The organism is Shewanella pneumatophori (assembly GCF_023283895.1).
Classification (GTDB): domain Bacteria; phylum Pseudomonadota; class Gammaproteobacteria; order Enterobacterales; family Shewanellaceae; genus Shewanella; species Shewanella pneumatophori.
The window spans coordinates 1-115,343 of sequence record NZ_JAKILB010000005.1; the positions used below are offsets into that span (position 1 = coordinate 1).

A 115,343-nucleotide genomic window follows, 5' to 3' on the forward strand; every position below is an offset into this window, starting at 1 on the left:
CTCATTAGGGCCAGAGAATAATACTTTCTCATAAACAGGCCGGATATACGTATGCAGTTTTACCCACTGTTGCTCAATAATATCGCTTGAATTAAGTGAGGTGTCCATATACGTACTTGCAGCGTGTCTCAGAAGTGTCTGCACATGCGCTGACCGCAGGTCATTGGAACCCGTGTTGCTGAACGTTGCTACTGAGTATTACCGTAGCGGTATAGCAACAGGTTCACTGAGGTGAGGGTGTAAATCCCATTAACACCAACCTCTCATCATCCCCCTGATACTTCAAAAACAACTGCGCAATATCATTCGGCGCTGATGACACAGCGCTAAACCCATGTTGTGCGTAAAACCCTTCTAAATGCGCTAAGGCGAAAATATACGTCTTACCATCACAGAGAACTGATCCTAGTTCTCGCATTAAACGATGCCCCACACCTTGGCCACGGTAATCCGGGTGCACTAACATGCCAGTTAAAATGGCTAACTGACCAATAGGCCGAATACGCGCACTAGCGACTATTTTTGATGACGCTATGTCGGTGCTGTTAGCGGGAGTACTGTCTTCTTGCGTTAACACGCAGACAGACTCTTTCTGCAACAAGCGTGCATAAGGCATATGCTGGCGATAGAACTTCTTCACCTCGATACGCTCATCAGGCGCTAACCAAGTTAATTGCACTGTGTAACGACCTCATTCTTAGTCTGTATAGAGCTGGGAATATTATGTTGTTCATTGATAGTAATCAGAGTAATACAAATGAAGCAAGTATCCGCAGCAGGGATGCTGTGGTTAAGCCCTCAGGGATGAGTTAATGGCGTCTTGCGTAATTGTGTCACTCTGATGCACAACTTAATATTGCAAATTGCTAATTGCAGACACAACGACGATTTACTATTTTGGAAAAGTCATCCATGGCAAATCGTCATAAATGTTCCAGACATAAAAAAACCGCCTGTTGGCGGTTTTTATGGGCGTTGAACCAGCAACGCCGAATTAATCGATAACGATTATAGACCTGCGTCAGCGCGTAGTGCGTCAACTTTGTCTGTTGCTTCCCATGGGAACTCGTTACGACCAAAGTGACCGTATGCTGCAGTCGCTTGGTAGATTGGACGAGCTAGGTTTAACATTTCTGTTAGACCGTATGGGCGTAGGTCGAAGTGACGACGTACTAGATCGATTAGTAGCTCTTCAGCAACTTTAGCTGTACCGAATGTTTCGATGCTGATTGATGTTGGCTCTGCAACACCAATTGCGTAAGACACTTGGATCTCACAACGGTCAGCTAGACCAGCTGCAACGATGTTTTTAGCAACGTAACGTGCTGCGTATGCTGCACTACGGTCAACTTTTGATGGATCTTTACCAGAGAAAGCACCACCACCGTGACGAGCCATACCACCGTATGTATCAACGATGATCTTACGACCCGTTAGACCACAGTCACCTACTGGACCACCGATAACAAAACGGCCAGTTGGGTTGATGAAGTATTTAGTGTCTTTAGATAACCACTTAGCCGGTAATACTGGCTTGATGATGGTTTCCATTACACCTTCAATTAGGTCTGCTTGTGTTACATCTTCGCTGTGCTGCGTAGATAGAACTACTGCATCGATACCAGCAACGCTACCGTCGCTGTTATAAGCGAAAGTCACCTGACTTTTTGCATCTGGACGTAACCAAGGCAAAGTCTTGTCTTTACGTACTTCAGACTGACGCTTTACCAGCATGTGCGAGTAAGTGATAGGTGCAGGCATGTAAACATCAGTTTCGTTGTTTGCATAACCAAACATTAGACCTTGGTCACCAGCGCCTTGCTCTTTAGGATCAGCACGGTCAACACCTTGGTTGATGTCTGGAGACTGCTTACCAATCACGTTTAAGATTGCACAAGAGTCTGCATCAAAACCCATATCTGAATGAGTGTAGCCAATGTCACGTACAGTCTTACGGGTGATCTCTTCGATATCAACCCAAGCAGAAGTGGTAACTTCGCCGCCAACCATAACCATGCCAGTTTTGACATAAGTTTCGCATGCTACACGAGCTTTTGGATCTTGCTCCAAAATTGCGTCTAATACCGCATCAGAAATCTGATCGGCGATTTTATCTGGATGACCTTCTGAGACCGACTCAGAGGTGAACAAGTGCTTTGCCATGATGGAAAATCTCGTCTTTAAACAATTTGAATGTGTAGAAGTATCTACATCTAGACGGCTATTCTAGTGTAAAACGGCGTTGATAACACCCCCTTCGCTAAATTTTGTGCGGTCTCTCGCGCTATTTATTTTATAGGTGCATCATGAATGTTATTTATGATTAGGCTTATCGTTATGTAACTTAAGGCTATTTTTGTACTTTGCTTGGCAGTGTTCGGCATAGAAAAAGATAAAAATTTACCATTTTGCGGTTAAATTTTAGCTGCTGGTGGAGTGAGGAATAAACTCTAGCACTAATATTGGCTTAGCTTTCATCGTACAAGGTTTACGCAAGCTTGTTATAAGTAGCAATATTTTTAATTGTTGGTGAATTAAATTTGCGTCCTACTGGCTAGTAGGCGAAAATATGGCTCCCTAATTTGTGTGTGAACGGAAGAGTAACTATAAAGTTACGGCCTTTCACTCAATCTAAGCCTCAAAACCTCAAAACCAAGCAGGAGAGAGCATGTCATCTCGTAAAGAACTCGCAAACGCAATCCGCGCATTGACCATGGATGCTGTTCAAAAAGCCAATTCAGGTCACCCAGGTGCACCAATGGGGATGGCTGATATTGCTGAAGTGCTATGGAACGATTTCCTAAAGCACAACCCAAACAACCCTGAATGGGTTGATCGTGACCGCTTTATTCTTTCTAACGGTCATGGCTCTATGCTTATTTACTCTTTGCTACACCTTACAGGTTACGCACTGCCTATCGAAGAGTTGAAAAACTTCCGTCAGCTTCACTCTAAAACACCAGGTCACCCAGAATACGGTTACACACCAGGTGTTGAAACCACAACTGGCCCACTAGGCGCTGGTATCAGTAACGCTGTGGGTATGGCGATTGCTGAAAAAACATTGGCTGCACAGTTTAACCAGCCTGGTCATGATATCGTTGATCACTTCACCTACTGCTTCCTAGGCGATGGCTGTTTGATGGAAGGTATCTCTCACGAAGCATGTTCATTAGCGGGCACGTTAGGTCTAGGCAAGCTAATTGCATTCTGGGATGACAACGGTATCTCTATCGACGGTCACGTAGAAGGCTGGTTCACTGACGATACGCCAAAGCGTTTCGAATCTTACGGCTGGCATGTCATTGCTAACGTAGACGGTCACGACAGCGACGCGATTCGCGCGGCTATCGAAGAAGCTAAGTCAGTCACTGACAAGCCAACAATGATCTGCTGCAAAACCACGATCGGTTTTGGTTCACCAAACAAGTCTGGCAGCCACGATTGTCACGGCGCACCATTAGGTGATGAAGAGATCGCAGCTGCACGTGAATTCCTTGGTTGGAACCACGCTGCTTTCGAAATCCCAGAAAACGTTTACGCGGGTTGGGATGCTAAAGAAGCCGGTGCTGCTCGTGAGACAAGCTGGAACGACAAGTTCGCTGCTTATGAAGCTGCATTCCCTGAACTAGCTGCAGAATACAAGCGCCGTGTAATCACTGGTGACTTACCTGCTGACTTTGAAGAAAAAGCGCAAGCTTTCATTCAAGAGTGCCAAGATAAAGCTGAAGGTATTGCTAGCCGTAAGGCTTCACAAAATGCCATTGGTGCATTTGGTGCCATCCTACCTGAAATGCTAGGTGGCTCTGCAGATCTAGCCGGTTCTAACCTAACGCTTTGGTCTGGTTCTAAAGGTATCCAAGACGATCCTGCTGGTAACTACATTTTCTACGGCGTACGTGAATTCGGTATGAGCGGCATCATGAACGGTGCATCACTTCACGGTGGTTTCATCAACTACGGCGCAACTTTCATGATGTTCATGGAGTATGCGCGTAACGCTGTTCGTATGTCGGCGCTGATGGGCATTCAAAACATCTTCGTTTACACCCACGACTCTATCGGTCAAGGTGAAGATGGTCCAACTCACCAGCCAGTTGAGCAGTTAGCTAACCTACGTATGACACCAAACATGAACGTATGGCGTCCATGTGATGCGGCTGAAACTGCCGTTTCTTGGAAGAATGCAATTGAGCGCCGTACAGCGCCTACATCGTTAATCTTCAGCCGTCAAAACCTTCCTGCCCAAGCACGTACTGCAGAGCAGTTAGCTAACGTTGCTAAAGGTGGTTATGTACTAAGTGATTGTGCTGGTACGCCAGACCTAATCCTTATTGCTACGGGTTCTGAAGTGCAACTAGCACTTGATTCTGCTGCTGCACTAACAGAGCAAGGTCAAAAGGTACGTGTTGTTTCTATGCCGTCAACTAACGAGTTCGACAAGCAAGACGCTGCTTATAAAGAGTCTGTATTACCAAGCTCTGTGACTAAGCGTGTTGCGATTGAAGCGGCTCACGTAGATTTTTGGCACAAGTATGTTGGTTTTGGTGGTGCGGTTGTAGGTATGACTACCTTCGGCGAATCAGCACCAGGCGGCGACTTGATGAAGCACTTCGGCTTTACTGTTGAAAACGTTGTTGCAACCGTTAACGGTCTATAAGCAACCAACGTGTTAGAGCAATCGGTGCAATGGTTGGTGGATCAAAAGGGAAACCTTAAGGTTAATCGGTGTATTGCACCCGCATATTGCTCTACGATGCATAATATTGCTTTACGTGTTTTGCATATTAAGCAATTATGATACAACGGCTTACCTATCGGGGTAGGCCGTTGTTGTATCTAGGCAGTTATAGGAATGAAAAAGCTTACATGATCAGAGTCGCTATTAATGGCTACGGCCGCATTGGTCGGTCAATCCTTCGTGCAGTCTATGAGTCTGCCAAACGCGATCGCATTCAGATTGTGGCGATCAATGAGCTGGCTAAACCTGAAGCCATGCTGCATTTGACTCAATATGACACCACCCATGGGCGTTTTCACACCCAAGTTAAGCTTGATAATCAACATATGATTATTGGCGATGACGCCATTAAGCTCCTGCATGAACCCAACCCTGAAAACCTGCCATGGCAAGAACTCGATATTGATATTGTCTACGAGGCAACGGGTGTCATAAACGATAGAGTCGACTGTGAAGCCCACTTAACAGCCGGCGCCAAGCAAGTTCTCATTAGCCATCCATCATCAAGTGATGTCGATGCCACCATTGTTTATGGTGTTAACCAAGATTTACTTAAAGCCGAACATACCATAGTGTCGAATGCCTCTTGCACCACTAACTGTATCGTGCCGGTTATCGATGTGCTCGATAAGCACTTCGAAGTTAAAAGTGGTGCCATCACCACTATTCATTCAGCGATGAATGACCAACAAGTTATCGATGCATACCATGATGATTTGCGCCGTACTCGCGCTGCAGGCCAATCGATTATTCCAGTAGACACTAAGCTTGCCCGCGGTATTGAGCGTATTTTGCCGCACATGAAAGACAAGTTCGAAGCTATCTCTGTACGGGTGCCTACTATTAACGTGACAGCAATCGATCTTTCCGTGACGCTAAATAAGCGCGTCGATATCGACACCGTTAACCGAGTACTTAAGCAAGCCACTGAAGGTTCGTTTTCTGGGGTGGTCGGCTTTACTAATGAGCCACTAGTATCGTGTGATTTTAACCACGACCCACGTTCAAGCATTGTTGATGGCACGCAGACCCGAGTCAGCGATGGTCATCTAGTTAAGTTATTGCTTTGGTGTGATAACGAGTGGGGCTTTGCTAACCGCATGCTAGATACCAGTTTAGAGATGATCCGTGCAGTACGTGAGACCGAGTAATTTTTAATGATTTAGATGCTGATGAAGTGAGTTGGCCTTCATCGATATCATACTGTTTTATTTTACCTTTTAATTTTAACTTAGATAGTAAGGAAGCATGAAAATGGCGATTCTTAATATGCAAGATCTTGAGCTTCAAGGTAAGCGCGTGCTTATTCGTGAAGATCTAAACGTACCGGTTAAAGATGGCGTTGTTACCAGCGACGCACGTCTACGTGCATCACTGCCAACCATTAAGCTAGCGCTAGAAAAAGGTGCTGCAGTTATGGTGATGTCTCACCTAGGTCGTCCAACAGAGGGTGAGTTCAACGCTGAGTTCTCAATGCAGCCAGTGGTTGATTACCTAACAAAAGCACTTGATTGCAATGTGCGCCTAGCAGCTGACTACCTTGATGGGGTTGAAGTAGCGGTTGGCGAAGTGGTTGTTTTTGAAAACGTGCGCTTCAATGTGGGCGAGAAGAAGAACGACGAAGCACTTGCTAAGAAGATGGCAGCACTTTGTGACGTATACGTGATGGATGCCTTTGGTACTGCGCACCGCGCCCAAGCATCAACTCACGGTGTTGGTCTACACGCGCCTATCGCCTGTGCTGGCCCATTGTTAGCTGGCGAACTTGCAGCACTTGGTAAAGCACTAGATAACCCAGCGCGCCCAATGGTGGCGATTGTTGGTGGCTCAAAAGTATCAACTAAGCTAACGGTACTTGAAAGTCTTTCAACTAAAGTTGACCAACTTGTTGTTGGCGGTGGTATCGCTAACACTTTCGTTGCTGCTGCAGGCCATCAAGTCGGTAAGTCACTTTATGAAGCCGATCTGATTGAAGAAGCTAAGCGCCTTGTTGCTAACGCGCAAAGCCGTGGTGGTGACATTCCTGTGCCAACAGACGTAGTCGTTGCTGGCGAGTTCAGCCCTACAGCAGAGGCGACACTGAAAGATGTGGGCAGCGTATCTGACACAGATATGATTTTTGATATCGGCCCAGACAGTGCTGAAGCATTGGCTGAAATCATCAAGAATGCGGGTACCGTTGTATGGAACGGCCCAGTAGGTGTATTTGAGTTTGATCAGTTTGGTGAAGGTACTAAGCGTATTGCTCAGGCGATTGCAGAGTCAAATGCATTTTCTATCGCGGGTGGCGGTGACACACTAGCGGCAGTCGACAAATATGATATTGCTGACAAAGTGTCTTATATTTCAACTGGTGGCGGCGCATTCCTTGAGTTTTTAGAAGGCAAAGAGCTACCGGCTGTGGCTATGCTTGAAAGCCGTGGTCAGTAATTAATACACAATGACCTAGTTATTACAAAATAATTACTAAACTGTTTGTTGGTGGGCTTTAAATTGACATTTGTCGAGGTTACACTAGCCGCCAACAAAACAGTGGTAATTATTGTGCTGTGCAGTAACAAAAATAAATAGTTAAACGCTGTGAAGCACACAATGATTTAGAAACAAATAAAACAGTAACCGTTTTAATGTTAGTCAGCTTAAAACTGACAATGTTAGAGCATAAAAATCCATCCAAACGATAGTGACCTTGGTGAGGCAACTCACCCTATTATTGGAGTAAAAAATGGCCTTAATTTCCCTACGTCAAATGTTAGATCACGCAGCAGAGCACGGTTATGGTGTACCTGCGTTTAACGTGAATAACCTTGAGCAGATGCGTGCGATTATGCAAGCGGCTGAGGCGACTGACAGCCCTGTAATTGTGCAGGCATCAGCTGGTGCACGTAAGTATGCCCGTCCTCAGTTTCTTAAATATTTGATGGCTGCTGCACTTGAGCAGTACCCAGATATCCCTGTATGTATTCACCAAGATCACGGTACAGATCCTGATATCTGTCAGCGTTCTATTCAGTTGGGTATGTCATCAGTAATGATGGACGGCTCGTTGATGGCTGACGGTAAAACACCTGCATCATACGAGTACAACGTTGATGTAACTCGTCGTACTGTAGCATTTGCTCACGCTTGTGGTGTGTCTGTTGAAGGTGAAATCGGTTGCCTAGGTAGCCTAGAGACTGGTATGGCGGGTGAAGAAGATGGTGTTGGTGCAGAAGGTGTACTTAGCCACGATCAACTACTAACAACGCCAGAAGAAGCGGCTCGCTTTGTTGCTGACACGCACGTTGATGCGCTAGCTATTGCTATCGGTACTAGTCATGGTGCTTATAAGTTTAGCCGTAAGCCTACAGGTGATGTGCTACGCATCGACCGTATCAAAGAGATCCACGCACGTATTCCTAACACTCACCTTGTAATGCACGGTTCGTCTTCAGTACCGCAAGAGTGGTTAGAGATCATCAACCAATACGGTGGTGCTATCCCTGAAACTTACGGCGTACCATTAGAAGAGATCGTTGAAGGCATCAAGCACGGTGTGCGTAAAGTTAACATCGATACCGATCTACGTCTTGCATCAACAGGTGCCGTACGTAAGTTCCTAGCTGAAAACCCAGCTGAATTCGACCCTCGTAAATTCCTTAAAGCGTCTATGGAAGCGATGGCTGACATCTGTACCACACGTTACGAAGCATTTGGTTGTGCGGGTATGGGCTCTAAGATCAAGCCTAAGTCACTACAAGCTATGTATAAAGCTTACCAGTCAGGCGAACTTGATCCACAAATCAAGTAAGTTTTACGGTTAATGGTCTGTGGACTAGCAATAAAAATACCTGCCCAGTGCAGGTATTTTTTTGTCTGCAATTTGTTGAGTTGCTGCGCGCAGAAAGGCGTTATGACTTTGATTGCTCAAGCGTTGTTATAGCGCCTTGATTTTTACAATAGAGCGGTACTAGCAAGGCGGTGCATTTGTAAGCAATGTTTTCAATTGTTTGTGTTAAATGTTAATATTGCGCCGATTTTTAGGGAACTAGGTGAACGGAGTACAACAAATATGAAAAAAATGCTTACAGCTATGGCAGTGGTAATGGCAGCTCCTTTTGCTGTGCACGCTGGTGCCGATTTTGTAGAAGGCGATAAGACTTTCGCAGGTGAAGCTGAACTGGGTGCTACATTAACCACAGGTAACACTGATACCTCTTCTGTTAAAGCGCGACTGAAGATGATGCAGGAGTTAGGTAACTGGGAAAACGTTTACCTATTTGAAGGCCTATATAAAGAAGACACAGATGAAGTAACAGCAAAGCGTTACTACGGTGGTGTTCAAGGTGACTATAAGTTCGATGAAAAGAACTATATGTATATCACTGGTAACTATGAAGTTGACCCATTCACAGGTTACGATCATAAAGCTGTGGTTTCTGCCGGTTATGGTCATAAGTTTATCGATAGCGGCGATATGTTCCTAAGTGCTGAAATTGGTCCTGGTTATATCTATAAAAAGCTAGATGACGAGCAATCTGCATTGTTAGGCTACGATAGTGAAGACAGCGTTGTGGCTCACGGTGCGATGAACTTTACTTATGACATTAGTGATAGTTCGCGTTTTAGCCAGCTATTTGTCGCTGACTATGGTGATAGCTTAGAAGGTCGCTCTGAAACCTCTATTACCGCTAATATTGTTGGTGCATTAGCGATGAAGTTTGCGGTTATCGTACGTTATAACGATTCTCCGCTAGATGATAAGAAAAGTACTGACACAGAAACTAACATGACACTGTTATACGCTTTTTAAAAATGTTAACAGTTGCTCAAGAGTAGCTGTTCATTTTTTGACGGTTTATAGTTAGCTGTGAAGTTAAGTGGGTATAAGGCATCGATAAGATGCCTTTTTGTTTTGCGCTTGATTGCTTTTGGTTTGCGTTGTGTTTATTTTTAACGCTACTTTTAACCTTGGTTTTTCATCTGTATCAGGTTGTTTCGCTTGGTTTTTTAATATTGATAACATTTATGTGCGAGAACTCACGAAAGTAGCATCAGCTTAGCTAAAGCAGCATTAAATCGCGGACTCAGGCTCAGAATAACAGTAAACTGTTGCTCAGTTATTTAGTTAGAGTTGTTAATGTGTATATAGGTCCATATCGATTCGACCTCGAGTTAAGGGAGTTAGTCCATACTCGTTCCGAATCAGATTCATCATTTAAATTATCAGACATAGAATATCTTGTACTGCATCAACTTATGCAGGCTAGAGGTCAAGTTGTGTCTACTGAATCGATGTGCGACAAATTCCTGCCTAAAGTTGTTAGCTTTCAAGATATTGCTACAGCAGTAAATAACATTAAGCGCTTTCTAGGCAGAGAGCATTCTGCCTGGATTGAAAGTGTCGCTAAGCAAGGCTACTTGCTGCATATCAAGGCCAAAGAAAGGCCAATGCTAACGTGTGCATTAAGCTCGATTTCAATAAAGAACTACGTTCTTTGCCTGATCTTAGGTGTTTTGTTGATTATCTTCTTGGCAATGAACCTAAGAACCACATCAGATATTAGCCTATCTATGCCCGATAAAGTGGCTATTAAAGGTACAGACTCAATCTTAGTACCTATTTATGGTTTAGATGAAGATAAAGCTAAGTATCACTCTCGAGTGAAAGAATTGGCTTTAAAGATGGCTAATTGTAAGCATGTAAAATGGCAGCGAGTTTATGTTGCGCCGTCGAATGACGGTAATAAGCTTGAATTTATAATGAATAACTTTGCCGACGACGGTAAGGCTTGTTTGAATCTAAAAGTTAAAAATGTCGGTGATGATTGGCACTTTATTGATGATGCCTGGTTAAAAGAGGCTGGCATTTGTGAGTAAGTTCATGAAGAAGAATCCGTTTGCAGGATTTAAGGCGACACCTATTTTAGCGACCTTAACATTGATTTTGGCAATGTGTTTGTTTTTAGACCACACCATAGATTCTGACCGAAATACTAGCCTAAATTGTGTTTCAAATTCGTATCGGGTCGGCAGTGGTTTTGAAGATAGCCAACAGTTAAGGATTGAAAATACCGGTAGAGGCGTGAATGTGTCGATGAGCTACTATAGTGGTTCTAAGCTGACAAATAAGATCACTGCTGTTGGTACTGTAGAAAAAATTAAAGCGCCAATTTTAACCTATTCAATTAACTTGTCTGGCGGCCAGCACTCTAAAGGGCTTTTACAAGCTGAGCCGAATGAGTCACTGCAAGAGGCGATTCAGCTAGCTCAATATCTGGTTGCCGATAATGACAGTGAGCCGTTTTTGGTGAAAGTGTTAGAAATGAATAAAACAGCAGGCATGGTGACGATTCAAATCGATCCCGGTAACAGCTTATGGGCCTGTAAAATCAAATAAGCTCACGCCTTATTACTAACATTCTCTTTGGTGGACTTGGGCTAATGTCTAGCATTAGCTCAAGCTATATCGAAAAGCCTGTTTTAAATCACTTGCGATAAAAGCTTTTTAGATAAAGTATTCAAGCGCGCAGTAAACTCAGCCATAATGTATAAGTCATCAAACGTTGAATTGAAACGTATCTTACTGAGATGAGTTAACTCATTGACCTCATTTCTTTTACTCAAATGAATAAGGTGTCTGTGTCTAAAGTCAGAATTAAGCAAGAAGAGTCACTGTCGATTAAGTTTCTGCATCAGATGGAAGCCGGCGATAATCGTAGGCTTGATCTGTATTTTTTCCTGCCCAAAGAGATGGGGATTAACCCACAAAGCCTCAATGAAGAAGAGTATTACCACTCATCAATTACTGGGCGGCGTTCCTATTATTCATCGGGCCTACACTTGCCTTTGGTGCAAAGTCGTTTCGCAAGCCAGAAAAAGCGCACAGTTGAAGAGTTTAGATTGTATCTAAACCTGTTTGCCTACCAATTTGCAGTGGCCATTGAAACCGACTGTAAAGAGCTTGGGCAAGTAGAAGACTTTGAACAATTTTATAGTTTGCTCGACGAGTTGAGCGAACAAGTTGTGCATTTGCTAAAGCGTTTTAGGCGTAATGAGCCAAGTGACGAGAAGTGGAAGTCGTACTTTGAAAATGCCGATAATTATCTGTCTTGGTTTTGTGAGCAGCGCTTACTCAAACTGTTGGCTCACGCCCCGAGAACCAGTGATTTCAATGAGATCAACGACCGCGTGTTAAACCTGTGTCGAGCCGAGGCGCAGTACCGTAAAGAGCGTAACTATAACTCATCGCAAACGATTAAAGATCCTAACCGTATTGCCAATAAGATGTTGTTACTACGTCGACTCATTCAGCAAGGGGTAGTACTTAAAGAGGATTTAAAAACCTTAGGCGTAGGTCTTAAAAAGATGACCACAGGCATTGCTACCGGTATGGTGATGTTAGTGGTATCGGCACTGATTATTAAGGCTCAGGGCTTTTTCAGTGGCTTGACTATAGCGCTGGTACTGACGCTAGCGGTGATTTACGGATTTCGTGAGATCTTTAAAGATGATATTCGTAACGCGCTGTGGCGTATTATTCAAAAAGGCCGGCCACGCTGGAGTAGGGCATTAAGCGATACAACCAGCAAGAATATTATTGCTAGGCAACTTGTTTGGCTTGAGTTTATGCGCAAGAAAGAGCTGCCGAAAACGGTTGCTGAGATCTTAACTAAGCGCCATAGCCAAAATAAAGTCGATGCAGAGATTTTGCATTACGGTATTCACACTCGCGTATCGCAAAAGGACTTTTTGTCTGGTTACTCGACGATTCAAGAGCAAGTTAACTTTAGCTTTGTACCTTTTGCCCGTAACTTAGAGCGCGGCAAAGATAAGATCTACAAAGAGCATGATGGCAAGATAAGTAATGAATCGGTTGAGCGCCGTTATCAAGTTAACTTAGTGCTAGTGCTTAAAGAGGGCAAACAAGCGCAGCAATATGCTCGCTATAAAATCACCATGAACCGCTCAGCGATTATTGAGATCACTGAGAGTGACTTACCCTCAGGTGTTGAAAACATGGAAGAAGCACCATTTAAAGATGAGCTAACTGATAACCTCAAAGATAAACGGGAAGACAGGGTAAAGGATAAGCCAAAAGACCTGCTGCAAGATAAAAGCTCGTTAGCTGATTAATGGTTTCAGGCCATAAAAAGCCCTTTAAGTTAAAGGGCTTAATTACTGGTTTTAGGCTGTTTTCAATCGCAAGGGTTGCTGTTATTAGCTATCAAAACGAGTAAAGGCTTGGCAGATATTTTGATCACCCGTTTGCTTTGCACGTTTTAGTGCAACACCAGCATTGGCGATTAGCTGCTCTAAAGTTTGTCCTGCTTGATACGAAGCAATACCTATGCAGATCCCATCACCTAAACCATTGTCATTGAGTTTATTTAGGCTCTCTAGGGCAAAGTAGTGCGCTTGATCTGAATTAGTATCTGGCAGCACCACAATCAGCTTACCCAGCTGCCAATGAGACATTTGATAACGGTGTGGTAAATCGCGCAGTAGGTGGATTTCGACTTCCTTTTGGCGCGATTCAAGCTGACCTAAATCACTCATATGACTAAGCATTCCATCGGCACTAATATCTATCAATAATAAGCTAGAGAAGTCTTTGCACTTTTGCGTTAGGTTAGTGAAATAACGCTCTAAATCATCCTTGTGATTAAAGATGGTGCTGCGTTTTGGCACTAAGCTGCCATTTTCTCTAGCGAATGATCTTTGCTCAGCAAGCTCAAAACTGCAGTGAATGTATTCCAGTTCACCAGAGCTATCCAAGTGACCTTTTAAGGTTGCTTGTAAGAACTGATCTGGCGTGTGACTAAGTACAACAAATACCTGTCCTTTCCAACAACCTTGAATTTGTAGTTGTTGTGATATTTGTGGCCACTGCTGACTAAACTCATCACTCAATAAAGTGCTGACATTGAGCGCCGTGCTATCTTCAATTTGTAAAAGTTGATTAAAGGCATCGTTGGCTTTTAGCACAAGGCCTTTGGCGTCAGTTAACACACTGGCCATTGGTACGTCATTTAACAAACGGCACAGGGTCGCTTGTTGTTGAACTTGCTTGAGCTCACTAATATCTTCAAAGGTCACCAGCATATAACTGCGTTTATTGTCGGCGCCGATTTCGGTACGACTGTGAATAGCCAACCACTTATAGCTATCAGCATCGATGAGTAGCTCGCCATGCCATTCTTTTTCAGTTTGCATTTGATTTAAGAACTGGCTGTATTCATCTTCATCCATTTTCAAAATTCGCTGCAAGCTGCGATCAGACAGTTCGTCAATCGGCTGCTGAAGTAGGTTTGATACAGTGCTGTTGGCAATAACAACTCGACCACTATCGCTGGCGATGATACAGCCTTTATCTGAGTCAAATAAGCGATTAGTCATATAAATACTGAACTCACGAGAGCGCTGCACTAAACGATATAAGTGAGTCAAGAAGATAACAACAGCGGCAAGCAAGGTTAGCGTTGATGCACCTAAGATAAGAATATTGCGCCATTGTGAGAACTTGGCTGCAATTTCATCATTCTTAATATAAGACACCAAGAAGTACTCTCGACGAGTTTCATATTGAGTGGTTAGCTCAACTTTTAAATAAACAAAACTGGCAGCGTCGCCGTGGAATTGACCGAAATTGCTCATGGCCATTTTACGCCATAAAGCTGGGTACGACTGCTTTAAACTGCCGCCCATGGTTTCAGGTAAACGGCCTACACTGCTATTAGATTGTGCGCCGGCATACAGCAAACCTTGAGTATCAAGCATCATTAATGGCGCTTGTTCACTGGAATAGGCTGGCTTAATATTTCTTAGCATTTTGGCCATAGAGTTATAGGTAACAAGATAGCCGCGAACGCTTTGGTCTGGATTTTCTAGCCAAGCAAATTGGTAAAGATAAGGCTCAAGTTCACCATTGATTGGAGTGAACTCAAGCGGGGAGGTATAAATCTCATTACCGCCCATATTACGGGCGCTACCTAATAAAGCTGATGGCAAACTCTCTTTACCAAAATCATTGCTACTGGCAAACCTGTGTTGACCTTGAGGGTCATAAAGGGCAATACCTAATAATTCAGGCACGTTATTAACTAAGGTGTCCCAATTATTAAGCAGCTTTTGCTGATTTTCAGCGGATGGCAGGGCCAAATATTGTTTTAACAATTCAGACTTAGCAAACATCTGGGTTCTGAATTGCTGAAAAGTCACCTTGTCTGAGATTAATGCGCCCACAGCTTGCAGCTCACTGTAACGCTGAGTTGCCCAGTCTTCTTGCAAACGTCTTTCACCTAAGGTGATGATGATATTAGTCAGAATGATCACAGTCACCAGCAGCATACAGAGCTGACTGGCGATGGCTAAAATACGCGGCTGAGACCAATGGATCCCTTGAGCACTGATTAATAATGGTAGTTTGCGGCTTAGCATGTATCGATTTTTATTACGGTTATTATGCGCAATATACTAACACGAATTATCGCCCTAACCAGTTTTATAAGCCTTAGCCTATGAATTCGATAAGCTTAACTAGCCGACAATATCGAGCTCCCGTTGCTTAAACACCGCGCCTCTCGACTCGACGATTTGTCGGCAAGCGTTAATATCCACTCCAGCAAGACCATTAATAGCTGATACTTGCACATCCTTGATATATGCAGGCGCCAGCTTGATAAAGTCTAACAAGGCCTCATAAGAGCCTGTTAGTTTTGGGCGGCAATGCTGCAAGTAACTAACCTCTGTATCGGCGTTAAGCGAAATGGATAAGCTATCTACGCAGTTGGCTAACTCTGGCAAAATATTGCGCCTATGGAATAAGTTGCCTAAACCATCGGTATTTACTCGCACCTTGCCGCCCCGATTTTTAATTTCGCTGGCAACAGTAAGCAAGGTTGCCAAGTTCAGCGTTGGCTCGCCGTAGCCACAAAATACATATTCATCAAACTGGCTAACATCACCTAGCTGGCCAATGAGTTCATCTGCTTTTGGTTGACGATTGAGTTCAAGTTGGTACTCATGCACTTGTTTACTGCCATTGTGTTTAGGGCAAAACTGACATTGCAGAGTGCAGCGCCCAGTAATATTGAGATAACGGCTATTGCGAATATCGTAAACAAGGGTGGGTTGTTGAGCTTCCATGGGGGACCTATCTATAAACGGCATAATCACAGAATAAAGCTTTCAGTGGGGTAAATCTGTTTGCTGGATCGAGTAAGCATAAAAAAGGGAGGCTAAGCCTCCCAAGTTTTTAATCGTTAAACCGACACTTCGTCCGTTTTTGGCTTCCACCACCAATTGAAAAAGCGACGTGAAGTACGCCTAAAGTCATCTAAGATGATGTACAGCAAAGGCACTAAGACCAAGGTCACCACAGTCGAGAATAAAATACCGAAAGCGAGTGATGCCGCCATTGGAATGACAATCTGTGCCTGCAAACTCTTTTCAAGCAAGATAGGCACTAGACCAACAAAGGTTGTTAGCGAGGTAAGGATAATGGCTCTAAAACGATAGCAGCCTGAATCAACAGCCGCTCTAATAATGCTGTGGCCTTCAGCGCGAGCGCGGTTAACAAAGTCGACTAAAATCAAAGAGTCATTCACCACAACGCCAGCTAACGCCACAATGCCACAAAGGCTCAAGATGCTCATGTTGAGACCAAGAATAAAGTGACCAAACAGCGCGCCAATCATGCCAAATGGGATCACTGACATAATGATCAGTGGCTGACTGTAGGATTTCAGCGGAATCGCCATTAGTGCGTAAATGGTAAATAGCGCAAAGAAGAAACCTTGTAGCAAGCTAATCAAGGCGCTTTGCTCATCTGCGCTACCGCCATCAAGAGCCGTTGAGATATTAGGGTATTTAGCCTGCAACTGCGGTAAGAAATCGTTTTGTATTTCACTTACCACTTTTGACGGCTCAACCTTATTGGTGTCTGCGTTGGCATTAATTGTAATGGCGCGACGACCATCTACACGGGTGATAGACGAATAAGAATCACCAAGCTGCAGCTCTGCAACGGTTGAGAAAGGAACTGCTACACCACTTGGGGTGCGAATAAGCATATTCTCAAGGTGGCCTACAGTGCGGCGCTGCTCTAATGGGTAGCGCACCATCACCTTAACTTCTTCTTTATTACGTAGGATCCGCTGAGCTTCATAGCCATAGAATCCATAGCGAACTTGGCGGGCAAGATCCGATAAAGTCAGACCAAGGGCTTCAGCTTCTGGTCGGATTTTCAGTTTAATCTCTTGGCTAGCTGATGAGAAATTATCAGCAATGTCATACACGCCTTCATAGGTTCTAAGTTTTTGCTTAAGTTCTTCAGAGGCTTTAGACAGCTGGTCTAAATTACTCGAGGTTAGCCTAAATGAAATATCGCCGCCTTCATTGGTACTGGCGTTAATATTAAGCTTTTTCACCGCAAGTAGTTCCGGCAGGTTTTTACGCCAAGCGGTAGCAATGGCTTCGCCGTCGACTTCACGGTCTTCACCTTTGGTCAGTTCTGCAAACAAGAACGCTGAAGTGCGTGAACTCATATTAATGAAGCTGTGCTTAACCACTGGATAGCCAAGCTCTTGCTCCATTTCATTGTTCATGGCATACAGCGCTTCTTCAACTTCTTGGACAACTTTTAAGGTGTTTTCTTCTGAGCTGCCTTCTTCCATTTCTAGATTAACCTGAATAAAGTCAGATGGCAGGTTGGGGAAGAATACCCAGCGCACTTGGCCGCTGAGTACCAGCGAGATAGATAAAATCAATACGCCAATAAACACGGCAACCGCGTTATAACGCTGCACAATACAGCGCTCTAAAAACGGACGATAGTAGTTATGAATAAAGCTTTGTAGCTTGTCATTAAGCTTAGCTTTTAAACGACCTAGGGTACCAAGTTGCTCACGAGGTTTGCGCGGTTTCATATGCGCTAAGTGAGCTGGCAAGATAAGTTTTGATTCAACCAAAGAAAATATTAGGCATAACACCACCACCATACCGATGGATTTCCAAATAATTCCCTGTGGGCCTGATACCATCAGCATTGGCATAAATGCCGCAATGGTAGTGAGTACCCCAAAGGTGGCGGGCATGGCGACTTTTTTGGCGCCTTTAATCACGTTATCTAAAGAGTGGCCTTTTTCTTCAATCTCACTATAGGCGCTTTCACCAATAACAATGGCGTCGTCCACCACTATCCCTAGCACCAGAATAAAGGCGAATAGCGTTAATAAGTTAATTGATAAAGAAAACGGCTCAAGTGGCATAAATAGCATGGCGCCAAGGAAGCTAATTGGTAGCCCCATCATCACCCAAAACGCCAGTTTAATTTCTAAGAACAAGGCTAAGATCAAAAATACCAGCAAGGCACCGTAGAACATATTAGACAGCATCATGTTCAAGCGACCCTTAAGGTAATGGGTCAAGTCGCCCCAAGTATCGAGCTTTGCACCTGTTGGCAAAACGTCACGCTTTTGCTCAATATAGGCTTTAACTTGCTCTGAAATATCCAGTGCGTTTTGATCGTCAACACTGAGCACTTCAATAATCGCTGATGGTTGACCATTAAAGCGAGTGTATTCTAAGCGCTCTTCAAAACCATCATTAATAGTGGCCACTTGCGGCAACATAATACGGCTGCCATCAGGCCGTGTACTGACAACAATTTGCGAAAAGTCTTCACCGGTATAGGCTTGGCCTTTGGTGCGCAGCAAGATGTCACCATCTTTAGCGCGAATTGAGCCGCCGGGTAAATCTATTGATGAGTTTTGTACCGCCTGAGCGACTTGCGAAAAGGTAAGGCCATATTCACGTAGCTTATCTTCAGACAGTTCAATGCCGATCTCGTAATCACGTACACCAGTGACTTGGGCTTTCGTGACTGCAGGAAGTGCGGCAATATCATCACGGATCACCTTGGCCAGTTCTTTCATCTCTTGTAATGACTGGTCGCCATAAACTGAAATCCAAATGACATTGTTTTCAGGCTTAACCCGGTAAATGTTGGGCTTTTCGATATTCACTGGAAAGGTCGATATCGCATCGATACGCAGCTTAGCTTCATCGAGAATATCTTGTGGGTTGTAACTGTCTTCCACCTCAATCGATACTGAGCCAACGCCTTCGCTGGCCACAGAACTGACTTTCTTGATGCCATTAATGTCTTGGATAGCTTCTTCGATTTTAATGTTAATACCTTCCTCAATCTCTTGAGGCGCGGCACCAGGGTAGGCGACGCTGATATTAATGTAATTGAGCTCAAACGATGGAAACACCTCTTTGTTGATTATCAAGGTGCTAAATAGACCACCGATGATCAAAATCCACATCAGCAGATTTGAGGCCACGTTGTTACGGGCAAACCAGGCAATAATACCGGTTTGGCTCGAGGCGTTTGTTGGTGTAGGGGTTTCTGGGTTCATTATTGAGCTCCTGCGTTAGCAAGTTGCTCTTCATTGCCTGTCTCTGTTGCTTCATCTTGTGATGAGTTGTTTTGCTCGCCTAAAACTTTCACTAATTGACCATTTTCTGCATTAGTTAGATTAGTCAAAGATATACGCTCACCATCGGCAAGGCTGTCTTTGATGTAGACGTTTTCAAGATCGCTCTTGACGATATTAACTTCTCTAAGCTCGATACTGTTGTCATCGTTAACAACCGTGACTTTATTGCTGCGCACTAAGTGGCGTGGCAGTTTTACTATGCCTGTTACGGTACGGCCCTTGATGACGGCAGTTACAAAGGTGCCATATTTAAGTGGCAGTTGGCCTTCAAGGCGTTCACTGCGTAGATATGGATCTTTCACTTCAGCAACTAAGTAAACCATGCGGTTTTCAGCATCAATAACGCCTTCGCTGCGAATAATTTGTCCTTGCCAAGTAATGGTTTTACCTGCGAGATCTGCACTTAAGCTAACATCGGTATCTGGGTTATCAACTGACTCCAAGTAGGCAAGATCATTGTTTGACAGTGGTAAGCGAACCTCTGCAATTTGTGTGTCGTATAATTCGCCTAAGTTTGTACCTAAGGTAACGTACTGACCTAAATCGACGTTACGTGCTTTGATTATTCCGTCAAATGGCGCACGAATAACGGTGCGCTCTAAATTACGCTGGGCGCGAGCAAGTGCTGCTTGCTGGAACTTTACGTTGGCTTGCTCTTGTTTTAGCTGAGGTAAACGTAAACCAAGCTCTGGCGGAATGCCGCCGTCATAACCTTTCCAGTCGTTTTTAGCCACTTCACCTTTGGCTCGTTCTTCTTCAAGCGCGGCTTTTGCTTGGGCAAGTGAGGCTTGCGCTTGCATCAAGTCTGCCTCGTAATCAGATGGCTCAATGACCGCTAGCTCATCGCCTTTTTTGACCACGCCGCCTGCAACAAAGTTAGCCGAAATAGATAGCATGCGGCCTTGAACTTCTGTTACCAGTTGGGTTTTGTATTTAGGAGTCACAACGCCGTATGAGGGGAGGTTAAGCGAAACGGTGCGCTGCTCAACCGCAGTCACATCAATAATAGGCAGTGGCACTTCATCTGCTTTTTGCTCAGGTGCTTGTTTGGTACCAACAAGGATTATCGCAGCGATTACAAATGCGCTAAGAATAAAGAATGGCATCATTCTTCTAAGAATTGTTTTTATATTAAAGGTCATCTGATCTGCGGTTCCGTGCAAAAGGTATCTTCATTAGTGCCTAAATTACCAGAGTCAAAGCTAAGGTTAAATCATTATTTGTAAATGAAATGTTTCTAATTGTAGGGTCTTGCAAGAAAATATATCGCGAGCTAACGAATAGATATAAAAAAGGGTCACATCACTGTGACCCTTTGCGTATTGCTGCTAAAGAATAGAGGAAGCGATTTTACTTCTTCTTTTTCTTTTTGTTCTTTTTGCTGAAGTTTTTGCCTTCAGGACCGGCTTTTTTCTTTCCTGGTGGCTTAGCTTCTTTGTTCTTTGGACGTAGATCTTTAACGAAGCGACGCTTCAGTGGCTGACCGATATAACGCTCAATCTTACCCACTACGCGAATATCGTGTGCTTCAACTAACGAAATTGCAGTACCTTTAGCGCCAGCACGACCAGTACGGCCAATACGGTGTACATAAGTGTCAGCAGAGCGAGGCATATCAAAGTTGATCACGTGAGTAATACCGTCAATGTCGATACCACGTGCTGCAACGTCAGTCGCTAATAAGATGTTTACTTCACCTTTGGTAAAGCGACCTAGCGCTTGGAAACGCGCTTTCTGCTCCATATCGCCACGCATAAAGGCACAAGGAATACCTTCTTTTTGTAACAGGCCTTCAAGACTTGCTACGGCTTCACGGGTCTTAACGAAGACGATAGTACGTTGTACTTCTTCTTGCTTTAACAGTGCTGCTAGCAAGGCAAACTTATGCGCTTTGTCATCGGCTAAGTGGATCCACTGATGGATCTTAGCTTTTTCGCTGCGTGGCGCTTCAGCTTCTAACTTAACTGGGTTAGTGAGTAGATTGTGTGAGAAACGACCCACGTCACTGCCTTCAAGGGTGGCAGAGAACAACATAGTTTGTTTACGGCCAACAGATTCGATAGCAATGCTTTCAACTACGGCAGAAAAACCCATGTCTAGCATGCGGTCAGCTTCGTCGATAACAAGCACTTCTACTTCTTCAGCGTTGAAGTGACCTTTATCTAGGTACTCCATTAAGCGGCCTGGCGTAGCAACTAAGATATCAACGTTCTTCTGTAGCGCTTCTTCTTGTGGACCATAAGGAACACCACCAGTGATAATCACTGTGTCTAGGCCTAAACCTGTTGCAAGGTGGCTCGCATAACGGTGTATTTGGCTAGCAAGCTCACGGGTCGGCGTTAAAATTAATACGCGCGCGCGGCCGCCGTATCGACGTGGAAAGTCGATAAGGTGTTGCAACGCAGGCAGAAGGAAGCTTGCTGTTTTACCCGTGCCCGTAGGCGCGCGAGCTAAGATATCTCTTTGCTCCATAGCGACTGGGATTGTTTGCTGTTGTATCGTAGTGGGCTTGTTGTGGCCCATTGCTTTCAGTGACTCTAACAAACAAGGGTCAAGCTGGAGATCTTCAAATTGCATGCGTGGCATCTCAATAAATAATAGCCGGACATTATAAAGCTTATAGCAGAGACTTTAAACGATTAGATCGCTGCATCTAGAGCTTTAAATAAAAATCCTGACTAAGTTGGATAAATTCATCGCTGTACTGGCCGTTTTTCTGGCGGATAGTCAGCTGTTGTTCAAAGCTTTGCACCTCAAATGTGCTTGATACGTGACTGAGCAGTAAGATCTGCCGATTGGCCACTTTGCCCTCAACGCTTGCGGCTAACAGTTTGCCTTTTAGCGCAAGCTGGTTGTGCTCAAGTCTAGCTTCAAGTTGTGCTACTGACTCACTAGGCAAAATTACACTAGCAGCTCCATTGTCGGCCAATAAGGTTTTGATGCACTCTAATAAAGTGTCAAAGCTCAAGCTGTTAGTATGTCTAGCGGTGGCTCTGGCGCTGTTATCTGACTGCGGCCCATTAGCAAAATAAGGTGGGTTGCAGATGATATGCTCAAATCGAGGTGAGTTAGCCCCAAGTTGGGCTGCGCTATAACTCGCTATGTCTGTGCACACTATCGCTAAACGTGCAGACCAAGGGCTAGCACTAAAGTTATTTAAGCAATCTGCAGCCGCTAATGGATCAAGCTCTACAGCAGTAATACAGGCTTCGCTACGCTGTGCGGCCATTAGGCTGAGTAGGCCACTACCCGCGCCAATATCTAAAATACTTTTCGCCTTAGCCAGTGGTGCCCACGCACCAAGTAATACACCGTCAGTGCTAACTGGCATACCGCAGCGACTATCGTCGATATGAAAACGTTTAAAAGTAAAAGGCATCTAGAAGAGGTTTATTAGAGAAATTCGCGTAATTGTACGCTAAACAAGCCGAGGCTGAAATTAGCAAATTATCAGAAATTGTTAACTATTAGCCGTAGATTTTATCTTGCTGATGGTAAGTGGTTACTAGCTTTATAGTGCTTGCTGGCTATTAAAGCAGATGTGTCGTGTTGTGTGGGCTAATAGGGTGAATGTAAGTTATGAAAATGCATTGTTAATACATGGTTGCGCCTTGTATCGAGATCGCGCTTTATTCCGCATGCTTGCTTGTTTATTAGGTTTTACTCTGCTAATAGTATGCCCCTCTTTGCTGGGTAAAAGCCCAGTTTTAGAGACGGTAAACCAGTTTTCAAGCAATTTTAGCGTTAGTATCTTCCGCTGCTGTTCAAAAACTCGCCAAGAATCGGCCGTATTTACCACGGAACCATGTAAAGTAATAATTACACATTTTTGTTGTCATCCTAATGTGGTGCCGCTGAGGCGTGATGGCATTAAATAGTTAACTAAATAAAATCTAGATGGGGAATAAAGTGCAAAACAATCAGTTGAGTATCGCAGATACGTTAGGGTTAGGGTTTATGACCTTCGCGTTCTTTTTGGGCGCAGGTAACCTAATTTTCCCGCCTTTGGCTGGCTTTTTAGCTGGTGAAAACATCACTCTTGCCATGTTTGGCTTTTTAATTACAGCTGTCGGTTTACCACTGATCACTCTTATTGCTGTCGCTAAAGCGAACGGCAAAATTATGCAACTGCTGCCTCCCATCGCTGCAACTGCATTAGCAGTGTCGATCTTCATTATTATAGGGCCTGCATTTGCGGCACCAAGAACTGGCCTAGTTGCTTATGAAGTCGGTTTTAAACCTTTTCTAGAAGACACTACAGCCACATTTATGATTGCTGGCTTAACGTTTAATATCACTCAACTATTTTATACGTTAGGATTTTTCGGCCTTTCAATGGTGCTTGCTCTATTCCCTGGCAAGCTTCTAGATAGCGTTGGTAAAGTACTAACACCAATCCTAATTTTGTTATTAGTTGGTCTAGCAATCTCTGTGATTGTGATCCCAGGTAGTGACATTGGCGCTGCAGTTGGCGACTACCAAACTAACCCGCTAACAAAAGGTATCTTGGAAGGTTACAACACCATGGACACCTTAGCTTCGTTAATTTTCGGTATTCTAATTATCGATATTCTACGTAAGAAAGGTATTAGCGAACCTGCTGCGCAAACTAAGTATCTGATCAAGGCTGCTTTAATCGCTGCTGCGGGTCTAGCGTTTGTTTATATCTCACTATTTTTCCTAGGTGCTACAGCAGGCGATTTAGCTGCAGGCGCTGAAAATGGTGGCGTAATTTTAACTAATTACGTAATTGCTAAGTTTGGCGCGAGTGGCATGATCTTGTTGTCATCAGTGGTAACGCTTGCTTGTTTAACCACATCTGTTGGTCTAATCAGTGCTTGTGGTGAATACTTTAACGAGCTTGCTCCAAAGATTTCATACCGTCGTTTTGTAGTATTAGTAAGCGTTGTTTGTGCAACCGTTGCTAACGTAGGTTTGGCGCAGCTAATCGACATTAGTGTTCCTGTACTTATGACTGTTTACCCTGTTGCGATTGCATTGGTTGCGGTAACTTTCTTAACTGAACGTTTTGCACACCCGAAAATGGCACACCGTTTAGTCGTAAGCGTGGCTCTGTTCTTTGGTATTGTTGATGGCTTTAAAGCCGCTAAAGTTGATGTAAGCTTCTTTAACTTTATGCCACTGCATAACGAAGGCATGGCGTGGTTACTACCAACGGCTATCGTGATTATTGCTTGTCTAATGGCAAAAAAGCCAAGTCAGCCAGTAGCTGCTAGTTAAGTCACTTAGCGCTAGCGGTACGCTGTTAAGATAGCGAACCACAACGCAATGGCATAATATTGAGGCGATGATTCATTGAATCATCGCCTTTTTGTTTAAAGCAGGTTTAGAAGAAGGGGCTAGGAAAAGCAGGTTCTAGGTCCTTCTTTATATAGTAAATAGGAATGAGAAGTGTCAGATAAGTACACGCCCGATAGCATCATTGATATTTTCTTAGATGATCTTTGGTCAACTAAGGGCTTAAGTGACAACACCTTAAGTGCCTATCGCACTGACTTACGCCATTTAGACCGGTATGTGCAGCATAAAGGTGGTGAACTGCGCACTTGTGATCAATTAGAGATCAGAGACTATCTCGCCGAGCGTTTTGACAAAGGCAGTGCTAAAACTAGCAGCGCAAGGATGATGAGTAGCCTTAGGCGTTTTTATGGCTACTTGGTAGTCAAAAAACAGATTGAAACCGACCCTATGGCGTTAATCGAGTCACCCAAGCTTGCCCGTAAACTGCCTGACTCACTTAGCGAAGACGATATTGACCGATTACTGGCAGAGCCAGTTGATGACGACCCGCTAGAGTGCCGCGATAAAGCCATGCTTGAGCTACTTTATGCCACAGGGCTGCGGGTTTCTGAGCTTGTAGGCCTAACTATGGAGCAAGTGAGTTTGCGCCAAGGTTTGGTGCGTATTACTGGTAAAGGCGGTAAAGAAAGGTTAGTGCCACTGGGTGAGTTAGCGGTCACTGAGCTTGAAACATATCTAAAGTTTGCTCGCGCTGAGCTATTAAAAGGTAAGCAAAGTGATGTGCTGTTCCCCTCTAAACGAGCGCAGCAAATGACGCGGCAGACCTTCTGGCATCGTATTAAGCTTTATGCATTACGAGCTGGGATCAGCAAAGAGTTGTCGCCACATACATTACGCCATGCATTTGCCACACATTTATTAAATCATGGCGCTGATCTGCGGGTGGTGCAGTTGTTATTGGGGCATAGCGATCTTTCGACCACGCAAATTTATACCCATGTTGCGACAGCAAGGCTTTCAAGCTTGCATAGCGAGCATCACCCTCGCGGTTAGTTATATTGATTGGTATTAGTTGTCTCGTTTTATACTGATTGGTTTTAGCCACAGGCGTTAGCTGGTGGCTTTTTTCTGCGGTTAAATGGAATTGATTACCCGCTTTAACTTTGTTGAATAGCCAACCGAGCAAAGGGCGTTTAGGCTCTGTTCTAGATAAATATTTGATGGGTTTCACGTCTGAATGATTTAGTTACAGCAAATAATTTGCTTTAACTGCATGGAGTCTGTAACTTTTCAGCTCCAAACTAGGTCTATATACCCATAAGTCTGACCCTTACAAAAGAGTAGGAATACAAATGAAGTTCACTCGAACATTTTCTTTGCTAATGGCAATGTTAATTGCCCCAGCAGCTAGCGCAGCATCAAACAGTAGCGACGACACCGCAGCACTAAAGCAAAAGCTAAGTGATACGTTGAGCGTAGAAGTGATCTCCATTAAGCCATCGCCTGTATCTGAGTTATATGAAGCCTTTACCGATCGTGGTGTGCTTTATATTACTAAAGATGGTTCAAAGCTATTCCACGGCAATCTTTATGATCTAAACAAAGGAATGAAGAACCTAACTGAAGCTGCAATGGCAGGCCCTCGTGTTGACATGATGAAGCCGCTTGAAGAAAACATGTTGGTTTACAAAGCGAAAAACGAAAAGCATGTAGTGACTATTTTCACTGATGTAAGCTGTGGTTACTGCCGTAAACTGCACAATGAAATGGACGGTTATAACGATCTAGGCATTACTGTACGTTATCTAGCGTTCCCGCGCGCGGGTGTGCCGTCTGCAAATGCTGATGAAATGGAATCAGTATGGTGCGCTAAAGACCCATTAAAAGCCATGGGCGATGCTAAAAATGGCAGAGCGGTTCAGAAAGCCTCGTGTGACGCTAAAATTAAACAGCAATATGAGCTAGGGCAAACGTTTGGTATTAACGGTACACCAGCTATTATTCTTGAAGACGGTACGCTAATTCCTGGTTACCAGCCACCAGAAGCGCTACTACGTACAATTCAATCACAGCTTTAATATTAGCCAGTGGTAAAAAAGGTGAGCAAGGCTCACCTTTTTTGTGCCCCTTTTTCGGCAGTCTTGTTATGCTAATACTGTTTTTAATTTTGAGGGTTTAATCTCACGTGATCCATCAGATTGTTCGCCGCCCAAGAGTCGATGATAGCCACCTTCCCGATACCTTTTCGCCGATCTTAAAGCAGATCTACGCCAGCCGTGGTGTAAGTCCTGATGATTGCGAGTTGAGCTTAGCTAAGTTGCTACGTCCAGATACCATGGCGGGGCTAGATAAGGCTGCCAAAATTATTGCCGATGGCATTGAAGCGCAAAAAGCCATTCTTATCATGGGGGACTTTGACGCCGATGGTGCTACATCAACCAGCGTGTGTGTATTGGCACTGCGGATGATGGGCGCACAAAAGGTGGATTACTTAATTCCCAACCGTTTTGATTATGGATATGGGTTAAGTCCTGAAATTGTAGCTGTGGCGGCGAGCAAGCATGCAGAGCTACTGATCACAGTTGATAACGGCATTTCATCTATTGAAGGGGTTGCAGCGGCCAAAGCGCTGGGCATGACGGTTGTGATCACTGACCATCACTTACCGGGCCATACATTGCCGGATGCTGACGCGATTGTGAATCCGAACCAAGATGGCTGCGGCTTCGCCAGTAAGTCGATTGCCGGTGTTGGCGTAGCGTTTTACTTGATGTCAGCGCTTCGAGCTGAGCTAAGATCGCGCAACTGGTATCAATTACAAAATATCAACGAGCCTAATCTTGGTCAGCTTTTAGATATTGTTGCCCTAGGCACTGTGGCCGATGTGGTATCGCTTGATACCAATAACCGTATTTTAGTTGAGGCTGGTTTGCAGCGAGTCAAAGCAGGTCGCTGCCGCGTGGGTATAACCGCGCTGCTAGAAGTGGCCAAACGCACACCGTCACGGATTGTAGCCTCAGACTTTGGTTTTGCTGTGGGGCCAAGACTTAACGCCGCAGGTCGCCTTGACGAAATGGCACTGGGGGTAGAAACCCTGCTGTGTGACGACATCATGCTAGCAAGACGCATGGCATCAGAACTTGATGGCTTAAACGCTGAGCGACGTGATCTTGAAGCGGATATGCAGCAAGAAGCGCTAAAAAGTCTTGAGAGTATCGAGCTTAATGAAGCCGAATTGCCTTGGGGCATTGCCATTTATCAAGCTGATTGGCATCAAGGGGTGATTGGTATTTTAGCCTCACGGATTAAAGACAAATATCACCGCCCAGTGATCGCTTTTGCTGAAGCGGGTGAGGGCGAAATTAAAGGCTCAGCGCGCTCTATTAAAGGTTTGCATATGCGTGATCTGTTAGAGCTGATTAACAGCCGCCATCCGGGATTGATTTTAAAGTTTGGTGGTCATGCAATGGCGGCGGGCTTATCGATTCAAGCTGGCCAGTTTGCTGTGTTTGCCGAGGCTTACGATAAAGCGGTACGCGAAGTGTTAGCGCCAGAGCTATTAACCGGCGAGCTAGTGTCTGATGGTGAGCTAGTACCTGAGCAGTTCAAACTTGAACTTGCTAGCGAGCTAAGAAACGCAGGCCCTTGGGGGCAGTCATTCCCCGAGCCCTTGTTTGATGGTTACTTCAGAGTTATCCAGCAACGCATTGTCGGCGAGAAGCACCTAAAGCTGATTTTAGAAACAGAGTGCGGCCGGGTAATGCTCGATGCTATCGCCTTTAATGTGGACTTGAAGACCTGGCCCGATGCCACGATTCAATATGCGCAGGTTGTGTATAAACTCGATGTAAACGAGTTTAGAGGTAATCAAAGTCTACAATTGATGGTTGAACAGATAGAGCCAAAGTAGGTTATAAATTGGTATAACAAGGATGCATTGATTGCATCCTTTTTTATGGCTTTGTCCTGTCCCAAATAACATTGATAATTGGTATTAGGCAGGTTTTAGCGGCAACACTGTGCTGAACTTTAATGACTCCATGGCAAAGGTTGAAGTGACATTGGTGAGGCCTGCCACTTGATTAACCAAGCGCTTATAAAAATGGTCAAAAGCTGCCATGTCTTCCACTTGTACCCGCATCATATAATCATATTCCCCAGCCATGCGGTAAAACTCCATGACTTCAGGCATGGCGTATACGGCCTCAATAAAGGTTTCATACCACGCGTGAGAATGGTCGCAAGTCTTAACCTGTACGAATGCGGTGAAATCAACGCCAATTTTGCTGGGGTCGAGTAGGGCGACTCGCTTGTTGATCACGCCTTCTTCTTCTAAGCGCTTTAAGCGTTTCCAACATGGCGTAGTGGTTAAATTAACGGCTTTGGCTAACTCGTTAAGCGATAAGGTGACATCGTGCTGCAGCATGGTGAGCAGCTGTCGGTCGACTTTATCTAGTTTTACTTTTTCAACCACAAGTTCCATTCCTTTTTGAGATTATCTGTTATTGCTTATTTTAGCGCCTATATAACTTACTCTATCACTTTAGTAGAAAATATTTCTCTTTACTGCTTAGTTTGTAGAAAAAATGGAAAAATAATTCTTCGGCTAATCCATTACAATGAATTAAAGATTGCAATGACGTTATTTAAAGTAGTGTCGATTACTAGAAGTGAGTAAAACGATGAAACAACACTTATGGCCTTTATTTCTTGAAGCAGTAAAACGCGATGTCGTTCCAGCCCTAGGCTGTACAGAACCAATTTCAGTGGCATTGGCTGCTGCAATTGCTATTGATGAGCTAGGGATAAAAGAGCAAGCCAGCATGGTTTCATCAGACATCAAGATTGACGTCAGTGTCTCTGCAAACTTAATGAAAAACGGCATGGGTGTTGGGATCCCAGGCACTGGTATGGTTGGTCTGCCAATTGCTGCCGCCATCGGCGCGGTTGCAGGTGATCGTGATGCGGGTCTTGAGGTGCTAAAAGGCCTGACCGCTAGCGATGTTCAAATCGCCAAATTGATGCTGGATAACAACCAAGTGACCGTTGGTGTTGCCGATGTCGCTAATGTCTTGTACGCCAAGGTCATTGTTTACTATCAACAACAAACGGCTAGCGTAACCATTGCCGATAGCCACACCAAGGTTGTGGCAATTGAAAAAAATGGTCAGCAATGTTTAGCTGAGCCAAAGCAAGAGGTCGTTCAAGACAGCGCTAAAGCCGATCCCTTTATCGAAGCTAAACTGCAAGATATTTATGACTTTTCGATACATGCTCCGTTAGCCGACATCCGCTTTATTCTGCAGTCAAAAACGCTCAACGACGCCTTATCGAATGAAGGGCTAACCGGTGATTACGGCCTAAAAATTGGCGCGACTTTCATTAAGAACCAAGAAAGAGGCTTATTGTCTGGCGGCTTATTAACTGAAGTGTTAACTCGTACAGCCGGTGCATCTGACGCGCGTATGGACGGCGCTATGATGCCAGCTATGAGTAACTCTGGTTCAGGTAACCAAGGTATTGCAGCTACTATGCCGGTTGTTGTCAGCGCAGATTTTCTAAAGTCGAGCGAAGAGCAAACTATCCGCGCATTAATGTTGTCGCATTTAACTGCTATCTACATTAAAAGCTATCAAAATAAGCTTTCAGCGCTATGCGGCGCAACGACTGCAGCCATGGGCTCAGCTGCAGGGATCACCTATTTGCTTGACGGTGAAATCGAGCAAGTCAGTGCTGCTATTTGTAGCATGATTGGCGATGTTAGTGGGGTTATTTGTGATGGTGCTAAAACTGCTTGTGCCATGAAGGTATCTTCATCTGCAGGCGCTGCAGTAAAAGCGGCTTTAATGGCAATTGATGGCATCCGCGTCACAGGCACAGAGGGTATTGTTGCTGACGATGTTGACCAAACCATTCGTAATTTAGCAAGCTTAGCTAATGGCTCGATGACACAAACCGATGTGCAGATTTTAGAAATCATGATGCACAAGTAAGTATCTGTGTTGGATAACGCCTTTTTATAAAGCGTTTTGCATGTAGCAGATTATCAATTTAAGCCAAATTGGTGTTGATTATGAGCTTATCTCAATCAGGAGTTAAGTCTTAACAAACATCGATTTGGCTTTTTAGTTTCTATAGTTATAAAGCCGTAGATAAAGCTAACCATTATTAAGGCTATTGCTAGCAAAGTTTTCTCTTTTGTCTCAGTTTGTTTATCTTCCTATCTTGTGTACTTGCTATAGCAAACTCATCCAAAGCAGGTTCATCCATGTGTTTTAGCTCTAAAACCTGTTTTATCTAACAGCGATTACCTAGCATCTGACAGTGAGCACTTAGCATCGGGCATCTCCATCTGTTCCCGCAGCTAATAAGCGGGCTTGAAGTAGCTTTAGGTAGCCTAGCTAAGAAATGCACTATAAGCTTGATTTTTATGCTTATTTGTCATTGCTAATGAACGGGTGATATTGCTCACACATAGATTTGGTTTAGCAGTGGTTATCACTTTAATTCGCAAAATGTGCGCGAGACCTCTCTAAGTTAAAATCTAAAATATTGAAATTAGTCACGTTTTTGCGTTTTTATAAGCTGAAGATTAATGACTAATAAGGTGAAGGGCATCAAACTATTGGCCGGTTAAAAGTGATTAACTCTTGATCTGGATCATTACGGATAAATCATCTGAAAAAATCACTGAATTGAGAGCATGTTTTGCTAAATCTACCTTGTTTGATGGCATTTTAAATAAAAAAATTCTCTCCATCCTTGGGTATGCTCAGGCCAAGCTAACGCTATAAAACCATGTGTTCTCATAAGCATAATTATAATTTTTATCATATCAGTGGCTCTAGCCAAATTTAATGGAATTGATATATGAGTGAAGTAGTTCAAGGCGCACCAAGTGGTGACTTGCAAGCGAAACCCCTACACGAACGCGCCAATATGACCAAAGCCGAATGGCAACAAGCGACTAAATTCGACAGTGTCGATATCGGTTGGATTGTGATGAGTATTGGTATGGCGATTGGTGCCGGTATTGTATTTTTGCCTGTGCAAGTTGGTGTGATGGGACTGTGGGTATTTTTACTGTCATCCATCATCGGTTACCCAGCCATGTATCTGTTCCAAAAGTTATTCATCAATACCTTAGCTGAATCAAAAAAGTGTACTGACTACCCAGGCGTAATTGAAAACTACCTAGGTAAAAACTGGGGCATCGCACTCGGTGTACTTTACTTCTTGATGTTAGTTATTTGGGTGCTGGTTTATTCGTTAGCCGTGACCAACGATAGCGCCTCTTACCTGCATTCATTTGGCGTGACTGAGGGCAAACTAAGTGACAATGTATTCTATGGTCTAGGTCTAATTTGCTTATTGGCCTTTATCGGCTCAAAAGGCGAAAAGTTACTGTTTAAACTATCAGGTTTTATGGCGGTAACAGTACTGACATTAGTTGCGGTAATGGGCGTATTGCTGATGGCGCGTTGGGATATGGCTAATATTCCAAGCATGGGTGAATTTGGCCCAATGCTGAAAAATGCCATTATTACCCTGCCATTTACCTTAACTTCAATTCTGTTTATCCAGTCGTTAAGCCCTATGGTGATCTCCTATCGTTCACATGAAAAGTCGATTGAAGTGGCGCGCTTCAAGGCTGAGCGAGCAATGAAAATTGCCTTTGCTATTCTTTTTGTGGTGGTGTTTTTCTTCGCGGTATCATTCACCTTTGCTATCAGCCAAGAGCAAGCGACTGATGCGATGAATCAGAACATCTCTGCGTTGGCGATTATTGCGCAGTACTTCCCGGGGAGTTGGGCGACAGTCACCGGTATCGTGATCAACATCTTTGCGGTAGTCACTTCTTTCTTCGGTGTGTTCTTAGCCTTCCAAGAAGCCTGTCGTGGCATTGCAATGAACATCTTGCTGCGTAGCCGTAAAGAGTCTGATATCAATAAAGAATTAGTGAACAAACTCATCACTGTATTTATTATTTTACTGGCTTGGTCGGCGATTGCGTTGAATGCGCCAATCCTGTCGTTCACTTCTGTTTGTAGCCCAATTTTTGGTTTGGTGGGCTGTTTGATCCCAGCTTACTTGGTATACAAAGTACCGCACTTGAACAAGTACAAAGGTTGGGCGACTAACCTGATTATTGTGACGGGTGTTTTGTTGTGTATTTCACCGTTGTTAGCCTTTATGTAATTGATTTGGTTAATCACGGATTAGTGATTTAATTTAATTTTTGAAGCTTAAGTTAGACTGCGTCTAACAACTAACGTCGTGGGATTCCATCCCACACCCTGGCAAGAGGGGGACAACAGCTTCCCCTTCTTGACCATTTCTTTTATAAAGAGTCCCAGCCGCCCCGACTAAGTTGTCTCCCTCGTACTTATTCGAAATAACCTAACGCTTCCGATGGGATGTCTGATGTGAATGGATTCACAAATGCCGTGATGGCATGGATGCCAAGGAACGGCCTGTCCCGCGAAAGCTATGCCCACATCCGTGTGGGCATCACGGCTATTTCTTCAACGTACTTCGGCAACTTCGATGGGGAATCGGTGTTTTCTGTAGGTTTAGTTCTTAGCCTTCTATTTTGACTGTATTTAAAGGAGGTGGGATGGTTTTTTTAGCGAGTATTAGCGTTTCTATGATCCCATCTTATACCTTATTAAAACAATGTATTATATTGTTCTCGTTATTTGATAAGCAGTTATAAATCAAGGAGTGAATTTGCGGAAGTTTAGAGTTTCAATGATTATTGTCGCAGTAGCATATTTTCTTATGCTCTTAGTCTATTTTTGCGTGATGTACTTGAAAGGAAATATTGGCTTTAGCGAAGACAGCCAACAGTGGGCGAACTTGGGGTCATACATAGGTGGCTTTTTCACTCCAATTGCTGCAATTTTGTCAGGCTACTTCGTTTATATAAGTTTCTCTGCAAATGCACATCAGCAGAAGTTGATGCTCATAAGAGAAACTCTTACAAGGCTCGATGGACAATTGGAATCTAGACTAAACGCCCCATTTTACAATAAACAGTTAGGGGAAGCGTATTTTGGACGACCTCTCAGAGAAGTAATAATTTCTATATCAAACGAAGAGGTAGAAGCAACAAATGATGTAAAGCAAGCTATTCTAGCTTTATTGCATACCATCGCAATACTTACTAACTCCGTTAGATATTATATAAATTTAGTATCTGAAGTACCCTCCGATAGAGATGACACAGCTTGGATGGCTGACCTTGAGCAAGGTTACTGGATTCAAAAATACTCACCAATTAGCCACAGAATGAAATCTATTGTTGGTGACACTGCTTTTGAGGGCAAAGCAAGTAAAGAAGAGGTAAGAAGCTTTAACTATGTGTTTGGTGGGAAGTGTTATTTATAAAAAAGTTTATATGTTTGCTTCGCGAATGCTGATTTAAGCGCTACCCCTCAAGGAGTTATTGTTGAATATTAAGAACATATCGAAATTTAGGTTGGCTGGTGAGAAGTGTCCGGAGGATTTAGCTTTTCTGGTTAAGCACTTCCTGCCACTGTTATCAGAGGTGGAAGTTGAGTTTAACGACCAAGCTGATTGGCAGCCTTGGGCTGATAAAAGCTATCTATCAGAGAAAGATTTGGCTGACCCTGATATTGCTGCTAATGTGCAAGCGATTGATGACACATTTGCATTGATTTCATTTGTGGCTGAATTTCCTAATGGCGAATACCTTGGTTATTGGCGCGGCCCTGAAAACACTGCAATTAAAGACAGTCCATTGGTGCTGTATAGCAGTGATGGTCGCTTCTCACTTTGTGGGACGACTCTGTTTGAGGCGTTACATCTTTATACCTACGACGATGAAGTGCTAGCGAGAATAAAAAGAGCTGCTATTGCTAATGGCTTTAAACTAGATTTTGACTGTGTTGATGATATTGAAGAGCTGGCTGTTTCGCCTGATGCCTATCACGAAACACGCTACTACCAACTTAAAGGTAAATAATAATGAAAGTGATTGATAAGCTTGCTTGGGTGTTGATTCGAGATGGCAAGTTGTTGGCGGTGCGCTCTAAAGGTAAAGAGTTGTTTTATCTGCCGGGTGGTAAGCGTGAGGCGGGTGAGAGTGATGAACAGGCTCTGATGCGTGAGATTAAAGAGGAGCTGTCTGTCGATCTTAAGCTAAGTAGCATTAAGTATATGAATACTTTTACTGCGCAGGCGGATGGTAAGGCTGAGGGCGTGTCGGTTAAATTGACCTGCTACTTTGCTGATTTCAGCGGTGAGTTACAGCCTGATGCTGAAATTGAGCAGCTTGAATTTGTTGATATGAATGATGAAGCGGTATGCTCGTTGGCGGCGTTAGTGGCTATGGACTGGCTTGAGTCGCAACAGCTTCTAAATAGTAAGACTGCTTAACGGCAAGGTGAGTCAACAGCAAGCTGAGTTAGCTGCAAGAGTTAACTCAAGTGCTTGGCAAAATGCGTTAATAGAGCAAGCTAATGGCTTTAGCTTGCTCTGATTAAATATATTATCTCTCGCGGCGAATAGGCTAGAACAGCTTACGCCACACTTCGTATTCTTTAATACCTTCCACTTCGCCTTCATGGTGCCAGTAAGTGACGGTTTTACCTTGCTCCTGACGAGTTTCTAGCCAGCCTTTAAAGTGGTAGTTTTTGCCATGATGTTTAGCGCGAGTGCCGGTTTTTACCGCTTCTGTGTAGTTGTCGCCATCTACTAAAAAGTCACCTGCAAGATATCCTAAAAACACGCCATCCTCGGTGTTGGTTAGCGAGAAGATATTGCCTTTAATTGATTTTACCGCGACTAAGCTGCTGTTGTCGGCTTTAAGAATGGTGCCGTCTGGTTTTTTGTATTCTCCCTCAACAAAATACCAGTTGCCTTCAAATGTATGCGCGCTTACCTGGGCGGATATTAAAGTTGCTAGCGCTATGATGACACCGCCTAGAATCTGTTTCACTGTGTACTCCTTTTAGTGATTTTTTAATACTGATTGGTATTAATTAAAACCTTCCATGTACCTGCTTTAGAAGCAGCCTTTTATAAAAAAGGATAAGTAACTTAGCATCAACATAAATGTCGGGCAATGAGGCTATTTATAACTTTTATAAATATAAAAAAGCCCCAGTCGTTGACTGAGGCTTGTTACTCATAGTGTTTGTGCTTATGGCGGGGATTAGTTCAGCTTATCCCAAGCCATTTGCCAGTGTGAACCGGTTGCTGGCTGGTACTGAGTTGCTGTAGCTGTCCACTGCATGCAGTAGCCTGAGTATGGGAAAGGTTTACATTGGTAAACGCTGCCGTCACTCGCTAGTACTTTAGTGCCTGCTGTGTAGCTTGCTAGCCCTTGTGGGAACACAAAGTCATAATCACCAGCTGGTGGCGTTACAGCTTCATCTTCTAGATGAAAATCTAAAGTTTGCTGATCAACTAACTTGCCGTCTTCATCTTTAATACGAGTCACTAGCATATGGTGACCAGCTTCTGATTTGCTTAGCACTAACGATACCGCTTCATTTTGGCCGTCATACATCTTGCCAGTCCAGCTGGCTAATGGCTCACGGTGATGGTTGTAAACCGTCAGCTCTGTGCTGACATCACCTTGTGCTGTTAGGGTTAAATCAAGTACTATTGGCTCGCTGGTGATGGTGTATGTCTGTTCTAGACCATCAACGGTTAGCGAGTATTCTGGCTCAGGCGTTTCAATGTTGTAACCCACTTCTACGCGTTCAAGGCCGCTGCCAGCTTTGATGTAAACCGGGTTCGCGCCGTAAACAGGTGTAAATTTACCCTCGGTAAATTGGCCTGCTTGTAGTTTTGTTTGCTCTTGGTTCAGTTTACTGGCTAGCGCATGAGTCCAGTTTTTCGCTTGACCCATATTTGCATCGTTAATGGTCAATTCTGTGCGGTAGGCTAAGTTCTCACCTGCTTGGTCAAATACGCGGGTGTAAACTGAGTCGCCAACATTCAAATCAAGTGTCGGGTTGATTTGTCCGCCTTGAGACCAGTCAGGCACTACAGGGCCTTCACCATCAAACTTTACGTCAATCACGTTATAGAATGACGCTGCTGTATCACCCACATCCCAAACCGCTAAGATCACTTGGTAGCCTTCACGCTCAGGCACAACACAGTTGTGGCTGACTTGTTTAGGCGGCTGCACCATATTGCCTTCAATTACACAAAAAGGTGTTAAATCGAATGAGTCACGTGACAAAGACTGATTCGGGTTCCAGTCAGGCTTGGTGATGTAGTATTTCCAGTCGTGGGTAACGTGGTTTGCAGTGAACGTCCATTCAAAGGTCTGGGTACCAGACTGAATTGGATTTTGTACCCAACGATCTGCAGTTTGCTCGTCTAATGCGGTTGCGAGCGCTGATTGAGCGCTGGCAATTTTACCATCTAGCGGCCCAGCTTCTGGGAATCCGTCTGGGCCTTCTACGCTTTGTGGCTCATATTGAATCGCACCACAATTGCTATTTTTTTGATTGGTATCTGTGGTTGGAAATTTACACAGTGCGACACGGCTTGCTGCCACACCGTCGCTGTAAGTCGATACATAGCCATGTGCCAAAACACCTGAGCTAAGACTGGTTAATGCGAGTGCGATTAACGATTTTTTTGGGAATGATTTCATCACATGTCCTATATATGGTTGACAAATTAATGCCACACCTCGGCGCATGCTGAGCACTAAAAAGCAGCCGGACTTTGCCTAGGCGCAATACCTTGGTGACAAGTCCGATTTATTTAGTGGCAACCCCGCTATCATAGGCACAGTTAATCATGGATAAATGACAACTCTCTGCGCCGACAGACCGGAAGCTTTGCGTCCCATTCTTTCAAATGGTTTGCCGAAATGTGATTGAGCTAGCGGAATTTAACCTAAAAAGCTGTCAGGAGGAAGCGTATTTTTGAGCAGTTGGTTATTTACCTGTTTGTTTATTATGCGATTAAACGTTTTTCACTCAATAGAATGCTGATTAAAGTATCTTTGCTAGCCGTTACTTATGTGATTTGCCACTCGAAAAATGCTTTTGCTGGGTTTGAAATTAACGGGAATTAAATCAATAGCAGTGAAAGATATCGATAACGTGAAGTGAGCAATATCACGCTTTTATTGCTAGGCAAATGCGACAATAGCGCCCTCTAATTTTTAATCCACACCTGTAAGATCCCTATGCAATCCAATACTGCGATCACTGCCTCGTCTTCGTTTCAAGGCAATGCGCTTGCTGCGTTCTCATTTTTACTTTGGGGCTTAATGCCGCTGTATTATCAATTTCTGCCTAATGCGGATATTAACGAATTACTGGCGTTTAGAATTTTGTTTTCAGTGCCGTTTATGGCATTAGTCTTTGTGCTGTTGGGCCGCAAAATGCCGTCGCTGGCGATGTTAAAAGCGGATAAAAAGTCGGTACTCTTGTGTGGCTTAGCATCGCTTATCATGTGCGTGTCTTGGTATAGCTTTACTTGGGCTATGACCCACGGCCAAGTTTTGGCGGCCAGTTTAGGTTTTTTCATCAATCCATTATTTGCTATTGCCCTCGGGGTGCTGTTTCTGGGCGATAAATTGTCTAATGCACAAAAGATGGCGGTGGTGCTAGGCACCTGTGGTATTAGTTATATGGTCTATAGCTATGGCGAGTTGCCGTGGTTGGCACTCAGTATGGGCAGTTTCTTTGCACTGTATGGTTTGTGCAAAAAGTTTATCCGCTTTGATTCATTAACCTCAGTAACGGTTGAAGCATTACTGTTAATGCCTGTTGCGGCTCTTTATCTAATATGGCTGTGGGGCTCAGATCAGAGTGTGGTGATCTCATCTGCCATGTCTGGTGAGCTATCGACTTTGCTGCTGTATATCGGCTCTGCACCTGTGACGCTAATGCCTTTAGTGTTCTTCGCGCTAGCTATTAGAGCAACCAGTTTGTCGATGATTGGTTTGATGCAATACGTTGAGCCTAGCCTGCAGTTTCTACTGGCGGTATTAGTGTTTAACGAGCACTTTGACCAAGTCAAAGCGGTAAGCTTTGCGTTAATTTGGACTGGTTTGTTGCTGTGCTCATTAGAAGCACTGCCAAAGTTACGTAAAAAGACTAAAGCGCCAGTTTAAGTGTGCAGTGGCTAGATTTGGTTCGCACCGGATCTAGCGACTTTGTGTTTGAATTTTTATTTAGTTTTTAGATTTAGCTTTCAATTCAGCTTACAATTTACCAGCGTTGACTTAGTTGTGAGCTAAAGCACAACCTGCTTGATAACCCATCCCGAGTGATTGAAACTATCGTAGCTTTAACCTACATTGGAATGCTGCGTTAATTTTACCGCACTAACTGTTATTGCAGTTTTCACATCGACTCCGATAGGTAAAATATGAAAGATTCTCTCTCAGTATCGACTGTTAATGAAGATGGCGTGCCTATGACTTTTCCAAGTACGCTTCCTGCAACTCACCAACAGCTTCTTGAACAGATCATCAAGGTGTTTTCCAAAGATCCTCGTATAGTAGGCATAGGCGCTAGTGGCTCTTATGCATCTGACTCTATGGATAAATATAGTGATTTAGATTTAGTTATCGCAGTGGAACCCGAATATCTAAACCAAGTTATGCTTGAACGCCTTGAACTCGTGGCAAAAATTAGCGGTAAGGTCGCAGCCTTTACTGGCGAGCATGTGGGTGAACCAAGGTTGATTATTGCCTTATACGAGCCGCATGCTCTGCATGTGGACTATAAGTTTGTTGCTTTGCCTGATGCAGCTCAACGCGTTGATGATACTCAAGTTCTATGGCAGCGAGGTGAGCGTTTATCAGCTGTTTTGGCAAGTGCGGCTTTTGCCTATCCGCAACCAGAACCGCAGTGGATTGAAGACAGGTTTTGGACTTGGGTGCATTACGGTACCTGCAAAATTGCCCGCGGAGAGTACTTTGAAGCGACCGAGTTTCTCTCTTTCCTTCGTAGCAATGTGTTGTCGCCTCTAGCGCTGCAAAAGCAGGGCTTAACTCCATCAGGAGTAAGAAAGATTGAGCAGCGTTTACCTGATTTTGCTAAACAGCTGTCACTTACAATTGTGAGTCCAGAAAAATCTTCATTGATCAAGGCGTTGCAGCAATGCATAGATCTATATCTTGAGCTTAGAGAACCATCGCAGGTGGTCGTTAACACTCAAGCTGAAAAGCTGTGTATTGATTACTTTAACGCAGAGTTCGCTAATTAATCTGTTGAGTTATATTGAGCAGTAGCTGTTTTTATAACACAGTTATAAACCTGAACGAGCCAGTAAATTTATTGCTGGCTCTTTTGTTTGTGCGCTGGTTGCGGATATTGATGCTAGTTCACACCACTCTCTTAACTTACTCAAATCAATCAGCTAACGCTAGCAGTGCTATCAATTGCTATTCGCGCGAGCGATTAACTTGGATCTACGCAGTGCATGGGGGCTAGTGCCAAAGCGTTTACGAAATACTTTGCACAGATAACTGACATCACTAATAGCGACCTCATCGGCCAAGTGCTGCAAGCTATGGTCTGAATTTATCAGACGCCAATGAATATGCTGCAGGCGCATTTCAGCCCAGTATTCTCGAGCAGTTTGGCTAAAATTATCTTTGAATAATCTGTCGAGTTGCCGCCGACTAATGGCCAGTTTCAGTGCTAGAACGTCTATGGTGTCAGTGCTTGCAAGTTGTTGACGCATCAAACTGATTGCACGGCCAACATGACGGCTGGCTGTGTTGTTGATTTGAATATTGGCATTAAGCGATTTTAGTTGATGGCGCTGCTCTCTTGCCTCATCAACCAGCATATCAGCTAAGCCTTTAAGTGCTTTAGTGCGGCCACAGTGCCGAGCCAATAACTCTACAGCAAGATCAATGGCCGCATTACCGCCTGCGCAGCTAATGCGTTTGTTATCAATGCAAAACAGTTGCTCGCTGGCGACCTCAATACTTGGGTAAGCGGCGCGAAATTCTTGTACATGGCGCCAATGTACCGCAACTTTGTGCTGTTTCAGTAGGCCTGCTTCAGCAAGCAAAAAACAGCCGTTATCTATGCTGACAAGTGTTACCCCTTTGGCAGCCACCGCGTGCAATATATGGTGATATTGCTGCGGTAATTGCTGACAACTACGGGCACTGCGGCCGCCAAATACCACTAAGTAATCGAAATCAGTCAGCTCAATATCTGCAATGGTGCTAGTCACTTCTATCGACACTCCATTACTCGATTGCTGATGACAAGGCGTTGGGGCGATGATCTGCCAGCTACAGTATTGCTGTTTGCTGTAGTCTTCTTCATCGGCTGAGAAGCGCAATTTATCGAGAAAGCCTGCAAAAGGCAGCATGCTAAATTCCGGTAACGGCAGTAGTAAAAAACGCACGTCGGGTGGCTTTACTGGGTTGAGGGATTCGATGACTTGGCTAGGTGACAAAGTAATTACTGCTGTTGCATAAATGAATGTCTAAATATTACCTTATTTTGGCTAATTTGCCTCGCGTGTTGTGCTTAAGCGCTGTTTATAATCCGCAAATTAAACAGCTGGTATGGCTTAAATTTAGGGTAAAGGTATGGCATTAGAGACTTGGTTAATTTATTTGGTTGCAGTGATTGGTTTATCGCTCGCTCCCGGGCCGAATGGCTTGCTGGCTCTGACTCACGGGGTCATGTATGGTCATAAAAAGACGTTGTTCACCATTACCGGCGGGGTACTCGGTTTTGTGTTGGTGATTGGCTTGGCAATGTTTGGGATTGGGGCCTTGTTGCTGGCTTCAACGGACTTTTTATTGCTGTTTAAATGGATAGGTGGTTTGTACCTAATATGGCTGGGGATTCGTATTTGGCGCTCACCAGCAATGGAGTTAAAACCTATTGCTAAGGCGCAAGTTGTCAGTCATTTTGCTTTATTTAGGCAAGGGGCATTAGCTGCGATAACCAACCCAAAGGTATTGTTATTCTTCGGCGCGTTTTTACCGCAGTTTATTGATCCAAAGCTGTCACTCGTTAGCCAGTTTATAGTGATGGCCGCTACATTTGCAGTGGTAGAGTTTGCGGTGGAGTATTTAATTGCCAATGTGGCGACTAAAATCCGCCCGTGGCTGGCACGTTCTGGCAAGCGTTTTAATCAATGTTGTGGCGGCTTATTTACTGTGATTGGTGCAAGCTTACCGTTATACAACAATTAAGGCGTTTCTGATTTCTGATTTTTGGCTCTTGGCTATTGCTATAGCTAGCCATTAAAAAAGCCACTCAATGAGTGGCTTTTTGGCTTGTTAATCAAGCATAACTATTAGAAGGTAACGGTTTTCACGCCATCTGGAGTGCCGACTAATAATACATCTGCACCGCGCTTAGCGAATAAGCCGTTAGTTACCACACCAACGATACCGTCGATTTGCTCTTCTAGCTCTTTTGGCTTCATGATTTTCATGTTGTATACATCTAGAATGATGTTGCCGTTGTCAGTTACACAACCTTCACGGTAAACAGGGTCGCCGCCAAGCTTAACGATTTGGCGAGCCACATATGAGCGCGCCATTGGGATCACTTCGATTGGCAGTGGGAACTCACCAAGAATATCGACTTGCTTAGTGTTATCAACGATACACACAAACTTGTCTGCTACCGCGGCAACGATTTTCTCGCGAGTCAGTGCAGCACCGCCGCCTTTGATCATATCCATTTTGCTGTTGATTTCATCAGCGCCATCAACATAAACAGATAACTCATTGACACTGTTTAGGTCGAAAACCGGAATACCTAGGGCTTTCATTTTCTCAGTTGATGCTTCAGAGCTTGATACCGCGCCTTGAATATCAAATTTCATGGTTGCGAGTGCATCAATAAAGTGGTTCACAGTTGAACCTGTTCCTACGCCAACAATGCTGTTTTCTTCTACGTACTGCAGAGCAGCCCAACCGGCAGCTTTTTTCATTTCATCTTGGGTCATTATGAAATCCCTTATTTAAAGATAAAGTTATAGGCAAGGTTAAAAATATTGGCGACAGTATACTCGTTTAGCAGTAAGAGTGGGGCTGTATTTTTGGCGGATTTTGGCTAAACATTTAGCTAACGGCAAAAGTAGAGTTAGCTAACATTATATTGTCATTAGATTATTTAGCATTAGTAGGCTACTTTGCACAGATAACCTTAATCTAGGTTTTGTTGAGACGGATTTTTTAGTGCTGTAAATGCACAACACACAGGAGTCATTATGGCTGGCGCAAGCTTATTAACCTTACTGGATGACATTGCCACGATTTTAGATGATGTCGCTGCAATGAGTAAAATTGCCGCTCGTAAAACCGCGGGGGTGCTTGGGGACGATTTAGCCTTAAATGCTCAGCAAGTTACTGGCGTGAGTGCTGACCGCGAGTTACCAGTAGTGTGGGCTGTGGCGCTGGGTTCATTTAAAAATAAGTGCATTTTAGTGCCTGCAGCAATGCTTATTAGCGCGTTTATTCCCTGGGCTGTGACGCCGCTGCTGATGTTTGGCGGTTTATTTCTGTGCTATGAAGGCTTTGAGAAAATCTATCATAGCTACTCAGCGAAGAAGCATCCGCAAGTGGATACCGATGCAAGTGAAGAGCCGATAACAGATGTTAAAGAGTATGAGAAAAACAAGGTCAAAGGGGCGATTCGCACCGACTTTGTGCTATCGGCAGAGATCATCGCTATCACTTTAGGCATTGTGGCTGACAAGAGCCTAAGCACGCAGTTTTTTACCTTAAGCGTTATCGCGATTGTGATGACAATCGGCGTATATGGCTTAGTGGCTGGCATTGTGAAGCTTGATGATGCAGGGCTGTATTTGAGTCAGCGCCCAGGTGAGAGTGCTTGGGCGAGTTTTAAACGTCGCTTTGGCTTCATGCTATTAAGCTCGGCGCCATATTTGATGAAAACTTTATCGGTTGTTGGCACTATTGCCATGTTTATGGTCGGCGGCGGTATTTTAACTCATGGCTGGCACTGGATTGGCGATAAAATTAGCGCAGCAGCGACTTGGGTTGCCGCCTTTGATTTTGTCGGCCCTTTGGTGGCATTTATCACTCCGAGCATTTTAAATGCATTATTTGGTGTTGTTGCTGGTGCGATAGCAGTATTGTTGATGCAGCTGGTGACTAAACTGAAAGGCGATAAAAGCGCTCAGAGTTAGCTCTAGCTATGAGCTGTGTTTTATATTAGTCCACAACTCCATTTGTAAAAGGCAAATATGGCAAATACAAGCAGCAAAACAAATAGGATAAAACTCGCAAGTTTTAACCTGTTTAATTACATTGAGCCGCCGCTGGCCTATTACGATTTTGAAAATATCTATAGCGCTGAACAATGGCAAAAAAAGCAAGCCTGGTTGGCAGATTTTCTAGCGCAGCAGCAACCCGATATTATTGGTTTGCAAGAGGTGTTTTCGGCAGAGGCACTGGCTGAACAAATGCAGGCTTTAGGCTATGAGCACTTTGCCGTAGTGGGCGAACCAACAGTGATTGACGATTATATTTGTCGTGATCCTGTGGTCGCTTTGGCTTCTAAATACCCATTTACTGAAGTGACAGCAATTGAAGCTGAGCCTGAGTACATCAATGGACTTGGGCTAAATGCTGACTTTGCATTTAGCCGCAAACCACTTCGCGCCACGGTTAAATTACCCCAGATTGGCCATTGCGATGTTTACGTGGTGCACTTTAAATCTAAACGGCCGCATCTGGATGAACTGCCTCCGCCCAAGTTTGTACAATCAAAGCTAGTACAGCAAAAAGGGGCAGCTACAGCGTCGCCTTTAGTCAATTTTGGCGAGTTGTTAGGGCGTAATAGCCTTGGCCAATGGGCGTCGAGTATTCAGCGCGGCAGTGAAGCGGCACTGTTGTTTCATACTATGCTGCAAAGACGAATAGAGACTAATCAACCTATGGTGTTAATGGGCGATTTTAATGAAGAACTCAGCAGTTCGGTATTATCAGCATTAACCACTCGCGAATTACGTTTTGAAAAAGAGGGGCTTGGCGAGCTAGCGAGTTACCCATTAACCGATGCGTACAAGCTATTTCAGCAAGGTTTGCAGGATTTATTTGGCGAAAAGACTAGCGATGCCAGCGCTGATGAAATTGCAGCGGAAGAAGAGCGAATGCTGGCAAAAGCACGGGCGTCGAGAGCGCCTACTCACTACTACGGAGCCAGTGGTAATGTGCTGGATTACATCTTATTGTCAGCAGATTTTGATCCCAGTTTTGATAATAGCGTCGCCGAGGTTTGTGATTATCACACCGAAGACAGGCATTTAGTTAACCCAAGCTTTGAGCGTGATAGCCAAAGTAGCGATCACGCTCCGGTTGTTTGTACCTTACGTATTAGAAGCTAGTTTGTAGTGAGTTCTCCACCAGTAGCGATTAAAACTGCTGTAAAAACTTCAATAATTCAGGTTTGGAGTCGGCATAATCTAATGCTGTTTTACCTGAGTTGTTTACAGCGTGTAGATCGGCACCATAGTTAATTAGCGCCTTGATAATCTGTTTGGCATTGTCGTCTAACTGCTCAATATTGAGCACTGCAATATGCAGCGCATTATTGCCATTTAAATTAGTGCGTTTAATCTCGGCTTCGTTATCCATCAGTAACGACAGCATGGGCAAGTCTAGCTTGCTGCTAGCTAGCACCATTGGCGGCCAGTCACCATAACTGTCGCTAATATTGCTATCGGCACCTTTGGCTAGCAAGAGTGTAGCGATTTCAAGGTTGTTGATATCAATGGCGGTAGCAAGTGGTGTCCAGTGCTGCTTAGTGAGCTCATTGATATCAGCGCCAGCCTCGATTAATAGTTTTACCGCTGCTTGGTTTTTAAGGGCGATGGCGTACCTAAGCGGAGAGGCAGCTTGAATATCTTGTTGATTTGGATCTGCACCAAGTTGTAAAAGTCGCTCAATCATTGGATTGCTTTGAATATAAATGGCTGACATTAGCGGTGTGGTATAGCCCTCAAGGGTTGCCAATGAAGGGGCGGCTCCAGCGGCAACTAACTGGTTAACTTGCTCAATATTATTGCTTTCAACTGCGATAACTAACGGAGTTGCTTCCGCGCCATGACTATTTACATCCGCCCCCGCGGCAATCAAATTATCTATTATCGGTTGGCGGCTTTCTCTTCTGAGTAAAGCGTCCATTAACGGTGTCGTATCACGATAGGTTTTAGCATCAACATTAGCGCCTAAACTGAGTAACGCCGCTACGATTTCTGGTTGATTAAAATCGATTGCTTGTATTAGCGCAGAAATACCCCTTTCAGTGAGCAGATCTAAATCGGCACCTTGAGCCGCTAACGCCGTGAGCATGGGAATATTGTTATATTTTGCGGCAACAAAGGCAGGGCTTTCACCTTCATTATCTTGCTGGTTGATATTGGCGCCATACTCAATAAGTAAAGCCAATGCTTGTTGATTAAATTCATCTCTTGGTAAACAGCTACCACAGCGATTTTGAGCTAAGTAATGCAGGGCCGAAAGGCCTTTATAATCGACACCATTTGGCTTGGCGCCATTGACTAAGAGCTGTTTGAAACTGTCAATGTCGACGTTAAAAATGGCAAACATTAGCGGTGTTTGATAGCCAGAAAATTGATTACCGAGGTTAGGATCCGCTCCGGCATCAAGTAATGGTTTGACAAGCTCAGGGTGGCGCATGGTAATTGCGAGATATAGAGGGCTATAACCATCTTTAGGATTAAGGCTTTGGCTAGGTGAGCTTGCTAACAGACGAGTAAATGTTGTTATGTCGTTTTGCTCTATAGCTGAAATCATTGCCTCAGTAGCGGCGTTAAGCTCACCTTCACTCAAGCTATTGGCAGAGGAGGGAATTGTGGCTTGATTTGTTTGCTCAGGTTTTGGCGCATTAGATGATTGCGCACAGCCGCCAAGCACAAGGCCTAGCATGATTACTGCGGTTAGGCGTCTCACGTTGTCTCCTAAAATATCCGTGTGCAATAGCTGCCAATCAATGGTAATTGCTTGGCAGCACAATATTTAAATCTGCTGTCCGTTTTTATAAGTTCTTATTTCTTTGATGGTTCCGTCTTCATTAAAATATGTCCACTTTCCTTCTGGTCGATCATTTTTGTGGAAAGACTCACGAGCGAGGGCGCCACTTTTATAATAAAGCAGCCATTTACCGACAGCTTGTCCATCCTCAAATTGGCCTTGTTCTTCTATGGTGCCATCTTCATAAAACTGGGTTAGGACTCCGTGCGGTTTGCCATCTTTAAAGTGCTCGGTTCTGGTTACTCTGGCATAGATGTCATAGCTGACAACTTCTCCTTGAAGCAGACCATCACGAAGGTAACCTTTAGCCTTGATCCTTTGCTGGCTGTCCTTATGGATTACTATTCCCGTATAGAGAGCGTCTTGATAGTAGATTGCACCACCTCTTTGCTCTAAGTCGTCATAGAGAGCTATTTGCTCTGAGCTGCTGCAACCGCTAATTAACGTAATTAATACTGCCAATATCGAAAATGCCCTACACATTATCCTTTGCTCCTTTTAAGGTGGAATAGCACTAAATTTTATTGATGCTTTGCTGAGCGAAGTTGCTTACCAGTTAAATTAGTTGGTATTTAACAAGTGGTTTACATCTTTGTCTTCTTCGTGTCATGGTGGTGCTTTAGTATCTGATCTGATTAGACCTCGTACCACATGTCGGGTCAATAAAACTAGAACGCTAATATTAAAGGAATAATAACAATGAAACGACCTGTAACTCGTAGAGACTTTTTGGCTATGTCGGCTAAAGGTGTGGGCGCTGCCGTTGTATCTTATGGCTTAATGGGCTGTAGCAGTGACGATGACAACAATGGCATTTATGCTGAGTTCTTACATGGACTCGCTAGTGGCGACCCAAGCCATGAGGCAGTGATCATTTGGACTCGAGTCACCCCTGAAGTTGACGGTGATATCAAAGTCGCTTGGGAGGTGGCAACCGATTCAGATTTTAGTCAGCTGGTGGTCAGCGGTGACACCATCACCAATAGCGAACGCGACTATACCGTTAAAGTCGATGCTGTTGGGTTAGAAGCGGGTACGAAGTATTTTTACCGCTTTAAAACCGGCAGTAAAACCTCACAAGCTGGCATGACGAAAACCTTGCCTCAAGGTGCAATTGATAGCGTTAAGTTGGCTGTTATGTCATGTGCTAATTTCCCTGCCGGTTATTTCAATGTTTATGAGATGGCGTCAAGAATGGATGACTTAGATGCGGTGATTCATCTTGGCGATTATATTTATGAATATGCCCGCGGCGAATACGCCAGTGAACGTGCGGCGGAAATGCAACGTGAAGTATTACCTGAGGGCGAACTATTTAGTCTTAGTGATTACCGTACCCGTTATGGTCAGTACCGTAGTGATTTAAGCCTACAAAAACTCCATGGAAAAACCCCGTTTATTACGGTGTGGGACGACCATGAAGTGGCTAATGATAGCTGGCGTGACGGCGCGGAAAACCACAATGATGGCGAAGGTGACTTTGACGCCCGTAAAGAGGCGGCATTACAGGCCTATTTTGAATGGTTGCCAATTAGACCTTGGCGTGAGGGTAATAATGAGGAAATTTACCGCTCGTTCCAGTTTGGTGACTTAGTTGATTTGCACATGCTTGATACGCGACTACTTGGCCGTGACAAACCACTGGATTACGCAGAATATATGGACCCAGCCACAGGCGGCTTAGATAGCGCTCGCTTTATGGCCGATGTGACCGACACTAACCGCACTATGTTAGGGCAAGAGCAGCAAGCTTGGCTGCAAACCGCATTGCTAACCTCAACGGCTAAGTGGCAAGTACTAGGTCAGCAAGTGTTGATGGGGCAAATGATGCTTCCTGCTGCCATTGCGACCCAGCAGTTGTCTATTCCTGAATTTGGCCAATTAGCAGCACTGGCGCAAATCGCAGCCAGACAAGCCGCAGGCGACCCGACCTTAACCGAAGATGAGCTAACTTATTTAGCGTTTTTTGCAGACAAGCTGACACCAGAGGCGATGGCGTTACTGCAGTTGCCAGCGATTCCTTACAACCTCGATGCATGGGATGGTTATGCTTATGAGCGAGAAGTGGTGTTAGCCACGGCTAAATCTATGGGTAAAAACTTAGTTGTTATTGCAGGTGATACTCACAATGCTTGGGCAAATGTATTAAAAGATGCTGGCGGCGAGCCTGTAGGCGTTGAGTTTGCAACCAGCTCGGTATCATCGCCTGGGCTTGAGTATTATCTTGGCATTGATGAAAAGGATATTCCAGCAACCGAGGAAGCGATAGTGGGTTTAGTGGATAACCTTGCCTATGCCAATTTAATGAACCGCGGTTTAATGACGCTGACATTTACCCATGATGAGGTGCGTAGCGATTGGCGTTATGTCGATACGATTTATACTCGCGCATTTACCGAGGCGGTTGAGCGTAACTTTTCTATGGTGACTAAAGCGGGAAGCCATGCACTTGAAGCTGCAAGTTAATACTTGCTAACTAAAATATAACTGCATGATGACAAAATTAAGGCTGCCCTTGCTGGTGGCCTTATTTTTTTGGTGACACTGATGCAATTTTTTGGCTTTTTTGCAGCAATGAAACTCAATCTAGTATAAAATTCGCCTCCAAAATTCGCCGGGTGTTTAGATGTTAACCAGTTAATGATTATTAGCGGTTTACACGAGCCTATTGCCAATCTTGGAATAGACTCATCACTCGCCTTTTATACTCATCAGCCTATATTTTTGTTCTATTCTTAGTGAATAAATGTCGCTAGGTATAGCCTTAAGCTAAGCAATTTTTAGCGCGGGTAAGTATAAGACCTAATTTAGATATTAATAACAAGATGGGGACGGTCAGATGTCAGAGAAACGCTTTATTACCGCACAAGAGTTGCTAGAAGATTCATTTCGTTTAGCTGCGCAAGTTTATGACAGTGGCTTCCGTCCGCAGTTTATCGTGGGCATTTGGCGTGGTGGCGCTCCAATCGGTATCGCAGTACAAGAGTTTTTTGACTTTAAAGAAGTTGAAACTGACCATATTGCAGTACGTACTTCATCTTATTACGGCATCAATAAGCAAAGTAAGCAGATCAAAGTTCACGGTCTACATTACATTGTTGAAAACGCTAACGCTGGCGACGGTCTATTGATTGTTGATGACGTGTTTGACTCTGGTCGCAGCATTCATGCATTAATGGAAAATTTAAGCGATTTAATGCGCTTAAACATGCCTAAAGATGTGCGTATCGCTTGCCCATACTACAAGCCACAAAACACGGTTGTACCATTAAAGCCTGACTACTTTATCCATGAGTCTGACGAATGGTTAGTGTTCCCGCATGAAGTATCGGGTTTATCGCCAGAAGAACTTGCTGAAGGCAAGGGCGACTTGAAAAACATTAAGCACCTATTTGTATAATGCTTAATTGATCCTGTAAGGGATACGCTAATACTAAGCCACCTTAAACGGTGGCTTTTTTGTTGGTCGTTAAAGCTTGTCGATTTCATCATGCAGCTGATAAGACTTATCTGTGACAATCTTTTCTAAGGTCATTACCCGTTCTTTTAGCTCCTTGAGCTCTTTATTCACCTGCACTAATTCGTCGGCATCAATCCGGCCTTTTTGTTTGTTATATTCTTTATATGCTTTCAATAAAAACACGGCGACAATTGCAATCGCAGCGATAGTAAAAGGCCCCATAAATTGCTCCCTTATTCTTTATATTGATTGGTCTTATTGTTAAAAACTGGCAGTGCCTTTCTAGTATAGTGGCTAAAATTCAGCTTGATAGAGTGGTTTTACCTGTACCTCGACAGTGTAGATTACTCTCTTTTGAAGCCGTTGATTTCCCCAATTGTTGAGCGAATAAAACAGGCCGCGATAAACTCGCGGCCTGTCTAGTGTTGGTTTGATAAATAGCGATTGCTTAGCAAAAGCGAGTGAATAACAGTTAGCGAGGGGTCACTAGTGCTTCATGGTGGTTTTTATCAGTAAGCAGGTTTGCTCTTGCTGAATAGCATCTTTTAATGCGCGCTGGGTGAGCGGCGACAAGTTCGGCTCGGCGCTTAGCAGTTGTTTAAGGGAGCTAATGCTCGCGTAGGTGCAATCCGTTGGGATAAGGGCGCTATTGTAGCTGCGCATAAATACCGGTCCTTTGCTGCTATCAAGCTGCGCCAAGGTTACTAGGCGCTGCTCTGCCGTTGCCGCACTTAAGCGTTTTTGCTCACTAGGATAAAGGTTATCCATAACGGTGCGTATTTTGGCAAAGGGCATATTGGTTGGCTGTTGTACTCGGGTTAACCATTGGCGCTTTTTCGCCGCCGCAGGAAGTGCTGCCTCAGCTGCTAACGCTGATTTTTGACCACTATCTGACTTATCACGAATTTGCTCTTGTTTAAGCCAATAACGTGCATTGCGATGATCGTGTCGGTTAAGCTGCACTATCATGCCCCAGCGCAAAGCTTGGTCGAATGTTAATCCTTTAATCGTTGCGGTTTTGCTTAGTAATGTATCGAGATGATCTAATGCCTGTTTACTGCGGGCAAACTCAATATAAGTATTAAACCAGCGGCGCTGAACATCACGGTTAGCACTGTTCACCATGACTTTTCGCAAGCTCATTTGCTCTATAGCCCTAATAGACATTTTGGCGTAACGCTGATTGCTTGGGTGCATTTTATCAAGATGTACTCGTGCTTTTGTCAATGAAGTAAGCACTTGTTCCAAGATGATATTGTCAGTCTCTTTCGGTAGGTTAACTAACACTGTGCCCATATAGTCATTGAGGGTTAATTTACCGTTCTCAACGCTGTCCCATAGGCTTTGCCACAACATAGAGCGTAGGAAAGGGTCTTGCACTTTAGCTAGGTTGGTTTGCGCAGTTTTAAATGACACGGGATCAAGGCTGACTTTTACAAAGCCCCAATCTTGATAGTTGGGATAGACCAAATCAGGGCAATGTAGGCCTACCAGCTTACTGACCTCTGTGCTTTGGCCGCTATAACTCACTGGCATACTAATATTGTGATGCAGTTGACGGCGACCATTGGTAAACAGGCCCACCAAGACTTTTTGCTCACGTAAAGTGTTGTGCTCTGGATTGGTTGCGCTTTGTTTAAGGGTGAAGCGGTCGATGCGGCCATTACTGCAGCTAAACTCTGCTTCAATGGTGTTAACGCCAGCTCGATATAACCAGTCTTGGCTCCACTGGCTTAAATCGCGTTTAGAGGCTTGTTCTAGGCTACTAATAAAGTCTGCCAATTCGGCATTTTGATAACGGTATTTAGTCAGATAATGATTAATGCCTTGTTGAAACACCTTTTCGCTCACCAAGTGATTAAGCTGCTTTAAGCTGGCGGCGCCTTTTGAGTAGGTAATGGCGTCGATGTTATCGAAGGCATGTTTGCTCGATGCAACAGGGACCTCAATAGGGTGAGTGCTTGCTGAGCTATCTAGCTGATACGCACTTTGCTTTTGATTAGCATAAAAGCTGCGCCAAGCATTTTTAAACTCGGTGGCTTGGCTGGTGGCTTGGGTTGCCATAAATGCAGCAAAGCTTTCGTTTAGCCAAAGCCCATTCCACCATTTCATTGTGACTAGGTTGCCAAACCATTGATGCGCCATTTCATGCATGATCACATTTGCTAGACGCTTTTTTTGCTCATGGGTCATCTCGCTATCACTAAGAAAGCGACTTTCGCTATAAGTGATAGCGGCAGCATTTTCCATTGCGCCGTAGAGAAAGTCCGGTACTAAAACTTGATCGTACTTTTTAAATGGATACTCGATACCAAAGTAGTTATCAAAGTAGTTTAGCCCTTGCTGGGTATAACGAAACCAGTCTTGCTGATTAACCTTGTCGGCTACAGATTGGCGTGCAAACAGGCGCAGTGGATACTTACCTGAGTTATCTTGCCAACTATGATACGGCCCCGCGTGCATGGAGAAATTATAGGGGCTGAGCTTAGGTGACTGTGGAAACTGCCAACGGCGCTGCTCACCTTGGGCGGTGATTTGGCTTTCTCTCATCGCACTAATTACGGTCCAGTCTTTTGGTGCGGTTACGCTTAACTGAAAGGTGGCTTTAAGGTCGGGTTGATCAAATACGGCAAACATTTGCTGCGCGGCGGCAGGTTCAAAGTGGGAGTATAAATAAACCTTGTTATCGACGGGATCAATAAACTGATGTAGGCCTTCACCGTTATTACTGTATTGGCGAGTGTATTCAACTTCAATGGTATTGCTACCGCTGTTTAGCAGGCGAGGATTAAGCTTAATATAGCTGTTGTTATAGTTGGGGTAGACCTTTTTGCCGTTAATTACAAAGCGTTTAATCACAGCTTGATTTAAATCTAAGCTCAGAGCGCGGTCGTTATCGCTAAGATCAAAGCTGACTTTGGTGATGCCGCTAAAACCGCTTTGTTCGGTGAGTGTAAAATCGAGCTGGTAGTGCACATCAGATATTCTGTCCGAGCGCTGGCTTGCTTGCTCTTGAGTAATATAAGGCGAGTTATCACGTTGCAGCTTTTGTGCTTCGCTAGCAATAGATGAGGTGATGAACAAGCTAAAAACAGCAGCGATAGCAGCGTGAAACGACAACTTCAAAATAACGTCCTTTATTATTTTTTTATCTAATGGCTAATAGAAGAGGGCATAAGTTACCGTATTTCTGGTAACGGCTAAAGCATTATTGAGGCATAAAAAAGCCAGCTTAACGCTGGCTTTCGTGTATTGGCTATTAGCCGAGGTAAAATTATAGTCCTAAGAAAGATTTAGACTTAACTTTACGAATTTCTTTTTCATCAGACCATTCGATTAGACCAGTTTCTAGATCCATTAAGCGCATAGTCATTTTGTAATACACATCTTTGGTGCTGCCATCTTGCTTAACGATGCTAGATAGGTTGCCGTATAGCATGTACTGGGCACCAATTTGACGACCAAAGTTGATGGCGGTTGATGGGTCAACCATGCCTGAATTGTTTTGGTAGTCTAATTGCTTACGCACTGAATCAACTTTAGTCATGTCGATAAAGCGGAACTTGCCTGAGCGTAGTAGCTTGTTACTGATTGAATCAGTAACTGATTCAGTATCAATGTGCTCTGAGGTCTTATTTTTAATTTTGTCGACAAAGATGATTGGGCGGTCGTTGGCTGTCATTGCTACAACAGGCGGGAAAGTCAGCATGCTGTCGACCATCTTAGCCGCGATAGCTTGTAGATCGGTAGAACCGAAGTTCTCGTTAACGGTTTCCACTTCAGTGGCATCACCGTATTCAACTTTTGATTGGCAGGCAGATAAACCGATAACTGCTGCAAGAATAAAAACGACTTTTAAATGTTTCATAGTTAATTCCATACAAGTGATTGCTAAATGATTATTGAATAAAAACGGGTGTAATTGCCAGTGTCAATTATCCACACTAATGTTGTGCGGCCACTTTTTACTTCAATGGGATCGGCTGGGTTGTTGTCGAGCATTAGCGAGTAGCTGCCCGGTTTAACGTATGAGCGAGCGATTTGAGCCTGCTCGGGTAAAGTTAGCCAACTGCGTCTGTCGGCTTGTTCGGTGACCACATTAAAAATTTGCATAGCAATTGAGGCGTAGTCAGTTTGATTGCGGCGTTTTTTAGTTTCACTTTCAACGCTTTGTGCCATTTCAGCTTTGGCGTAAATACGCGCCGCTTGCCTAACGAGTGCGGCAGGCAGTTCTTCTTTTAACGCAGTAATGGCTAAGGCGTCGATATCGGCAATTGGCGCAGTTTTTAACACAGTGCCTAAACCTTGAATTTGCCCTTGGCGCACAGGTTGTCTATTGGGGTAGTAGGTTGCTAACGAGGCGGTTTGCCAGTTTCCTTCAATAGTAAATGGCACGGTAAAACTTTGCTTTTCAGGCACAAAGCCACGTTCGAGCATGATTATCATTTGGCCTTGATCTTTGGTTGGCTCAACTGCGTCCCCCCAACGCTTTTTAAACTCATCGTATTGCGGCATGGATAACTCTTTGGCAAGCCTGACGAGATCTTTTTGTAGGTAAGGGTTATTAGGACTGATTTGCGCAGCTTTGCGGTAGTCAATAAAGGCGTCATTTGGCTCGCCTAAAATTTCGTGCAACATGCCAGTAGTGTAATAACTATAGGCGTTAAGGAATGAGCTTGTGGTGCTGCCAGCAGCTTTACCAAGCTTGTTCATTTCAGCGTCTATGGTGCCATTTGCCATAGCTTGCACAGACTTATTGGATTTTTGATACCTTGCTTGCTCTTGGCTTTGTAGCTCATTACTACGGCGAACTTCAACTAATGCACCTTGTGGGTCGCCTGCAAATAAGTAGTTAAGAGCTTGGTATTGGTGCAGCATGATGCGCTCATAACCTGGGCCACGATACGGAATAACATTATCATTTAAAAATAGGCTACTGGCTGTGGCTCCAGCATCGCTTAGACTGACTTTTGCTTTGTCATCGAAGGCGCTATAGGCTGCAACGGCTTGTTGGTAGTATTGCTTACTACTAGTAAAGTCACCGGCAATTTGTGCGCTACGGCCAGCCTCTTGGGCATAGAGTAAACCGTCAGCGCCACTGATTTCATCGGCCACTATCTTGGCGGCATTTTGCGGAGTTGCAGAGTTTAGCTGGGCTTTTACGGGAGCAATTTGCGAAGGGTAATTGATAAAAATGCTATTAAACGCGCAGCCGCTTAGGCTTAGCATCATAGTTGCTAGCAGTAAAAAACTTCTCATTAGCAAGTCTCTTTAATTCGCATTGTTATACCAGCTTTGTTGTTATTGACTCAATCAGACTTACCGTTTGGGATGATAGTAGACCTTGGTCAATTTATAAAAACATATAATATCTGAGCGTTATTTCAAGGCTTTTTATAGCGTTATGAAGCTGAACATAAGATGAATACCTTTAAGTGTTGCATAAATATTGCACATTTGAAGGCTATTTTGACCGATTAAAGTTATTCATCTTAGTTTTATACAAGCTATGACGATAGGTTGTGACTAATTGTTTAATAATGTGGCGGTGGCGTTTCATCAGCTTGGCTAGCCATATTACTTGGTTCAACAGCCTGCAGTTTATTAACCAGTATACGTAATTGATCTTGTTGCTCGGCAAGTGCCTTGTTCAATTTAATCACTTGCTGATCTAGCTCTTCAATAGTGCCATCTTGGAAAGCGACTTTCATTTCTAACTCTTCGACACGGCTTTCTAAATTATCCAAGTTAACCTCGTAATGGATAGGGGTCTTTGCACGTAGATACCAGAGCGGTACTTGTTTATGCAAGACGGTAATTTGAGAATAATCGCTCCTCAAATTAATAACGGTTGATGCTGCTGAGTATACAGCATCTACTTATGTTTATAGAAACTTACTCGAGTGCAAGCCTGTGCAGTTATTAAGCTAAAAGCTGTATGTAAGCTGACAAAGGATAAACTCTGGCTACTAATCTCTGAACTTGGCTAAATTTCTGCTGTCTGTTAGATGACTAATAAGATAATCATTGCTAAGTTATTAGGCCAAACCATATCTACTGATATGTAACTGTACATAATTGATTAATATGTCTGAAAAAGTACGGTTAATCTCAGTTAACGGGCTTTTCGCTGTTCAGATTGGAATAACCTATTTAACTAGTATAGAGTGGTTCGCCTAAATAAAAGTATTAGGTTAGTGTAACCACGTGTAAATGCTGAGGAAGCTTTAATGAAATCGATTTATAAATATTCACTAGTGGCCTTGGCCGTTGTTGGTTTAACAGCTTGTAATCAAGAGCAAGAGGCTGTTGCGGCTACCGCTCCAGTTGAGTTGAAAACTGAAGCTCAAAAAGAGGCATACAGTGTTGGTGCGTCAATCGGTACCTACATGGCTGGCCACATTAAAGAGCAAGAAGAGCTTGGTTTAAAAGTTGATAGAGAACTTATCGTTACTGGTTTTAGCGAAGGTCTAAACAGCGAGCTAAAACTGACTCAAGAAGAGATGCAAACTATTTTGCAAACTCTTGATGAAAAGCTAAATGAAAAGCGTCAAGCACAAGCTGCATTACTAGCAGAAAAAGCATCAGCTGAAAGCAAAGCTTTCCTAGACGCTAACAAAGCTAAAGAAGGTGTTGTAACAACTGATTCTGGTTTACAGTACGAAGTGATCACTGAAGGTACAGGTGACAAGCCAGTAGCTGAAGACACAGTTAAAGTTCACTATGTTGGTACGCTAACTGATGGTACTGAGTTTGATAGCTCTGTAGCTCGTGGCGAGCCAGCAACTTTCCCACTAAACCGCGTAATTCCTGGTTGGACTGAAGGCGTACAGCTAATGTCAGTGGGTTCTAAGTACAAGTTTGTTATCCCAGCTGAACTTGCATATGGCGATCGCGATACAGGTACTATCCCTGCAAATTCAACGCTAGTATTTGAAGTTGAACTACTAGACATCGAAAAAGCTGGCGCTGCTGAAGCGGCTCACGCTCACTAATCATTGCCGCTGACATTGTAAAATGTTGGCCTGATAATGATGAATAAGAAGGACGCATTAAGCGTCCTTTTTTATTTGCATAAAGAACACATCAATAGACGTACTAATAGGTTAAAATGATCTCTGAAAGAGATTTTAATTTTGAGCTGGATATGGAATACGAATTTTTACGCAACACCATCACAGATACGGTTTTCGCGCGTTTTAGTATGGACCACGAAGCGTTAGGCTTTTGGTTGTCGGAAGAGCTTGCTGATAATAGCGAACTATTTGAACAGATCTGTCAGCAAATTGAACGCTTACAAGGCGGTCAAGGCAATGAGTGGCGTTTAGTGGGTAAGGCTATCTCGTTGGAGCTAGATAGCGAACAGGCGCGAGTTTTTGCTAATGATATTGAAGATAACGAAGACCAAGAGCTTGATGAATCGATGTCTTTTTATGATGGTGAGTCTGAAGCGTTTTGCGGTTTAGAAGATTTCCATGAAGTGATATTAAGCTGGCGTCGTTTTATCGACGAAAAATGATTGCCGATCTTCAGATTTATTTATGCACAAAAAAGGCAGCGATGAGCTGCCTTTAATTTTATCTAGCGTTTACTGGTTTAAGTAACGAACTGCCATTTCTGTGCGTGATTTAGCGTTGGCTTTACGCAGTAAGTTTTTCACATGCACCTTTACTGTGCCTTCGCTGATATGCAGCTGTTCAGCCACGATACGATTACTTTGTCCTTCAGCTAAATGCTGCAAGATCTCGAGCTCTCTTGGGGTTAAGTTTTCGATCCACTCTTGCTCATTTACAGAGCTGTTAAGCTCGGATAAATACTCTTGTACTGTGTCGCTAATAACGCGGTGACCAAGCATGGTTTTTTTGAGCATATCGAGTAACAGATCTGGCTCAGTATCTTTAAGAAGGTAGCCGTCTGCACCTGCGCGTACTAAACGAATAACATCTTGCTTAGCATCGGAAACGGTCAAAATAACAATGCGAGAAGTGACGCCTTCTTGCCTAAGAGCATTAAGCGTATCTAACCCTGTCATGCCCTTCATATTAAGGTCGAGCAATATAATGTCTGGTTCGCTCTCGCTGACTGCAGACATAGCGTCTAATCCAGATCCTGCTTCACCAAAAAGAGTAAAGTCTGAATCAGAGGTCACTAGCTGACAGATCCCGCGACGAAGTAGTGGATGATCGTCGATCACCAACACTGAATAGGGTTTTCCCATTTTACTGCCTCCTGCTGAGGAAAGAGCGTCTGTAAATCAGACGAACTAAACAATTATATTTGTGCTTTAAACTAAATAATATCCCGGAAACTGGCAGTGGTTAAGGCTGCGCAGGCTCTTGTTCGGGAGGGAAAGTAAGAGTTACTGTGGCCCCGCCTTTATTATTTGAGCCAAAGTCTACCACACCCGATAGTCGACTGGCGCGTTCATGCATAATACCAAGACCAAAATGTTGGTCTCTTTCTTGTAACGCATCAATGCCGATGCCGTCATCGCTTATGCTAATAATAACCTTTTCATTAGACACCTTTTGACAGCTAATATGAATATGTTTTGCACTTGCGTGCTTAATGGCATTTAAGGTGGCTTCACGTGTGAGCTGCAAAATATGGATATGCTGGTGTGCGCCGAGCAATTGCGGCGGTAACTTATAATCTAGAGTAATGTTGGCATTTGACTGACCACGTAATTGCTCAATCATCCCTTCGATGGCGTGACCAAGGTTAGGATCTTTAATGGTTAAGCGGAAGGTCGATAAAAGCTCCCTAAGCTGCACGTACGCAGTGGTTACTCCCTCATTAATCTCTTGTAACTGTTCGGCAGCTCTTGGGCTCTTAGACGTCTTGTCGAGTTCCTTTGAAAGTAAGTTAACTTGGATCTTTAAAAACGATAACAGCTGACCTAAAGAGTCGTGCAATTCTCTGGCGATAACCCCGCGCTCCTCCATTAATGCTAACTGCTGCCGTTGTTCACCCGCGTTATAAATAAGCATAGAGCGAGCGAGCATGATGGCGAAGTTATTAATTAGCTGACTTGAGAATGGGACTGCCGAGTTCACCTCAATATAACCTAGATTATTTTGCTCAAATTTTAGAGGGAATTGAATGGTGTTATCGCTACCATGTGGCCATTCATCTTGGTCTCCGGCTGTAATGATATCGGCAACTTCACCATCTTCGACCATCACTAAACGCAGATGCACGTCTTTTTCATGTAGCTGCAGAGCATCTAGGGCCTGTGACAATGTGCTTTTGTTTAGCTTACTCGAGTGCAGCATTAGCAAGCTGTCGTATAACAGGGTCAACTCGTCGTTGGCGCGAGTGAGGGCAACCGTTTTTTCTTGTACTTGATCTTCGAGCCCTTGGTAAACAGTCGCTAGCTTTTTCACTGTTGAGTCTAGAGCGCTGCTGAGCGCACTCAGTTCTAGGTACTCTGTTTGAGGCATCTCAACATTGAAGTTTCCTTGCGAAATTGTATCAGCCGTTTGCATCAATTGTTGCAAAGGCTTAACAACTTTGCGTTTAGCGATACGCACTACAAAAAAGGCAATAAGCAACATTAACCCTAAGCCAACAATTTGGCTAAGCGCTAATATTTTTAGTTTCAACGCGGCATATTGCTCGGTCTCGAGAACGAACAGATCAATTGTATCGACAAAATCTTTTAATGCTGCGGCATACAATCGAGATTCTTCGGTTTCAATGTAATAGCGCATGACTTGCCATTTATCGATGACCGTTAGGTACTTATCTTTTAAATCTTGTGGTGTGTACCAAGTTAGAGAACGTTTAAGTGCTTGAGAATGTAGTGTATTTTCAAATTCGACAATTTTTTTTGCTGCTTCTTCGCTGCCTGAATTGGCATAAAACATTAGTCGATAACTCTGCATTCTTAATGAACCTGATGCGTTGATCGCACGGGCATCACCTAAACTATAAGAAAGGTTGATAATGGCAAAAATCGCGAGGCCACTAGAAAGTAAAATCAGCGTTAACATGAAGCCCCAAATCGCTGTCGTGAGTCTACCTTTTTTCATCTAAAAAAATCTCGTAATGGGCATTTATGTGCTATTAATTTATAGCTGTTTTACATTAGTGGTTACTTGATTACGTTAACAAATACATAAAAGTGTGAGCAACACCACGTTTACAATTTGATCTAACGCAAACTTCACTCCGGATACCCCATAAGGGGTATGTTTTTGTTAAATGGAAGTGATTAACTTCGGCCTTGGAATAGGTGGGACTATATAAAGATTATAAAAGTAACATGGAGATGAGATGGTGAAAACATTAACTAAAAAGACTTTTGCACTAAGTGCAATCGTTGCTGCGAGCTTAATTGCTGGTAGCGCATTTGCAAGCGATAAAACTGAACCTCGTAACGAAGTTTATAAGGATAAGTTTTCAAAGCAGTATAACAGTTGGCATGACACGTCTGAAAGCGTTGAGATTATCGATGCGCTAGAGCAAGACCCTAACCTAGTGATTTTATGGGCTGGTTACGGTTTCGCTAAAGACTACAACAAAGCGCGTGGTCACATTTACGCAGTAACCGACTTACGTAATACATTACGTACTGGCGCACCAAAAACTGCTGAAGATGGCCCAATGCCAATGGCATGTTGGTCTTGTAAGAGCCCAGACGTACCTCGTATGATTGAAGAGCAAGGTGAAGACGGTTACTTCAAAGGTAAGTGGGCTAAAGGTGGTCCAGAAATCGTTAACTCTATCGGTTGTTCTGACTGTCACGAAAAAGGTAAGTCTAAGCTACGTATCTCTCGCCCATACGCTGAGCGCGCAATGGAAGCGATTGGCACACCATTCGAGGATGCTTCTCGTAAAGACAAGCAATCTATGGTTTGTGGTCAGTGTCACGTAGAGTACTACTTTGAAAAAACTGCTGATAAAAAAGGTTTTGTTAAGTTCCCATGGGACAAGGGCACAACTGTTGAAGATATGGAAGCATACTATGATGCTATCGAATTCGCAGATTGGACTCACGCTATCTCTAAAACGCCAATGCTAAAAGCTCAGCACCCAGGTTATGAAACTTGGCAGCTAGGTATGCACGGTAAGAACAATGTAAGTTGTACTGACTGTCACATGCCTAAGGTGAAAAACGCTGAAGGCCGTAAGTTTACCGATCACAAAGTGGGTAACCCATTTGATCGTTTCGAAGAAACTTGTGGTACTTGTCATGATCAAAGCAAAGAGTTCATGGTTAACCTAGATAACGAGCGTAAAGCTAAGGTTAAGCAGATCCAACTACAAGCTGAAGAGCAATTAGTTAGAGCTCACTTCGAAGCTGGTGCTGCTTGGAAAGCTGGTGCGACTGAAGCTGAAATGAAGCCAATCCTAACAGATATCCGTCACGGTCAATGGCGCTGGGATTATGCAATCGCTTCTCACGGTGTTGCATCTCACGCTCCAGATGAAGCGTTACGTGTACTAGGCACTGCACTAAACAAGGCTGCTGATGCTCGCGTTAAGTTAGCTCAACTACTTGCTAAGAAAGGTGTACCTCAGCCAGTTGCACTTCCAGATATCTCTACTAAAGCTAAAGCGCAAGCGGCTCTTGGTATGGATATGGATAAGATGAATGCTGATAAAGCAGAATTCAAGAAAACTATTCTACCTAAGTGGGATGCTGAAGCTAAAGAGCGTGAAGCAACTTACAAGTAAGTTTAGTTAAACACTTTGAATTAATATAAGTATTTGATGTAAAAGCCCTCATTTGAGGGCTTTTTTGTTTTCAGTCCTAAACCACCAACTTAAATAGGTGGTTATCATCAATGTTGTTCATTATTTAATTAGTTTTAACAGAGCTTTAAAGCGATCGCCCTGTGCATGATGTTGTAATTCAAATAGCAGGGTTTCTACGTTGGTTTGTATTGCACCGTAAGACTGCATCATTTCAATACCACTGATTTTATTCGCAAGCTCCCGCGAAGACACAGCATCAATAACAAGGTGAGCTTGAAAGCCATTGTCTAGTAAGTCACGACAGGTTTGATATACACATACATGAGTTTCAATCCCTGCCAAAATTATTTGCTTTCGGCCCAGTTGAGTTAGCTGTTGCTGTAATTCATAGGCTTGCCAGCCACTAAAGTGATGTTTACTGATAGGGGCAAATGGTTTGATGGCGTTGGCGATATTTGAGCTAGTGGCACCAAGTTTATCGGGTAGCTGCTCTAAACATAGAACTGGTATATCAAAAAGTTGTACGCCTTTAATCAGTGTTTCTAAGTTTTGATGTAGCTGCTCGCTTTGTTCAACTACACGCGCCAATTGACCTTGTACATCAACCACTAGTAATACACATTGTTCTGCTTTGAGCATGTTCATTTCCTCATTGGCATATAGGCACGGCTTGTTTTTAAGCTGATTGTAATAGTACAGCCTTACTATCTGCCTCCAATTGGCGATAAGTCTAACGACTGAGCTACCGATGCTTTACAACAGTGCATTTGAGTAACCTACGCACATCATTGGTGCATAAATAGTCAGTGGATAAAGTCGAGATCTATTTAGTCACTTGATTATTATGGTTTTTATATTTTGGCCTAATGCTTGAATTGTATTTAACAAACAAGAAATGCAATTTGGGAGAGAGTCATGAAACTGGTTAGTGCAATTATAAAACCATTTAAATTAGATGATGTACGCGAAGCCATTGCGGGTGTTGGCATAGAAGGTATGACGGTTACTGAAGTGAAAGGCTTTGGTCGTCAAAAGGGGCATACTGAGCTCTATCGTGGTGCAGAATATCAAGTCGACTTTCTCCCTAAAGTTAAGCTGGAGATAGCCATAAAAACTGAGCGATTAGAGCTGCTACTAGAAGCAATTACAGGCGCTGCTCGCACAGGAAAAATTGGTGACGGTAAAATTTTTATTACCGATCTTGAGCAAGCCATTCGAATTCGAACTGGTGAATTCGATAACGACGCACTTTAAAAGGGGACAAGCAAATGGATGATTTAGCCAAGTTGGGATTAACAGTAACTGAGTTACGCTTTGCCCTAGATACTTTCTATTTTTTAATTTCTGGAGCCTTAGTTATGTGGATGGCGGCAGGTTTTGCCATGCTTGAAGCAGGGCTTGTACGTTCTAAAAACACCACTGAAATTTTGACCAAAAACGTGTGTTTGTATTCTATCGCTTGTGTGATGTATCTAATTGTTGGTTACAACATTATGTATGTTGATAGTGCTGAAGGCGGCTGGCTGCCATCATTTGGTAGTTTAATTGGCTCGCAAGATGCTGATGCCGACCATGCTTTAGAGTCTGATTTCTTCTTCCAGGTTGTGTTTGTGGCAACAGCAATGTCTATTGTGTCTGGAGCGGTTGCTGAGCGCATGAAGCTATGGGCGTTTTTAATTTTCTCAGTGTTTATGACTGCCATTATTTATCCAGTGGAAGGTTATTGGACATGGGGCGGCGGGTTTTTAGCTAAAGCAGGTTTTGTCGACTTTGCTGGTAGTGGCATTGTGCATATGGCCGGCGCTGCTGCGGCGATTTCTGGTGTGCTGCTATTAGGTGCTCGAAAAGGTAAGTATGGTGCAAATGGTCAGGTGAATCCTATTCCGGGTTCAAACTTACCTATGGCAACTTTAGGTATGTTTATTCTTTGGATGGGCTGGTTCGGCTTTAACGGTGGTTCACAGCTGTTGGTGTCAGATGCTGAAAACGCCAGCGCTGTTGCTAAGATTTTTGTTAATACTAACTCTGCTGCCGCTTTTGGTGCTTTATCAGCATTAATCGTTTGCCGTTTGATTTGGGGCAAAGCTGATTTGACGATGATCTTAAACGGTGCATTAGCAGGCTTGGTGGCAATTACTGCGGATCCATTATCACCTTCATTAGCCATGGCCGGTGTAATTGGTATAGTGGCTGGTGGGCTGGTTGTATTTTCAATTGTGGCATTTGATAGAGTGAAAATTGATGATCCTGTAGGTGCTATTTCGGTGCACGGCGTAGCAGGTTTACTTGGTTTAGTGTTGGTGCCTTTATCTAATCCTGAGGCGACATTGATTACCCAGCTATATGGCGCAGCAGTCATTTTTGCTTGGGTGTTTTCTGCATCGACAGTTGTTTGGTTGGCACTTAAACTCACTATGGGAATTCGTGTTACAGAAGAGGAAGAGTATAACGGTATGGACGCATCGGATTGTGGTATTGATGCTTACCCTGAGTTTGTATCGATTAAAAGCTCGAGTTAACTCAATCTATTTGCATTGACAATGCTAAATATTAAAACAGAGCTTTGGCTCTGTTTTTTTTATGACTATTGCTCGGGAATTGTTGTTTTTAAGTAAGTACTTGTAGGTAATAATCTGTAATTAAAATTGTGTTAATTGGTAAATCTTTATACGGGTTGTAGTCGATTTACGCTAAAGTAGCGCTAACTAGGTAAAACGAGGAGCGATTATGCATTGGGTTATACAAGCAGTTAAAGTGTGCATGTATAAGTTGCGGCTTGTTAGTTCATTTAGCCTTGGAGCGCTACTTTGCCTAGTATCGATTACGAGTGCATCCGCTGGGCAGGTGGTCGTAAGAAAGTCGAGTGAACCATTTGATGCTTTTGCGGTGCGAGATGAAGTGCAGCGTAAACATCAGTGGCAAGAAGCGCTGCGTTATCAGCAACAGTTGCAAATTTTACAAAGCTTGCCTATTGGATGTTTAGCGGTTGTGGCTCCTTATCAGCACTTTGCTTGCCAAGGTTTGTATTACCGACCTTATCAGTACCAAAATCAGCAGCTTTATATTCAAATTGACCCTCCAAGCAAAACTGACACACCTTAGCCATTCTTGCTTAAGTAAATCGAGCGCTGTATTAGCCAGATAAAGTATCAATTGAGCTAGTATTCTAGATTGAATATAGATTGCTAGCTGTTGTTTCTTACTGCTAACCCATCTCTTTGTAATTTATTCTTTATTACTTGCTCTTTATTATTTATCGGGGACTCGCATTTACTGGTTTAATTGCAGGCTATACATTTTAGTCGCTGGTTTTTTGTGCTTTTTTCATCCAGATTCATATTAATGACATATGCTTAATGTATAGAGCCTTTGTGTTGAGTGTGCGATGAAACGACCCATTTTGCTTCTTTTCGGATTAATTACTTGTCTACTTTTTGGTTGTGCCAGCCAACAGAGTAAGCCTAGTGTTGATTTAACCCCTTATTTCCATGATTCACATTTCACGCCGGTTTCCTCGTTAGCAAGTCCAGAAGAGTTGTTTGAATTACCCCCTGAAGCAATTGCTGAGTTAAAGCGTGCGCAGCAACGCTCGAACAAATATCAACAACAATCTAAATCAATGGTGCATGAATGGCTTGCAAACTATATTAATGCTGATGATGGCGGCTTTAAGTATGCAGACAATGTGACTCGAACTGCGAGTGAAACCTTTAACGATCGCGAGGGTAACTGTTTGTCGTTAGTGGTATTAACTGCTGCGCTAGCTGAGGCTGTTGATGTAAAGGTTGAATTTCAAGACATTGGTATTCCGCCCATATGGGATAAGCAAGGTGGTTTCTACTTAGTCAATGGTCATATCAATTTAGTACTATTGCCTCAGGAAAAGGGCAATGTGTTTAATCTGTCTACTCGCTCAATTCAAATCGACTTTTTACCTGAACGTGCAATGCAGGGCTATAACAAACAAAGAGTTAATAAGTCGACAGTTATTTCAATGTTTTATAATAACTTAGCTGCGGAAGCATTAGTTGCTGGTGATTATGATAAGGCTTACAGCTTGCTAAAACTGGCGCTTAACGAGCAGAGCCATTTTCTGCCAGCGTTAAATACCTTAGCTGTGTTGTATCGTTATAAGGGGATGAACCGTGAGGCTGAGGCGCTCTATCGTTATGCGTTAACTGTAAGCCCAGAAGACATGAATGCCTTAAATAATTACGCGATTATGTTGGCAGCGCAAGATAGGCTAGAAGAGTGGGCTGATGTGCATAGAGTGCTAGAGCTCGCTCGTATACGTAACCCTTATTACTATTATGGTATGGCACAGCAGGCCTATTTAGATAGGCAGTATCAAGACGCGTTGGCTTGGTATAAGCGAGCCATTGCAAAGGCTGATTATCGCCATGAGTTTTACTTTGGTCTATCGCGTACCTATTGGGTTACTGGCGATGAAAAACGTGCTCAGCAAAATTTGCAAAAGGCCTTATCGCTAACTAAAGACGAACGTAATAAACAGCGTTATCAGTCAAAACTGCAGGCTATGCGCAGTCATTGATTTTTGCTGCTTAGCCATAATCCCTGCCACTCGATTTACCCTATCTATGATTAAAGCCGCTGCTTAAGGCTACTATTTTTCCGCCGCTATTTTAATGCAATCTTAGCTGCTTATTTGCCTATGGCTGTGTTGTTTTTTAGGTAGAAAGCTTAGTTGTGATTATAGGGGATGGGTCAATATTATAGCTAAGCCTAATTTGAGTCTTAGCAAAAGATTAAATGTGTTTTCAATAAGCTTAGCTAGCTTTGCAATGACATATTTATGCTAATTAGATGTTTTATCGAACTAAATGGTTAATCAGGTGAGAGTTTATTTCTATTTTGTGAAAGTTATTTTTATTTTAAACAATAGTTTAAAAATATTTAAGTGAAATAATAATAACTTGATTGCAATCTATGCTCATACTGGCTAAATTGACTGCAGTATCGCAATTGAGAGATCTGTATTCATAGGCTAGACGGAGCAAGTATTACCATGTATTACCAAAATGATGATGTTCGAATTAATAAAATTAAAGAGTTGTTACCTCCTATTGCGATTTTGGAGCGATTTCCTGCAACAGAGAACGCATCAGCGACCGTATTTAATGCCCGTGAAAGCATTCACAATATTTTAGCTAAAAAAGATGACCGCTTGTTGGTTGTTATCGGTCCATGCTCGATCCACGATCCTGTCGCTGCGCTCGAATACGGTAAGCGTTTAGTTGAACTAAGAGAGCGTTATAAAGATCAGTTAGAGATCGTTATGCGGGTTTATTTTGAGAAGCCACGTACAACCGTTGGCTGGAAAGGCTTAATCAACGATCCATATATGGATAATAGCTTTAAACTAAACGATGGCCTGCGCACTGCACGTAAACTATTGTTAGATTTAAATGATTTGGGACTACCCACCGCTGGTGAGTTTCTAGATATGATCACTCCTCAGTATGTTGCCGACTTAATGTGTTGGGGCGCGATTGGTGCGCGTACAACGGAGTCTCAAGTCCACCGTGAGCTAGCTTCAGGTCTATCAAGTCCAGTTGGTTTTAAAAATGGAACCGATGGCACAATTAAAGTGGCTATCGATGCAATAGGCGCGGCAAGCGCACCTCACCACTTCTTATCTGTGACTAAGTTTGGTCATTCAGCAATTGTTGAGACTAAAGGTAATCCTGATTGCCATATTATTTTACGTGGTGGTAAAGAGCCTAATTATAGCGCGGCGCATGTCAGTGATATTAAGCAGCAGCTTGAAAAAGCAAAACTTGCCAGTAATATTATGATCGATTTTAGCCATGCTAACAGCAGCAAGCAGTTTGAGCGTCAAATGTTGGTTGCTGATGATGTTGCAGCGCAAGTTGCAGCTGGTGAAGATGCTATTTTTGGAGTGATGGTTGAAAGTAATTTGATTGAAGGCCGCCAAGACCATATTCAAGGTCAGTCACTATGTTATGGCCAGAGTGTTACCGATGCCTGTATTGGCTGGAGCGATACTGAAAGCTTGTTGGCGACACTTAATCAAAGCATTACTCAACGTAGAGCGGGTGAATAAGTAAAAAGGAGGCTAAGGCCTCCTTTTTTAATTCGAATATTCAGCTGAGTGAACTATTTTCCTTCTTGCTCAAGCAAGTATTGGTTAGCTTTCGCTAAGCTACCAAAAGAAGCAATAAGATTGTTTTGTCCCTTTTCCTGAATTTCAGGATTTCCAGATTGGGTCATCATCCATATCCATGTTTGGATGAGTGGTAAGGGGGGATATTGTGGCTTGGATGAGTCAAGCATGTTTGCATCCTTTTGTAGTTAACTTGAAAAGCGTCATATCGACTCTTCTAACTTGTTCACTTTTAATTTTGTAGCGCAGAGAATATCAAATTCTTTTCTTTGGGTTAACAGTATTTACGCGACTTAGTACAAAATAGTCGAAAAGTGTGTAAACCGGCTCAGTTTCTGAGTTCGTCTGCCGCTATATTGAGCTTAAAATAGTACGATAGCATAGTCGCGAGCAAGTGTTTGTTAACTTTTTTGTTACACCTGTGGTAGCTATCTTTTAGCTGAGAATCGCTAAATTCTTGTCGTACAATAGAAATTCTAGTCTACATATTCAACTTATTTTGGAAGTAAAAATGCGCCCTTCATTATATTTCGATGGCCCGGTCGGTAAGCTTAATTGGCATGTGTTGCGTATGTTATGGCCGTATCTTATCGAGTTTAAGCAAAGGGTTGGGTTAGCGCTGTTGTGCTTGGTTGTAGCAAAAGTGGCCAGCGTGGGCTTGCCTTTTGTATTAAAGGCATTAGTTGATGGTTTATCTAATACTTCGACTGCGGAGCTTATATCGGTTCCAATCTCATTAGTCGTTGCTTATGGCTGTATTCGTTTACTTAATACATTGATCTCGGAAGTTCGAGATACTTTGTTTGGCCGAGTGACCGAACGAGCAATTCGTCGTCTAGGAATGGCTGTATTTGAACATCTACACCGATTAGATATGGCGTTTCATTTAGAGCGCCGCACTGGTGGCCTGTCTCGAGATATAGAGCGCGGCACCAGTGGTATGAGTTTCTTGATGCGCTTTATGGTGTTCAATATTGTGCCGACGATTTTAGAAATCGTATTGGTGGTAGGAATTTTATTTTACAACTATGGCTATAAGTTTGCGGGGGTAACCTTATTATCCGTGATAGCTTATGGAGCTTATTCGATAGTTGCTACCGAGTGGCGAACTGGCTACGTGCGCGATGCAGCAAAAGCCGACTCGGTTTCTAATACCCGAGCGATAGATAGCTTACTTAACTATGAAACGGTTAAGTATTTTAATAATGAGCAGTATGAGGCTAAGCAATATGATGTTGCGCTAGCCCACTGGGAAGATGCTAAGCGTAAAAACCGTTTATCTTTGTTTGCCTTAAACGCAGGTCAAGCTTGTATTATCTCGGTTGCTATGACACTTATGCTGGGGATGGCGGCATATGATGTGACCCAAGGTGTGATGACGATTGGTGACTTTGTGTTGATCAATGCGTTTATGATGCAGCTGTTTATTCCGCTTAATTTCCTTGGCTTTGTTTATCGAGAGATCCGTGGTGCATTTGCCAATATTGAACGTATGTTCGATTTATTAGATAAAGTACCACTGATTAATGATCAGCAAGATGCGCATAACCAAGCGTTAATTCAAGGACGTGTGTCATTTGAGCATGTTGGCTTTCGTTATGATTCTCGTACGATATTAGATGATGTGAGTTTTACCATTGAACCGGGCGAGAAAGTGGCGATTGTTGGTGACAGTGGGGCAGGCAAATCAACCTTAGTTAAACTGCTGTTCCGTTTTTACGATGTGGTAGATGGCAAGATTATGATTGATGGTCACGATATTCGGCATGTGACGCAAGATGTTTTAAGGCAAGCTATCGCTATTGTTCCGCAAGATACAGTTTTATTTAACGATACTTTGATTGAGAATATTCGTTATGGTCGCCCGGAAGCGAGCTTAGATGAAATCAATGCTGCAATTAAAATGGCTCATTTGGGTAATTTTATCGCCAGTCTACCTGAGGGCGGCGACACTAAAGTGGGAGAACGCGGCTTAAAGTTATCAGGTGGTGAAAAGCAACGTGTTGCTATTGCTCGAGCTATTTTGAAAAAAGCACCAATTTTAGTGTTTGATGAGGCGACATCATCGTTAGATAGTCATTCAGAACAAGCTATTTTGTCTGCCTTAAAAGAGGTGGCAAAAGGTCATACTAGTTTGGTTATTGCCCACAGATTATCGACCGTAGTCGATGCTGACCGGATTATTGTGCTTAGCCAAGGAAAGGTTGTTGAATCAGGAAGTCACAATGATTTACTCGCTAAAAAGGGCTTTTATGCCAAGTTATGGCGAGTGCAACAAGAAGCTAGTGAATAGTTATTAAAGCTAGAGTTCAGCAAAGGTTCAGTTTCATATTGCTATAATCGCACATAAATTAACGGCAACGGATACTGAGAAGCTAACAATGAAAAATATACCGATACTTGCGCAAATTGAAGGCCAAGACAGTAAAGTGAATACTGATTGGTTAGCGATTATGGCTACGCTAAAAAAGCGCGGACTAGAAACTGACGAACTTGAAGTTGTATATTTTGAATTGCACGCAGGTATGCGTGTTACTACTCGAGGGCTGAGTTTGGCAAAAGCAATACCTGAGTCGCCGCAGGCTGGTCTTTTATATGAGCCAAAGTTTTCAGCTCGAGATTACGCAGGTATGCTCAGCGCTTAAAAGTCGAGTTTACCTAGTTTCCAGCCGTCACAAATAAGCTTTGTTTTTGTTGAGGAGGCTTTCATTGGCGTTAATCCGGTGATTTTGCCTTCTCTAAAACAGACATGCTCCCCTTCTATCACTGTCATTCGCTCGCAACTATTACAGCTATCAGACAAGGCTTTCGGTTTAGAGATCTGGTTTGAATTAGTCATCGAACTTCCTTAGCTATTGACCAAAATGAGATTGGCTTAAAACAACCTCAGCATTTGGTTTTATATCCAATTGATACAGTTCACCAAAAGTTGATTCACTGATCTTTTTGATAGTGGGGCCACCAAGTGCGCTAATTATCATAGGAAGAGTATTAGAGTGTCCAGCAATTAAGCTATTGCCTGGCTCTTTATTTACTAAAGCGACAATATTATTTACATGAGCAGTTAGCCCAGATTTAGTTGCTGCAATGGTCACATTAAGCGCTTTATCTTTGGCTATAGGCGCTAGGGTTAATTGGGTTCTTTGATAATCAGAGGCAATCAGCTGAGATAATTCAAGCTGCGATAACTGCTTAGCTAGTGCTTGCGATCTCGCTATTCCGGTCGGACTAAGCTTTGGATCTCGGTTATCAGATATATTCTTTTCGGCATGCCGAACTAACAACACGACTTTGGTTATATCGCTATTCTTATTAAGCGTGGGCTTGCTAACTGCGACTTGTGCGGCGAAAGAAAGATTGCCTAGCATGCTAACGGCAAGACAAGTACAAGCAAACAGTTTAATAAATGTTGGACTTATCAATTTCACGTAGGCTCCTCAATAGTGCCTTGTTGCTTTAACTTAGATTAAGCAACCGCAACAGTTTACACATAATAAAATCGGCAAGTCAGTAGATTAATGTTTCTGTTGCACAAATAAAAGCATATGCTTATTTATAGCTTTATCCTTAGGTAACGGCATGTTACAGATTGTGCATTGTTACATACAAAGCTTAGTTTGATATGTTGTTACAGACGCAATTGAGCTTGGAGTGCTATTAGACCAGGTTCGTACAATAGACTTAGGGGCATGCTATGTGGATAGAAGGACAGGTTGTATCTAGGCAAGATTGGAGCGATAAGCTCTTTTCTCTTCGAATAAAAGCCGATATTGGGGATTTCATTGCTGGTCAATTTATTAAGCTAAGCCAAGTTGTAGACGATAAAAGGATAGGACGAGCATATTCACTAGTTAACCCACCGGGGACTGACTACATTGAGATCTTGGCGGTTGCAGTAAACGATGGTCAGCTTTCTCCTAACCTGCAAGCGCTGGAAGTTGGTGATAGCATTGATGTTGCCACCAAAGCGACAGGTTTTATGACACTCGATGAACTCCCTAAAAATGAGCAAAAGGGTAAACATCTTTGGTTTATCGCTACTGGGACGGCTGTTGGCCCATTTATCTCGATGATGGCAACGAATGAACCATGGCAATCTTATGACAAAGTAATATTGGTTTACGGAGTGCGAGAAGTACAAGATCTTGCCTATCTACAGCTACTTAAACAGTTTGAAGTAGACCACCCTGAGCAATTCAAATTGGTGCTTTCAGTGACGAGAGAGCCTTTTGCTGACGCATTTAATCAAAGGATCCCTGAGTTGGTGGTTAATGGGGAGTTAGAGTCCAAAACCGGTATAAATATTAACTCAAGCGACTCACAAGTTATGTTGTGTGGTAATCCGGGTATGATTAGCGAGATGCAACAGCTGCTAACGGATAAGGGGCTAGTGAAAAACCTGCGCCGTGCACCTGGGCAAATCACAGTAGAGAAATATTGGTAACTAATGGAAGAGCTTAACCATGAAACTGTTTTATTCTGATGCATCGCCCTATGCCCGCTGTGTGCGTGTATTACTGCGTTACTATGGCGTAAATGATGTTGCCGAAGTCATTGTTGATCCTTTTGTGAATGATGCAGAATTCTTGCGTTGTAACCCGCTAGCTAAAGTCCCCTGTTTAAGCTTGAACGATGGCTCATCTTTATATGACAGCGAAGTGATAATGAAGTTTATCGACGCTAAATACGGCGACAGTAAGCTATTCGCTGGCCAATACAATGATTGGGCTAACCAGTGCCATTTTTCATTGTTAAAAGGCATGCTAGATAGCGCGGTGTCATTAAGACAAGAGCAGTTGCGTGAACAAGACGGTTTGCGCTCCGACTTTTGGGCAGCAAGGTTCGAGCAGGCACTGCTTAGGGGATTAAAGCAAGTGGAGCAGTTGGGACTTAGCCATTTTCAAGAGTTAACTGCCCAGCAAGTGATGCTGGTTTGTCTATTAGACTATCTTGATTTTCGTCATCCTCAATTGTCTTGGCGTAAGGTGGTGCCAGCACTATCACTATGGCACGGCAATATTGCACAAACCGAGTTATTCTTATCGACCTTACCTAAGCGCTAATATGGCTGATAACAAAGCGCTAAGATAATGTAAGTTAAGTATTTACTGATGCAATATAACTTGTTAGTGAAAGTGTTAAATCTGTGATAAAAACTTGCTGTTCAGTTAAGTTTTGATTACCATTTGTGCGACTGAGAATTATTATCAGTATCACTTAGTGATGCACCGAACGATATTTGAGGGAGAAACAAATGAAAATGGTAAAAAGTCTTGCTGTAATAGGGCTTGCTTGCTTTGCTTCAATTGCAAATGCGGCAGATAGTTTAACTGTATACTCCTATCGACAAGCTTTTCTAATTGACCCAATCTTAGCCGATTTCACCAAAGAAACGGGTATTAAGGTTGACGTTGTGTTTTCGAAAAAAGGCATTGCGGAGCGCATGATGCGCGAAGGTCGCTTATCTAAAGCTGATGTGGTGCTAACCTCTGATTTTTACCGTTTAATGGAACTCGTTGAAAAAGATCTGGTTACTCCTGCAGCCAGTGACACGTTACAACAAAATATCCCTGCAAAATATCGTTCTCCAGATGACGAGTGGTACGCGCTGACCATGCGCGTTCGTAATATCTACTCATCAAAAGATCGCCTAGGTAAGCTTGATATCAATTATGAAGATTTAGCTGACCCAAAATATAAAGGTAAGATTTGTACCCGTAGCGGTAAGCACCCATACAATGTTTCGCTAGTTGCTTCAATGATTGCCCATCATGGCGAGCAAGAAACTAAAACTTGGTTAGAGGGGTGGAAAGCTAACCTTGCGCGTAAACCACAAGGTAATGACAGAGCGCAGGTTAAAGCGGTTAGCGAAGGTCTTTGCGACTTAGCGATTGGTAACAGCTATTACTTAGGCAAAATGTTGCAAGATCCAAAGCAACAAGCTTGGGCTGATGCGATAGAAATTAACTTCCCTAACCAAGACAACCGTGGTTCACATATCAACGTTTCTGGTATGGCAATGGCAAAACATTCAAAGAACCAAGCTGCAGCGCTTAAGTTGATGGAGTTTTTATCAGGCGATAAAGCGCAGCAAACTTATGCTGAAGTTAACTTTGAATACCCTGTTAAGGTCGATGTTGCACCCTCTAAGCTAGTTGCTTCTTGGGGTGAGTTTAAAGCAGACGACTTGCCTATTTACAAGCTAGCAGAATATCACAGCGCTGCGATTAAATTGCTCGATGAAGTTAAATTTGATCTGTAACTTAGTGATAAAGTTGTTTAAGGTTGAGCTAACACGTTAGGCGTAGACTACGCCAAACTGGCTATAGGCTAGTAATATGTGGGCGCCAATGAAACACCTCATTGAACCTATCTTATGCTGATGGCAATAAGATAGGTTTTCTTGTTTCTAACAACGCATTGTTTCGTTTACTTAGGTAGTTAAATTATGGTTTTAGGCTTAGCCAAGGGCTGGTCTGTCACAGGTTATACGTTAGCATTACTGGTTATCACACCACTTATTGCACTTATTGGTCAGTCATTTATGCCTGATGAATCTGTGTTTCCCCACCTTTTTAATACCGTATTGCCTACCTATATTAGTAACAGTTTATGGCTGATGTTTTGGGTGGTGCTAGGCTCGCTAATTATCGCGATCCCTGCCGCTTGGCTGGTGGCTAAATGTGATTTTCCTGGTCGACGTGTTTTTCAATGGGCGTTATTACTTCCGTTAGCGATGCCAGCCTATGTTGTCGCTTATGTTTATACCGATTTACTTGATTATGCCGGTCCTGTGCAACGAAGCTTACGGGCATTTTTTGCTTGGCAATCGCCGCAAGATTATCATTTTCCTGAAGTTCGCTCGCTGGGTGGCGCTGCAATTATGTTAGCGCTGGTGTTATTTCCCTATATTTACCTACTAGCAAGAACCGCCTTTATGGAGCAGTCAGCCAGCTTAACCCAGGCGACTCGAGTGATGGGTTGTGGCCCTTGGAAAAGCTTTTGGCGTTTAAGCCTGCCTATGGCGCGGCCAGCATTTGCTGTCGGCGCAGCGTTAGTTGCTATGGAAACTGCCGCTGACTTTGCTACCGTTAGCTATTTTGCTGTGCCCACATTAACCACGGCGGTATACGATACTTGGTTTGAATACGGCAGTTTGACGGCAGCAGCTAAGCTATCAACCATTATGTTGTTGGTGATTTTTGCCATGGTGGGCTTTGAACGATTTGCCCGTCGCAAGCAAAAGTTATTTCAAAAACAATCAACTCCCGGTGAGCTGGATATCTACCCTTTAAAAGGTGCCAAGGCTATGCTGGCTTTGGGTTATTGCAGTACCTTGCTGTTGTTGGCCTTTTTACTGCCTTTTATCATTTTATTGCAATACGCTTACGGCTATTTCGCTGAAAGCTGGAATGAAGAGTTTTTTGAATACAGTTTTAATAGTCTGTGGATAGCCTTGGTGGCGAGTGTTATTTGTGTTGCTATCGGTATTTTGTTGATGTTTATTCGCCGCATTAGCCCGCGGCGAGCAGATATTTTGCCTTCACGGTTAGCGTCAACGGGTTACGCATTGCCCGGTACTGTGTTGGCAATAGGTATATTAGTGCCTTTTACCGTAATTGATTTCGCGATTGACGACATCGCTGTTTACTTTGGTGTTCAGGGACCCGGTTTAATCTTTACTGGAAGCAGTTTTATTATTGTGTGTGCATTCTGCATTCGCTTTGCGGCAATAGCCATTGGCAGTATCGAAAATAGCTATAAACGCATTTCGCCATCGCTTGATATGGCCGGTATAACCATGGGGTTAAAGCCGGTGAACTTGTTGCGTTTAGTGCATATTCCTCTGCTTCGAAAAGGTATCTTTGCTGGGTTATTGTTAGTCTTCATCGAATGCATGAAAGAGTTACCCGCAGCCTTATTACTCAGGCCTATAGGCTTTGAAAATTTAGCGACTTATGTATATCAGTTTGTATCGGATGAGCAACTTGAGCACGGGGCGTTAGCTGCAATTGTTATTGTGCTAGTTGGCCTAATTCCGCTTATCTATCTGAATCGTTCCTTGGAGCAAGATAATTAATATGGCGACATTAGCAATACAACAAGTGTTTAGTGACTACCAAGGGCAAGTGATTTTAAAAGGCTTAGATCTTACTGTTGAGAAGGGCGAAATCGTGGCTCTGCTAGGCCCAAGTGGTTGTGGTAAGACAACCTTACTACGGGCTATTGCAGGTTTACAGGCTATCAGTCAAGGCTCAATTACTATCAATAATAGAGTCGTTGCCGATAAGGATCAGTTTATTGCCAGTGAGAAGCGTGGTGTCGGGATGATTTTTCAAGATTATGCGTTATTTCCGCATCTTACTGTTGCCAAAAATATTTTATTTGGCGTGCAAACTCGCAATAAAAAGCTACGTAAAGCCCGATTAGAAGAGATGCTTGCCCTTGTTAAGTTAGAGGGGTTAGCTAAGCGTTATCCTCACGAGTTATCAGGTGGCCAGCAGCAAAGGGTATCGATTGCCCGAGCGTTGGCTTATGAGCCTGAAGTGCTATTGCTTGATGAGCCATTTTCGAATATCGATGCCAAAGTACGCCGTGAAATGATGCTTGAAATCCGTGAGATTTTAAAAAAGCATAATGTCAGTGCTGTATTTGTGACACACAGTAAAGACGAAGCGTTTGTATTTGCTGACAAGCTGGCGCTGTTTAATGAGGGGCGTATTGTACAGTGTGGCGATGCGGAGAGCCTTTATTCGGCACCGTCAGACAAATATGTAGCAGACTTTCTGGGTACTGGTAATTATTTAACCGCTAAAGTGATTAATGAGCATCAAATTGAAACGTTAATCGGTGAACTTAAAAGTGCAAGTTCGCTAGGTTTTGAGATTGGCACAGAGTGTGAGGTGCTATTAAGGCCGCAGCATTTACAATTAACTGCTGAAACGTCTGGTACGGGTGAGATCCTTGAGCGGCGTTTTCTAGGCAATATCTGCCAATATCAAGTAAAAGTGAATGATAGCATATTGGAGATCCACAGTACTGAGTTAGGTTTTAGCTTGGGACAGCGTGTGGCTATTGCTTATCAAAGTCAGCAGTTGGTTCTATTGTAGTTATAGAGATTTACTATTCCATTTGATGTTATTGAAACCGGGCGTACAGTGATAGCGGCTTTAATGATTAAGATGGTATGCGAGTTTTTATAAATAGTTGAGCAACAAAGTGTGACTTAGGTTGTGTTGGTTACGGCTGAAAAGTGTGCCGTATCTAACAAATATTTTTAATTCTAGTTATTGTGCGTCAGTTAATGATATTAATGGCTAAAGTTGTACATAATGTTGCCGAAATTAAATTCAGCAAAAGGGTTACATATAATAATGGATAGTCAGGTTATGCCTCGTGAACAGCTTGGAGTATGTGCAGAAGGAAACTTGCACAGTGTCTATTTAATGTTTAATGCAAATGAAAATATCGAGTCTGATATGCGTCCATGTGTGGCAAATATTGCTCAGTATATTTTTGAATTAGCAGATCAGTATTCTGATAGCGCATTTAATGGTTTTGTTGCCATTGGCGCGAATTACTGGGACACACTATACCCAAACGCAAGACCTAGTCAGCTAAAACCATTTCCAGCAATGAATAAAGGTACTCGTGATGCGCCAGCTATCGAATACGATTTGTTTGTGCATATACGTTGTGACCGTTTTGACATTTTGCATTTGGTTGCTAATGAAGTGAACCAAATGTTTGAAGGCTTGGTTGAGCTAGTGGATGAAGAGCGTGGCTTTAGATTTTTAGATGCGCGCGACCTTACTGGCTTTGTTGACGGCACCGAAAATCCAAAAGGCCGCAGTCGCCAAGAAGTTGCACTCGTCGCTGAAGAAGATCTTCAGTTTAAAGGTGGCAGCTATATCCATGTTCAAAAGTTTGCACATAATTTGAGTAAGTGGAATCGCTTACCAGTTAAGAAGCAGGAAGATGTTATTGGCCGTACTAAGGTTGATAATATTGAATATGCTTCGCAAGATAAGCCTTTAACTAGCCACATTAAACGCGTAAATCTTAAAGATAGCGAAGGTAAGTCGATGGAGATCCTTCGCCAGAGCATGCCATATGGTTCAGTGAAAGAGCAGGGGTTAATGTTTATCTCTACTTGCCGTAATTCGGTGAATTTTGAAAAGATGCTTGAGAGCATGGTGTATGGTGACAGTGAAGGTAATCACGACCATTTGATGCACTTTACTCAAGCATTAACCGGTTCATCATTCTTTGCTCCGTCATTAGACTTTATGATCAAAGCAGAATAATAGTTTTAGCGAGTAAATACATAAATCAAAAAACGCACCTTAGGTGCGTTTTTTTGTGGCTGAATATTATACCAATTAGTATAAGAATTTGATCCACTCAGAGCGTTTTTAACAAACTCATTCAAGGCCGCTAAATTCTCACTGAGCGAGCATATGTTTATTCTGATTGGTATTATTTAGTCGGCATGTCATCTTTGTCCCAGTAGTTTGTCGGTCTACGGGCATAAATCTCATTGACTGATTTAACCAGAACTTTGTTATTTTCAGGGTAAACCACAACGTCGTGAATATCTCTATTGCCAACAACGATAAAAATAAAGTCGTTTTCGCTATGGTTAAATAGCTTATGGGCTATACCTGTATCGGCATTGAAACAGATATATTGGCCTTGGCTGAATATATGAGGTTCACCGTCGATATACAAAGTGGCTTCACCTTGCATAGCATAAATATGTTCTTCTTCTTTAGTGTGATAATGGGCAACTGCTGAAGACTTTCCTGGTGGTAAGCGCTCCATAGTTACACCAATTTTTTCACCACCGGCCATATCACCAAGATGTTTTTGATCGCTGGCGTATTCGTCTTCGTGTTGCCACGATTCCCAGCATAGATCATTGATATTTATTATTTTACTCTTATGCATTAGTCACCCTCAGCTTACAAAACTGTCATAAAGGATTATAACGATAATTGCTCAAGAGAGAAGACACTATTCAATATATTGTATAAAACAACCTTTGAAGAGGGCTGTCACTCGGCTAGAAAATGATTGGCTATAGAATACAGTTGCGATTCGCCAAGTCAGTTTAGGCGAGCGTATTAGCATTACCGGCAGTTATGTTTGGGGAATCTGCTCAGATCGCAGAGTGGATAATATTAAAAGCTAAGCTGATTTAGCATGATAGTGCGTAAAAGTTAGATTTGTGGCAAGGATAGTCAGTTGAGTTGGGTTATTAGAGCAGGGCAGGAATGAGCTGTTTGGAGATTGAGCTGTTAAAGCTGAATTTAACAAAACTTAATGCCATACATCTCTGTATGGCATTAAGTTTATTAATATTTTTACGTGTTTTTACCGCAGGTATTGTAATTATAGCGTGACACTTAGTCAGCGTAATTAAACAATGACTTTACGGTTTCTAGTGTGTCTTCAACATTATGAATACTAGATGGGCAGATGAAGATGGTATCGTCACCAGCAATTGTGCCCAAAATGCCTTCAGGTTTACCTATTGAGTCAAGTAAACGCGCAATTAGCTGCGCCGCGCCCGGACTGGTTCTAACCACGATCATAGCTTGGTTGTGGTCAACGTCTAGAACGAGGTTTTTAAGCGGGCTACCAGCGGTAGGAACACCGAGCTCGGCCGGCAAGCAGTAAACCATCTCTTGCTTAGCGTTACGAGTACGAACGGCGCCGAACTTGCTTAGCATACGAGAAACTTTAGATTGGTTAATGTTGCCAAAGCCCTCAGCTTGTAGAGCGGTGACAATTTCACTTTGAGAGCCAAATCGCTCTTCTTTTAAAATAGATTTGAAGGTCTTAACTAAATCATCTTGATTTTTACTTGCTTGCATATTTTTTTATTCTTTATTCAATAAGATCTGCTTCATGATGATTATTTTAGCAATTCTTGTCAAATAATATTCGTTTTAATGAATAAAAATTCACTGGCAGAGCCAATAGACGATAACTGCCTATTTAAGTTAGAATGATTATTCTAATTTTTGTCATTCTAATCTATCTCGTCAAATTGCCCGTAAGTCTCATTCCTGCCCGCTTCGCGAGTTAACCCTTTTATATTAGTGTTCTAGATTATACGGAACACGACTAAGGGATAATTGAAATTTAATTGTGAATCCAGTACTGTTGCGGCATTAGAAAAATAGATCTAAATCACAAAAATCCGAGAATTGACGGAGATAACTATGAAAGTTGCTGTACTTGGAGCTGCTGGCGGCATTGGCCAGGCACTTGCCCTACTGTTAAAAACACAATTACCTGCGGGTTCTACTTTGTCGCTTTATGATATCGCTCCAGTTACTCCTGGTGTTGCGGTTGATTTGAGCCACATCCCAACTGCGGTTGACGTGAAAGGTTTTGCTGGTGAAGATCCAACTCCTGCACTAGAAGGTGCTGACGTGGTTCTTATCTCTGCAGGTGTTGCGCGTAAACCTGGCATGGATCGCTCAGATCTATTCAATATCAACGCAGGTATTGTGCGTAACCTAGTTGAAAAGTGTGCGACTACTTGTCCGAAAGCACTTATCGGTATTATTACTAATCCAGTAAATACTACGGTTGCTATTGCGGCAGAAGTATTGAAAAAGGCTGGTGTTTACGACAAAAACCGTTTATTCGGTGTGACAACTCTTGATGTTATCCGTTCAGAAACTTTTGTTGCTGAAGCTAAAGGCTTAAACGTTGCTGACGTAAAAGTGCCTGTAATCGGTGGTCATAGTGGTGTAACTATTCTTCCACTACTTTCTCAAGTTGAAGGCGTAAACTTTACTGAAGCAGAAGTAGCTGCATTAACTACACGTATTCAGAATGCGGGTACTGAAGTTGTTGAAGCTAAAGCCGGTGGCGGTAGCGCAACACTGTCTATGGGTCAAGCAGCATGTCGTTTCGGTCTATCACTTGTTCGTGGTCTACAGGGCGAAGCAAATGTTGTTGAATGCGCATATGTCGATGGTGGCAGTGAGCATGCAGAGTTCTTCGCACAACCTGTTGTACTAGGTAAGAACGGTGTTGAAGAAGTGCTAGCTTATGGCGAAGTCAGTGCATTTGAAGCTAATGCTCGCGATGCAATGCTTGATACATTACAAGCTGATATCCAGCTAGGTATCGATTTCGTGAAATAAGCAGTTTATCAAATTAAAAAAGGGAGCCTTGAGGCTCCCTTTTTGTTTTTAAGCTAGCGAGTTAAATCGCGCAATTAATTGCTACGCTGAGTCGCAATCATAGCCAGTGAGATTAGTGCGGTCTTGTAATCTGAATCTGGAATGATAGAAAGTGCCGCGATGGCTTTTTCTGACTCTTCGATTGCACGTTGCTCAGTATATTCAAGCGCACCACAATTTTTAAGGGCAGCTAGAATCGTTTCGATATGCTCGGTACCGTCACCTTTCTCAATCGCTTCACGGATTAGTGCTTTTTCAGTATCGCTACCATTTGCCATAGCGAAAATGAGCGGTAGAGTTGGTTTGCCTTCTGCAAGGTCATCACCAATATTTTTACCAAGCTCTTCAGTGTCAGCGGTGTAGTCAAGTAAGTCGTCAGTTAATTGGAACGCTGTACCTAAATACTTACCGTAATCAGCTAATGCAGTTTGCACTTCTATAGGGCTATCAGCTAATAGGCCTGCTAAGCGAGTCGCTGCTTCAAACAGTTTTGCTGTTTTGCAGTAAATAACACGCATGTAGCTGTCTTCAGTGGTATCGGGGTCATTACAATTCATTAATTGTAAAACTTCGCCTTCAGCAAGCACGTTGGTTGCATCGGCTAAGATCTCTAGCACTTCCATCGACTTTAGCTCAGTCATCATTTGGAATGAGCGGGTGTAAAGGAAGTCTCCGACTAATACACTGGCGCTATTACCAAATAGTGCATTGGCTGTTTCTCTGCCACGACGCAGCATTGACTCATCAACTACATCATCATGTAAAAGTGATGCGGTATGAATAAATTCAATAATTGCTGCTAATTTTAGGTGAGAATCACCTTTATAGTCTATGGCTCGAGCTGCTAGTATAGAGAGCAGAGGTCGTAAGCGTTTACCGCCACCGTTAATTATGTAGAACCCAAGTTGATTAATTAGGGCAACATCTGACTCTAGTTGTTTATAGATCAGTTGATTGACAGCTTGCATATCGCTATCAGTCAATTGACGAATGGCGTTTAAATCCATAAGTAGGCTCTAGTTCTTGTTGGCTGCTGGTTAACATACAGCGCAATTAAGGCTTAAATGTTATAATAAATGGATTCTACCTAAATTTACGGTACAAGACAGCAGTTGTAAGTAATTGTGAGAGTTATTTGGGTCTTTTTTTATTCTATGTTAATTAAGACTTGTCAGCAGCCAGTTCTTAGCGTAAACTCCGCGACCATTGTCATTAAAGCTTTTATAGCACCCCTGCATCAAAAAAATATGTTTTGAGCGGCGTGTTAGAAATATCGGAGTAAAATAGCTATGTACGCTGTTTTTCAAAGTGGCGGCAAGCAACATCGCGTTGAAGCCGGCCATACAGTTCGTTTAGAGAAATTAGAAGTTGCTACAGGCGAAACTATCGAATTTGACCAAGTTCTTTTGGTTGCTGATGGTGAAACTGTACACGTAGGTGCACCTTTAGTTGAAGGTGGTAAGGTTGTTGCTGAAGTAATCAGCCACGGCCGTGCGGAGAAGGTAACTATCGTTAAGTTCCGTCGTCGTAAGCACCACGATAAGAAAATGGGCCACCGTCAGTGGTTCACCGAAGTTAAAATTACAGCTATCAACGCTTAATTAGGAGAATAACTCATGGCACATAAAAAAGCTGGCGGTTCTACTCGTAACGGCCGCGATTCAGAAAGTAAACGTCTTGGTGTAAAGCGCTTCGGCGGTGAATCAGTTCTAGCTGGTAACATCATCGTTCGTCAACGTGGTACTAAATTCCACGCTGGTGTTAATGTTGGTATCGGTCGTGACCACACTTTATTCGCTCTTACCGATGGTAAAGTGAAGTTTGAAGTTAAAGGTCCACAGAACCGTAAGTTCATCAGCATCGAAGATTAATCTGTAGCTTAAGCTAAGATTGATATTAAGCCCCGCCATTGGTGGGGCTTTGTTTTTTTTAAATTAAGTTAAATTGTTTTTTGGCGACTAGAATCGTTAAGAGTATAATTCTTTCATTCTGTGGTGCCAGGAGTTGGTATGAAGTTTGTCGATGAAGCTATTATCCGTGTAGAAGCCGGTAATGGTGGCAGTGGTTGCGTTAGCTTTAGACGCGAAAAATATGTTCCGGATGGTGGTCCAGACGGTGGTGATGGTGGCGATGGCGGCAGTGTTTATCTGCAGGCTGATGAAAACCTCAATACACTGATCACTTATCAGTTTGAACGCTTCCATATCGCCGAGCGCGGTAAAAATGGTCGCGGACGTGATTGTACTGGTCACGGCGGTGCGGATTTGATCCTTAAAGTACCTGTTGGTACACGCGCTATCGACAACGATACCGAAGAATCTCTAGGTGATTTAACCACACACGGGCAAAAATTGCTTGTGGCTAAAGGTGGTTTCCATGGCCTTGGTAACACTCGTTTTAAGAGTAGTACTAACCGTGCACCAAGACAAAAAACATTAGGTACTGATGGTGAAGTTCGTAGCCTTAAGTTAGAGCTACTATTACTTGCAGACGTTGGCTTACTTGGTATGCCTAACGCAGGTAAATCAACTTTCATCCGTTCTGTATCAAAAGCTAAGCCAAAGGTTGCAGACTACCCGTTTACAACACTGGTGCCTAACTTAGGTGTAGTTAATCCAAGACCGGGTCAAAGCTTTGTTATTGCCGACATTCCAGGCCTAATCGAAGGCGCAGCTGATGGCGCGGGACTGGGGGTTCAGTTCTTAAAGCATCTTGAGCGTTGTCGTGTATTGCTGCACATTTTGGACGTTGAGCCGATTGACGGTAGTGATCCAGTTGAAGCGGCACGTGCTATTGTTGGTGAGCTTGAGAAACACTCTCCAAAGCTTGCTAGCAAGCCACGTTGGTTGGTTATCAACAAAGCTGACTTAATGCTTGAAGAAGAGTTACAAGAGCGTATTGACCGCATTGTTAAAGAGCTAGAGTGGGACGGCGACGTTTACACTATTTCTGCTTATAACCGCGAAGGTACTGCTGAGTTAGCCGTTAAACTATTAGACTTTATCGATTCACTTCCTCCTGAAGAAGAAGTTGATGCTGACGCTGAAGTTGAGTTTAAGTGGGATAACTATCACCAAAGTGCAAATGAATCAGTCAACGAAGATTACGACGATGACTTTGATGATGATTTTGACGATGATGATTATGATGTAGAAATTATCTACCAAAGATAATTTTGCATAAGAGGAAGTTGAGACAAGGTGTACGCTACAACGCAAAATGACATTACTCGTCAGGTCGTTAGAGTTGCTCAACTTCTGCTTGCTTATGGCGCTGAATCTGAACTCGTTGAAGAGATCACTCAGCGTCTAGGCCACGCCTTAGGGTTAGAAAGTGTGGAGATTTCTATTTCCTCTAACTCACTCGTATTGACCAGCCTTTCTGTTGGCCGCTGTATTACCACCACCCGCCGTATTCGGGAACATGGTATTAATATGACCGTGGTTTGCGAACTGCAACGCATCTGCTTACTGACTGAAAAAGGTATTTATGGCCTTAATGAAGTAAGAAAAAGAGTAGGCCGCATTCAACCAAAAACTTACCCTGCAAAATATGTAGTGCCTATGATTGGCCTATCTTGTGCGAGTTTTTGTCATTTGTTTGGTGGCGACCTTAATGCTTGTTTAATTACGTTTTTGGCATCGGCCACAGGTATGTTTGTGCGCTTATCTATCGCTAAACGTCACTATAACTTGCTACTTAATTTCAGTGTTACAGCATTTGTAACGACCTTAATTGCGCAAACTGGTTATCAGTTTGACTGGACCGATACACCTAAGTTGCCTATGGCTGCAAGTGTGTTAATGCTGGTGCCAGGTTTTCCTATGATTAACTCAATATCAGATATGGTTAAAGGTCAGCTAAATGTGGGGATCTCACGCTGGGGCCACGCAACTTTGCTCACAGTTGCTTCTGTTATTGGTATCACTATCGCGATGCAAATTGGCGGATTGTTTCTATGATGTCGCTAATGTTGACCATGTTAAACGACGCTTTATTCTCGGCAATTCCTGCAATAGGCTTTGCGATGGTATTTAATGTGCCGCGTCGATATTTACCCTATTGCGCTCTTGCTGCAGCGTTAGGTCACGGCAGCCGCACTATGTGGCTGAGCTTAGGCTTACCTATTGAATGGGCAACATTTCTAGCTGCAGCCCTTGTTGGCGTAGTTACCATCGCGTTTGCTAAGAAGCATTTAGCTCCACCATTAATGTATGCTGTGGCTGCAATCATTCCTATGATCCCTGGTACTTATGCCTTTAATACTGTTATTGGTTTAGTACAACTAACGGCACAAGCTGTAATGAGCCCAGAGCTTATCTATGAAGTGGTTAGTAATGGATTAAAAACAGTGTTTATTTTAGGTGCGCTATCTGTTGGTTTAGCTATGCCTAGCTTATTGTATTTCCGCTCACGGCCGGTCATTAAATAGCTTAATATTGCCTTTGATTGAGTACTCATGGTTGAATGCTCGCAGTTTACGCTAGCTGCACGGCAGTTTTATCTATTTTAGAAATAATAATTAAAGGGAAGTCTTATGAAAATCGCTATGATCGCCGCAATGGCAAATAACCGCGTAATCGGCAAAGATAATCAAATGCCTTGGCACCTTCCTGAAGACTTACGCCACTTTAAAGCGATGACATTAGGTAAGCCTGTTGTTATGGGCCGTAAAACCTACGAGTCGATTGGCCGTCCGTTGCCTGGTCGACATAATATCGTTATTAGCCGTCAAGCTGAGCTCACTATTAAAGGGGTTACTACGGTGACAAGTTTCGCTGAAGCTAAGCAGGCCGCTGGCGAGTGTGAAGAGTTGGTTATTATGGGCGGAGGTCAGTTATATGCCATGTTGTTACCTCAAGCCGACATTTTATACCTTACAGAAATTGCTCTCGATGTTGAAGGCGATACTTATTTTCCTGATTGGAACGATGGTAGCTGGCAAGAAGAATCTCGAGATGTAGCTAAAAATGATAAACAACTTGAATATAGCTTTATCAAGTTGGTGAAAAAATGTTAAATTTAACGGGTTGTTTAGTACCCTGTATAACGATAAAGCAAGCCTACTAGATAGCGCTACTTTTCTAATAAATAAAAACTAAAAAAATAAGGAGTGTCAGATGCGCTTGTTGTCTGTAAGCCTCGCTACATTGATGGTGGCATCTTCAATTTCTATTTCATCAACCGCTACGGCTAATCAAGACCAATTGGCTGCTAATATTTGCAACTATGTTCAGGCTGATGATAAAAACCGTTTGCGTAAAAAGTTAAAAGAGAGCCGAGTAAAACTACGTAATATTTATAGTGGCGTATCTTGTAATGGCGATAGCCTGCTAAGAACAGCACTCAAAAGTGGCTCTAATAAAGTGGGGACTTTTGTTGCGAAGCGTTTACCTGCGTCAGAGTTAGGCTCTGCTGAAGCTGACGGCCAAACAATTGTTGCCTGGGCTGAAAGTAATGGCCATGGCGGCAGTGAAATTACCAGCGCGATTAAATCGCGTATCGCCGGCGGTTAATTACAGCGATAAAAAATACCGGGATTACCCCGGTATTTTTTTATCTATTTTTTGCTCTCTGGCCTAAAGCAGCTATTTCAGCAGCCTCAATTTCAAGCGTTTTACACTTTAAACTCTTTAACTGAAGCCTGCAGTTCTTCTGCTAGCTGAGCAACCTGATGGCTGGATTGCGCCGTTTGATCCGCGCCGGTTGAAGTTTCTTCAGAAATTGCGGCGATATGCTCAAGCTTTTCTGACACCTGTTGACTAACGAGGTTTTGCTCTTGTGCTGCATGAGCAATATGTGTTCCTGAGTCGTGAGCACGATGTACCGCATCGCTAATACTTTCTAGAGCATTATTAGCTTGTTCTGTTTTATCAACGCAAGAGTTGGCCTGAGTACGTCCTAGGTCCATTACTGCAACTGCCTCTTGAGTTCCTTGTTGAAGTACTTCAATCATCTGCTGAATTTCTTGTGTGGAATCTTGAGTTCGTGAGGCAAGGCTGCGCACTTCATCTGCTACTACCGCAAAACCACGACCTTGCTCACCGGCTCGAGCGGCTTCAATGGCGGCGTTAAGTGCGAGTAGGTTAGTTTGCTCCGCAATACCACGGATCACATCAAGGATAGAGCCTATCGAGGCGCTGTCGGCGTGTACCTTGTTGATAACAACGCTCGCTTTAGAGACTTCGTCAGCAAGCGCCAAAATAGTACGCTTATTTTCATCAGCAATTAGACGCATATGTTGGCTTTCATCGTCGGCTGCTTTTATTTGACTAAGGGCATCATCTGCACTGGCAGTAACTTGTTGGGCGCTAGAATTTAGTTGAGTAGTAGCAGTAGCGACTTGATCAACTTGACTTTTTTGTTCCTGAATACCAACAGTTGTTTGCGCGGTAATCGCTGATGTTTCTTCTGCGGCGGCTGCTAGTTGATCTGAACGTTCTAAAATTCCTTGAATTAAGCCGCGTAGGCTATCAACAAGTTTATTGCAGTTTGCTGATAGTTTGGCAAATTCATCATGGCCTGAATCATCTAATTTATGAGTTAAGTCACCTGATGCGAGAACATTAAGCGCATGGTTAACTTTATCGAGTGAGCGAGTCAGTGGTCTTACAACTGCAATACTCACAAAAACAGCAACGACGATGGCAACCAACATGAGTAAAATAGTACGCATACTGGCACTATCTATATTCGCTATCGCGTCAGTACTAATTTGATTGGAGATGGTTTCGATATTGTTATTTAGCGTGGACATTTGCTGGTTCACTCTGCGCGCACTTCGCTCTACTTCCTCAAGCAAACTTGCAGCGCTATCATTAAATGCTATTTCGTTTCGCTTTAACTCAGTTAATGAGTTACGGCCGCTTATCATGCTAAATACGTTATTGGCTTCAGTATTGATCTCGTTGATTAGCTCTGCATCGACAACACCTTCCCAGTTTGAGGTGACATAGGTGACTTTGCTTTTAGCATCACTGACTATGTAATCAAGCTCCTTAGAAATTGTATTAAACTTGGCTTTGTCTTTACTCCCCATTAAGTCAAAGCTCGTACTTACAATGCTACTAAAACTAAGCTCTAGATTACTTGCTGTCGCGGCTATCTCTTGCTCGGTTAGATCTTCACTCATTTCAAGGTCGATTAAGTCGAGTAGTAACGAAGCTGTATCATCGGCACCAATTTCAATATCATCGTAACGAGTCACAATTTTTTGCACGCTGACTAATGCATTTTCATGTGCCTGCATCATCTGTTTGCTTGTCGTATTGAACTTTGAGTAATCACTCTCTAATTGGCTAATAACGGCAGTAAACTCGCTATTATCGCTAACTAATGCGCTAAGTTTATCAAGCTCGCTATTGAAGATTTTACCTGCGGCAGAAAACTGTGCATTGACTTGCGGCATTTCGGCGACATTAGGGCTATGGTAAGCCACTAAGACCTGCTTTTCTTGCTGAGAAATTGTTTGGGTGAGCAGATTACTGGATTCTAAGGCAGGAAGGCTTAACTGTTGTAAAACTTGAGTGCTTGTCTTTAGTTGGCTGTTGGTGAACCAAGAAGCAGCGCCGAGAACGAGTAATAGTAAGGTGACAACCGTAAATCCACCTATGACTCTAGTGGCTACATTTAACTTCATAAGCGCTCCATTGTTATTATTTTTATTTAAAGTCACTGTTTTGGCGACACCTAGTTAATAGGTTATATCGACCAGATGTCGCAATAGTTTAACTCTTTTTTAACTTTGTTTAACGTCTTTTAATTTATTCTGAGTAATTTTCTGATCTGATTCTAAGTGCCATAAAGTCATGTATTCTCCCCAGCAGCAACCAGTATCGAGTGCTAAGCGGTTAGCGTGTTGAGTTTGCCCCATAATTGCGGCCCAGTGCCCGAATACAATGCGGTAGTCTTTGGGCAGCTTATGAGAAAGTTGAAACCAAGGAGTTAAATTTGAATGGTTACAATGTTCTATTGGTGCTTTGCAGTTAAAATCCAGCGCGCCAGAGTCGGTGATATAGCGCATGCGGGTTAGGGCATTGATACAATAAATTTGCTGCTCAAGGCTGGATAATTGAGGCAGGTCTTGGTCAATATCATTGGTGTACATGTGCGCAATGAGAGCAGTTAGATAATCGGTTGACTGTAAGATATTACTCACAGCGTCAGCTCGTGCCCTTAGAGTTGCAAGTTCCCAATTTGGTGGAATGCCTGCGTGGGTCATAATGAGTTGCTGCTCGGGAAGTTCCTGATACAAAGGCTGCAATCTTAGCCAGTCGATGATAGAAGCGATATCTTCAGCTGCAAGTAGTTCGCTTAGATGATCTTTGGGGTTCGCGCGCTTTAGTTGACCATGTATGGCCAGTAAGTGAAGATCGTGATTGCCGAGAACGACTTTTGCTGAACCCTGTAATGATTTGAAAAAGCGTAAAGTTTCAAGTGAACCTGGCCCTCTGGCCACAAGATCGCCAACAGCCCAAAGAGTGTCACGCGATGGGTTAAAAGCTACTTTTTCAAGTAGCAAGGTGAGTTCATTAAAACAGCCTTGAATATCACCTACAAAATAGTTTGCCATTTTTACCTATTTATTATGATTTTATAATGGTTAGTGCAGTAATCCAGGTATAGATAATCGAAAGGCTGAGATTATTGCCTTAAACTCTTGTCCCTGCTCATCTGTCATAGTGTAACTTCCCTCCATCACACCTAACGGTGTTTCTAGCACGGTACCGCTAGTGTATTCATATGAGGAGTTGGGTTTGATCGTTGGAGTTTCCCCGACAACACCTGAGCCGTGAACTTCACTTTTTCGGCCCTCTGCATCGGTTATGCACCAATGACGACTTTTTAGTGTAATGTCTTCGTTGCCAAGGTTATGGATAGTAATTGTGTAGCTAAATAGGTATTTGTCTTCATCGGGTGAGGATTGGGTTTCGATATATGCTGTTTTTACGTCAACTCTAACTGATGATGCTAATTGATTCATACAAACCCCTAAAAAGATGTGTCATACCAATAAGTATAAGAAGTTGAAGAGCTCAGAGTGTCGCGACTATTGAATAAACTCACAGAAGCGTCAGCTTTCACTGGCTTATCTAATCTTAACATTGATTGGTGTCATTATTTTCCTACCAAAGAAATAGCTCGGGTTATCTTATACCAATCAGTATAAGAAGTTGATCTACGCAGAGTATTTTTTGGCAAACTAATTAGGGCAATTATTACAATAAACATTAGTTCTTTGGGGGATTATTCAAAGCAGAAGAAAGCAGGAAGAAACTGCCAGAATACAGAGTTTCACACGTTATAAAAATTTGCATAGATTTTACTGCTTAATTCTCGCTAAGCGCGGAAATGTTGTTGATTGCTATTTAATCGATGCGATGGCTATTAACAGTCATTAAACGCATAAATAGAATATAAAAAAAGGGCAGTGAATGCCCTATTTTTAAGAGTAAAATTATAGATGAATAAAATTACTTTTTATCAAATACGTGGTTAGCCATTGCGACATATTGGTCGACACGAATTTGTTCTGGTCGCAACGTCGGATCTATACCTAACTGAGCAAAGTCTTCATCAGAAAGCATTTGCTTAAGGTTATTTCTTAACGTTTTACGACGCATATTGAAGGCTGTAGTGGTTAAGTTTCTTAGTAGCTCAACATCTTTACAAGGCCATGGTTTGTTTTTATAAGGCACTAAGCGCACTACCGCTGAATCAACTTTTGGTGGTGGTGTAAAGCATCCTGGAGGTACTTCAAGTACTGGCATCACTTGGCAGTGATATTGTGCCATTACGGTTAAGCGACCATAAGCCTTAGTTCCCGGCGCAGCTGAAAGTCTTAACACCACTTCTTTTTGCAGCATAAAGTGCATGTTTTCAATATGCTCTGCAAATTCAAATAAGTGGAACATAAGCGGCGTAGAGATGTTGTATGGCAGGTTACCAAACACTTTCATCTGCTTGTCTTCACGTACCAATTGGTTGAAGTCAAACTTTAATGCATCGCCTTGATGGATTTCGAGTTTATCTTTAAGCACTGGGTGCTCTTGTAAACGCTCAACCAAATCTTTATCTAGTTCAACAACAATCAGTTTGTCGATACTAGTTGCTACAGGCTCAGTTAACGCCGCTAAACCTGGGCCAATTTCTACCATAACGTGATCGTTATCTGGTGAAATAGCGCCAACAATGCGATTAATCACATTTTCGTCGGTTAAGAAGTTTTGTCCAAAACGCTTTCTGGCCGTATGGCCTAAATGTACTTTATTGCTCATGAGGTAACTTTTATCACTAATTCTTGGCTGCCAAATCAATGGCTTTATTTAATGCGCAGACGAAACTGCCGATATCTGCAGTGCCTGTGCCTGCAAGCTCTAGGGCCGTACCATGGTCGACCGACGTTCTTATATAGGGTAATCCTAGGGTGATATTGACCGAACTGCCAAATCCTCTAGATTTTAGTACTGGAAGCCCCTGATCGTGGTACATAGCAAGCACAACGTCAGCATCTTCTAAGTATTTTGGTTGGAATAGAGTATCTGCTGGTAAAGGCCCAACTATATCCATATCCAGTTCACGTAACTCATTTAGTGCAGGGATAATAACATCAATCTCTTCTCTGCCTAAATGACCATCCTCGCCTGCATGAGGGTTTAAGCCACAAACGTAGATCCGTGGCGACGCAATAGCGAATTTCTCTACTAGATCACGATGTAAAATCTTGATGATTTGGTGCAAACGATCGCGAGTAATTGCTTTTGATACATACGCCAGAGGTATGTGTGTTGTTACTAACGCCACTTGCAGACCAGGCGCTGCCAACATCATCACTACATCTTGACAGTTTGCTTGGTTAGCAAAGAATTCAGTATGGCCACTAAATGGAATACCAGCCTCGTTGATAATGCCTTTGTGAACCGGACCGGTTACCACCGCATCAAACTCGCCAACCATGTTTTTCTCACCTGCAAATCGCAGAGTTTCAACCACGTAGCCACTATTTTGCTCATCAAGCTTACCGCAAACCGCTTCAGCTTCTAATGAGAATGGCACTATGGTTAATGTGCCGGCTTCTTGGGCCTTTGGTGGTTGGTTTGGTTGATAAGGACGTAGTTGAATTGGTAAACCAAGTTTTTTAGCACGAGATTGCAGTAATTGTGGATCGGCACAAACGACTAGCTCAGCAGGCCATGCCTGCTGAGCTAGTTGTATCACTAAATCTGGGCCTACACCCGCCGGTTCACCCGGCGTGATGGCTATGCGTTTAGTCGACAATAGTATTAACCTCGGTTTGATACTGGCTCAAAGATATCGATAAAGGCTTCTGCGCGCATTTCGTCTAACCAGTTTTGTAATTCTTCATTAAACTTACGACGGAATATCAGCTGATGTGCTCGGTTTGTGTTGAACTTATCAGTTGCATCAGTAGTACGCTTATCTTCTAGCTGTACTATGTGCCAGCCGTGTGTTGAACGGAATGGTTCACTGTACTGGCCAATTTCTAGGCTATTTAGTTCTTGAGCAAACGCGGGTACGTAGATGTTCGGATCTGCCCAACCTAATTCACCACCTTTAACTGCACTACCTGGATCTTCTGAGTACTGACGCGCTAGGTCTTCAAACTTAGCTTCACCTGATTTTACTTGTTCAAGGAACCTGTCCATCATGCTTTTTGCACGCTCTTCTGACAGAATTGGTGATGGCTTAAGCAGAATATGACGAGATTTAACTTCTTCAATTTCTTGAGTTTGCAAACCGCGAGCGTCCATTATCTTAATAATGTGTAAGCCTGAACCACTTTTAATTGGGCCGATTATATCACCAGTTTTAGCATCACCAACGACTTCAGCAAATAAAGTCGGCATTTCGTTGATGTTCATATAATCCCAAATACCACCTTCTAGCGCTTTTGGGCCAGAGGATGCCGCAATAGCGATACTTCTAAAGTCATCACCATCGTTTAGTCTTTTTAGTACTGCCGCAGCTCGCTTACTTGCTGCGTCTAATTGTTGGCTGTTGGCGTCGCTTGGGACGTCAATCAAGATGTGACCAATTTGGAATTCAACATCTTTAAGCCCTTGTTCATTGATTATTTTTACAAGGTTATTAATTTCTTGTGGCGAGACTTGGATACGACGTTGAACCTGAATACGTTGGATTTCACCTAAAGTGATCTCTTCACGTAACTGCTCACGATATTGCGCAAAAGTGGTGCCGTCACTTTCGATTTGCGCCTTCATTTGTGAAACCGTGATATTTTGCTCTTTAGCGATATTTTCAATAGTTTGGTCTAATTGTAAATCACCAATATGTAAACCAATCCTATCTGCCATTTGAAGCTGTAAACGAGTTAAGATCAGTCGTTCAATCACCTGAGTTCTCAGAGCTGTATCTGAAGGCAACTTTTGGCCAGCGTTCGCCGCATTGGCTTTAATGGTTTTCACCATTCCACTGACTTCGCTTTCTAGAATAATCCCTTCGTTTATCTGCACAGTGACGCGGTCAAGTGGCGTCGGGGCTGCTTGAATCGTCTGGCTCATCGCCAAAGTTAACAGGGCAAAAATTAATTGGTTACAGCGTTTCATCCACTAAAATCCTTGGCATTTATTGAGTGTCATTTACGGTATTTACAGACCGCGCTAATGATTCTTTAGTCCTGCTTTGACTGCATGTCGTCAGCTAGGTTCAGCATTTTTTTAAGTTATTTGTTTGCTAATTTTTCAAATAAAGCGGTTTACGATAATTAAATAGACCATCATCCAACATGTCTGATACGCCTAACGGGCCCGAGCCACCGAGTCCTTTAACTACAAAGTTCAGGTAGAAGCCGCTTTCAAATAGCTCTCGAGTATCCTGTACCGGATTATTTTCGTCAATATAATTGGTTTTGATGCGGTAATGATAACTCAAACGCACTGCCCAACAACATGATTCATATTGAAAGCCGGTATAGGTTTCTACGGCGCGACTTTCATTTAGATCATAATACCAGTTACCGACTAAATATAAGCTGTCGTTAATTGGCCATGCGCCGCGAAAGCCTAACTGCTTAATATCGACAGACTCATTAGTGTTGGTGTTCAGTAGATCCGGCACATAGCGGTAACTAGCTTGCAGCAACTTGTTTTCGCCTGGACGATAGTCGACAGTGACCTCACTCTTTTTATTTTCACTCTCTTTAGCATCGTATTGAATCGAACCACTTAAGAACCAGTCAGAATAAAGCTGAGTTGTTAACTCTGCGGCGATGGCTGAATTAGAGGTATTTTCTTGTACGAATGTGTCGCTAGTTCCATTAACATCGTTAAGACCGACGCGACTATCTTGTAGATAGACGATTTGACCTAAGCTGAACTTAAACACTTCGCGGTTTTGTTCATTAAACATTCTGGTTGTTAAACCCAGAGTGAATTGATTGGCATCGGCGATGCGGTCTAAACCTGAGAAGCGGCGCTCTCTAAACAGACCGTTATAGTCTTCTTGTAATAATGCTGTATCGTAAATACCTATGTTTGACTGGTCTTCATAACCGACATACAGGTACTGGAATTGAGGCTCTAATGTTTGTCGATAATTAGTGTCAAAATAATCAGTAAAACGCTCAAAGTTTATTTGGCCATGAATGCGCACTTGCGGCAAGGTACGATTCACTGTGTCATCGAGTTCTGATGTCATTAGATTTGAGCGATCATCTTGCCAGTAATTGGTTTGCAGTAGTTTAACTTCACTGGTTAGTGAACCTGCTGGACCATGAATTGGGTAAGAAATACTCGGCTCTAAATGTAAGCGGGTTGCAGTTGAGTACTCACTGTCTTGGTGCTCAAAGTTAGTCACTTCACTATTGAAATTAAAATCCAGTCCGTGCCAATAACTAGGCGCGCGGTAATTAAACGCAAATTGTGGCATAACTTGATAAGGTTTTTCGTCCTCACCGAGCACTTTAATATCTTGCACACGGGCGCTGACATCCCAGTTTTGCTCAAAATAAGCAACTTCACCAATGCGGGTTAATTGGTTATCTGTCGCGCGCTGCACATCAGAGCTTAAGTCGTTAAAGTAGTTGTTATCCGATACATCGGTATAGTTAGCCAGTACTCGCCAGTTTTTGTTAATGGCGCCGCTATGCTCCCAGTGATAGAGGTAACGGTCTGGGCTACCGAGTAATTTGTCGTCATCAGCTAAGTATTCTAGATTCAACTGGCCTTGCTGTTTTTCACCCGCTAAATATCTAAATTCAGTCTTGGTAAATAGGCCGCGAGCTGACATATAGTTTGGGGTAAAGGTTAAATCGTATTCAGGTGCAATATTCCAATAATAAGGCGTAGCAACCTCTACACCATTGGTAGTACTGGTGCTGAAACTTGGAAATAGGAAACCAGATTTGCGTTTGTCAGAGACTGGAATTGTCATGTAAGGCACATACATAACAGGCACACCACCAATTTTGATCTTAGCGTCCCAAATCTCGCCCCACTCTTCAGTACTGTCAATTTTGATACGGTCAGCTTCTAACAGCCACGCCGGATCATCACCAGGACAAGTGGTAAAGTTTGTTCCAGCGAGTAGTAGATTGTTTTCTTGGGTGATCTCTAATGTTTCAGCATCACCATGGATCTGCTGCCCATGCAGCCAATATTTAGCGCCACTTAATACAGCGCTATTGCTGCGCATTTTAGCTACCAATGAACTTGCTGTGACGGTAAACATTTCGTCTTGAAAGACTAAGTTGCCGTTAGCTTCTAGTTCTTCAGCTTCTTGATTCAGAATCGCTTCATCTGCGGCAACATTACGTCCGCCTTGGCTAAAGTTCACATTGCCTGAAAATGTTGCTTGTTTGCCCATTTGCGCATCTGAACGGTCAGAGCTAATGTAGATGCGGGCTAAATCCTCAGGGGTATTGAGCTCATAAAGCGGCACATAAGGCTTTACTGGAGGTACAACTACGCATTGTGCGCCAGATGTGGTCACAGTTTCGGTTTCGTCTGCTAAGACTAATTGGGGAAGCAGGCTCAAGGCCAGAAAATAACGGATCTGCATCTTAGGTCAATTAATTATGATTTCTTAGTCTGGACAGTGAAAGAGGAGAAAAGTTGACCCTTACCTGGGCAACTCAGCCAAATAAATTTTTTCAATTGCTTAGCTGTTTCCATTTTGTCGTTATAATAAAGCAATTTCTTCTTAAGAGCCATGAGGTGCCCTTGTCAGATCCTAGATTTCTTCAGTTAAATGCATGGCTAAACCAGTATTTTAATGTAAATGTCTCGCCACAGTTGATATCTGGCGATGCGAGCTTTAGGCGCTACTTTAGAGTTTTTGTCGATGACTTGTCATATATTGTAGTCGATTCACCGCCTAACCTTATCGATATTGCACCGTTTATTCAATTGGCGGACAGTTATTCACGTCAAGGTATTGCTGTGCCAAAGGTGATAGCAAGCGACCAGCCTTTAGGGATTATGCTGCTAAGTGACTTAGGTGATGTGCAGCTATTGTCGGTGTTAAACGAGCAAAGCTTACAAAAGTATTATTCTGAGGCATTGGTTTTACTGACTGATATTGCAAAAGTCACAACGACAAGTGCAGGCCCTTTACCCAACTACGATAAAGCTTTTGTTGAACGTGAGTTAGAGATCTTTTGTGAATGGTTAGCTATACATCATTTAGGCTTACCGGCAGAAGAAGTCAAAAGCCGCACCACTAAAGCCTTTAAGATATTAACCGATAGTGCGCTATCACAACCTCAAGCTGGTATGCACAGAGATTACCATAGCCGTAATCTAATGCTTCAAGATGGTCAGTTAAAAGTTATCGACTTTCAAGACGCCGTTATAGGGCCTGTGACTTACGACGCGGTGTCTTTACTACGTGACTGCTATATTCGCTGGCCTGACTCCGATGTTGAGAGGCTTATGCTGCAGCACTATAAACAGTGCATTGCGAATAAACTCATTCCCGCAGAGACTAGCATTGAGCAATACCAGCGCTGGTTTGATCTTATGGGAATACAGCGTCATGTAAAAGCAGTCGGTATTTTTGCCAGACTAAATTATCGTGACAATAAACCTGCTTATATGGCAGACATTCCGTTGACGCTTGAATATATCCGCGATATAGCAGGCAGATATGTAGAGTTAAAGGCATTTTCTGTGTGGATCGCAGAAGACATAATTCCGGCGATAAATGCACTAAACAACTCGATTTAAATATCTAATTTAAATAAAAGGCATGCAATGAAAGCAATGATCTTAGCGGCGGGGCGCGGAGAGCGTTTACGGCCATTGACTGATTCAATCCCTAAGCCTTTAGTCCCAGTTGCTGGCAAGCCATTAATTGTGTATCACATTGAAAAACTCGCAGCAGCTGGTATTTCAGAGATAGTGATCAACCATGCTTGGCTCGGACATAAGCTAGTTGACACGCTAGGCGATGGCAGTCAGTGGCAAGTTAATATCCAATACAGTGCAGAGGACTCAGCACTAGAGACGGGCGGCGGGATCAAGCAAGCGCTAAACTTTTTAGGTAATGAACCTTTTTTGGTTATCAATGGTGATATTTTTATTGACCAGTTACCAGAGATTAAGCCACTGATGCCTAATATGTTAGCTCACCTATGGTTAGTTAATAACCCTAGTCAGCATCCTGAAGGTGACTTTGCCTTAAGCCAAGGGCTTGTCGCTGAGCAAGGCTCGACAAAGCTAACATTTTCGGGAATGGGCATTTACCATCCACAATTATTTAATGATACGCCAGAAGGTGCATTTGCATTAGCACCACTATTACGACAAGCCATGAAAACTAAACAAGTTAGTGGCAATCATTTTGATCATTTTTGGTGTGATGTCGGTACAATACAGCGGCATACACAAATTGAAGCTCGAGAAAGTAAAAAGGTTAGATAATGCGTATTTGGGGTAAGGTTTTCGGTTTTATTATCGGTTTTATGTTCGGACGTCTCGGCGGCGCGATTTTAGGGCTTTGGCTGGGGCATATGTATGACCGCAAATTCGGTAAAAGTGCTGGCATAAGCAATAGTGGTAAGCGTCAGGCGTTATTTTTTAATACCACATTTGCAGTAATGGGCCACGTTGCTAAAGCGTCTGGTCATGTCACTGAAAATGATATTCGCATGGCGAGCTCTTTAATGGACCAGCTTAATTTAAGTGGCCAAGCGCGCGCAGATGCACAAGCAGCATTTCGTGAAGGTAAAGAGTCTGACTTTGACCTTAATGCCTGTTTAAAGACCTTTAGAATTATCTCAATGGGACGTAAAGAAGTGCTACAGATGTTTTTGGAGATCCAAATTCAAACGGCACTATCTGATGCTCAATTAGATCAAAAAGAACGATCTATTTTATCGACTGTGGCCAAAGAGCTCGGCTTTAGTCAGCAGCAACTCGACGATTTGCTTGCAAGATGGCAAGCCGAATTTAATTTCCACCGTAGCGGCGGCGCTGGTCATCAAACATCAATTAAAGATGCTTATGAGGTGCTTGGCATGTCAGAGTCTAATTCAGACCAAGATATCAAGCGCGCCTATAGAAAGTTGATGAATGAACATCATCCAGACAAATTAGTGGCGAAAGGATTACCGGCTGAAATGATGGAACTTGCCAAGACAAAAGCGCAAGATATTCAAGCGGCTTATGATAGAGTCAAAGGTGAAAGAGGTATGCGCTAACTTAGCCAACAATGGCTAGGAATAATTATAGGGACATTATATGAAACCAAGTATTGCGGTATTAATGACTTCATTGTGTGCTCTTCCTGCAACTGCTGAAGTTTATGTGGCTCCGTTTGCAGGTTATAGTTTTGCCGCGAGTGAGTTTGATATCTCAAACTCCGCTTCGGCAGACACAGGTCAAGGCAAGATTGCTGAATCTGAAAACTACGGCGTAATGCTTGGGATCACCACTAAAGACCCTGGTAGTGTTTATTTACTTTATAGTCATCAAGCTACAGATTTAAAAGGTGCGGGTAATTTTAGCCCCGAAATTATCACCTCTATGGATGTTGATTACTTTCATGTCGGTGGCACGCTTTACTTTCCTACTCAAGTTCTTAATCCCTATGTCACTACTAGCCTTGGTTTAACCAGTATGCGTCCGGGTGGCGGTTATTCAACTGAAACACGCTTTTCAATGGCGATTGGTGGTGGTTTTGAATATCAAGTTACCCAGTCATTAGCGCTATTTGCCGAAGTTAAAGGTTACGCCACCTTTGTAAACGCTGATAACGCTCTTTTTTGCGATGGTTCGGGCTGCATCTGGAATATTCAATCAGACATCATGTGGCAAGGTCAGGCGAATATTGGCGCCAGTTTAAAATTTTAGGAATACCTATATGAAGATAGTGGTACTTGACGGTTATACACTTAATCCAGGCGATTTAGACTGGCAGCCGTTAACTGCACTTGGTGAACTCTCGGTTTATGAGCGTAGCGATGCCAATGACATATTGTCGCGAGGCCAAGATGCAGAAGTTATCTTCACTAACAAAACGCCTCTAGATGAGTCGCTGTTAAGGCAATTACCTAAGTTAAAATACATAGGTATTTTAGCTACAGGCACGAATGTTGTTGACTTAGCTGCAGCTGAAAAGCTTGGCATTATAGTGACGAACGTACCAGCCTATGGTCCTGATGCTGTGGCACAAATGGTATTTGCACATATTCTTCATGCAACGCAGCAAGTTGCGCAGCACTCAGCTGCTGTGAAAAGTGGCCAATGGAGTCAGTCTGCCGATTTTTGTTTTACCTTGTCACCGCTGCAATCGCTCAAAGGAAAAACCATAGGTTTAATCGGCTTTGGTGATATAGCCAAAGTAGTAGCACAAATCGCATTGGCTTTTGGTATGCAAGTGCGGGTAAACACTCGAAATTCTGAGGTGCAATTACCGCTAGGTTGCAGCTGGGTAGAGCGAGATGAGCTTTTTGCACAGTCTGACATTATTTCACTGCATTGCCCGTTAACAGCTGATACTCAAGAGCTGATTAATGCCAGTACGCTTGATTGCATGAAACCATCTGCAATATTGATTAATACCGCTCGAGGTGGCTTAGTTGATGAGCAAGCACTAGCAAATGCGCTAAATTCAGATCTGCTTGCTTTTGCTGGAGTCGATGTTTTATCGAGTGAACCGCCAGCAGCTGATAATCCTCTGCTTAGCGCTAAAAATATCAGCATCTCTCCACATAATGCATGGGCAACGATTGAAGCAAGGCAAAATTTACTTAATATCGCTGTCGATAACTTAAGTTGTTTTATAAAGGGAGAGATTAAACACCGCGTCAACTAGTGCTTTGGTGTTTAAAACCGCTTTTATAATTACCACGCTTATGCCACTAATATTTCAAATCTGCAGCTTGAAGTCATAAAAAGAGCCCACCTAACAAGGTGGGTTTTTGTTTTACATAATAACTTTAATCTTGCTTGCTGCGTTTAGCGCTTTTTGGACTGCTTTGTCTAGGTTCAGATCTCTTGCTAGCGCAACACCTAAGCGTCTTTGTCCATCAATTTCAGGTTTGGCAAATAAGCGAACTTGAGTGTCAGGCTCAACTAACGCCTCAGCCACACCGGTAAACTGAATATTGTTTGAAGTGCCGTTAGCTAAAATAACCGCTGAAGCACTTGGACCATGCTGGGCAATATTACTAATGGGTAGACCTAAAATTGCGCGTACATGTAAGGCAAATTCTGACAAATCTTGGCTGATTAATGTGACCATGCCGGTGTCATGTGGTCTTGGTGAGACTTCAGAGAAATAAACCTCATCGCCTTTGATAAATAGCTCAACACCAAATAGACCATAACCGCCTAGAGCTTCAACGACTTTTTTACCAATAGCTTGTGATTTTTGTAAAACCGTTACCGACATTGCTTGCGGTTGCCACGATTCACGATAATCACCGTCTTCTTGACGATGGCCAATAGCATCACAGAAATGAATGCCATTGACAGCACTAATTGTTAGCAGGGTAATTTCATAATCAAAGGCAACAAAGCCCTCAACGATCACTCGGCCTTTACCAGCGCGGCCACCTTCTTGGGCATATTGCCAAGCAGATAGAATTTGATCCTGAGAGCGAATAACGCTTTGGCCTTTACCAGACGAGCTCATCACAGGCTTAACAACACAAGGTAAGCCAATTGTCGCGACCGCATCGTTAAATTCAGCTTCTGTGTCGCAGAAAAAGTATGGCGATGTAGGAATATCCAGAGTTTCAGCGGCTAAACGGCGTATACCTTCACGATCCATCGTTAGTTGAGTCGCTTTTGCTGTTGGCACAACATTAACGCCTTCAGCTTCTACTTCAACAAGGGTTTGGGTGGCAATGGCTTCTAATTCTGGAATAACTAGATCTGGCTTTTCAAGTGCAATAACCGCTTTAAGCGCTTCAGCATCTAGCATATTTATCACGTGCGAGCGGTGAGCGATTTGCATTGCTGGTGCGTTGGGGTAACGGTCAACACCAATCACCTCAATACCAAAGCGTTGTAGTTCAATGGCGACTTCTTTACCTAACTCACCACAACCAAGCAACATGGCCCGTTTAGCGTTAGGAGATAATGCAGTACCTATCATTTGTGTACCTTTTATTTTGTAGGGGATTTTTGTTTATCGCAGCGGCTAATTTTGCAGACGCTGCAATATTTGAAAGCATCTTTGGCTTTCAATTGTTATTTGCGCTTAGTGTAACGTGCACTGAAAGCTTGTTAGTGATAATTACTAACAAGTGTGCGTGAGATCACTAAAAGACGATGGCTCGAAAGATAATTAATGTTTGGTTTTTAATCAAAAAAATAGATTTTAACCGTAAATATTGCCAATATGTTGCTAGGATGTTTTGGGCTCGATTGCCGAGTCCCTTTTATAAAGGGAGAGCACTGTGTTTCTAGATTATTTTGCATTAGGCATTATCTTTTTCGTGGCTATCTTTATCTTCTACGGAGTGATTGCGATTCATGATATACCCTATGAAATTGCTAAAAAGCGCAACCACCCCCAGCAAGATGCCTTGCATATAGCAGGCTGGGTAAGCTTATTTACACTACATGCTATTTGGCCTTTTTTATGGATTTGGGCAACGCTGTACCGTGAAGACAGAGGTTGGGGTTTCCAGGAGGTCGTAGAAAAAGAGCAATTACTGGAAAGCGAGGTTAAAGGCTTAACTGAATCTGTGAGGAAGTTAGAACAAAAATTGGCTGCAATGGAAGCGATGAATAACAGCGGAGCTGACGATAATGCTCATACAGCAAACAACTCAGAGCCTAAAGTGGCTGTCACTGCTAGCCCTGAGAATACCTTAAAAGATCCAACCGGCGAGCCTTCCGACAATAACCAAGCAGATAAGGTAGAGGTGTAATATGGATTTACTATTAGTTCTAACCTATACCGCAGTGTGTATCGCTATCTTTAAGATCTTTAAAATTCCATTGACTAAATGGACTGTACCTACCGCAATTCTTGGGGGGATCTTCATCGTTGGCGCATTGATTTTGCTGATGAATTACAACCACCCTTATACGCCTTTTGCGAAAGAATATTTTGTAACTACCCCAATCAACCCCGCGGTAAGAGGTGTAGTGACAACAGTTGAGGTTGAGCCAAATACGCCGATTAAAAAGGGCGATGTATTATTTAGAATTGACCCAACTCCATTTCAAGCCATTGTCAAACAAAAGCGTGCCGCACTCGTGGCTGCCGAGCTTGAAGTGCCACAACTCGAAGCCGCATGGGAAACCGCAAAGGCTGCGGTTACAAGAGCAACGGCAGATAGAGATAGAACTAAATCGGCGTTTGAGCGCTATGAAAAAGGCCGTAAACGTGGTGGTGCAAATTCACCGTTTACAGAGCTTGAGTTAGATAATAAGCGTCAACTCTATCTTGCATCTGAAGCGCAGTTAACTGCGGCAAGTGCTGAAGAGTTGAGAGTGAGATTAGCCTTTGAGTCTAATGTCGATGGCGTCAATACCAAAGTTGCCGGTATTCAAGGTGAACTTGAAAAAGCGGAGTTTGACTTAAAGCAAACCGTGGTTAGGGCGCCTGCTGATGGAATGGTGACACAAATGGCGCTACGCCCAGGGATAGTTGCAGTGCCTATGCCACTAAGACCGTTACTCAGCTTTATTCCTGATGAAGAAAGGGTATTTGTTGGCGCATTTTGGCAAAACTCATTATTGCGTTTACAAGAGGGCGATGAGGCTGAAGTGATTTTAGACGGTGCGCCAGGTCAGGTATTTAAAGGTAAGGTGGCTAAGGTACTGCCTGCAATGGCAGAAGGTGAAATTCAATCTTCGGGGGCTTTGGTGTCTTCAAATCGTTTAATGGTGCGCGGCCGCGCATTAGTATTAATCAAGCTTGAAGATCATGAGGTAAGAACACGCTTCCCTGCAGGGGTTTCAGGTCACGCCGCTATTTACACTGAGCACTTTTCTCATGTATCGATAATGCGTAAAGTCTTACTAAGAATGCAGGGCTGGCTCAATTACTTATTCCATTAATTTATGTGGGTAAATAAGGTGTTATAAGCTAAATCAGATACAAAACTTATAACTTTGATATAAAGGGGGCGCAAGCCCCCTTTTGCTTCATTAGTAACTTGTTCAAGCTGTTTAAGGACCAAACATGCAAGATATTCAAGATCTCACTGCAGTACTGCGCTCAAATACCCCCATTGTTGTAATCGAAACGTATGAAGAGTACCGCGTGATAGAGTTACTAAAAAAGGTATCTAATATTCTGTTTCAACCTCTATTTAGTTGGAGCGTCACAGAGTGGCTAATGCGAGTCGATAGTGGGCTTGGACGACAAAAGTTCAATGCTGAGCCGGGCGATATTCTTGGGCAAATAAAGTCGACACGAGAGCGGGGCATATATGTGCTTTGTGATTTTCACCCTTTTGTTGAAGATGCACCTAAAAATGTGCGTTTACTTAAAGAGATCGCGCTGGAATATGAATCATTAAAACATACCCTTGTATTGGTGAGTCATGAGTTCAGTATTCCGCCTGAAATTAAGCATTACTGCGCTCACTTTAGATTGTCATTGCCCAATAGCACCCAACTACTGAATTTAATTTATGAGCAAGTCGATAAAGTGCGTAGTGAAGGGGTTATGCTTAATGTTGATGATACTGCAGTGGCAAAGCTTGCTGAAAACCTTCGCGGGGTAACATTTGATGACGCCCGTCGTTTAGCGCATAAAGCCATTGTAGATGATGGCGCGATAACACATTCAGATATCGATACAATTAATCGGGCTAAGTTTGAATTGCTTGATATGCAGGGCGTATTGCAATTTGAATATGACACTAGTGATTTTTCTCAAGTGGCGGGACTGCAAAACCTCAAGCAGTGGTTAGCTCATAGAGCGCCCATAACTGCGCCGCAAGCGATTGTGGACAAGCCTAAAGGCGTATTACTGCTTGGCGTGCAAGGTAGCGGTAAAAGCTTAGCAGCTAAAGCGGTAGCCGGTATGTGGCACCGACCTTTACTTAAGATGGATATGGCAGCGCTTTATAATAAGTACATAGGTGAAACTGAGAAGAATTTGGCAAAGGCACTAGAGTTGGCGGATTTGATGGCGCCATGTGTGTTATGGATAGATGAAATAGAGAAGGGCTTGAGCAGCGGCAGTAGTGATGACGGTACGTCAAAACGCATTTTAGGTACGATTTTAACTTGGATGGCTGAGCGTAAATCAGATGTGTTCTTAGTCGCTACGGCTAATGATATTAGTGCTCTTCCGCCAGAGTTAATGCGTAAAGGGCGCATGGATGAAATCTTCTTTGTTGATTTACCAGGCGCTGAAGTTAGGCAGACTATTTTTGAAATCCATTTAAAGCGTCGTCAACTTGCACTTAACTTATTTGATCTTCAGCAGTTGGCTACTGTGAGCCATGGGTTCTCTGGAGCCGAAATTGAACAAGCGGTGATCTCAGCCGTTTATACGGCGAAAGCATCACAACTTGAGGTTAATCAAACAGTTTTACATCAAGAGATTATGAAAACCCAACCACTGTCTGTAGTTATGCGTGAGCAGTTGCAATCATTACGACATTGGGCGGAAGAGCGTACGGTCAGCGCGCATTGATATATCGTTTTAGGCTAAGGTGTTAACTGTGTAAATTTGGCTGCTAGCAATTTGACTAGCAGCTAGTTCGCAACGTAATAACTAGTCGGCTGTTTTTTGTGGTGGAAACTGAGCCAGAATTTTTGCCACAGTAGCATTGGTTTCCTCTGCTTTTGCTTGGCCACCATCATCAAAGGTGAACTTGTCAGAGCCTCGCCAAACAAGTTTATTGGTTTCTGGATCAATAATATCAATTTGAATCGTTTGAATTTTAGCTGTGTCACTGCCAACCGGTACATCGACACTAGTGCCAATACTTGCACCACCAGAGCTGCCCCAAGAGCCTGTACCTAAGCCAATTGAAAAGCCAGAGTCTTTGGGTTTATCTTCCACTTTAAAACCGTAAGTAACATTAAAGTCTGGATTTGTATCTTGCTTAACAAAGCCTTGATTAGCTAGGGCTGTTTCAATGGCGAGTTGAATTCGACTGGCACTTAGAGGGTCATTATTGGCTGGTGGTGTTACCTGAGAAAAGCTTTTTAAGCTGGCAAAATCGTAGTTAAGATCGTAATCATTCTTAGGTGTTGAGCTGCAAGCACTGAGTAATACTAGCGGCAGAGATAATAGGGTGAGCAATAGCTTACGTTGTAACTTTTTCAGTTGTAACTTATTCATAATATTGGACCTCTGCCGTAGCTGACATTCCTGGATGCAAGATTGCCAGCTAAAATTTGAGTAATCGTGATGATAAATAACTGTATTTATTTTAGCCTTTTATTGTCAAGATGGTATATGTTTAACCTATGGAGCAGTTAGAGTTTTTTGAGATCCCCAGTCCTTGTATTGGTGTGTGTCAAAGTGATGCAAGAGGCTACTGTAAGGGATGTTTACGTAATCGCGATGAGCGTTTTAATTGGCTCGAGTTTAGCGATGCGCAGAAAAATAATGTGATTCGTTTATGTAAGCAGCGTAAACGAAGACGTCAGCTCGCTTTTCTTAAAGCAAAAAAAGCGCAGATCCTCGATGAAAGAGCAAAAATTAATGCAAACTTAGATTTTGAAGCTGAATCTAATAAGTGACTACTCAGTAAACTCGGCATCAACTGTCTGCAGCACGAGTCTGCTTCTAAAATAATTTTTGAGCAGCTACTTGTTAGCGTTATTGACTGCGGTTTGGCCAAATAAGACTAAAACAGGTATAACCTGGTTGGCTTTCAAGCGTCACTTGCCCATGGTGTCTTTCCATAATTCGCTTGATAATAGCTAACCCTAAGCCATGACCTTTATTGCCATTTTTACTGCTTGCACTGCGATAAAAGGGTTCAAAAATCTTACTTTGATCTTCAGCTAAAATCCCTTCACCGTGGTCGGTAACTGCAACTGTAATCGCATCTTGAGTCTGGCTAATTTTGACTTTGATATCGTCAGTAGAGAAGCGCTGTGCATTGGTGATTAAGTTTTGTAATGCTCGCTCTACCAGTGATGGTTCTGCCATTAGGTAAATGACATTTTCTGGTGCATCAAGAATAATTGGTGTTGGATTATAGGTCTGTAATCGTCTAATAGTTTGGCTGACTAAGCTATTTAAATCGCAGCGCTCAAAACTAAGAGACTCACGCTGAGTTTCTAAACTTGCATAGGTCAGTAGCTCTTGTAACAGGTTCTCCATCTCTTTGATATCAAGCTTCATATCGTCTAGAAATTGCTGACGCTGAGCGAGATCTGAATCAGGTTGGCAGTACTGTGGCAATAGAGCTAGGGCGAATTTAAGCCGAGCCAGCGGCGTTCTGATCTCGTGAGATACGGCGTTAGAAAGATGTTTTTGGTTTTCAATTAGCGCGCTAATGTGTGCAGCCATATCGTTAAACGTATCGGCTAACGGCAGTACTTGTGAACTTTTAGCTAACTTAATGCGGGTGTTCCATTTGGCTTGGCCAAATTCTTTAGTCGCTTTGCCTAAAATTTTAAGATCTTTTGATAGCGGCCATACCCAAATCAGTACAATAAAACCAAGTAGTAGATAGAAAAAGATATTGTACAGATTACGCAGACTCGCTCTAGGGTCTAACTCTATAGGCCCGGCCATTAACACCTGCTCACCAACTGCAACAAAGTGCAGTTCATGGTTGAGGTCATAAGGCGTGGCAATAATTTTATCGGCGCGCATCAGTTGCTCGCTAGAAACAGCAACTTGCTCAGCGTCGAGTAAGGTTAATGGAAACTTAGAGTTAGGCTCTATGGAGGCCAGCATGCCTTGGCGTTGTTCAGGAGGCAGTGCAGATAGTACCTGTGCTAAAGCAATTAAAGGTGCATCGTGTACACCTTTATCGTCAACATTGCTTTGCCACAAATTATCCAGTGCCCAACCTATGCCTAATACACCTAGGCTAAGCAAAAAATAAAGGCTAATAAAAAGACGTTTCATCTTAATATCGCGGAAGCGTTAGTTATTCCATGCTTCTGGTGCAAATAGGTAACCTTGTCCCCAAACCGTTTTAATTCGGAATGGTGTTTCAATATTATCACCTAGTTTCTTTCTTAGGCGTGAAATACGCACATCGATTTTTCGGTCTTTACCATCAAAATCAATATTTAATAGATACTGGTAGATGTATTGGCGACTCATGACCTGACCTGCTTGAGAAGCCAGTAACCATAATAGCTCGAATTCGTGACTAGTTAAGTCAACTTCAGTGTCACCTAAACGGATTGCTTGGGTATGTGGATCAATGCTTAACTTACCAAAACTTAGGCAATGTGATTCAACTTGATCTGGTTTAGCTTGGCGACGCAATAGGTTGTTAATACGTGCAACTAGCAATGCAGGGTCAACTGGCTTAACAACATAATCGTCAGCACCGAGTTCAAGACCTTTGATTTGATCTTCATTTGAGCCAAGAGCGCTCATCAATAAGATAGGGCCGGCAAAGTAGTCAGGCAATTTTTCACACAAGGTTAACCCGTCCATACCTGGCAGCATGATATCGAGTAAAATAATATCAGGCTTATAGTTTATTAGGCGAGTCAATACGGTGTCGCCTCGACGTTCAACCTCAACATGCATGCCATGGGACTTTAAAAAGTCGACGATCAAATTGGCCAAACGAATATCATCTTCGACTAATAATACTCTATGCGTAGATTGCGAGTTGGTCATTAGAATAAACTCCATGGGTTTCGGTATCGTCGCCTAACTTGAGGCGGAGAAGCTGGTGTTACTTTTAATTTTACACCCGCAATAGTCTCGTGTGTATCTTTGTCTATCATCACAAACTGAATATCACGATCTGCACTAATATTGACGGTTAAAGCGTGAATGTCAGGTGACGTACTGCACCATTTCTTTAAATCTTTGTAGTCAGATATGATGCAAATCGTTTTGTTTGTTAACTGACCCCATTCGAGGGTGACTTCGATATCGCAGGTTTTTTCATCTGCAGAAGTAATACAGATCTCTGGTGAGAGTTTAAGTAAAGGGGCTGATTCCTCAGTGGTATTTTGCGCAAACACACTCTGACTCAATAATGAGCCCGCCAAAAAACATAGGTAAAGTAGTTTACGTTTTGAAAGCACGCTAGTTAGAACCTATATGCTGCACTGACAAAATAGGTGCTAGTGTAATCTTTATCTAATAAGGGACTATTGGCAATTTCATCAGCGATATCGGTATAGCGCGCGACAAAGAGTAGATTCCAGTTCTCAGTTAATACGTACTGTCCGGTAAACTCAATACTCTTATTCAACGCTGACTCCGCTTGATATGCTTGGTTCCAGTAGAGGCTTTCGCTAGCTCTTACGCCATAATAGTAATCAACTACCTCTTCACTCTTCCAGTCTAGCACTGCTGCAAACTCAAAATTCCATCTATCTAAAGGAATATTGTAAAGCCACTTTAGTCTAGACTCCATTCCTCCATGTACATCTAAAATATCATGGGCAACGGTTGCATGCACTATACCAAAACGGGTGTAAATAAAAGTCTCTACTCCGCCAAGATATGTAAAGTTTCGATTTTCTAATTCACCAATAGATTTTGGGTCTGGGGTATTTCTTGTTGTCATTGGACTGGCAAGAGGCGCAACTGCACCATGACTACCATCGGCGTTGAGTAAAAAAATATTTGAAGGATCCCAGCGATGGAAAAAAGCGCTGTCATTACTGAAAGTGGTGATTAGGTTTACGGTGTAGTTTTCACCTTCAGTTAAGGTGTAACCAATGTTGCCATTATCGAAAAACCAACTGTCACCATAATAAGCAAGAGTTGGGACGGCATATAAAGGGATATCTTCATAATCTTTAAGTGGATTAGTTTTATTACCGTAACCTAAGGCAATACCAATATCCCAACGACCAACCTCAATACAGTCGGTATTGTTATCACAGCTTGTGGGGATGCTAGCAAAAGATGCTGTAGAAAATAGGCTAGCAGCCATTAATAATGCTAATAAATAAGGCATCTAAAACATTGACTCATGATTACAAAATTAACAAATGGACTCATAGAGTATCACTTATTCGAATAAAGCGGCATGTGAGATAAGCGCTTTGTTGCAAACTGATACAGCTTGAAAAGCAACCAGGGTAGAGGTTGTTAAATCAGTTTGCTTTATGGTTTCTTTCTAATGGTTAGTTGTTACTTATTGATATAGAAGTTATTTTAATTAGGCTTAATATGATGTGCGTAAAGTTTATTTAAAGGAAGGTGCTATGGAACTAGATACTATTCATACAGTTGCTGGTGAAACTAAATTGCTAGATATAGAGATCCGTCACAGCAATGCTAGCGATATTGAAGGTATTTGGCGGCTCTATAGTCAGCCAAGCTGCTATCGAGAAACGCTGCAGCAGCCTTTTCCTTCTTTGCAACTATGGCAAAAGCGATTAGTTGAGCTACCTGAAAATATTTATAGCTTAGTCGCCATACGAGATGGTGAAGTCGTTGGGCAAATTGGTATGGAGGTGTTTAGTAATCCAAGGCGTAAGCATGTTGCTAACATCGGAATGGCGGTACATGAAGAGTTTCGGGCTATCGGCATCGCATCTGCGCTGCTAAGTGCTATGGTATCACATGCTCAAAATTGGCTAGCGGTGAGGCGTATTGAGCTTGAGGTATATACCGATAACCATTTAGCTATTAGTTTGTATAAAAAGCATGGCTTTATTATTGAAGGAGAAATGCGTGAATATGCGTTTCGCGATGGCGAATATATTGACGCATTCCTTATGGCTAATGTTAAAGATTAATCTTCACTAAGGCTTTTTTGAGCTGCTTTATCTTTAACAAACTGAATGGCGGTTTCATCTAGGCTGCGCTTAGAAAGGTAGCTTACGCTCTTGGCTTGTTTTAACAAAAAGCCTTGTTCAGTTTCAGTAAACTCAATTACATCAGCCCATAAAATAGTGCCTTGTACATAAAATGAATCGTTGCTGATCCCCGATTCATCAACGGTTAGCGTCACCTCATTGTTGGCAGCTTTACTCATCATTTGGCGCATCAACCACCAAGGTTTTCTAAATTTTACACTTAATGCTTCTAGTGCACTTAGTGCGATTAAAAACCACGACGCATAGCCATTAATGTCGGTCAGCATTAAGCCTGTACCTACAACAGCAAAGATAATCGCTTTTCGATAAGCTTTAATCGTATTATCGATAACAGCTGATTCGTCATAGCACTCGCTAAAGTGGCTTTTATCTAAGGTATATTGGGTGGTGTAACTATATTTTTGGTTCATTGTTGCTCATTATTACTGCAGCATTATCGCACTGCTTTGCATATTGTGGCAGATTATAGTGCTTAGTTTGCTGATAGTCGCTTAACTTGAACTTAAATTGCATTAATTAGATTTTACAAATAAAAAGGTAAACCTATGGCTAGCATCCCACTTGATTATGTTAATTATAAATCAACCTCGGTATTTGAGATTAATAGCGTTCCTAAGATGTTTTTGCATTTGCACAACACCAAGGCCGGTGTCTTTGGTCAGATACATGTACTGAATGGTGAGCTGAAATTTTATGGTTTTACTGACAGACGTGGTGAGATTGAGCAAGAACTGATTATTAAGGGGGGGGAAGTCGCAGTATCACCGCCACAGTATTGGCATAAGGTGGAGTTTTTAACTCAGGATACTCGCTTTAGAGTCGATTTTTGGGCCCATAAAGATTCAGAGATAGTCGCGCAAAATCTATCTGAGAGAGACGAATAGTACGCGATTAATGCACTTCAACCTCGACGCCTAAATGCTGATATTGGCGAATAAGCTTTTTGACAAACAGCATAGGATCAAGAGCATTTTGCGGGATAAGCCCGATCCGGCTTAATAGGTTATTGTTAGGGCGATCGATTTTTAATGCAGTGACTTTAGCTTTGGTCTTTTGTGCAAGCTGTAGTGCTTTATTCAGTGCCACCTGCGTGGCAGAATGGTTGTCGATTAGCGTTAAAGTATTGTGGTAAGCAATCATTAAAGTCGTCCGTTTTATTGCTCTACATTGCATCAACTGTAGTCTACAGCCCAGTAAATACCTGCACTTGCTAATATCAAATCACGCTTAAAATAAAGCCTGTAAGCGTTTTTCAATCTACGACTTTTTAAGCTGTTGATTTCATGGTTTCGACATTTTTCCGTTTGGGTTAAATTCAAAAAAATTCACAATATATAATAGTATTAAATGTTAACAAGTTTTAACTTTGCTTTAACCTTTTGAGTGGTTAGGCTAGTCGTTCAAGGGATGGAGACGATATGAATACTCGAGATAAGCAAGTTAATCCAAAAATGGGCGCTAAGCCAAAAGCTAAAATTACCACCGTGGATAGTGGCTCTAGCACGTTAACTGATTTGTTTGCTATGCAAACTGAAGTTGCATTACTGCAATCTATGGCTCGCTCAAAAACGCTGACGATTATGGTGGTGGTCGGTGTGCTAGGTTTTGCTGGTTTTATACTGTTTTTATATAAAATGGCGGGCTAGCCGCTCAGTTGTACCTTTAATTTCTAATTACCTGCTAAGGAAAGCAATATGTTTATGTTTGCCGCCGAATTACTTTTTACCATCGTCTGGGATTATGTGCTGTGTTATGTATTTTATGCGACCGGCGCCATTGTGCTTTATCTCTGCACTTGGGGAAAAGTGAACTATTCGCTGGCTCCAAATACATTTTTATCCCATTCTAGAGTGAAAGGAAAATCGACGACCGATAAGCCCCTTTTAGTGGGCATGGCCTTTTATATTATCTTGTTTATAGTTGCTATTTGGTTGGCTTAAGTGGGCTAATAGGGTTGCGCCTTTAAGTCATTAAATGAGTTGATCAAGCTCATTCATTATTACTTATGCGTTGCTACCTCAGCATTGGCACCAAAGCTTAGGCGATTAACGTTCATGCTATTAGCGGTAAAGCTTTAGTCATAGCGATTACGTAAGGCTGGAATATCTGTTAAGTATTCTACAAACTCTACTTCATAACCGTCAGGGTCGATAAAGTACACATTGCGTCTGTAAGGATCGTCCATTCCTGGTTTCGCAATTTCAAATCCAGCAGCTTTTAGGCGACGAACAACACCGTCTAAGTCATCGGTGGCATAAGCAAAGTGTGCTAAGCCAACTTGATGTCCTGTCAGATCCCGATTATCTGCATCGCCATCATCGTTAAAAGTTAAATATTGATAGTCATCGCCAAAGTGCACCCAGTTACGTTCAACCCCATGCCAGGTCGACTCGCCGCCACCACGTATTTGCCAGTGGGGGAATATCGCTTGATAGAATTTGAGGGCGGTAGGTATATCTCTAACAACGAGGTTTAAGTGCTCTAAGTGGATCATGGTGAATTCCTTTTATGATTTATGATTTATGATAAATAGTGTTATGGCTTACATGCCGTAACTGTACTCTTGCTGCTTAGGATAAGGTTTGTTTTGATGGTTAAACCGCACCGTTTTTAATGCTGTACTGTACTGGGCAAGCATATGCAAACTGTAGTCGATACGCTCGCGTAAATGTAAGTCACGTTCAGAGTTTGGCTCTTGACTCTCTAGTACCTCCTCAACATTGCGAATAATTAAATGATCGGGTGTGGCGACTAATTTATTATTTTTTAGCGCATTCATTCTTAACTCTGCGATCGGATAAGCACCGCTTATTCCACTTACCACCGCGACTAATAGCGCTGGTTTATGGGCAGTATCTTGGCTATCCGCCATTAATAGAAAATTTTTCATAAGCGGCGAGGCCATACCGCCCCACTCTGGAGTGATTAGCACTAAAGCATCGGCATGCTTTATCTGCTTGGCGATAAGCGGCCATTGGCTGTTGTTTGCTGTTTTAGATGCAGCTTCACCATCCCAAAATGGCAGTTGGTATTGATTCAGTTCAATGTGATTTATTCGAGTGAAATCTGAGGATTGCTCGGCAATATAGTGGGCAACTTTGGCACTTTGAGATGGGCTTCTTTGGCTTGCGCTTACGATAACTAATTCCATTTAAGTAAACCTTTTTGTTTATTTAAGCTTTAAGTAAAGTAATGTCTTTACATAACAAAGTAAAGAAAAAAGTTTACTTAATTATATGGTGAGTAATAATGGTCTTAGTTCAACCGCGTTACTTAGCGCTTTTATGGGCCTGTAGTTATAAAAGAGATAATGATGAAGACCAGTGACAAGATTTTGCAGATGTTAAAAACCCAAGGTGAGCTAACCGCTAAAGTGATTGCTAGCGAGTTAGGTCTAACAACCATGGGGGTACGTCAACACCTACAAAGCCTGGAAGAAAGCCAAGACGTTGTGTTTGAAGATAGAAAAGCCGCTCGTGGTCGACCAACACGATTTTGGGCGCTGACCCCACAAAGTAATAGTCATTTCTCAGATCGCCATGAAGATCTGACTGTGCAATTAATCGACTCGGTAAAAGTTGTGTTTGGTGACGGCGGATTAGAGCAGCTGATTAGCCATCGTGAGCAGGCAACATATAGCTTGTATAGCCAAGCGCTGGCGAACGTCGATGGCTTAGAAGCTAAGCTGAATATGCTGGCGAAATTACGTACTGATGAAGGCTACATGGCAACCATAGAGCAGCAGCAAGGCGTGTATTTCCTACTAGAAAATCATTGTCCAATATGTGCAGCGGCCACATCTTGCCTAAGCTTTTGCCGCTCAGAGTTACAACTTTTTCAGAGTCTATTTACTGCTGAAGCGAGCATTTCACGTGAACAACATATTATTGAAGGTGCACGTCGTTGCGCTTATAAAGTTGTGCCTCATCGCCAAGGTAATGGTCAATAAGTATGGAATCGAAACGTGCACGCTTAGATAGATTTATTAGCGTTAAAACTGGGGTCAGTAAAAAAAATGTCCGCGCAGTTTTAGCCAAAGGTTTAGTCAAGGTTGATGGCGTTATCGCCCGCGATATTGATTTGATTATTGATGAGTTTTCCCATGTAACGTTCGAAGATAGAGTATTGCAGGCCAATCAAGCCAGCTATGTAATGCTGCATAAACCTGTGGGGGTGGTTAGCGCTAATGTTGATGACAAACATAAGACGGTTATCGATCTGCTAGATAGAGATGATAAACACAATCTACATATTGTGGGCCGGCTTGATCTGAATACTTCAGGTTTATTACTGCTGACTAATGATGGCCGCTGGTCTAAAAAGTTAATGTCACCAGAGCACAAAGTCGGCAAGCTATATCGAGTTAGCTTACAAAATCCGATTAATGAATCCTATATCGCTGCATTTGCCAGTGGTATGTACTTTGAGTATGAAGACATTACGACATTGCCCGCTAAGCTTGAGATAGTGGATGAATACACTGCGTTAGTCACACTTATGGAAGGGCGTTACCATCAAATAAAACGTATGTTTGGTCGCTTTCGAAATCCAGTTATTGGTTTGCACCGGATCTCTGTCGGCGCGATAACGTTAGACGCGGACCTTTTAGCTGGAGCAAGTCGAGAGTTAACGGCAGATGAAGTGCTTAATGCTTAAGTGGCTTCATCGAGGTCAAGTAGGGCAAAAGTACAATGTTGACTACCGCAATACTTGTTATGTGTTTGGCATAAATATCTAAACTAGCAAATGAGATCCCCTGCCTCTCATTAGCCATTGACCCTTTTGGGAGCCTACGGGCTCTCTTTTTTAGATTGTTTACTTTACAAACAAATTATTTATATCCGCAGCTAGATAATGTTCAACTTTGTGATCTGGTGCAATTTTTCGACATTGCGGTATGAACAAATTCATTAATTACTAAAGTGCT

109 protein-coding genes and 1 riboswitch are annotated in these 115,343 nt (G+C 42.9%); of the genes, 63 read left to right on the plus strand and 46 right to left on the minus strand.

The features are described from left to right. Positions 1–223: 223 nt before the first annotated feature. A complete protein-coding gene (locus L2740_RS08815) occupies positions 224–679 on the minus strand; it encodes a GNAT family N-acetyltransferase (protein WP_248949707.1) in 456 nt (151 codons plus the stop codon). A gap of 329 nt (positions 680–1,008) precedes the next feature. Next, the gene (gene metK / locus L2740_RS08820; RefSeq protein ID WP_248469969.1) at positions 1,009–2,163 is read right to left on the minus strand and encodes a methionine adenosyltransferase; all 1,155 of its coding nucleotides are present in this window, start codon (positions 2,161–2,163) and stop codon (positions 1,009–1,011) included. A gap of 505 nt (positions 2,164–2,668) precedes the next feature. Here metK and tkt point away from each other — a divergent pair. The 8 genes from tkt (at position 2,669) to L2740_RS08860 (ending at position 12,856) form a co-directional block, all read left to right on the plus strand. Then, the gene (gene tkt / locus L2740_RS08825; RefSeq protein WP_248949708.1) at positions 2,669–4,660 is read left to right on the plus strand and encodes a transketolase; all 1,992 of its coding nucleotides are present in this window, start codon (positions 2,669–2,671) and stop codon (positions 4,658–4,660) included. Positions 4,661–4,869: 209 nt separating this feature from the next. After that, on the plus strand, positions 4,870–5,892 hold the full coding sequence (epd, locus tag L2740_RS08830) for an erythrose-4-phosphate dehydrogenase (RefSeq protein WP_248949709.1): 1,023 nt from the start codon (positions 4,870–4,872) through the stop codon (positions 5,890–5,892). 103 nt (positions 5,893–5,995) lie between these two features. After that, positions 5,996–7,171, plus strand: a complete 1,176-nt coding sequence (locus L2740_RS08835; protein WP_248949710.1) for a phosphoglycerate kinase — start codon at positions 5,996–5,998, stop codon at positions 7,169–7,171. A 295-nt stretch (positions 7,172–7,466) separates the two neighbouring features. After that, on the plus strand, positions 7,467–8,531 hold the full coding sequence (gene fba, locus L2740_RS08840) for a class II fructose-bisphosphate aldolase (RefSeq protein ID WP_028765784.1): 1,065 nt from the start codon (positions 7,467–7,469) through the stop codon (positions 8,529–8,531). 261 nt (positions 8,532–8,792) lie between these two features. Then, positions 8,793–9,533, plus strand: a complete 741-nt coding sequence (locus tag L2740_RS08845) for a DUF481 domain-containing protein (protein ID WP_248949711.1) — start codon at positions 8,793–8,795, stop codon at positions 9,531–9,533. Between the two features lie 329 nt (positions 9,534–9,862). Further along, positions 9,863–10,600, plus strand: a complete 738-nt coding sequence (locus L2740_RS08850) for a winged helix-turn-helix domain-containing protein (RefSeq protein WP_248949712.1) — start codon at positions 9,863–9,865, stop codon at positions 10,598–10,600. 4 nt (positions 10,601–10,604) lie between these two features. Beyond that, positions 10,605–11,120, plus strand: coding sequence for a hypothetical protein (locus L2740_RS08855; RefSeq protein WP_248949713.1), 516 nt, complete (start codon positions 10,605–10,607; stop codon positions 11,118–11,120). Between the two features lie 242 nt (positions 11,121–11,362). Continuing rightward, positions 11,363–12,856, plus strand: a complete 1,494-nt coding sequence (locus tag L2740_RS08860; RefSeq protein ID WP_248949714.1) for a hypothetical protein — start codon at positions 11,363–11,365, stop codon at positions 12,854–12,856. Positions 12,857–12,940: 84 nt separating this feature from the next. Here the strand turns inward: L2740_RS08860 and L2740_RS08865 are convergent, their stop codons facing one another. The 6 genes from L2740_RS08865 to L2740_RS08890 form a co-directional block, all read right to left on the minus strand. Continuing rightward, positions 12,941–15,160 (minus strand): PAS domain-containing protein, encoded by a 2,220-nt coding sequence (locus L2740_RS08865; protein WP_248949715.1) that lies wholly within the window; start codon positions 15,158–15,160, stop codon positions 12,941–12,943. A gap of 99 nt (positions 15,161–15,259) precedes the next feature. After that, complete coding sequence (locus tag L2740_RS08870) at positions 15,260–15,868, minus strand: TatD family nuclease-associated radical SAM protein (RefSeq protein ID WP_248949716.1); 609 nt, start codon at positions 15,866–15,868, stop codon at positions 15,260–15,262. Positions 15,869–15,984: 116 nt separating this feature from the next. Beyond that, positions 15,985–19,146 carry an efflux RND transporter permease subunit gene (locus L2740_RS08875; RefSeq protein WP_248949717.1) on the minus strand — a complete coding sequence of 1,054 codons (3,162 nt, stop codon included), beginning with the start codon at positions 19,144–19,146 and terminating at the stop codon, positions 15,985–15,987. Then, positions 19,146–20,369, minus strand: coding sequence for an efflux RND transporter periplasmic adaptor subunit (locus tag L2740_RS08880; protein WP_248949718.1), 1,224 nt, complete (start codon positions 20,367–20,369; stop codon positions 19,146–19,148). Before L2740_RS08880 ends, L2740_RS08875 begins: the two co-directional genes overlap by 1 nt. A 208-nt stretch (positions 20,370–20,577) precedes the next feature. Next, positions 20,578–21,804, minus strand: a complete 1,227-nt coding sequence (gene srmB, locus L2740_RS08885) for an ATP-dependent RNA helicase SrmB (protein WP_248469957.1) — start codon at positions 21,802–21,804, stop codon at positions 20,578–20,580. Between the two features lie 76 nt (positions 21,805–21,880). After that, the gene (locus L2740_RS08890; RefSeq protein WP_248949720.1) at positions 21,881–22,606 is read right to left on the minus strand and encodes a tRNA1(Val) (adenine(37)-N6)-methyltransferase; all 726 of its coding nucleotides are present in this window, start codon (positions 22,604–22,606) and stop codon (positions 21,881–21,883) included. Positions 22,607–23,124: 518 nt separating this feature from the next. Here L2740_RS08890 and brnQ point away from each other — a divergent pair. The 4 genes from brnQ (at position 23,125) to recJ (ending at position 28,399) form a co-directional block, all read left to right on the plus strand. Next, entirely contained in the window at positions 23,125–24,468 is a 1,344-nt protein-coding gene (gene brnQ / locus L2740_RS08895) for a branched-chain amino acid transport system II carrier protein (protein WP_248949721.1), read from the plus strand. 171 nt (positions 24,469–24,639) lie between these two features. Then, positions 24,640–25,542, plus strand: coding sequence for a site-specific tyrosine recombinase XerD (gene xerD / locus L2740_RS08900; RefSeq protein ID WP_248949723.1), 903 nt, complete (start codon positions 24,640–24,642; stop codon positions 25,540–25,542). Between the two features lie 299 nt (positions 25,543–25,841). Next, positions 25,842–26,567, plus strand: coding sequence for a bifunctional protein-disulfide isomerase/oxidoreductase DsbC (gene dsbC / locus L2740_RS08905; protein ID WP_248949724.1), 726 nt, complete (start codon positions 25,842–25,844; stop codon positions 26,565–26,567). A 107-nt stretch (positions 26,568–26,674) separates the two neighbouring features. Then, complete coding sequence (gene recJ, locus L2740_RS08910; RefSeq protein ID WP_248949725.1) at positions 26,675–28,399, plus strand: single-stranded-DNA-specific exonuclease RecJ; 1,725 nt, start codon at positions 26,675–26,677, stop codon at positions 28,397–28,399. 84 nt (positions 28,400–28,483) lie between these two features. On the opposite strand, the gene L2740_RS08915 is transcribed toward recJ, so the two are convergent. Further along, positions 28,484–28,963 carry an Lrp/AsnC family transcriptional regulator gene (locus L2740_RS08915; RefSeq protein WP_220759172.1) on the minus strand — a complete coding sequence of 160 codons (480 nt, stop codon included), beginning with the start codon at positions 28,961–28,963 and terminating at the stop codon, positions 28,484–28,486. Between the two features lie 208 nt (positions 28,964–29,171). On the opposite strand from L2740_RS08915, the gene L2740_RS08920 reads away from it, so the two are divergent. The 5 genes from L2740_RS08920 (at position 29,172) to L2740_RS08940 (ending at position 34,890) form a co-directional block, all read left to right on the plus strand. Beyond that, on the plus strand, positions 29,172–30,482 hold the full coding sequence (locus L2740_RS08920) for an L-cysteine desulfidase family protein (RefSeq protein WP_248949727.1): 1,311 nt from the start codon (positions 29,172–29,174) through the stop codon (positions 30,480–30,482). Between the two features lie 946 nt (positions 30,483–31,428). After that, positions 31,429–32,688 (plus strand): amino acid permease, encoded by a 1,260-nt coding sequence (locus L2740_RS08925; protein ID WP_248950135.1) that lies wholly within the window; start codon positions 31,429–31,431, stop codon positions 32,686–32,688. 552 nt (positions 32,689–33,240) lie between these two features. Beyond that, positions 33,241–33,879, plus strand: a complete 639-nt coding sequence (locus L2740_RS08930; protein WP_248949728.1) for a hypothetical protein — start codon at positions 33,241–33,243, stop codon at positions 33,877–33,879. Positions 33,880–33,940: 61 nt separating this feature from the next. Further along, entirely contained in the window at positions 33,941–34,477 is a 537-nt protein-coding gene (locus L2740_RS08935) for a hypothetical protein (protein ID WP_248949730.1), read from the plus strand. 2 nt (positions 34,478–34,479) lie between these two features. Continuing rightward, on the plus strand, positions 34,480–34,890 hold the full coding sequence (locus L2740_RS08940; protein ID WP_248949732.1) for an NUDIX hydrolase: 411 nt from the start codon (positions 34,480–34,482) through the stop codon (positions 34,888–34,890). A 133-nt stretch (positions 34,891–35,023) separates the two neighbouring features. On the opposite strand, the gene L2740_RS08945 is transcribed toward L2740_RS08940, so the two are convergent. Then, complete coding sequence (locus L2740_RS08945) at positions 35,024–35,452, minus strand: hypothetical protein (protein ID WP_248949733.1); 429 nt, start codon at positions 35,450–35,452, stop codon at positions 35,024–35,026. Positions 35,453–35,668: 216 nt separating this feature from the next. Next, a complete protein-coding gene (gene gbpA / locus L2740_RS08950; RefSeq protein WP_248949735.1) occupies positions 35,669–37,129 on the minus strand; it encodes an N-acetylglucosamine-binding protein GbpA in 1,461 nt (486 codons plus the stop codon). Between the two features lie 115 nt (positions 37,130–37,244). After that, positions 37,245–37,358: riboswitch (cyclic di-GMP riboswitch) on the minus strand. 314 nt (positions 37,359–37,672) lie between these two features. On the opposite strand from gbpA, the gene rarD reads away from it, so the two are divergent. Beyond that, the gene (gene rarD, locus L2740_RS08955; RefSeq protein ID WP_248949737.1) at positions 37,673–38,605 is read left to right on the plus strand and encodes an EamA family transporter RarD; all 933 of its coding nucleotides are present in this window, start codon (positions 37,673–37,675) and stop codon (positions 38,603–38,605) included. A 257-nt stretch (positions 38,606–38,862) separates the two neighbouring features. Continuing rightward, entirely contained in the window at positions 38,863–39,705 is an 843-nt protein-coding gene (locus tag L2740_RS08960; RefSeq protein ID WP_248949739.1) for a nucleotidyltransferase domain-containing protein, read from the plus strand. A 171-nt stretch (positions 39,706–39,876) separates the two neighbouring features. Here L2740_RS08960 and L2740_RS08965 read toward each other — a convergent pair whose 3' ends face one another. Next, entirely contained in the window at positions 39,877–40,866 is a 990-nt protein-coding gene (locus L2740_RS08965) for a GlxA family transcriptional regulator (protein ID WP_338056248.1), read from the minus strand. A 187-nt stretch (positions 40,867–41,053) separates the two neighbouring features. Here L2740_RS08965 and L2740_RS08970 point away from each other — a divergent pair, with 187 nt between their 5' ends. Continuing rightward, the gene (locus tag L2740_RS08970) at positions 41,054–41,668 is read left to right on the plus strand and encodes a LysE family translocator (RefSeq protein ID WP_248949741.1); all 615 of its coding nucleotides are present in this window, start codon (positions 41,054–41,056) and stop codon (positions 41,666–41,668) included. A gap of 104 nt (positions 41,669–41,772) precedes the next feature. Here the strand turns inward: L2740_RS08970 and rpiA are convergent, their stop codons facing one another. Beyond that, positions 41,773–42,432, minus strand: coding sequence for a ribose-5-phosphate isomerase RpiA (gene rpiA, locus L2740_RS08975; protein ID WP_248949742.1), 660 nt, complete (start codon positions 42,430–42,432; stop codon positions 41,773–41,775). A gap of 264 nt (positions 42,433–42,696) precedes the next feature. On the opposite strand from rpiA, the gene L2740_RS08980 reads away from it, so the two are divergent. Together L2740_RS08980 and L2740_RS08985 are read left to right on the plus strand one after the other, a co-directional pair. Then, positions 42,697–43,638: a DUF808 domain-containing protein gene (locus tag L2740_RS08980; protein ID WP_248949743.1), complete on the plus strand. Its 942-nt coding sequence runs from the start codon at positions 42,697–42,699 to the stop codon at positions 43,636–43,638. Between the two features lie 57 nt (positions 43,639–43,695). Beyond that, positions 43,696–44,838 (plus strand): endonuclease/exonuclease/phosphatase family protein, encoded by a 1,143-nt coding sequence (locus tag L2740_RS08985; RefSeq protein ID WP_248949744.1) that lies wholly within the window; start codon positions 43,696–43,698, stop codon positions 44,836–44,838. Positions 44,839–44,866: 28 nt separating this feature from the next. Here L2740_RS08985 and L2740_RS08990 read toward each other — a convergent pair whose 3' ends face one another. Both L2740_RS08990 and L2740_RS08995 read right to left on the minus strand, forming a co-directional pair. Continuing rightward, positions 44,867–46,426 carry an ankyrin repeat domain-containing protein gene (locus L2740_RS08990; RefSeq protein WP_248949745.1) on the minus strand — a complete coding sequence of 520 codons (1,560 nt, stop codon included), beginning with the start codon at positions 46,424–46,426 and terminating at the stop codon, positions 44,867–44,869. 66 nt (positions 46,427–46,492) lie between these two features. Continuing rightward, the gene (locus L2740_RS08995; RefSeq protein WP_248949747.1) at positions 46,493–46,969 is read right to left on the minus strand and encodes a toxin-antitoxin system YwqK family antitoxin; all 477 of its coding nucleotides are present in this window, start codon (positions 46,967–46,969) and stop codon (positions 46,493–46,495) included. Positions 46,970–47,206: 237 nt separating this feature from the next. Between L2740_RS08995 and L2740_RS09000 the strand changes: the two genes are divergently transcribed. Beyond that, positions 47,207–48,973, plus strand: a complete 1,767-nt coding sequence (locus L2740_RS09000; RefSeq protein ID WP_248949748.1) for an alkaline phosphatase D family protein — start codon at positions 47,207–47,209, stop codon at positions 48,971–48,973. A 373-nt stretch (positions 48,974–49,346) separates the two neighbouring features. Continuing rightward, entirely contained in the window at positions 49,347–49,907 is a 561-nt protein-coding gene (locus tag L2740_RS09005; RefSeq protein ID WP_248949749.1) for a phosphoribosyltransferase, read from the plus strand. 69 nt (positions 49,908–49,976) lie between these two features. On the opposite strand, the gene L2740_RS09010 is transcribed toward L2740_RS09005, so the two are convergent. From L2740_RS09010 to L2740_RS09030, 5 genes are all read right to left on the minus strand, one after another. Next, complete coding sequence (locus L2740_RS09010; RefSeq protein ID WP_248949751.1) at positions 49,977–50,189, minus strand: ELKS/Rab6-interacting/CAST family protein; 213 nt, start codon at positions 50,187–50,189, stop codon at positions 49,977–49,979. 264 nt (positions 50,190–50,453) lie between these two features. Next, positions 50,454–53,093, minus strand: a complete 2,640-nt coding sequence (gene pepN / locus L2740_RS09015; RefSeq protein WP_420833520.1) for an aminopeptidase N — start codon at positions 53,091–53,093, stop codon at positions 50,454–50,456. Between the two features lie 148 nt (positions 53,094–53,241). After that, on the minus strand, positions 53,242–53,835 hold the full coding sequence (lpoB, locus tag L2740_RS09020) for a penicillin-binding protein activator LpoB (protein WP_174208590.1): 594 nt from the start codon (positions 53,833–53,835) through the stop codon (positions 53,242–53,244). A 23-nt stretch (positions 53,836–53,858) separates the two neighbouring features. After that, the gene (locus L2740_RS09025; RefSeq protein WP_248949752.1) at positions 53,859–55,226 is read right to left on the minus strand and encodes a COG3014 family protein; all 1,368 of its coding nucleotides are present in this window, start codon (positions 55,224–55,226) and stop codon (positions 53,859–53,861) included. 275 nt (positions 55,227–55,501) lie between these two features. Next, positions 55,502–55,714 (minus strand): SlyX family protein, encoded by a 213-nt coding sequence (locus tag L2740_RS09030; RefSeq protein ID WP_248949753.1) that lies wholly within the window; start codon positions 55,712–55,714, stop codon positions 55,502–55,504. 483 nt (positions 55,715–56,197) lie between these two features. On the opposite strand from L2740_RS09030, the gene fkpA reads away from it, so the two are divergent. Next, positions 56,198–56,962: an FKBP-type peptidyl-prolyl cis-trans isomerase gene (gene fkpA / locus L2740_RS09035; protein ID WP_248949755.1), complete on the plus strand. Its 765-nt coding sequence runs from the start codon at positions 56,198–56,200 to the stop codon at positions 56,960–56,962. A 152-nt stretch (positions 56,963–57,114) separates the two neighbouring features. Continuing rightward, positions 57,115–57,486: a YacL family protein gene (locus tag L2740_RS09040; protein WP_248949756.1), complete on the plus strand. Its 372-nt coding sequence runs from the start codon at positions 57,115–57,117 to the stop codon at positions 57,484–57,486. Between the two features lie 69 nt (positions 57,487–57,555). On the opposite strand, the gene L2740_RS09045 is transcribed toward L2740_RS09040, so the two are convergent. Continuing rightward, a complete protein-coding gene (locus L2740_RS09045; RefSeq protein WP_248949757.1) occupies positions 57,556–58,185 on the minus strand; it encodes a response regulator in 630 nt (209 codons plus the stop codon). A 100-nt stretch (positions 58,186–58,285) separates the two neighbouring features. Beyond that, positions 58,286–60,001, minus strand: a complete 1,716-nt coding sequence (narQ, locus tag L2740_RS09050) for a nitrate/nitrite two-component system sensor histidine kinase NarQ (RefSeq protein ID WP_248949758.1) — start codon at positions 59,999–60,001, stop codon at positions 58,286–58,288. Positions 60,002–60,245: 244 nt separating this feature from the next. On the opposite strand from narQ, the gene nrfA reads away from it, so the two are divergent. Continuing rightward, positions 60,246–61,649, plus strand: coding sequence for an ammonia-forming nitrite reductase cytochrome c552 subunit (gene nrfA, locus L2740_RS09055; protein ID WP_248949759.1), 1,404 nt, complete (start codon positions 60,246–60,248; stop codon positions 61,647–61,649). Positions 61,650–61,769: 120 nt separating this feature from the next. On the opposite strand, the gene L2740_RS09060 is transcribed toward nrfA, so the two are convergent. Beyond that, the gene (locus L2740_RS09060) at positions 61,770–62,309 is read right to left on the minus strand and encodes an isochorismatase family protein (RefSeq protein WP_248949761.1); all 540 of its coding nucleotides are present in this window, start codon (positions 62,307–62,309) and stop codon (positions 61,770–61,772) included. A gap of 276 nt (positions 62,310–62,585) precedes the next feature. On the opposite strand from L2740_RS09060, the gene L2740_RS09065 reads away from it, so the two are divergent. The 5 genes from L2740_RS09065 to aroG all read left to right on the plus strand — a co-directional run bounded on the left by L2740_RS09065 (position 62,586) and on the right by aroG (position 67,755). After that, positions 62,586–62,924, plus strand: a complete 339-nt coding sequence (locus tag L2740_RS09065) for a P-II family nitrogen regulator (RefSeq protein WP_248469108.1) — start codon at positions 62,586–62,588, stop codon at positions 62,922–62,924. A gap of 14 nt (positions 62,925–62,938) precedes the next feature. Further along, positions 62,939–64,189: an ammonium transporter gene (locus L2740_RS09070; RefSeq protein ID WP_248949762.1), complete on the plus strand. Its 1,251-nt coding sequence runs from the start codon at positions 62,939–62,941 to the stop codon at positions 64,187–64,189. Positions 64,190–64,397: 208 nt separating this feature from the next. Next, a complete protein-coding gene (locus L2740_RS09075; RefSeq protein WP_338056249.1) occupies positions 64,398–64,772 on the plus strand; it encodes a hypothetical protein in 375 nt (124 codons plus the stop codon). 283 nt (positions 64,773–65,055) lie between these two features. Continuing rightward, positions 65,056–66,222, plus strand: coding sequence for a tetratricopeptide repeat protein (locus L2740_RS09080; protein WP_248949764.1), 1,167 nt, complete (start codon positions 65,056–65,058; stop codon positions 66,220–66,222). A gap of 474 nt (positions 66,223–66,696) precedes the next feature. Beyond that, positions 66,697–67,755, plus strand: a complete 1,059-nt coding sequence (aroG, locus tag L2740_RS09085; protein WP_248949766.1) for a 3-deoxy-7-phosphoheptulonate synthase AroG — start codon at positions 66,697–66,699, stop codon at positions 67,753–67,755. A gap of 53 nt (positions 67,756–67,808) precedes the next feature. Here the strand turns inward: aroG and L2740_RS09090 are convergent, their stop codons facing one another. Continuing rightward, entirely contained in the window at positions 67,809–67,985 is a 177-nt protein-coding gene (locus L2740_RS09090; protein WP_108944435.1) for a hypothetical protein, read from the minus strand. A 341-nt stretch (positions 67,986–68,326) separates the two neighbouring features. Between L2740_RS09090 and L2740_RS09095 the strand changes: the two genes are divergently transcribed. Together L2740_RS09095 and L2740_RS09100 are read left to right on the plus strand one after the other, a co-directional pair. Next, complete coding sequence (locus tag L2740_RS09095; RefSeq protein ID WP_248949768.1) at positions 68,327–70,108, plus strand: ABCB family ABC transporter ATP-binding protein/permease; 1,782 nt, start codon at positions 68,327–68,329, stop codon at positions 70,106–70,108. An 88-nt stretch (positions 70,109–70,196) separates the two neighbouring features. Beyond that, positions 70,197–70,460, plus strand: coding sequence for a hypothetical protein (locus L2740_RS09100; RefSeq protein ID WP_248949770.1), 264 nt, complete (start codon positions 70,197–70,199; stop codon positions 70,458–70,460). On the opposite strand, the gene L2740_RS09105 is transcribed toward L2740_RS09100, so the two are convergent. Next, the gene (locus L2740_RS09105) at positions 70,457–70,654 is read right to left on the minus strand and encodes a hypothetical protein (RefSeq protein WP_248949772.1); all 198 of its coding nucleotides are present in this window, start codon (positions 70,652–70,654) and stop codon (positions 70,457–70,459) included. The genes L2740_RS09100 and L2740_RS09105 overlap by 4 nt on opposite strands. Positions 70,655–70,667: 13 nt before the next feature. After that, entirely contained in the window at positions 70,668–71,243 is a 576-nt protein-coding gene (locus L2740_RS09110; protein ID WP_248949773.1) for a SixA phosphatase family protein, read from the minus strand. A 266-nt stretch (positions 71,244–71,509) separates the two neighbouring features. On the opposite strand from L2740_RS09110, the gene L2740_RS09115 reads away from it, so the two are divergent. From L2740_RS09115 to L2740_RS09140, 6 genes are all read left to right on the plus strand, one after another. Next, positions 71,510–72,259: a ferredoxin--NADP reductase gene (locus tag L2740_RS09115; RefSeq protein WP_248949775.1), complete on the plus strand. Its 750-nt coding sequence runs from the start codon at positions 71,510–71,512 to the stop codon at positions 72,257–72,259. A gap of 19 nt (positions 72,260–72,278) precedes the next feature. Continuing rightward, positions 72,279–72,878 carry a glutathione S-transferase family protein gene (locus L2740_RS09120; RefSeq protein ID WP_248949777.1) on the plus strand — a complete coding sequence of 200 codons (600 nt, stop codon included), beginning with the start codon at positions 72,279–72,281 and terminating at the stop codon, positions 72,876–72,878. Between the two features lie 191 nt (positions 72,879–73,069). Next, positions 73,070–74,077: a Fe(3+) ABC transporter substrate-binding protein gene (locus L2740_RS09125; RefSeq protein ID WP_248949779.1), complete on the plus strand. Its 1,008-nt coding sequence runs from the start codon at positions 73,070–73,072 to the stop codon at positions 74,075–74,077. A gap of 186 nt (positions 74,078–74,263) precedes the next feature. After that, entirely contained in the window at positions 74,264–75,895 is a 1,632-nt protein-coding gene (locus L2740_RS09130) for an ABC transporter permease (RefSeq protein ID WP_248949780.1), read from the plus strand. 1 nt (position 75,896) lies between these two features. After that, positions 75,897–76,925, plus strand: a complete 1,029-nt coding sequence (locus L2740_RS09135) for an ABC transporter ATP-binding protein (protein WP_248949781.1) — start codon at positions 75,897–75,899, stop codon at positions 76,923–76,925. A gap of 264 nt (positions 76,926–77,189) precedes the next feature. Further along, positions 77,190–78,122, plus strand: a complete 933-nt coding sequence (locus tag L2740_RS09140) for a Dyp-type peroxidase (RefSeq protein ID WP_248949782.1) — start codon at positions 77,190–77,192, stop codon at positions 78,120–78,122. 172 nt (positions 78,123–78,294) lie between these two features. On the opposite strand, the gene L2740_RS09145 is transcribed toward L2740_RS09140, so the two are convergent. Continuing rightward, on the minus strand, positions 78,295–78,765 hold the full coding sequence (locus L2740_RS09145; RefSeq protein ID WP_248949785.1) for a cupin domain-containing protein: 471 nt from the start codon (positions 78,763–78,765) through the stop codon (positions 78,295–78,297). A 458-nt stretch (positions 78,766–79,223) separates the two neighbouring features. Continuing rightward, positions 79,224–79,694, minus strand: coding sequence for a transcriptional regulator ArgR (gene argR / locus L2740_RS09150; RefSeq protein WP_248469093.1), 471 nt, complete (start codon positions 79,692–79,694; stop codon positions 79,224–79,226). A gap of 351 nt (positions 79,695–80,045) precedes the next feature. On the opposite strand from argR, the gene mdh reads away from it, so the two are divergent. Beyond that, positions 80,046–80,981: a malate dehydrogenase gene (gene mdh, locus L2740_RS09155; RefSeq protein WP_248949788.1), complete on the plus strand. Its 936-nt coding sequence runs from the start codon at positions 80,046–80,048 to the stop codon at positions 80,979–80,981. A 74-nt stretch (positions 80,982–81,055) separates the two neighbouring features. Here the strand turns inward: mdh and ispB are convergent, their stop codons facing one another. Further along, the gene (gene ispB / locus L2740_RS09160; RefSeq protein ID WP_248469091.1) at positions 81,056–82,027 is read right to left on the minus strand and encodes an octaprenyl diphosphate synthase; all 972 of its coding nucleotides are present in this window, start codon (positions 82,025–82,027) and stop codon (positions 81,056–81,058) included. A 282-nt stretch (positions 82,028–82,309) separates the two neighbouring features. Between ispB and rplU the strand changes: the two genes are divergently transcribed. The 7 genes from rplU to L2740_RS09195 all read left to right on the plus strand — a co-directional run bounded on the left by rplU (position 82,310) and on the right by L2740_RS09195 (position 86,536). Continuing rightward, the gene (rplU, locus tag L2740_RS09165) at positions 82,310–82,621 is read left to right on the plus strand and encodes a 50S ribosomal protein L21 (RefSeq protein WP_028765847.1); all 312 of its coding nucleotides are present in this window, start codon (positions 82,310–82,312) and stop codon (positions 82,619–82,621) included. 15 nt (positions 82,622–82,636) lie between these two features. After that, positions 82,637–82,891, plus strand: a complete 255-nt coding sequence (rpmA, locus tag L2740_RS09170) for a 50S ribosomal protein L27 (protein WP_012154114.1) — start codon at positions 82,637–82,639, stop codon at positions 82,889–82,891. A 138-nt stretch (positions 82,892–83,029) separates the two neighbouring features. Beyond that, on the plus strand, positions 83,030–84,193 hold the full coding sequence (cgtA, locus tag L2740_RS09175; protein ID WP_248949790.1) for an Obg family GTPase CgtA: 1,164 nt from the start codon (positions 83,030–83,032) through the stop codon (positions 84,191–84,193). A 27-nt stretch (positions 84,194–84,220) separates the two neighbouring features. Next, positions 84,221–84,982: a threonine/serine exporter family protein gene (locus L2740_RS09180; protein ID WP_248949791.1), complete on the plus strand. Its 762-nt coding sequence runs from the start codon at positions 84,221–84,223 to the stop codon at positions 84,980–84,982. Further along, positions 84,979–85,452 carry a threonine/serine exporter family protein gene (locus tag L2740_RS09185; RefSeq protein WP_248949793.1) on the plus strand — a complete coding sequence of 158 codons (474 nt, stop codon included), beginning with the start codon at positions 84,979–84,981 and terminating at the stop codon, positions 85,450–85,452. The genes L2740_RS09180 and L2740_RS09185 overlap by 4 nt, the downstream gene beginning before the upstream one ends. 105 nt (positions 85,453–85,557) lie before the next feature. Beyond that, on the plus strand, positions 85,558–86,040 hold the full coding sequence (gene folA / locus L2740_RS09190) for a type 3 dihydrofolate reductase (RefSeq protein WP_248949795.1): 483 nt from the start codon (positions 85,558–85,560) through the stop codon (positions 86,038–86,040). A gap of 100 nt (positions 86,041–86,140) precedes the next feature. Then, a complete protein-coding gene (locus L2740_RS09195) occupies positions 86,141–86,536 on the plus strand; it encodes a DUF3718 domain-containing protein (protein WP_248469086.1) in 396 nt (131 codons plus the stop codon). Positions 86,537–86,637: 101 nt separating this feature from the next. On the opposite strand, the gene L2740_RS09200 is transcribed toward L2740_RS09195, so the two are convergent. The 7 genes from L2740_RS09200 to lptD all read right to left on the minus strand — a co-directional run bounded on the left by L2740_RS09200 (position 86,638) and on the right by lptD (position 96,059). Next, on the minus strand, positions 86,638–88,659 hold the full coding sequence (locus L2740_RS09200; RefSeq protein ID WP_248949797.1) for a methyl-accepting chemotaxis protein: 2,022 nt from the start codon (positions 88,657–88,659) through the stop codon (positions 86,638–86,640). Between the two features lie 99 nt (positions 88,660–88,758). Beyond that, entirely contained in the window at positions 88,759–89,592 is an 834-nt protein-coding gene (locus tag L2740_RS09205) for a symmetrical bis(5'-nucleosyl)-tetraphosphatase (RefSeq protein ID WP_248949799.1), read from the minus strand. Between the two features lie 30 nt (positions 89,593–89,622). Next, complete coding sequence (apaG, locus tag L2740_RS09210) at positions 89,623–90,003, minus strand: Co2+/Mg2+ efflux protein ApaG (protein WP_248949801.1); 381 nt, start codon at positions 90,001–90,003, stop codon at positions 89,623–89,625. A gap of 490 nt (positions 90,004–90,493) precedes the next feature. Next, positions 90,494–91,297: a 16S rRNA (adenine(1518)-N(6)/adenine(1519)-N(6))-dimethyltransferase RsmA gene (rsmA, locus tag L2740_RS09215; RefSeq protein WP_248949803.1), complete on the minus strand. Its 804-nt coding sequence runs from the start codon at positions 91,295–91,297 to the stop codon at positions 90,494–90,496. A gap of 16 nt (positions 91,298–91,313) precedes the next feature. Continuing rightward, positions 91,314–92,297: a 4-hydroxythreonine-4-phosphate dehydrogenase PdxA gene (pdxA, locus tag L2740_RS09220; RefSeq protein ID WP_248949806.1), complete on the minus strand. Its 984-nt coding sequence runs from the start codon at positions 92,295–92,297 to the stop codon at positions 91,314–91,316. A 5-nt stretch (positions 92,298–92,302) separates the two neighbouring features. Next, positions 92,303–93,607, minus strand: a complete 1,305-nt coding sequence (gene surA, locus L2740_RS09225; RefSeq protein ID WP_248469080.1) for a peptidylprolyl isomerase SurA — start codon at positions 93,605–93,607, stop codon at positions 92,303–92,305. A 127-nt stretch (positions 93,608–93,734) separates the two neighbouring features. Continuing rightward, on the minus strand, positions 93,735–96,059 hold the full coding sequence (gene lptD / locus L2740_RS09230) for an LPS assembly protein LptD (protein WP_248949807.1): 2,325 nt from the start codon (positions 96,057–96,059) through the stop codon (positions 93,735–93,737). A 155-nt stretch (positions 96,060–96,214) separates the two neighbouring features. Between lptD and L2740_RS09235 the strand changes: the two genes are divergently transcribed. Genes L2740_RS09235 through L2740_RS09255 form a run of 5 tightly spaced genes read left to right on the plus strand, consistent with a single transcriptional unit; the run spans position 96,215 to position 100,316 of the window. Further along, entirely contained in the window at positions 96,215–97,225 is a 1,011-nt protein-coding gene (locus L2740_RS09235) for an aminoglycoside phosphotransferase family protein (RefSeq protein ID WP_248949809.1), read from the plus strand. 27 nt (positions 97,226–97,252) lie between these two features. Further along, on the plus strand, positions 97,253–97,921 hold the full coding sequence (gene murU / locus L2740_RS09240) for an N-acetylmuramate alpha-1-phosphate uridylyltransferase MurU (RefSeq protein WP_248949810.1): 669 nt from the start codon (positions 97,253–97,255) through the stop codon (positions 97,919–97,921). Beyond that, on the plus strand, positions 97,921–98,700 hold the full coding sequence (djlA, locus tag L2740_RS09245; protein WP_275974136.1) for a co-chaperone DjlA: 780 nt from the start codon (positions 97,921–97,923) through the stop codon (positions 98,698–98,700). Before murU ends, djlA begins: the two co-directional genes overlap by 1 nt. Positions 98,701–98,740: 40 nt before the next feature. After that, positions 98,741–99,352, plus strand: coding sequence for an outer membrane beta-barrel protein (locus L2740_RS09250; RefSeq protein ID WP_248949811.1), 612 nt, complete (start codon positions 98,741–98,743; stop codon positions 99,350–99,352). A 10-nt stretch (positions 99,353–99,362) separates the two neighbouring features. After that, positions 99,363–100,316 (plus strand): D-2-hydroxyacid dehydrogenase, encoded by a 954-nt coding sequence (locus tag L2740_RS09255; RefSeq protein ID WP_248949812.1) that lies wholly within the window; start codon positions 99,363–99,365, stop codon positions 100,314–100,316. Between the two features lie 111 nt (positions 100,317–100,427). Here the strand turns inward: L2740_RS09255 and purT are convergent, their stop codons facing one another. Continuing rightward, complete coding sequence (gene purT, locus L2740_RS09260) at positions 100,428–101,603, minus strand: formate-dependent phosphoribosylglycinamide formyltransferase (RefSeq protein ID WP_248949813.1); 1,176 nt, start codon at positions 101,601–101,603, stop codon at positions 100,428–100,430. 304 nt (positions 101,604–101,907) lie between these two features. On the opposite strand from purT, the gene L2740_RS09265 reads away from it, so the two are divergent. The 3 genes from L2740_RS09265 to L2740_RS09275 all read left to right on the plus strand — a co-directional run bounded on the left by L2740_RS09265 (position 101,908) and on the right by L2740_RS09275 (position 105,113). After that, positions 101,908–102,384, plus strand: a complete 477-nt coding sequence (locus L2740_RS09265) for a DUF3302 domain-containing protein (protein ID WP_420833521.1) — start codon at positions 101,908–101,910, stop codon at positions 102,382–102,384. A 1-nt stretch (position 102,385) separates the two neighbouring features. After that, positions 102,386–103,522 (plus strand): HlyD family secretion protein, encoded by a 1,137-nt coding sequence (locus L2740_RS09270; protein ID WP_248949815.1) that lies wholly within the window; start codon positions 102,386–102,388, stop codon positions 103,520–103,522. Between the two features lie 124 nt (positions 103,523–103,646). Continuing rightward, complete coding sequence (locus tag L2740_RS09275) at positions 103,647–105,113, plus strand: AAA family ATPase (protein ID WP_248949816.1); 1,467 nt, start codon at positions 103,647–103,649, stop codon at positions 105,111–105,113. An 81-nt stretch (positions 105,114–105,194) separates the two neighbouring features. Here L2740_RS09275 and L2740_RS09280 read toward each other — a convergent pair whose 3' ends face one another. After that, complete coding sequence (locus L2740_RS09280) at positions 105,195–105,767, minus strand: DUF4136 domain-containing protein (RefSeq protein WP_248949818.1); 573 nt, start codon at positions 105,765–105,767, stop codon at positions 105,195–105,197. A gap of 128 nt (positions 105,768–105,895) precedes the next feature. On the opposite strand from L2740_RS09280, the gene L2740_RS09285 reads away from it, so the two are divergent. Beyond that, a complete protein-coding gene (locus L2740_RS09285; protein WP_248949821.1) occupies positions 105,896–106,171 on the plus strand; it encodes a DUF1289 domain-containing protein in 276 nt (91 codons plus the stop codon). A 79-nt stretch (positions 106,172–106,250) separates the two neighbouring features. Here the strand turns inward: L2740_RS09285 and L2740_RS09290 are convergent, their stop codons facing one another. From L2740_RS09290 to L2740_RS09305, 4 genes are read right to left on the minus strand one after another with little or no spacing between them, the layout of a single operon-like run. Then, positions 106,251–107,516, minus strand: a complete 1,266-nt coding sequence (locus tag L2740_RS09290; protein WP_248949823.1) for a sensor histidine kinase — start codon at positions 107,514–107,516, stop codon at positions 106,251–106,253. Between the two features lie 18 nt (positions 107,517–107,534). Continuing rightward, positions 107,535–108,248: a response regulator gene (locus L2740_RS09295; protein ID WP_028765873.1), complete on the minus strand. Its 714-nt coding sequence runs from the start codon at positions 108,246–108,248 to the stop codon at positions 107,535–107,537. Beyond that, the gene (locus L2740_RS09300) at positions 108,248–108,664 is read right to left on the minus strand and encodes a DUF3019 domain-containing protein (RefSeq protein ID WP_248949825.1); all 417 of its coding nucleotides are present in this window, start codon (positions 108,662–108,664) and stop codon (positions 108,248–108,250) included. The genes L2740_RS09295 and L2740_RS09300 overlap by 1 nt, the downstream gene beginning before the upstream one ends. Before the next feature lie 5 nt (positions 108,665–108,669). After that, positions 108,670–109,548, minus strand: coding sequence for a MipA/OmpV family protein (locus L2740_RS09305; RefSeq protein WP_248949827.1), 879 nt, complete (start codon positions 109,546–109,548; stop codon positions 108,670–108,672). A 250-nt stretch (positions 109,549–109,798) separates the two neighbouring features. On the opposite strand from L2740_RS09305, the gene L2740_RS09310 reads away from it, so the two are divergent. Beyond that, the gene (locus L2740_RS09310; RefSeq protein WP_248949828.1) at positions 109,799–110,335 is read left to right on the plus strand and encodes a GNAT family N-acetyltransferase; all 537 of its coding nucleotides are present in this window, start codon (positions 109,799–109,801) and stop codon (positions 110,333–110,335) included. On the opposite strand, the gene L2740_RS09315 is transcribed toward L2740_RS09310, so the two are convergent. Next, the gene (locus L2740_RS09315; RefSeq protein WP_248949831.1) at positions 110,332–110,826 is read right to left on the minus strand and encodes a YcxB family protein; all 495 of its coding nucleotides are present in this window, start codon (positions 110,824–110,826) and stop codon (positions 110,332–110,334) included. The genes L2740_RS09310 and L2740_RS09315 overlap by 4 nt on opposite strands. 135 nt (positions 110,827–110,961) lie before the next feature. On the opposite strand from L2740_RS09315, the gene L2740_RS09320 reads away from it, so the two are divergent. After that, on the plus strand, positions 110,962–111,300 hold the full coding sequence (locus L2740_RS09320; protein ID WP_248949832.1) for a TehB family protein: 339 nt from the start codon (positions 110,962–110,964) through the stop codon (positions 111,298–111,300). 7 nt (positions 111,301–111,307) lie between these two features. On the opposite strand, the gene L2740_RS09325 is transcribed toward L2740_RS09320, so the two are convergent. Then, the gene (locus tag L2740_RS09325) at positions 111,308–111,556 is read right to left on the minus strand and encodes a hypothetical protein (RefSeq protein ID WP_248949834.1); all 249 of its coding nucleotides are present in this window, start codon (positions 111,554–111,556) and stop codon (positions 111,308–111,310) included. A 278-nt stretch (positions 111,557–111,834) separates the two neighbouring features. Between L2740_RS09325 and L2740_RS09330 the strand changes: the two genes are divergently transcribed. Beyond that, positions 111,835–112,062, plus strand: coding sequence for a hypothetical protein (locus L2740_RS09330; protein WP_248949837.1), 228 nt, complete (start codon positions 111,835–111,837; stop codon positions 112,060–112,062). Between the two features lie 48 nt (positions 112,063–112,110). Further along, positions 112,111–112,356: a hypothetical protein gene (locus tag L2740_RS09335; protein WP_248949840.1), complete on the plus strand. Its 246-nt coding sequence runs from the start codon at positions 112,111–112,113 to the stop codon at positions 112,354–112,356. 134 nt (positions 112,357–112,490) lie between these two features. Here L2740_RS09335 and L2740_RS09340 read toward each other — a convergent pair whose 3' ends face one another. Both L2740_RS09340 and L2740_RS09345 read right to left on the minus strand, forming a co-directional pair. Then, positions 112,491–112,910 carry a VOC family protein gene (locus L2740_RS09340; protein ID WP_248949842.1) on the minus strand — a complete coding sequence of 140 codons (420 nt, stop codon included), beginning with the start codon at positions 112,908–112,910 and terminating at the stop codon, positions 112,491–112,493. A 48-nt stretch (positions 112,911–112,958) separates the two neighbouring features. Then, complete coding sequence (locus tag L2740_RS09345; protein WP_248949844.1) at positions 112,959–113,567, minus strand: NADPH-dependent FMN reductase; 609 nt, start codon at positions 113,565–113,567, stop codon at positions 112,959–112,961. 162 nt (positions 113,568–113,729) lie between these two features. Here L2740_RS09345 and L2740_RS09350 point away from each other — a divergent pair, with 162 nt between their 5' ends. Together L2740_RS09350 and L2740_RS09355 are read left to right on the plus strand one after the other, a co-directional pair. Next, positions 113,730–114,365 (plus strand): helix-turn-helix transcriptional regulator, encoded by a 636-nt coding sequence (locus L2740_RS09350; RefSeq protein WP_248949846.1) that lies wholly within the window; start codon positions 113,730–113,732, stop codon positions 114,363–114,365. 2 nt (positions 114,366–114,367) lie between these two features. Then, on the plus strand, positions 114,368–115,072 hold the full coding sequence (locus L2740_RS09355) for a pseudouridine synthase (RefSeq protein WP_248949848.1): 705 nt from the start codon (positions 114,368–114,370) through the stop codon (positions 115,070–115,072). Positions 115,073–115,343: the final 271 nt, after the last annotated feature.

Bases quoted from the DNA above. Each gene is read 5' to 3' on its own strand.
- metK (WP_248469969.1), bottom strand. From the start codon at position 2,163: ATGGCAAAGCACTTGTTCACCTCTGAGTCGGTCTCAGAAGGTCATCCA.
- tkt (WP_248949708.1), top strand. From the start codon at position 2,669: ATGTCATCTCGTAAAGAACTCGCAAACGCAATCCGCGCATTGACCATG.
- epd (WP_248949709.1), top strand. From the start codon at position 4,870: ATGATCAGAGTCGCTATTAATGGCTACGGCCGCATTGGTCGGTCAATC.
- L2740_RS08835 (WP_248949710.1), top strand. From the start codon at position 5,996: ATGGCGATTCTTAATATGCAAGATCTTGAGCTTCAAGGTAAGCGCGTG.
- fba (WP_028765784.1), top strand. From the start codon at position 7,467: ATGGCCTTAATTTCCCTACGTCAAATGTTAGATCACGCAGCAGAGCAC.
- L2740_RS08845 (WP_248949711.1), top strand. From the start codon at position 8,793: ATGAAAAAAATGCTTACAGCTATGGCAGTGGTAATGGCAGCTCCTTTT.
- L2740_RS08855 (WP_248949713.1), top strand. From the start codon at position 10,605: ATGAAGAAGAATCCGTTTGCAGGATTTAAGGCGACACCTATTTTAGCG.
- L2740_RS08865 (WP_248949715.1), bottom strand. From the start codon at position 15,160: ATGCTAAGCCGCAAACTACCATTATTAATCAGTGCTCAAGGGATCCAT.
- L2740_RS08870 (WP_248949716.1), bottom strand. From the start codon at position 15,868: ATGGAAGCTCAACAACCCACCCTTGTTTACGATATTCGCAATAGCCGT.
- L2740_RS08875 (WP_248949717.1), bottom strand. From the start codon at position 19,146: ATGAACCCAGAAACCCCTACACCAACAAACGCCTCGAGCCAAACCGGT.
- L2740_RS08880 (WP_248949718.1), bottom strand. From the start codon at position 20,369: ATGACCTTTAATATAAAAACAATTCTTAGAAGAATGATGCCATTCTTT.
- srmB (WP_248469957.1), bottom strand. From the start codon at position 21,804: ATGCAATTTGAAGATCTCCAGCTTGACCCTTGTTTGTTAGAGTCACTG.
- L2740_RS08890 (WP_248949720.1), bottom strand. From the start codon at position 22,606: ATGCCTTTTACTTTTAAACGTTTTCATATCGACGATAGTCGCTGCGGT.
- brnQ (WP_248949721.1), top strand. From the start codon at position 23,125: ATGGGGAATAAAGTGCAAAACAATCAGTTGAGTATCGCAGATACGTTA.
- dsbC (WP_248949724.1), top strand. From the start codon at position 25,842: ATGAAGTTCACTCGAACATTTTCTTTGCTAATGGCAATGTTAATTGCC.
- L2740_RS08920 (WP_248949727.1), top strand. From the start codon at position 29,172: ATGAAACAACACTTATGGCCTTTATTTCTTGAAGCAGTAAAACGCGAT.
- L2740_RS08925 (WP_248950135.1), top strand. From the start codon at position 31,429: ATGACCAAAGCCGAATGGCAACAAGCGACTAAATTCGACAGTGTCGAT.
- L2740_RS08930 (WP_248949728.1), top strand. From the start codon at position 33,241: ATGATTATTGTCGCAGTAGCATATTTTCTTATGCTCTTAGTCTATTTT.
- L2740_RS08940 (WP_248949732.1), top strand. From the start codon at position 34,480: ATGAAAGTGATTGATAAGCTTGCTTGGGTGTTGATTCGAGATGGCAAG.
- gbpA (WP_248949735.1), bottom strand. From the start codon at position 37,129: ATGAAATCATTCCCAAAAAAATCGTTAATCGCACTCGCATTAACCAGT.
- rarD (WP_248949737.1), top strand. From the start codon at position 37,673: ATGCAATCCAATACTGCGATCACTGCCTCGTCTTCGTTTCAAGGCAAT.
- L2740_RS08960 (WP_248949739.1), top strand. From the start codon at position 38,863: ATGAAAGATTCTCTCTCAGTATCGACTGTTAATGAAGATGGCGTGCCT.
- L2740_RS08970 (WP_248949741.1), top strand. From the start codon at position 41,054: ATGGCATTAGAGACTTGGTTAATTTATTTGGTTGCAGTGATTGGTTTA.
- rpiA (WP_248949742.1), bottom strand. From the start codon at position 42,432: ATGACCCAAGATGAAATGAAAAAAGCTGCCGGTTGGGCTGCTCTGCAG.
- L2740_RS08980 (WP_248949743.1), top strand. From the start codon at position 42,697: ATGGCTGGCGCAAGCTTATTAACCTTACTGGATGACATTGCCACGATT.
- L2740_RS08985 (WP_248949744.1), top strand. From the start codon at position 43,696: ATGGCAAATACAAGCAGCAAAACAAATAGGATAAAACTCGCAAGTTTT.
- L2740_RS09000 (WP_248949748.1), top strand. From the start codon at position 47,207: ATGAAACGACCTGTAACTCGTAGAGACTTTTTGGCTATGTCGGCTAAA.
- L2740_RS09005 (WP_248949749.1), top strand. From the start codon at position 49,347: ATGTCAGAGAAACGCTTTATTACCGCACAAGAGTTGCTAGAAGATTCA.
- L2740_RS09010 (WP_248949751.1), bottom strand. From the start codon at position 50,189: ATGGGGCCTTTTACTATCGCTGCGATTGCAATTGTCGCCGTGTTTTTA.
- lpoB (WP_174208590.1), bottom strand. From the start codon at position 53,835: ATGAAACATTTAAAAGTCGTTTTTATTCTTGCAGCAGTTATCGGTTTA.
- L2740_RS09025 (WP_248949752.1), bottom strand. From the start codon at position 55,226: ATGAGAAGTTTTTTACTGCTAGCAACTATGATGCTAAGCCTAAGCGGC.
- fkpA (WP_248949755.1), top strand. From the start codon at position 56,198: ATGAAATCGATTTATAAATATTCACTAGTGGCCTTGGCCGTTGTTGGT.
- L2740_RS09040 (WP_248949756.1), top strand. From the start codon at position 57,115: ATGGAATACGAATTTTTACGCAACACCATCACAGATACGGTTTTCGCG.
- L2740_RS09045 (WP_248949757.1), bottom strand. From the start codon at position 58,185: ATGGGAAAACCCTATTCAGTGTTGGTGATCGACGATCATCCACTACTT.
- narQ (WP_248949758.1), bottom strand. From the start codon at position 60,001: ATGAAAAAAGGTAGACTCACGACAGCGATTTGGGGCTTCATGTTAACG.
- nrfA (WP_248949759.1), top strand. From the start codon at position 60,246: ATGGTGAAAACATTAACTAAAAAGACTTTTGCACTAAGTGCAATCGTT.
- L2740_RS09060 (WP_248949761.1), bottom strand. From the start codon at position 62,309: ATGCTCAAAGCAGAACAATGTGTATTACTAGTGGTTGATGTACAAGGT.
- L2740_RS09065 (WP_248469108.1), top strand. From the start codon at position 62,586: ATGAAACTGGTTAGTGCAATTATAAAACCATTTAAATTAGATGATGTA.
- L2740_RS09070 (WP_248949762.1), top strand. From the start codon at position 62,939: ATGGATGATTTAGCCAAGTTGGGATTAACAGTAACTGAGTTACGCTTT.
- L2740_RS09075 (WP_338056249.1), top strand. From the start codon at position 64,398: ATGCATTGGGTTATACAAGCAGTTAAAGTGTGCATGTATAAGTTGCGG.
- L2740_RS09080 (WP_248949764.1), top strand. From the start codon at position 65,056: ATGAAACGACCCATTTTGCTTCTTTTCGGATTAATTACTTGTCTACTT.
- aroG (WP_248949766.1), top strand. From the start codon at position 66,697: ATGTATTACCAAAATGATGATGTTCGAATTAATAAAATTAAAGAGTTG.
- L2740_RS09090 (WP_108944435.1), bottom strand. From the start codon at position 67,985: ATGCTTGACTCATCCAAGCCACAATATCCCCCCTTACCACTCATCCAA.
- L2740_RS09095 (WP_248949768.1), top strand. From the start codon at position 68,327: ATGCGCCCTTCATTATATTTCGATGGCCCGGTCGGTAAGCTTAATTGG.
- L2740_RS09100 (WP_248949770.1), top strand. From the start codon at position 70,197: ATGAAAAATATACCGATACTTGCGCAAATTGAAGGCCAAGACAGTAAA.
- L2740_RS09105 (WP_248949772.1), bottom strand. From the start codon at position 70,654: ATGACTAATTCAAACCAGATCTCTAAACCGAAAGCCTTGTCTGATAGC.
- L2740_RS09115 (WP_248949775.1), top strand. From the start codon at position 71,510: ATGTGGATAGAAGGACAGGTTGTATCTAGGCAAGATTGGAGCGATAAG.
- L2740_RS09120 (WP_248949777.1), top strand. From the start codon at position 72,279: ATGAAACTGTTTTATTCTGATGCATCGCCCTATGCCCGCTGTGTGCGT.
- L2740_RS09125 (WP_248949779.1), top strand. From the start codon at position 73,070: ATGAAAATGGTAAAAAGTCTTGCTGTAATAGGGCTTGCTTGCTTTGCT.
- L2740_RS09130 (WP_248949780.1), top strand. From the start codon at position 74,264: ATGGTTTTAGGCTTAGCCAAGGGCTGGTCTGTCACAGGTTATACGTTA.
- L2740_RS09135 (WP_248949781.1), top strand. From the start codon at position 75,897: ATGGCGACATTAGCAATACAACAAGTGTTTAGTGACTACCAAGGGCAA.
- L2740_RS09140 (WP_248949782.1), top strand. From the start codon at position 77,190: ATGGATAGTCAGGTTATGCCTCGTGAACAGCTTGGAGTATGTGCAGAA.
- L2740_RS09145 (WP_248949785.1), bottom strand. From the start codon at position 78,765: ATGCATAAGAGTAAAATAATAAATATCAATGATCTATGCTGGGAATCG.
- argR (WP_248469093.1), bottom strand. From the start codon at position 79,694: ATGCAAGCAAGTAAAAATCAAGATGATTTAGTTAAGACCTTCAAATCT.
- mdh (WP_248949788.1), top strand. From the start codon at position 80,046: ATGAAAGTTGCTGTACTTGGAGCTGCTGGCGGCATTGGCCAGGCACTT.
- ispB (WP_248469091.1), bottom strand. From the start codon at position 82,027: ATGGATTTAAACGCCATTCGTCAATTGACTGATAGCGATATGCAAGCT.
- rplU (WP_028765847.1), top strand. From the start codon at position 82,310: ATGTACGCTGTTTTTCAAAGTGGCGGCAAGCAACATCGCGTTGAAGCC.
- rpmA (WP_012154114.1), top strand. From the start codon at position 82,637: ATGGCACATAAAAAAGCTGGCGGTTCTACTCGTAACGGCCGCGATTCA.
- cgtA (WP_248949790.1), top strand. From the start codon at position 83,030: ATGAAGTTTGTCGATGAAGCTATTATCCGTGTAGAAGCCGGTAATGGT.
- L2740_RS09185 (WP_248949793.1), top strand. From the start codon at position 84,979: ATGATGTCGCTAATGTTGACCATGTTAAACGACGCTTTATTCTCGGCA.
- folA (WP_248949795.1), top strand. From the start codon at position 85,558: ATGAAAATCGCTATGATCGCCGCAATGGCAAATAACCGCGTAATCGGC.
- L2740_RS09195 (WP_248469086.1), top strand. From the start codon at position 86,141: ATGCGCTTGTTGTCTGTAAGCCTCGCTACATTGATGGTGGCATCTTCA.
- L2740_RS09200 (WP_248949797.1), bottom strand. From the start codon at position 88,659: ATGAAGTTAAATGTAGCCACTAGAGTCATAGGTGGATTTACGGTTGTC.
- L2740_RS09205 (WP_248949799.1), bottom strand. From the start codon at position 89,592: ATGGCAAACTATTTTGTAGGTGATATTCAAGGCTGTTTTAATGAACTC.
- apaG (WP_248949801.1), bottom strand. From the start codon at position 90,003: ATGAATCAATTAGCATCATCAGTTAGAGTTGACGTAAAAACAGCATAT.
- rsmA (WP_248949803.1), bottom strand. From the start codon at position 91,297: ATGAGCAATAAAGTACATTTAGGCCATACGGCCAGAAAGCGTTTTGGA.
- surA (WP_248469080.1), bottom strand. From the start codon at position 93,607: ATGAAACGCTGTAACCAATTAATTTTTGCCCTGTTAACTTTGGCGATG.
- lptD (WP_248949807.1), bottom strand. From the start codon at position 96,059: ATGCAGATCCGTTATTTTCTGGCCTTGAGCCTGCTTCCCCAATTAGTC.
- murU (WP_248949810.1), top strand. From the start codon at position 97,253: ATGAAAGCAATGATCTTAGCGGCGGGGCGCGGAGAGCGTTTACGGCCA.
- djlA (WP_275974136.1), top strand. From the start codon at position 97,921: ATGCGTATTTGGGGTAAGGTTTTCGGTTTTATTATCGGTTTTATGTTC.
- L2740_RS09250 (WP_248949811.1), top strand. From the start codon at position 98,741: ATGAAACCAAGTATTGCGGTATTAATGACTTCATTGTGTGCTCTTCCT.
- L2740_RS09255 (WP_248949812.1), top strand. From the start codon at position 99,363: ATGAAGATAGTGGTACTTGACGGTTATACACTTAATCCAGGCGATTTA.
- purT (WP_248949813.1), bottom strand. From the start codon at position 101,603: ATGATAGGTACTGCATTATCTCCTAACGCTAAACGGGCCATGTTGCTT.
- L2740_RS09270 (WP_248949815.1), top strand. From the start codon at position 102,386: ATGGATTTACTATTAGTTCTAACCTATACCGCAGTGTGTATCGCTATC.
- L2740_RS09275 (WP_248949816.1), top strand. From the start codon at position 103,647: ATGCAAGATATTCAAGATCTCACTGCAGTACTGCGCTCAAATACCCCC.
- L2740_RS09280 (WP_248949818.1), bottom strand. From the start codon at position 105,767: ATGAATAAGTTACAACTGAAAAAGTTACAACGTAAGCTATTGCTCACC.
- L2740_RS09285 (WP_248949821.1), top strand. From the start codon at position 105,896: ATGGAGCAGTTAGAGTTTTTTGAGATCCCCAGTCCTTGTATTGGTGTG.
- L2740_RS09290 (WP_248949823.1), bottom strand. From the start codon at position 107,516: ATGAAACGTCTTTTTATTAGCCTTTATTTTTTGCTTAGCCTAGGTGTA.
- L2740_RS09295 (WP_028765873.1), bottom strand. From the start codon at position 108,248: ATGACCAACTCGCAATCTACGCATAGAGTATTATTAGTCGAAGATGAT.
- L2740_RS09305 (WP_248949827.1), bottom strand. From the start codon at position 109,548: ATGCCTTATTTATTAGCATTATTAATGGCTGCTAGCCTATTTTCTACA.
- L2740_RS09310 (WP_248949828.1), top strand. From the start codon at position 109,799: ATGGAACTAGATACTATTCATACAGTTGCTGGTGAAACTAAATTGCTA.
- L2740_RS09315 (WP_248949831.1), bottom strand. From the start codon at position 110,826: ATGAACCAAAAATATAGTTACACCACCCAATATACCTTAGATAAAAGC.
- L2740_RS09320 (WP_248949832.1), top strand. From the start codon at position 110,962: ATGGCTAGCATCCCACTTGATTATGTTAATTATAAATCAACCTCGGTA.
- L2740_RS09325 (WP_248949834.1), bottom strand. From the start codon at position 111,556: ATGATTGCTTACCACAATACTTTAACGCTAATCGACAACCATTCTGCC.
- L2740_RS09330 (WP_248949837.1), top strand. From the start codon at position 111,835: ATGAATACTCGAGATAAGCAAGTTAATCCAAAAATGGGCGCTAAGCCA.
- L2740_RS09335 (WP_248949840.1), top strand. From the start codon at position 112,111: ATGTTTATGTTTGCCGCCGAATTACTTTTTACCATCGTCTGGGATTAT.
- L2740_RS09340 (WP_248949842.1), bottom strand. From the start codon at position 112,910: ATGATCCACTTAGAGCACTTAAACCTCGTTGTTAGAGATATACCTACC.
- L2740_RS09345 (WP_248949844.1), bottom strand. From the start codon at position 113,567: ATGGAATTAGTTATCGTAAGCGCAAGCCAAAGAAGCCCATCTCAAAGT.
- L2740_RS09350 (WP_248949846.1), top strand. From the start codon at position 113,730: ATGAAGACCAGTGACAAGATTTTGCAGATGTTAAAAACCCAAGGTGAG.
- L2740_RS09355 (WP_248949848.1), top strand. From the start codon at position 114,368: ATGGAATCGAAACGTGCACGCTTAGATAGATTTATTAGCGTTAAAACT.